The following is a 108450-nucleotide window of genomic DNA, read 5'->3' as shown; positions in this document are numbered from 1 at the left end:
GAAACTCGCGGGTCAGGTCGCGCAGCCCGCGCGTGGCGGTGTCCTTCAGGTCGTCCCACAGGTTGTCGAAGTCGCGCAGGCCGCCTGCAACGAAGTCAGCCATGGCGTCGGCGGCATCGCCCACACCGTTGACGACCACGCCGGCCCACGCCTCAACGTTGGCAGCAGCCTCCTCCACGCGCAGCGACAGATCGGCCGATGCTCGGGCGGCATCCAGCATGGACTGCTCGTACTGCGCGTAGCTCGCTGCCCCCTTGGACAGCGCCAGGGCCTCCTTGCCGCCGGCGGCCTCCACCGCCTTCTGCAGCTCCTGCCGCATATCCCGCTCGTTCATCATTTCGCGCCGCGACAGCTCGCGCGCACGGCCGACCTTGCCGAGCATGGCGACCTCGGCATCCATGGTCGCAAGGAGCGCCTCGGGGCTGGCCAGGGCCTTTTTGATTTCCGCGCTGGACTGTTCCAACGCCTTCTGCGACTCCAGCACCAGCGTGTTGTACGCGGCCCGCTCGATGCGCCCTTCCTTCAGCGCTTCCTTCAGTTTGTCCTCGAGCTGCTTCTGCCGCTCAGTGGCCTCGGCCAGCGGCCCGGCCATCGTTGCCGCTGCCATTGCAGCCTGCTCGTTGTAGCGCTTGATCGCCTCCGCGTCCGCCTTGCGATCCTTGGCGCCAGCACGCTCAGCGGCTGCCGACACCTTGCGCGACTCCGTGAAGTTCTTCTGTGCCGCAGCCAGCTCGGTCTGGAGCCGGATGTACTTTGCGCCCTGCTCGATGTACTGCTTGACCTTGGGGTCATCGCGCTTCGAGAAATCGACGCCACTGGCCTGCGCCTCCTTGAACCAGTCGCTCACGTCCAGCTTTGCGACTTCGGCCGCGCTCTTGCCGACGCGGGCGAGCTGGCCAGGCAGCGACTGCATCGCCGACGCGATCCGCTTGCCTGCGGCGCCTGCCGAGTCGCCCAGAACGTTGAACGAACCCGACAGGGCGTCGGTTGCGCTCTTCGCCTGGCTACTGCTGCCCGTGAAGGCGTCGAGGATCGCACGCTTACGATCGACCTCCCTGCCAGCAGTCGCCGCGGCAGCGGTCTCTTCCGTGAGGCTCTTGGCCACGGCAGCAGCAGCGGGCGAACCGTCAATCATCGCCTTCCAGGCGGCGTCCAGACCGCTCGCGAAACCATCCGCGCTGACCTTGCCGGCCTTGAATGCCGCGTCCAGCCGTTCCGTCTCCTGGATGAACGCAGATGCCTGGCCGGCGGTGGAGAAGTTTGTAGCAGCCGCAACCATCTCGATGATGGAACCCGTGATGGTTCGATAGTTCGCATCGATCTCCTTCTGTAGGCGCAAAATCTCGCCGGCCTGCTGTTGGCGATTGAGTTCGCGGAACTTCTCGATGGCGGTGTCAGCAGCGCCGCCAAAGTCAATGAGCGCCGCCGCCGCTGTGTTGGTGTTGTCCCGGAAGAGCAGCCAGCCGGCTGCCGCCGTCGCCAGCATCGTAACGATGCCCGCGGGGCCACCAAGCACAGACAACGTCGCCGAACCAGCACGCGCCAGCCAACCGGCATTGGCCGTCGCGGCCTGGGCCTGTGCTTGCGCGAGCAGCAACGTCGCCTGCCTGTGCTCAAGCGTCGCGGCAGCAGCCTTGGCACTTACTGAAACGCTTCCGCCAATCACCTGCATCCGGCGGGCTTCGGCCTGGGCATCCAGCATTGCCGCTCGCGTACGCAGCTCCAACTGCTGAGCGGCTGCCAGACTTTGCGCAGCTGCAGCGCGATCTGCAGCGACCGCGGCGTTTGCCGCCGCCACCCGCGACAGAAGCGCCTTCACCAATGGGCCGGAGGCCACTGCGGCGCTGGCAACGGCGACCGTCTGAAGATTGCTACCCAGCAGGCCAATTCCAGCTGCAAGTGCCTGGGAGGCGCCAGTCGCATCATCCGCGCGCCCGATCATCTCCGAAAGATTGGTATTGAGCAGGGTCAGTGACTGGCCAACCGTCGCGTCCATCTTGCCGAACGCTTCGTCAACCGCACTGGCCTGGCGCTGGAGAGCGTTGATTACCTGGTCAGCGCTCAACTTTCCGGCTTGCCCAAGTTCGCGCAGCTTGCCCATCGGGACATTCAGCCCCTTAGCAATCTCTTGCGCGAGCGCCGGAGCGCCTTCCAGCACTGAATTCAGTTCCTCACCCCGGAGTGCGCCAGATGCGAACGCCTGCCCCAACTGAATCAACGCGCCCTCGGCCGCTGCCGCGCTGCTGCCACTGATCACCATCGTTTTGCTGATGGTCTCGACGACCCGCGCAAGACCCGCTCCGGAAAGCCCCAGTGCGTCCTGATTCATTGCGATGCGCTGATACAGCTCGGCGGTCGCCCCGAGCGGCTGCCGCGTAGCCTTGGCGATCTGCACAACGTCTTGCTGGGCAGCGACGAACGCCGCTTGGTCTTTGGTGACGAGACGAAGCCGGTTGTTCAGGTTGGTCCACTCATCGGCCTTCCCAATCACGGCTTTCACCGCCGCCAAGGCCGAGGTCATCCCAACAGCTTCGAAGGCCACGCGGCGGAATCCAGCAGACACCTCATCCGCGCCACGACGCGAAGCATCCGACATTGATGCCTGGATTGTCTCCATGTCGCGCTTTACAACACGCGCGGCCTTCCCGCTGTCTCTCTCGAACGAACCCGACTTCAGCAACAGGTCTACGGTAAGGGTGTAAAGGCTCATGCCGTCATCCACAAAAAAAGCCCGCGCATGGCGGGCCGAGATGGGTACAAAAAAAACCGCCCCATTGGGCGGCTTTTGTTGACGATCGCTCAGTCGGAGGACGATCTTCGGATCACTTCGTCGTTGATCACCAGCTCCTTCAGGAAGTGGCCATCCAACGACATGGTGCATCGCGCGGTGGAGTCGACGTTTGCGCCGAAACCGTTCATCAGCGTCAGCCCCTCACCATGTTCCCACTGGACGATGATTTGACCGCTGGCGCTGCGGACCGAGGCCGGTTGCGGGATCTTCGCCGAGGATGGGTTCTTGGCCGACTCTTTGACCCATTGCTGGCAATTCTTGCTCGCCTCGCGGTAGGCGCGTTGCTCTGGCGACGTGCCGCCACAGGAGGCAAGGAGCATCCCCGAGGCCAGCACGACGGCAGCCGCTGTCAAAGCCATTGGATTTCTCATTGCGATCCCCGTGTCAGTCTTCCACGCCGATTCTCGCACTCTCTTAGAGCCTCAACAAACAGCTACGCCGGAACCTCTTCGAATTCCATGTATCCGGTGAAGTACTGCCGGCTGATGTTCTCCGCCGACGGCAGCTGTGTAGGGTAGCCGTAGAGCGCCGACCGCGCCGCCAGCAGCGGGTCGAACGCCTTGCTGACCATGTCCCGGTACTGCGGCACAACGCAGGAGCGCCGGCGTCCCGCGATCGCAGCGGCCAACGTCTCCCAATCGGTCCCGCCCAGTCCACCGCCGCGCACAGCAGCCGTCGCCCGGCCGGACAAGGTGCACGTCAGCCGGCGGTACAGACGCCCAGCAACCGTGTTGACCTGCGCACCCTTGGTGCGGGTGTGCACGCTGGTGTCGATCGTGGCCACCGCCCAGCCGTCGCTGATGCCCACCTCAACTGCCCGGAAGATCGCGATCTCGCCCACGTCCACGTTCGTGGCAGTTGTGGCGATCTCGACGGACACTGTCGAGACCAGGGCGCTGGCCTGCGGGAACAGCCATGCGCAGACACTCCCGCCGGGCAGTCGCACCGTGGTGCCGCTGGCGCCGGCAGCGCTCACCTGCACGCCGGGCGGGATGTTGAGGCCGAGAATCGCGATGATCCCCGGCACAACGGCCTCGGCCAGGGTGATCGTGATCGCCAGCGAACCGGTGCGCCGGATCCGCGACGAGCGCCCAGGCTTGCCATCGAAGAGCGCCGCGCCCTGGTCGGTCGACAACCACGTTCCACCGGTGAGGGTGGCCGTTTCCACCGCCGGCATGCCATATCCAATCAACACGTCATCATCCCCACAGGGTAAGCACCACGTCCCCCGTGGCAGGGTTGCGCTCGACGCGACGCACCAGCACCGGCTTGCCATCGGCCAGGCCGTAGCGGCTGTAGGTCAGCCGGCCGATCTGACCAGGGAGCGGAGCCATGTCCTGATCACCGCGAATGGCGACCTGGTAGAAGAACCGCTGCCGCTGATACATCGCCACGACGCGGTTGATCTCGGCCTGCGCATCGGCGGCATGCCAGAACAGCGATATGACCGGATCGGCGGCGTCGGCGCGGCGGTAGTGTGCGTCCAGTGCGCCCGCAGCGAACACCTGACCTCGGTAGAGGCCCGTCAGCTCGTCGCGGCGGCTCTGCGGCACGTCCACCACGTCGGTGACGAGGTCGGAGGCGCCGAGGGCCTGCGCGTTCGGCCGGTAGGCCATGCGCCGGGTCAGGTTGGGCGCGTCGTCCGGGACGCCGACCAGGTCGCTGGCCATGTCGGCTTCCGAGATCTCAAATGCCGGCCGCCCCTGGTAGGTCTCCGGCGCGACCACCTGCACGAACCGCAGTACACCGGTGGGATCCTGGTAGCACCCGACACCGTAGCTGGGCAGCATCGCGTTCAGGGCATCCCTGCCCGTGATGGCCGCTCCGGCGTAGTAGCCGATACCGGCGTAGCCGGTTGCAGCGTCCACGGCGGCACAGTCGGCTGCCGACCAAGCCCCTGCCCCGAGGCGAGCCATCACGTCGCCCACGGCCTGCTCCAGGCGCGCCGGGGCCATGCCGGGGCCGATGCTCGAACCATCGACCACCACAGGGGTGACGGGCGGAGATTTCAGCAGCAGCTGCTGGCCGTCCGGCGCCATGTTGAAGGTGCCGTCTTCCATCAAATCGCCGCGGTCCATCACAGCGTTTACGTGCACCGGGTTGTCGGCCAGAAACATCGCTGTCGCATCCGAATTGGCGCCGGCTGCCGGCACGCTGGCCACCGCGCCGATCACTACCGGCTGCGGCTTCCAGGCCAGCGAGGTGACGTTGGGCAGGAACACGCCCCGGTTGATGGTCTGGCCCAGGTAGTCGTGCGCGTCGCGCAGGTGCAGCGTCTTGCTGCCGTCGTCGTTCACCTCGATCTGATCGATGACACAGCGGAACACCGGAGCGGCGTCGGCCAGCATGCCGCCGTCATCCACCTGCAGGATGCGGACCGCAGCCCCCGAGGCACCGGACAATGCCAGGTCATCCAGCAGCCCCTCGGGGTCGGCGACCACGCATTCCGCCGCCGCCGTCTGCGACACCGGATCACCACCCCACGGCCAGAAGCTCAGCTCCTGGACGAGGTTGACGCCCTCGGCCACCAGCCCTTCGTACCGGGCATTGGCCGGGCTATCGCCTGGCGCGGAGAGCCAGTCATCGTCGGCCAGCCGAGTGGTCGGCGTTTGGGCCTGGTCCAGCTTCCAACCGGCAACAGCGGCATCGCTGCGGGCGCCCCACTGCCCAGCGTTCACGGCCAGGCACAGCCCACCGGCCTTCGTCGCAGCCAGTGCCGCGGCGAAGTGGAGCGGGCCGGCCAGCAGCAGGTCGCGCTGGTGGATCAGCGCGCCGTTGAGGTACAGGTGGAGCCTGGAGGGACTTCCGAAGGAGACCCGCATCCCGACGATATCGCCCAGCGCGACCACGGGCAGACCAGTTGCGATCGCGCCAATGCCTTGGATCAGGCGACCGGTGGCCAGTTCCCAGCCGATGCCCTCTCCGTTCGCGCCCGGCGCTAGGCTGAGGGGCGCTGCTGCCGTGACAAAGCCCACGACGGCCGAGAGGTCATCATCGCCCCACAGCGCGAACTCGACGCCGACAACGCCGGCGCTGAGGGCAAAGTCGGACCGGGCGCAGCGGTTGAGGTCCGCTGCTGCCGTCGTGGCAAGAGTGAGCCCACCGTCGCGCGCAGCAAGCAGCGGGCCGATCGGGAGGGCGGCAAAGCGCCCAAAGGTGTCGGTCATGGCTATCCCAGTCGATCGAACCAGTCCTGTGCCTCGTCCTCCTCGGAACGTGGTACGAGGGTTTCCAGATACTCCTGAAAGGAGCGCTTGGTGCCGCCCTGGCTGTGTGAGGCGGTGATGTACGCGGCGAAGGCAGCGGGCTTGATGTGCAGGCTTACGGGGTCGATGGGATTACGCTTATGGAACTCCCACCATTCCAAGAACTCCCGGCGCGACATGCTCGCCTGCAGCTCAGACACCGTGCGATGCAGGTGGCCGGCGAGGACCTTCCAGAACCAGTCCTCGCCGCGCTGCCTTAGCCGTTTCCCGCGTCGGCCTGGGCTTGGGCAGCATCCTCGCCGAAGCCGGAATGTTTCATAGCCACACGCTGCAGCTCAGCGGCAACCAGCGGCTTGAGCTGGGAGGCCTGCTCCACATTCATGACGGGCTTGCCGTCCTCGTCGCAGATGGTCGCTGCGATCAGCTTGGCGCGGTCGCCTTCGCCCCACAGCTTGCGGAACTCCGCATCCGGCAGCTCGCGCACATGGAACTGTGCCTTGGCACCGTTGGGCAAGGTGATCGTGTCGGCGCGAACGTCCTTGGAGGCGAACATGCCCAGGTTGGTGAACGACTGCAGGATGCTCGCGGGCTGCTGCGGCTGGGTTTGGGTGGTTTCGCTGGTCTTGCTCATTGGCCGTTTCCTTGAATGGCGACAGGGCGCGCGGGCCGCGCACGGCTAACACGCGGAGGATCCGCGCGCCCCGTCAGAGAGATGGCCCGCCGGAGCGGGCCTGGGTGTGCGCCGTTGCCGCAGCCTTACGGCGTCGGGCGGTGCGTGGTGACGGCGCCGGAGCCGCGGATCGTGATCGTCGCCTTCCAGACGTCGTTGTCCTGGCTGGTCACCGCGAAGTTCTGCACGAAGCCGTCGAACTGCTTGGACAGCACGGTGTCCGGCGGGGTGATCTTGCCGGCAACGGCGGTCGGCTTGGCCACGCCTTCGGTTTCCGACAGCGGCGCGGTCACCAGCCAGTTCACGACGGCACCGGTCTCATGCAGCTCTTCCAGCTTCTCGTGGTCGACGCTGTCGTAGATGATCTCGATGCTGGTGCTGCCGGTCTGCTTGCGGCCGGCGACGAACTGGTCCCAGTCGTCGTCGTAGTCGGAGATATCGATCTCCGATGCCTGGCCATCGGGGAAGCCGACCGAACGCAGGCGGGTCACCTTGATGACCTCGGCCGCGCCGGTGGCGACGAACAGCTGGGAGTGCTTCGACTTGATTACCTGTCCCATAGGGATTTCCTTGTATTGCGCCCGTCGCCGGGCATGAAAAAGGCCCCTTGCGGGGCCAGCGGGTTGCCGTTGTGTAGATCAGCGCAGCTGCAGGAGCCGCACGTCGAATGAAATGCCCACCGAATCCGTGCCGTCGCTGTCGGGGGTAGGGTTGTACGACTCGATGCCGCCCACGCGCTCCACCACGTCGCGGATAGCAACGCCAGCGGCGTTGGCTTGGCTGAGGACCTCGCCCCATACGGTCATTCGGACCCGCCAGCCGTCAGCCGGCGACGGTTCGGACAGCATCGCGGTTGGCGAGCCGTTGACAACCTCCCAAGTCGCGTAGGGGAGCGGCGTGTTCTGAGGCGCGCTACCCAGGAACAGTCGGACAGGGTCGCCGAGCACTTGCCGGACGGCCGCATCGCTTTCCAGAAGGGATTGGATCAAAGGAACCATCATCGCCAGCCATCCGTTTTCAGCTGCTTGTCGAGCGCCGCCCAGGTCTCATCGATGACCACTTGGGCCGCTTCCGGTCCCTTGGCCTCGCCTGCTGGCGTGAGGAACGGGGACGCCCGCATGTTCTTGGTGCCGAACTCGACGAACCGCCAGTAGTAGGCCCAGCCTCTATCGACATAGGTTTTACCGGTCCGCCCACGCCGTTGATTGCGCTTGGTGTTGGCGTACTTGCGGCGGCGCCCCGTCTTAACGCCTACAGTGAAGTACTCGCCGCCTCGGCCTACACCTGCGCGCTGTCGGCTCTTGGAGTTGGCCCGGCGGGTGACGATCTGAGACGCCATGAAGCCCGTTGCTTTCGGCGCCCGGCGTCTGGCGTCGTCCCGGATGACATTGCCGCCCTTACGCATGCCGGCCTGGACTGCCCTGCCCTGGATGGCCTTGGGTGCCTCCCGCAGCGAGCGCAACAGGCCATCCAGCCCCTGAATTGAAACTTTCTCAGCCATTGCCCAACCCCGCTACGGCGATGATCGCCATCTCACTACCGTCGTTGCTCGGTGCAATGCTCTTGATCGCATAAGGCTTGCCCCGCTCGACAATGCGCCAAGTGGGCTCGACATGTCGCGGGAGCATGTCCCACCGGACCTGCTCGCGGTATCGCTCCGCCCCTGCGGCGACCGCCTCGGCCGTCGCGCTGAGTTGGTTCGTCTTCTTTGCCCACGCCTCGGCGACGAGCTGCCATTCCTTCTTGGGCGGCCCACCTAGTGGATCGCGGACGTCGACTGCGCGCTCGAAGCGGATTAGGTGCCGGCGCTGGCCTGCTGAAGTAGCCATCAGAATCGCTTCCTGTACCAAAGAAGTCGTGACACCCCGAGGGCAATCTCCGAGGTCAGCTCACCCAGGCCACTGCGGTTCTCCGCCCAGTTGCCGACCATCAACAAAACCGCCTGGTGCACATCCGCCGTGAGCGCCATCTCTTCTTCGCCGGACGGCTCACCCTCAACCAGGCGCCGATCGCAGTGCATCTCCACGTGCACGAGGGCCGCGTCGACGTACGTCTGCAGGAGCGCATCACTGATCTCATCGACAACGCGGCACTGCTCGCGCACAAGCGCGAGGTCGAGGGTGATTGCCATTACTCGGGATCCTTGTTCTGGGCTTCGGCCAACACCGCTGCCAGGCGAGCAGCGCCCCAGCGGCGATCGAACTCGACGCCAGCGGCCTCCAGCTGCTGGATCAGGAGCGCCCTTTCATCAGCGCCGACCTGATCGGCTGCCGGGCTCCCTGCGGCGGCGTCGGCAACAGCGCCGGCCGTGACAGCTTCACCGGACGCAGCACCATCGACCACCGGTGCGGCTGTGCTTGGGACTGCGTCGGTGCTGGTAGTTCCGTCCACACCGTCGCCCTCGCCCGCCTTCAGTTCGCTGGGCTTGGCCGGCTTTGTCTCCTGGGGTGCGGCACCTTCGTAGACCTGTACCACCAGGCCCTTGCCGACCAGCGCGTGTCCGTATTCCGGATCCACGCCATCGAACACGTCGCCAGCCTTCACATCGGCGGTCTCGGCGTTGAGCTTCGGGGCGTCGCCGCGGAAGCCCCATTCGGCTTTGATCTTCATGTTCCTGCTCCGTATAGAAGAGAGAGGCCGGCGCGCCGCCGGCCTCGTTCGGGATCAGCTCGCTATCACGCCTGCGGCTTGAAGCGGCCCTTCACGAATGCCTCGACGCGGCGCTTAGCCAGGCCCAGGCGCTCTTCCACCAGCAACACGCGCTGGTTCTTCACGAAGTCGTCGTTGATCAGGCCGACCTTGAACAGGAAGCTCATGCGGTCGTAGATCGTGGCGCCGCGCTGGAAGTTGGCGACCAGGAACTCGCCACCGGTGGTGGTGCCGTCGCCTTCGTCCATGCTGTCCGAGGCGACCACCGGCCGGCCCCACAGGATCGGGGTAACGAAGCCCTGCAGGTTGGCGAACAGGTAGCGGTTCTGGCTGTCCTTCTCCAGCTCGATGTTCATCCAGTCCAGCTCGGTCATCACCGTGGCGTCGGCCGACAGCTTCGACTGCTTGCGCACCTGGTAGATGGCGCGGCGGACAGTGTCGATCGAGGTGTCGCTCGCCTTCGAAAGGGCGTCATCGAACAGCGTGGCGTCAGTCATCAGGCCGGGCAGGTTGTTGCCCAGGCCGTCGCCCTTCAGGATCTGGACTTCTTCTTCCAGCTTCAGGTCGTAGCGCAGCAGCTGCTGCAGGTAGCCGTACATCTGCGGCACGTCGTCCAGCGTTTCGTCGGTGACCGGAATCCAGACCGCCAGCTTCTTCACCAGGTCGGTCTTCTGCTCGAAGGTAGCGTTGCTCTGCGGCTTGGCCCCGCCTTCGCCGACCGGGCCGGCGCCGCGGGTGTGCAGCTTCTCGCGGAAGTAGGTGTAGCTCTGGCCGGTGACGGAGATCGACGGGATGAGGTCGCGGATGCGCAGTTCCTGGCGGATGCCCGGCTGGATCGTCGGATCGAAGTTCGGCACGACGATGCCTGCGCTGGTAACCGCCTTGGTCTCCTGCATGGACGCCAGATCGTCCTTCTTGACCTCGATCTCGGCTGCCGACTTCTCACGGCCCTGCAACGCCTTGTATTCGTCGTTGCCCTTGATGAAGTCGATGAAGCCTTTCTTCGTGCCGGGTTGGTTGCCCAGGCCGATGCCCTTTTCTTCCAGCTTCAGGACCTTGTCGACGACCTTCTGGATCTCGTCGGTGGCGGACTGGATCTGCTTCTTCAGGTCAGTGGTGACCTGGTTGCCCTTTTCGATCTCGGCCGAGGCGCTGTCGTACTTCTTCTGCAGGCCGGCGAAGCCGTCCTTCAGCTGCTTTTCCAGGCCCTCGCGGATATCACTGATGTTCTCGCTCATTGGTTCATACCTTTGAAAATGGATTCGATGGATGTGCCGAGTTGCTTCAGCTGCTTCACGGTCTCCGTGTCCCCAATGCCACCGTCACGGTGGATCGCGGGAAAGCCGAGCGAGGCGACGGCCGCCGCCTCTTTCTGGGACAGCCCCATGCGTTCGCGCAGGGCCGATTCGAAGGCGCGAACGTCGGACTTGACGCTCATCACCTGTGCTTCCGGGTTCATGCCGAAGGGAACGACCGATGCCTCCCACAGTTCGGCCTTCTTGATGACGCGCACCCGCCGGCCCTCGCGGTTCTCGATCGCGTCCTCCAACGTGTTGAAGCCGACTGACATTTCGTCCAGGGTGCCGGCCTTCATCAGCTCGTAGGCGTCCTTGGCGTAGCTGACGTTGAGGTTGACCTTGCCCTTCAAGTGCAGGCCGTTGCCGTCCTGTTTGAACTCGGCATCGCCGATCAGCCGGGTCAGGTTGTGGTACAGCGCCAGGCGCAGTCGGCCAGTCCGAGTCGTCTTCACCTTGACGAAGGCACCCGGGAGGATCAGGTCCTCGCCTAGATCCACGTTGTTGAACACCGAGGCATAGCCCTCGAAGTTGCCGGCATCGTCTGCCGCCTTTACCTCGAACGGGCAGGAATACTTGCTAAGCATTGGCGGGATCTCCCGTTGGGTCGTCGTTACTGGAATCGGGCTTGTTGCTGGTCCACCGTGTGACCTGGTTGTATTGCTCGCCTTCCAGCACAGGCAGGTTCTCCTTCACCCGAACCTCGTTGATCGTCATCCAGCCAGAGCCGCCGGAGCCGCCTAGGGCCGTCTTGTAGTAGGTAGAACGGGCGCCGCTGTCGGCCCGCAGGAGGCCCTCCACGACAGCCTCCACGAACATGTCGCCATCAGCGAACAGCTTGTCGTTGATCTCGCTCTCGATCGCGTCGAGGTAAGGCTTCAGGCCGAAGGTGACGAAGCCGCTGGTTTGCTGCTCCAAATTGGAGCCCAGCACGGACGTGGAGCGAGCGCGGTTGGTCAGGTACAGCGGAACGCCCCAGATGCCGGCGAGCGCCTCCTCCTGAAACTGCTGCGATTCGATGAATTGGCTGTCTTTCTGGGTTAGGCCCGCCGGCGTGATCGTCGGCCCGCCCTGCAGGATTGCCATCTTGCCGAGGTCGTCCACATCGCCCTGGCGGATATCCGGCAGCTTCGCCTTGATTTGCGCCTGCTGCTCCTTGGTCAGGAAGCCGGGATAAATGATGTATCCACCGGTGAAGCCACCCTTGCGCATGAACCGGGCGGACCAGTCCTGCGCAGCGCGCGCGAGGCCGATGGTTTCGGCTTGATACTCGACTGGCGACAGGCCAGTGATGCCATCTGGGCTGAACAGCTTGAAGTGCAGCATGTTCTGCGGCGAGACCGGCGTCTCGCTGCCGTTGATCGTCGCCCAGTAGATCAGGCCGTCGTCGGTGTCGATGCGGACGCTATCCACCGGCACGAGAATCAGGCCGATCCATCCACCGTCGTCGTCACGTTGGATGATGGCGAAGGCATTGCCGCGCAGCGCCATGTTCACCACGACCGCCTTGATCAGGTCCAGCCACTTGATGAACGGATTCGGCTTACTCAGCAGGCGAAGCAGACGGCGCCTCTGCGGGCTGCTCCCCCTGACCAGCTGGCGGAGGCCGCCCGCGTCCTCATACAGCTTCCAAGGCAGCCCCGCGGCGGACTCGGACAGCACCTTCACGCACGACCAGACGATGCTGACCGTCAGCGCCTTCTTGGGCGTCACCCGGACGCCCGCCTTGGTGCCTCGGCCACCGGTGGATAGGTCGACCTCCACGTAGTTGCCGGTGGCAGGGTCGTCGTATCCGAAGAACCGCCAGCTCAGCGGGTTGTACCAGCGAAAGGTAGTCATCCGATCAGTCCAAAGAAGCCGTTTTCCAGGTAGTCGTCTATGCCGCCGGCATCCGGTGGCATGGCGTGTGCCGCGCCGATGGCCATGCAAAGGGCCACCGCGGCGTCGATCTTGTTTGCCGACCTGGCCTTCGACAGCCAGCTGTTGCCCCAGCGGTCCGATTCGATGACGGCGGACATGATTGCGGACACCAGAACCGGGTTGCGGCGCAGGCGCAGGCGACCCTCCAGCAGCGCCTCTTCCAGCAGGCGCAGCGATCCGGGCATCCACATGCCTTCAGGTACTGGCTGCCCCGACTGCTCGGCGGCTTCCACCGCCGCTTCCAGTGGCTTGCCCTTTTTGCAACCGCCCTGCGGGTGCTCGGCGAAGGTCACAGATAGGCCAATGTCGTTGACCTCCTCTTCGAAGCGGCGGAACGCGTAGCGGTCGTACGCGACCAGCTGCACGTCATAGCGGCTGTCGTACTCGGCCATGACCTGGGCCACGTGCCGGAAGTTGATGGCCTGCCCTTGTGGCGCGTGCAGGTGTCCACCGTTGACCCACGTGCGATAGGGCAGCTTGTCCTGCAATTGCCGTTGATCCAACGTGTCGCCGGGCGTCCAAGCCTCGATCCAGGCGTCGAACGTCGGCTTCTCGATGATCAGCTTCTCGCCCTCGACTTCCACCTCCACCGGGACGGTGCCGGTCTCCACGACCGCAGCCATCGCGGTGATATCGCGAACCTGCGACAGGTCGAGGCCCAGGTAGACCTTGCGCCCCTCATGCATGCGTGGGTCGAAGTCGGCCAGCGCCGGTTCCAGCGTTGGGCGCGTCATCCAGGCGGTCTCCGCATCGGTCCACACGCAGAAGTGCAGACGAAGAATGCCGTTCAGTGACCCGGGGATCGCTTTGGCTTGCGCCACCACGTCCGCCAGGTACTGCTCGGTGATAGTTACCCCCAGCAGGGGATTGGCCTTTGCCCAGCAGCTGGGGTCCTCAAGCGGGTCGTCGCCGTCGTCCAGGCTGCACACGTAGCTGAAGGTGCGGTCATCGATAACGCCGCCGACGAAGGTCGGATCGTTCACCGCCTCGGTATGGCCGGCGGCGACCTTGACGGCATGCTCGTGCTCCTCCCAACACACCGAGGTCCGGTCGCTGCCAGAGTTGGTGATCATGAAGAGCAGCGGCTCGCGGCGGAACTTGAAGCCGCGCTCCAGCATTTCGATGATTCGCCGGTCGGGAAGCTCGTGCACCTCATCGACCAGCACGAAGAACGGTCGAGGACCGGAGCCGGTGCGCCCCGTGTCGCGCGACACCGGCCGGAAGAAGCTCGCGCTGGCGTGGTGCGCCATGCTGAACTCCCGACCCTCACCGCCAGCGAACTCAATGCGCTTGGCCAGGAGCGGCGACTTCTTGACCATCTTCACCGCGTCGGCGAACAGGATGCCCGCCTGGTCCTTCTTCGCTGCCGCCGAGTAGATCTGTGCGCCGGCCTCGCCTGCGGCCGTCATCCCCAGCAGGCCCAGCCCACCGGCCAGCGGACTTTTGCCGTTGCCCTTTCCCTGCTCGATGTACGCGCGACGGAACCTGCGAAGGCCGTCTGCGCCCTTCCAGCCAAAGAGCGAGCCGATGATGAACGCCTGCGAAGGGTGCAGCTCGAACTTCCGGCCCTCGAACTGACCCTCGGAGAGCATCAGGACGTTCTCGAAGTAGCGGAACGCGTACTCGGCAGCCCCGTGGTCAAAGTAAAGGCCCCGTTCGGGGCCTTCGATCAGATCCTGCAGGTGGCGCCGGCAGGCGTTTCGGACATGAGGGCCGGCAACGATCCGGCCAGCCACCACATCCAGCGCATACGCCTTAGTGCGGTCGGCCGGAGCTGGGGCCACCGAAGAATTCTTCGCCCTGGTCTTCTTCGTCACCGCCATGCGAGACCTTCGATTCATCCACAGGTGTGGCGCCCAGCTTCGAAAGAATCGAGCTGAGCGCCTGGGTTGCTGACACGCCGAACTCGGCTTTCGGGTCATCCATCCGGGCCGTCCAGAGGCAGGCAAGGCGGAGCAGTACTCGGTGGCTCGCGTTGAGCCAGGGCATTTCCGTCGCGAATTCCTTCCACGCCCGCTTCTCCGCCGCAGTCATGGCCTTGTACGGCTCGCCCAAGCTTCGTGTGCCCACCGGCTTCTTCCGGCCAGCGTGCCGGCCGGGATTCTTGATGGCGGCGCCGCTTGTCGCAGCCTTTGCGACGGGCAATCGGGGCCTTGGCATGAATTCCTCGGGAAAATGCGGGATTTCTTGACTGGGAGTGCCCGTTCGAGGGTCGTCCCGTGAATTGTGGATACGCGTGTTTGAGGGGGCGCTCGGTCTAGGAGCGGGCCAACGCCATAAATTCGCCCCCCTACCCCGCTGGCGTGGAACGATGAACCGTGGAACCGTCAGTGACCGATCGGCCAACCGTCGGTGTCACACCCACGGACCTGCGCGGCGCCTCGCTCGAGTCGGGCCTGGTCGCTGCTATGGCAGTTGGCACATTGGCTGTCGAAGGGGCCTGCCCAGAACATCTCCTCCGTCTCGCCGGCAGGGTGGCCGTTGGTGTGGTTGCACACCGTAGCGACCGTGACGTGGCCTCTGGCCTTGCACCTGCTGCACAGCGGCTCACGCTCCAACTGCGCCTTGCGCGTGCGTTGCCAGCGCGCGGTGCCGTACAGGTGTGCGAAGGCGCTGCCGCCTGTTTGCCGGGTCCTACCGCGGCGCTGGGTCGGGCCCGCCGCCATCAGTAGGGCTTCCCGTCCAGGTCGACTCGCTCCGGCTCGGCACCTTCGTCCTGCACCGGTGAACCGGCCTCCTCGCCCAGCAGCTGCGCCACCGCCTGCACCAGCAGCCCCACGTGCATGGCCAGCTCGGCGATCTGCTTGCCCTGCTGTTCGATGATCGCGACCAGTCGGTCGATGCGGCTGTCGGTACTGCCTTCGATGAGCGCTGCCAGGGCAGCATCAGCACCAGCGCGCGCCGCCTGCTCAGCGGTCAGGGCAGCCGCCACCTCTTCAATCCGTACAGCGTCCATCACCAACCCTCGTCGTTCGCAGTACCAGGCCGCGGCGTATCCACCACTCAACCCGCTCCCAGTCCGGTTCCATGCCTGTGGCCCGGGCAAACCACACCACGGCAGCCAGATACCACCACAGCCACCAGCGCAGGCTTACCGACGCAGTCACTGTCGCGCGCATCAGAACTCCTCCACTTCCCAGCCACCGCCGTCGCGCTTGCGCCTGACCTTCACCGCGATGAAGCGGAACGGGTACATGGCCGCGGCAATCTTGATCTTGGCCCTGGCATCGTCCTGCCAGTGGCCCTTCACCTCGTGGCACTCCATGACGCCGTCGGCAGCCATGACTGCAAAGTCCGGGGTGTAAAACGTGTTGTCGGCTAAGCGCAGCTTCATGCCCTCGAACCGGTGCCACTGCACCGCGCCTGCCGCTTGCAGCGCACGCAACCGCTCGGCATACGCCGCCTCGGTCTTGTTCATCTCGCCAGTCTTCAACCGGCCGAGTGCCATCATGCGATTAGCGCCATTTCGATTGGCCATTGGCTCCCACCTAGTTGCATAGAGCCGTCCTGGTCACAGAACAACTAGGCGCAGCTCTAAGGCTGCGCCCAGTCGTTCGGCTACCCTCCTTGGCAGCCGTGCCTCTTAGTTGGCGTTGAACACCAGGTTGAAGCGGGCGTCCACGCTCCAGCTGCCTCCAGAGTTGGTAGCTCCCAGCGAGAACGAGAACCCACTCCCGCCGCCCCAGTTGCTACCGCCGAAACTGACGGTAAGGCCGCCGTTCATCGAGCCGCTGATGCCGGCAGTGATGCCGCCTCCGAAGTTGTAGGTAGCACCGATGCTGTTTTGGTTGAAATCAACCGTGGTGCTGCCAAACTTCAGCTTGCCACCAATAGCCAGGCCGCTATTGGTGTCGTAGACGGTCGTGACATTGGCGTTCTCAGAACCAACGGTGTAACCGATCGATGCCGACACGTGCTCATTGCTGTAGCTCAGGCCGACGTTGCTCATACCCTCCTTGACCTGAAGTGTCGCCGAGCCGGTGCTGACCTTGCCGCCAACCTGCAGGCCGTCGACATTGCCCTTGTAGTTGACGCCGACGATGTCTGCGCCGCGGAACAACGGGTTGGATTCGATGTACCAACTGTCATCCGGTACGGGCTCGTTATTGGTCGGATCACCCGGTCCCATCGGATGCATGTCGGGCAGCTGGCTCTTCTTGAGGTCTTCTTCTTTGCTCATGGTCTTTCTCCTTGGTTGGCCCTTTCAGGCGGTTGATTCAAGCCCCGGGCTCCTTGCCCGCTCCCGCGCGAGAACAAGCGCGGGGCCCCTGACCTGAAATGCAAAAGGCCGCTTCCGCGGCCCGTGTTCTGTCTCTTATCTATTTCTTCTGCCCGAGCTAGCGCGCGTTGATTACCGCTTGGCAGGCCAGGACGTGGTCTTCGGCTTCGGTGACGATTCGAACAACAGCTCCGACAATCTCTGGACGTAGTTCGGCTTGCGCATCACGTTCGACGGCGCCGGCTGCGGCTTCGGACAGGCGAGCGGTGTGGCAGGTGGCGAGGTCGTTGCGCAGGCGGAGATTCCCATTGCGCAGGTCAGAAACAACAGCAGCAGGAATTGCCTCGGCCGCGGTTCGGTCTTCTTCATGCTTCGCTCCGATGGTGGCCAGTGTCTCGGTCTGAACGTGCTCAGCGGCACGCGTTTGGTTGATTTGCTGCAGCTGGGCGGAACTGCTGCTGGCCTGCTGCTGGGCTTCGGCGCCGTCAGCGCGATCACCACGCCATACCCAACCGGCACCGAACATGGCTCCGGACCACAGCGCAAAGGCGGCAACAGCGACGAAGATGCGGTTCATTCGCCTCCTCCAACTCTGACCGTGTCGCTATCCGGGTCAAACGGTGGTGGCTCCAAGCTGGCTGCGCGCATGAGCCCTTCAAGCCTGTAGATGTGGCGGATCAGGCGAAGCTCCCTAGCTTCCATCCGGCCAACCCGCTCACCCAGCCGGGTAACCTCCTCACGCATCAGCTGGATCACGTTGACCTCGGCACCTTCTCTGGCTGTCTCTACGAACTGCTTGCGCCACCACAGCGCCACGCCGCCAGCCCCAACCATCAGGCCGCCGACGGCCGTACCGATTGCCTGCCAATCCACGTCGACCCCGATCATGGCGCCACCGCCCCGCCGGCCCTGCGGTACACGGCCAACAGGTCGGCAAGCTTCTGTTCGTGCTGGCCGTAGCCAGCTCCGGGCAGGCTCGCCCAGATGTTGCTGACCGCCTTGATGGCTTCGGGGATCCTGCCCGCCTGGATCAGCGGCAGCGCGCGACGCTCCCTGATCTGCTGCAGCGCGATCAGGTCCTGGCTCAGCGGTGAGAAATCCTTCAGGCCGAGCGTCTTTTTGTAGGCGTCGTAGTAGCGGCGCAGCAGCTGGTAGCGGCCTGCCGCAGTGGACTGGATCTTGAGCGTCGGAAGATCCACCAGCACGCGCGGATGGTCGGCGTAGCTTTTGAACAACTGCCCGCCAACGATCACGTCATAGCCGCGGTCCTTGGTGGCCTGCTTGCCGTTGTCCGTACCTTCGGACCAAGCCAGCATGTCGAGGAAGGCCACGACGTTCACGCCGCCTGCCTGTGGGGGAGTGATCTGCGCCATAGCATCTCCGGGCAAAGAAAAAGCCCCGGCTGGGCCGGGGCTTGCGATTGGATGGTGGCAAGATTGCCGCCTTTTTCGATGACCTAGGAAGTCATCGCTATGCGGTCTGCGTGAGTGCCTTGCTGAACTGCCTTGCAGCGCGCGCTTCGGCCGCACGGAAGTTGAAAAGCATCCACTCATAGACCGGTCGCCAGAACCGGCTGTAGGCGGACCAGTCGGCACCGATGGCGGCTGCGCGCTTTCGGCCGCTCAGCGGATCGAACCCACTCCCCCCACAGCTGTCGCAGTTCACGACTCCCGCAACCGAAGGGTCCCGAAGAACCTTCTTTCCTCCACAGCGGGAACACTCACACGCCCCAGCCATCTCTTCGATCACTGCCCCAGCCAGCACCCCAAGTTGCTCCATGGTGTTGTTCGGCCACGCCGCCGCCCGTGCATCTTCCAGCGCCTGCTCGGCACGTCGCAGCTCACGTCGCTGCACATCAGTCACCGTGCCCCCGCCCCAGCCCATGCTGGCCTTGGCGATCCCGAACTCCGTCCGGGCATCGGCAAGGTCGTGCATCTGCCGGGTGAACTCGGGCGCGACCAAACCAACGACGGCCTGGCGCAACTGCTCACGTCGACGCTGGCCACTCTCGGGCCACCACAGTGCCTGTAGCAGCTCATGCCCCAACCCGTGAGGGACGTATGCCAACGCTGCGACGATCTCCTGGGTGGACGGACCACCGGCAGCCCCGTCGAAGCTCATTGTTTTTGGGCCAGTCCGGCTGGACAGCAGTTCGCGGGCATTGTTCATTTGCATGCGCCTTCCCCTTGGTGGTTTGCTCGTGCAGCGCGCCATCGCGCCTCGTGGTCATTCAGTGCGGGCCTTTTGAGGGCCTCTTTCTCTGTCCGGTTGTGGCCCGTCAAGAAGGCACCTCCGGGCCGGCCGGCTCGGCCGCATAGTGCGTGATCTTGGGGTTGTCACCCCGCCAGCTGCCGAACACCGGCCGCTTGCTCACCGAGTCCCACAGCATCAGCCTTGTGCCGTCCTGCGGCGCCTCGGCTATCGGCTTCCAGTTCGAGGCCAAGGCCGCTCGGATCGCGCAGAGCGCGGCTGCCGTTGGAACGATGCCGAGCTGTGGGATCGACAGGTCCATCATCAGCTCGGCAGTGACGCCGTCCGGTGGCAGCCTCATGGCTTTGCAAAGGTGGCTTCGGGCAGCGTGCTCAAGGGCGCTCATGCTCGCTGCTCCCAGCTGGCCGTCAGGCGCTGCACCTGCCCGCCGCGGGCCTCGAACTGCTCCACCGTCTCGGCCTGGCCCTTGGCGATCGAGCCGGGCTTAACCCGCTTCGGCCGAGATACCGTGTTGTGATCCATCCGCCGCTCGCGGGGCGCACGCTGGAGGTTGATCCTCGGCGCCATGGCCTTCGTCTTCTTCATGCTGCCGCCCTCAATTCGTTGATGTAGGTCTGCTGTGCGATCAGGTCGTCGTCGGATCCGAACGCCTCGTGGAATCTCTTGGACCAGTGCAGCGGTGGGCCCCAGCGGGCCACCATTTGCTTTTGCGTCATGTGTTCCGTTCGGTAGCGCTGGTGATGCCACTGGCACAGCGCGTAGCCGAAGAAATGGCCGCGCCGGATGTTTCCCGACTTGGCGTGGTTGTATTCGCAGCCGTAGATCACGTGCTTCTTCGCCATCAGGCCTTGCGCGTAGCGAACTAGGCACGCCATGCACGGCCCCGTCTTCGCCAGCTCGATTCGCGCTGCCTCTGCACTGGTCGGCGGCGGTGCGTTCGACCACATCAGCGTAGCTCCGGGATCGGGCCGGCATAGCGAGTGATCGGGATCCGCCGCATGCCATCGCGCCAGACAGTCATCCCGCGCGTCGCGTAGACCACCAGCGGCTTGATCCCGTAGCCGTAGGCCAGATACCAGCCCGCCTCGGCGACCGGCTCGCTCACAGGGCGCACTTCGACGTTGAAGTGGTCAGGGCTCATGCTGCTTTGCCCTCCAGCAGCGCGACGATCTCGGCCAGGCGCGAACGGGTCCGTTCGTCCGCTGTGGGCGATGGCTCAACCGTTCCAGCCAGCAGCGCCAGCGGGTTGAAGGCTGGGGTGGCGGGCGGAAGTGCCAGGTACTCCGCCACCTGTTCCTTCAACAGCTGGCCAGCGGCCACCGCTTCCCGCAGTACGCTGTCCCGACCGGACACGTCGCCGCCGAGGGACAGCTGGTAGGTGGCCGTGCGGTGTCCAGCGCGCGCTTCCTTCACCAGCCGGGTGTACACCTCCAGGAATGCCGGCCGGGCCGCGATCTTGTCGCCTGCCTGCACCAGCGGCGACGCCGCCGCCCACGCATCGCGGGTCTGCTCAGTCCACACCACGGTCGCACCTTCGTCGGCGGCACGGATCGCGTTGGCCCATGCCTCATTCGGTGCCGGGTGGCCGTCCTCGATGCGTTCGAGGATCGCCGCCAGCGAAAGGCGCGCCTTCAGCTCCCGGCGGCACAACGCCAGCGCGCGCTCCAGCATCGGCAGCGGGTACTGCGCCAGGTCCGAAACCATGAACACGGCGGCGCTCGGGCTGATCCGGTCGCCGATTACCTCGGCCGTTGCCACCAGCAGCTCGACAAGCCGCTCCTGCTCGAAGTCACTGAGCATGGCTGGCTCCCTTGATCTTGCGCAGGAGGGCCTTCGCCTCGTCGGCCGCGTTGACGTTGGACTGCGTCTGGTCCTGCTGAGCGGCGCTGGCCTGGGTCATCTGCCGGCCGGTGGCCCACTGCGTGCGGTATGCCTCGCACTTCGCCAGCAGCGCGCCCAGGTCGTGCATGTTCTGCACCACGTAGCGCTCGTTGACGGTCAGGAACCACGCGGCCACCAGCGGGGCTTCGCCGTGGCCGAGGCGCTGCACGATCTGCCGGACGTTGCTGTTCACCTTGGCGTTGCGCACCGGTGCCACACCGTGGCGGTCACGGTAGGCACTGGCGTAGGCCGCCCAGGTAGCACGGCACGCAGCCTGTAGGTCGGTCTCGGAAACCACCGCCAGCGGCGCGGCCGGCAGGCCCGCCGGAAGTGACGGTTCTCCTGACGGTTCATTGAGGGTTATATGACGGTTAGGCGGCACGGGGCGCACCCCTAGACCTGCGCCCGGTGCATCCCCCCCTGCATGGGGCGCATCCCCTCCTGCAGCGGGCGCACCCCCTGCATGGGGCGCAGCCCCTGCGCCCGGTGCAGTACCTGCTTTTCCAGACTTGCGGCCGGCCTTCGACGGCGCAGCGGCCTTGTCGAAGCTGGCTGGAGTGACCCTGTAGACCGTGCTGCTGTTGAACCGGCGGTCACGGGTCAGCAGGCCGACGGCCTCCAGATGATCCATTGCCGTACGCACGGCGCGCGCCGACATGCAGCAGCGCGCGGCGATGGTGCCCACCGCCGGCCAGCACACACCGTCGTCGTTGGCCTGATCAGCCAGCGAGATCAGCACAGCCTTCTGCGTGACGCTCAGGCCCTGCAGCGGCCAGCACTGCGACATGATGATGGTCGACATGTCAGAGCCCCAGCGTCAGGTTCTCGCCCGGCGCAACCGGCCACCAGGTGCATGCAGGCTTGCCGGTGGTTGCGCACGGCGCGGTTGGGCCGCGCCAAATGCGTCCCTCGCGGGCCAGCTCAGGCAGTCGGCGACCCAACATGTGGCGATCGAGGCCAGTCAGCATCGACAGATGCAGGCTGCTCTGGCCAGGATGGCGAATCACAGCAGCCTCGGTCTTGGCGTGCTGGACGCGCAGCGCTCCGCTGGCGACGAGGTCGGCAGCGGCGGCATGGCTGGTGTGCGGATCAGTGGAGCGCGCGGGCGTGCTGCTCATCGGTACTACCTCGTGGAGTCTTCGGGACGTTTCAGGCCCTGAAAAGGGACAACTTCGCCGCTACTTCTCGGGAGCCGGTAGCGGCGCCCAAGTTCGCCGCGTGCCAGCTCTGTTGCAGCCTCCTCGGGAGTGATCCCCCGCGAGGCCGCGTATTGATCAAGCTGCTTTCGCTGGTCGCGCGACAGCTGAATTTCCATGGACCCTCCCCAGGGACTCGTTGGGTCCTTCAGGCCACATCACGGTCGGGGCTACGCTGTTCCAACGCGGCAAGGCCGGCCAGCACCAGGTCACGAACGAACACCGCGGGCTGACGCCCGTTGAAGTTCGCTGCCGCATCGATCAAGGCCTTTTCCGTGTCGTTGAACCGGACCTTGATCGGGTTGTCACGAAGGTTCGAAGGATCTGCGTACATATCCGTATGAGAGTTCAGGAGGGAGTTGTGAAACGAACTGCTACAGCGCGCGGCAAGTCAGGCCGCATCGACCGGGACGATTCGGTCATGGTCGAAATCCGTGGGTGCTACGGGATCAGGCGGTTTGGGCTCTTCGCCGAGCAGGCGCTGGATCTGCGGCAGCGCGGGCAACGCACCCTCTTCCGGCCACGCCTCCACCTGTTCGGCCGGGAGCTGCAGCAAAGTGGCCAGGTGCTTGTCGTTGGCAATACCCAGACGGGCGCGCAGCGCGCGCTTGCTCATGCGACTGTCGACCAGGTGTCGAATGGTTGCGCCTTCCGCCGAACCGCCTTGGAGGAACCGGCTCGAATGCAACTTCAGCAACGCAAAGGCACTCGCAGCTCGTGGCGACTGTGATCGCCCTGTGGCGAGATCACCTACGGTTGATCCAGCTGCGCCAATCGCCTCGCCGATCTGGGCATACGTCATGCCCGCCGACTGAAGCTCACCGATGATGGAAGCCCAAGATTTGTCCATATCGACCACACTACGGTATTCCGTAGGCACCAGTCAACGGCATTCCGTTACGGAGTTCCGTTCAAATGATGGAATGGAGACTATTGGCACAAGAATTCGCGCAGAGCGCGAAGCCCAGGGGATCAGTCGCGGGGAACTGGCGAAGTTCGCCGGCATCGCGCCGACCACACTTTCGAATCTTGAGCTGGGCCTATCGAAGTCCAGCACCGCCCTCCACAAGATCGCCGCTCGGCTCGGCGTCCATACCGACTGGCTGGAGACCGGCCGCGGCCCCAAGGGCAGCGATGGGGTCCCCGTCGCATCGTTCTCGGAGACTGAGACGCCACCCGGCTATGTTCGCTTCGACTTGTTCGAAGGGGGTGCGGGAATGGGCGCAGGGATGGTCAACCAGGACTACCCAGAGGTGGTGAAGACCATCGAGGTCGCAGAATGGGAAGTCCGCAGGAAGCTCGGTTACCTACCCAAGCCAGGCAGGATCCAGATCATCACCGGCCGCGGGCCGTCTATGAAACCCAAGCTCGAAGACGGCGACATTGTCTGGATTGACACCAGCTGCGACTACTTCGACGGCGACGACTACTACTTGATCAACATTGGTGGCGAGACGCAGATCAAGATGCTGCAGAAGCGCGGCGACGGTCTCTACGTCGTAAGCGTCAACACCGACTTCCCGGCCTATAGGCCGGATCCTGGCGATGTGAGCATCCTGGGGAAGGCGCTGATCCATGCGGGGCTGCGGAAGTTCTAACTAGCGGGGCCGTTCTCACTACTGTCCCAATTTGGGACAACAAAAAAGCCCCGCCGAAGCGGGGCTTTTTTACTTTTTGCGAGCTGGTTGCCCAGGTGCATCAACCGTTGGCGGCATCTTCGCCATCTCTTCTGACACCACGTCCTTAACCGCAGCCTTCATGATGCCTGGACCTGCGAAGGTCAACACCGCCCACATACCAGCAATTGTCACTAGAGCTGCGCCCCCCATCGATTTCCACATTGCAATGGTGGAGGGCATGCTCTCAAGGCGGACCTTCATCGCAGATACGTCGATCTCGACATTGCGAAGACGTCCATCAATCTCGTTAATTTTATCTGACATAGGGTCATCACCTCCGTTCTCGGAGCTGTCAAGAACGTCCGAAACCACCCGAATCTTTGTGTTGTAGGACCTTAGATCCAACTCAACGATACGACTGGTCCCCTGAATGGATGCTACGACTTCGGGAACAAATGTCGCGTGAAGTCCTCCACTGGAGGTCGTTACATCGCAATCAGTGGCCATCGCTGACCTCTGGCTCCTCCGGCGATTCAGCCTTGTCGTCTTCCTGTTTCAGCCCAGCAACCTTAAGTGCCAATTTGCTGATCAGCACGCTGATTTCGTCCAATTGGCTGATCGGAATGACAAGTCGAACCAGATCCTCACGAACGAATTGACTCTTTGGTTGCTTTTTGCCCTTGGAAAGCACAACTGCCTTACCGCCCGGAACAGGCTTTTCCTCGCGCTCGAAATATTCTTCGATGAGGTCAACGCCATCGCGATAGAAAGTGAGGTGGACGTTGCCGTCGCCCGTTGGACCACCTGCCGCCACGCCAGTAGCGACCTTCGACGAGAAGCCAGGATGCTTCACGTGCTTCAAAATGAACTCAGCCATTTCTTCCCCTGTAGTGCCCCTCCTGGGCTGTGCGAATCATATCGGCCAATGAGTACTTCGTCATTAGTAGGGCTACTACTTTGCGGAGCTGGAGGCGGATCAAATGCCGCCGCGCGTATTTCATGTGCAAAATCAATGACTTCCTCGCTGATCGTCTTCCATGCTTGTGACCTAGTCTTGCAGTAGGCAGCTTGTGTAGAGGCCAAACGTGCCAACCTACGCCGGCTACCTCGGTCGCGCTTCGTCGTAACTACGTGCTCTAGTCTCCTGGCCTGGCGCCGCCGTATCACTTGCAGGGGTGGTCGAGCCGTTCATGAACCAAATTCCGTAGATTCATAATTCTCTACGGAATTCCGTTTGACACGACATTACGGTATTCCGTAGTCTTTCCCTGTCGCCCAAACACCACCCCATCCCGGGGCCGGGCGCAGGAGATCACGCATGGCCATCCTTTCCCTCGGCGTCCGCCAGTCGACGCCAACCGTCGCCGCCGACAGCCTCAGCGCCAAGGTGGTTTCCGACCTGGGCGCTGCCCGCCTCCTCCAGTCCGCCGACGAAGCCGAGCGCTATGCCGGCCAGCTGCTGGAAGCCGCCAAGCAGCTGCGCGCCGCGCAGCAGGGCGCCGCCGCATGAGCGCCGCCCTCGCCCACCACTCCAACGCTCAGCGCGCCGCTGCAGCAGCAGGCATCGTCGCCCGCGCCGGGCGTCGCTGGGGCCTCCTTCCCTACCAAGTCGTCGTCGCCGCCAGCATCGCAGCCAATGCCGTCCTGCGGCAGGGCAAGAGCGCTGCAGGCGCTGTCGCTGCAGCCCGCCGCGCAGCACGCGCACAGGCAGGTGCTGCATGAGAGCCAACAAGATGAATGCTCCCCCTACCTTTCAAAGCATGGCTGGGTTGAACTCTTCACCCTCGAGCCAGTCTTCACCACTCCGGCGCAGGACACGCTTGACCTGCGAGTCCACGACACGAGCATTGAGCCCTGAAATCAACAGGGCCACCAGTGCAAGGCAACTGCGCCGGTCCGAGAAAGTCTCTTGTGCGTCGATTAACGTCACGCCGTCGAACGTTCGCAGGCGCCATCGCCAGCCAACAGTGCCCGTCAGTTGGGCCCATAAGCATGAGCGGCGGTACACCTCGACGTACATCCAAGCTCCTCAGGAGACGATCAGCAGGCAATCGTACTGTCAAATTCGCGTGAAGCAACAGGCTGCCGAGGCCAGGGCAAGCCAACAGCTGAATCGCTTAAGGACCGCTGTCCGTGCGACGGTCAAGGGGCATCGCTGATGCGCCACCTTGCCCTGCCCATCTACTGCGCCGTCGTCGTCGGCCTGCTGCTGGGGCTGCTCGCACGCGCCATCTATACCGATGCCGGCTCGCTCCTTCCGCCCTTCGGTGCTGGCGTTGTCTTCTTCACCTGGTGCGGCGTGCGCGACCTGCGGCGCAACTGGCCCGCATTCCGCAACGAGATGCGGCAGCGCTCGGCAGAGAGAGCGCGCACACCGCTGCCCGCCGACGACACCCACTGACCCCCTGCCCTGCGCTCTCCCCCTGTAGCGCAGGGAGCCCGCGCCGGCCGGGTTCCAACAGCCGGCAAACCATCCCAGGAGTCCAGCGTGCGTAACCAGCTCGACATCTTCGATCACGACCCGGCCCGCATGGCAGCGGCCAACCGCGCCGCCGCCGAACGCGCACTGCACGACGTGCAGTTCACCGCCACCGTCCGGCAGGAACGCCACGACTACTACGTGGGCGAAGCCGAACGCTGGGAACACCTCGCCGCGCACAGCGCGCGCTCCACCAACAGCAAGGACATGCAGGCATGAGCAACGACAACAAGGCCCTGGCGGACGTGCAGCCCGGTCGGAGGGTGAGGCTGGGGGATCAGGCGGAGCGGGCGCGGTTTGAGGAGTGGGCCCGCACGGAAAGGCTGCCGCTTGCCCAGGGCAAGCTCGGTGGCTATGCCTTCGAAGTGACGGCAAGGGCGTGGCGCGCTTGGCAATACCTCTCCGCCCAGCCCTCCCCGGGTGATCAGGGGGATGCGCCGCCGTGCTGGTGGATTGACCACGGCACCTATGGCCAGATTACCCAGCGCCAGGACGAAGCGGATGCCGCTGTCAATGCTGGAAAACGAGTGGTTTCCTATGCCGCCCGCCAGCCGGTGGGGGAGCCGGCCGCATGGGTCCATGAGGAAGACCGGGAAAGGGTGATCTCTGCGCGGCAGAAGGCAACCGCGCTGCGCGATCAAGGGGCCAGCGGCTCGTCGGTCCGACCGTACTCGGTGCCTGCCTACCTGCATGCACCCGCGCAGGCCGTGGACCTGGCCGAATTCAAGGCGCTGTATCGAGCCTACGTGCGCCTGCTGGAGTCTGCCCGGGATCGCATCCTGGATCTTGGCGGCACCTGCGATCCGGTCGATGTGATGGAAGCCAACGACGTAGACCTGCAGGCTGCGCGCCGCGTTCTCGACAGCCAGGCGGTAAGAAAATGAGCATCGACAGCGCAACCGAGCGCAAGAAGCTGCAGCGGCTGATAGATCGCGCAGCTAAGGCAGCCAGCGCGTTCTACCTCGCGAACAAAGCGCTGTGCGAATTCTGCGTCGAGAAGTACGGCTGCGAGCCGGCTGACGTTGACTGTGACCAGATCATCGACGCCGTCCAGGGTGGCGCGGGGGTGTCAGCCGGACTTCCTGCCGATGACTTTGATGAGGCGATGGTCGAAGCGATGGAGCTGGCAGGCCATGGCTGACCAGCTGCCCACCACGGCTTCTACAAGCACCCCTTCAGCGCTTGGACGCGAGGCCGGCCACGTGGCGCTCAACCGCAGCCATGCCGAGCTGCATAGCGTCGCCCTTGCTCCTGATCACACCCTCGGATCGCAACTCGACAGCGATGCCGTCGACTTCGGCTGTGTACGAGAAAACGTGATCCACGCTGCTCGTGATGGTCAGCACGAAATGGTAGCCATCGTGGAAACCGCGCAGGGTTCGATGAAAGCCACGAGTGGTCATGGGCCGGCCGCGGTAGGGGACGTGGTGCACTGTACAGCTGAATGCGGCACGTCGTCAGCATCGAGTGTGGCGGCTGACCAGTTGCTCACCGCTGCAATGGACCAAGCCGAGCCGATCCAGTCCGCCTACTCCGATGGCCCCGTGTGGAATGCCTTCGGCCTGACCCGTGCCGCATACCTGGTCGTTCCTCGGCGAACGCTTCAGTCCATGCCACTGGAGTGGCAGGAGCGCTTCGTCGCGCTGATGCACGAAGCCCACGCCCACCTGCCCGCCGAGGCTTTCCCCGACTACACCGTGCAGCGCCAAGAGCGCGGCCGATTCATTACCGACCCGCTCCGTGACTACCGCCACACCGGGCCGATTCCACCCAAGGAAAACCGCGATGAGCCCTGATCAGCTCCGAGCCTTTGCCCGCTCGATCCTCGATCGCAAGCTCCGCGCCGGCTGGCGACGGGAGCAAATCCTGCGCATCGAGTACGAGGGGTTCACGGGACCGGCGCACGCCGGCTACCTGATCTCCGCCGGGAAGATCTCTGTGTGCCAGGAAAACCAGTACCTGATCCGCCACACGGACGCATGGGCGGTGACGTTCCGCATGGCCGACCTGCTGCGTGATGAACCAGCACCACCGCCGGCCGCGCCGGCCCAACTGGACCTGTTCGCATGACCGCACCACTGCCCGTTTCCCCGGCCACCGTTGTCGAGGCCACCAAGGCATCGTCGCCTGTCGCAGCGGTCGTCTCTGCCATGCGGCGCGTCGATCCCGCCGGCGGCGGCGTTGCCGCCAACCAGGTGCGTGCTTGGGCCGACACCCTGATGACAGCGCTCTATACCGCGCAGCCGGTGCGCTGGGAGTACCGCCACAAGGACGATCATGCGCCGGGCTGCTGGATGCAGGCCGACGCCGGCCACGTGTATGGCGGGCACCAGCGCGGCCTCGTTGTCCGCGCCCTGTTCGAGACCCCACGCGTAATTCAGCCCGAGAAGATCCACGACTTCCAGGGCGGGGTCTGCGTTCGCTGCGGCGACAGCGAGGACTGGGCCGGCCCTGATTGTTCCCCGCTGGTCGAGAAGGTCGACCCGCGAACCCTGCTCCCGTTCGACCCGCAGTGGCTGGTCGAGCCGCTGGAATGGCTCAGGGACGCCCGTCAGAACCTCAACCCGTACGAACGCCGCAGGCGCGCCGAGCAAGCCGCCTTCCTGCTGGAAAAGCTGGTCCCCCACATCGAGGAGTGCAAGAAGCCATGACCCAGGAACATATCAGCCACCCGGAAGGGTTGCCGAACTGCGCCGCCGGCCACCGCGCGCGCCACATCCACGACAAGCGCTGCGCCTCCGCCGGCGGTGGTCACCTGGTCGAGTGCGCCTGCAGGTCAACCAGCAAGCATGCCGATCCCGACAAGGCCATCGCAGCGTGGCGCCGGCTCAACCGCCCGCCGCGCAGCGCGCGGCCGGCTGCGGCAGCCGACAACGTCCTGCAGTTCAACCTCAGCCTGGTCGACCCTGCCGCCAAGCGCATCCGAGCCCGTGCCAGCGCCCAAGGACGCCGCCCGTGATCGGCGAAGTTCTCCAATTCCGCGATCTGCAGGAGCTGTGTCGGCCTGGGAAACGCCCTCGGCTTGCCACCGTGGAGCGCTGGGCTAGGCAACGGAACATCCGTGTCCAATACGACGGCCAAGGCGGCATCTGGACAACAACGGCCGCCCTGAACGAGGCCCTGGGCCTCACCAAACCCGCTTTCGAGAACGAAAGCTACCCCGCTTCGCTGATCTGAAAGGACGCACAGCAGCACTATGGCACGACCCCGCAAGGCCGCACCCAACCTGCCGAAGCACATTGACCACACCCGCCTCCCGGTGGGGATCTATTGGGACCCCACCGGTCGAGGCCGCTGGTATGTGCGCAACCCCCACGAAGAGGGCCACGGCTTCCGGAAGAAGACTGTAGCCGGACCCGGCGCGCGGCTATCGGACCTGCACGCGATCATGGAGGCGCGCCAGGGCGCAGCACTGCGCGGCACGATCGCATACGTGATCGATCAGCATGCAAAGAGCCTTGCCTTCGCGCAGCTGAGCCCGAAGACGCAACAGGGCTACAAGGAGTATGCGGCCGCGATCAAGGTCTATCCGCTGAAGAACGGCACCGCCCTTGGAGACGCAGTGGTGGATAGGCTCACGCCTGGCTTCATCAGGCGCCTGATAGACGTGATCGCGCAGGGACGCCCTGGCTTCAAGCCGGGCGATCCGGCCATCCCCGGCTACCCAACGAAGGCGAACCACTGGCTGCGCTACCTGCGAAGGGTATTCGGTTGGGCCCGCGAACATGACCACGTCACGACGAACCCCGCCGCCGGCATCAAGCAGGTCAAGGAAAAGGCAGACCACCGCATGCCGCCGGTGGATGTGTTCCGACGCGTGCAGGCGTATGCGAAGACTTGCAGCGCACGCGGGCCCCGGGCAAAGGGAGCTGTCCCTGCGTACCTATGGGCAGCGATGGAGGTGGCCTATCAGGCTCGTCTACGCGGAATTGAGGTGCTGACGCTCACTGACACCCATGTGGACGGTGAGCTACTGCGGACGAATCGCCGGAAGGGTAGCCGCGACAACTTGGTGCGCAAGGGCCCGGAAACCGAAGAGGCGATAGCGCTGCTACGGGCTCGCCGCGCGGCAATTTGGAGCAAGAGAGGGGGAGTTGTACCCATCCGGGCCGAAGACCGCTATCTACTCGTCAGCGAGGACGGCGAGCGGTTGACCGAGGCGGGTTGGCAGACTGCCTGGGGGCGCATGATGCGCAATGCGGTGAAAGACGGGGTCCTAAGCCAGGAAGAGCGTTTCGGCCTCCACAGCTTGAAGCACCGGGGTGTGACCGATACCAGGGGCGATAAGAGAGAGGCCAGTGGCCACAAGACCGATGCCATGATGCACGTCTACGACCATTCTTTACCCACCGTGCCAGAGTCGGGCGCATGACTGCCGAATTACAGCTGCACGAATGCGGTTAGACGGGGCTCGGGCGGCCACATAGGCAGGACCGCCCGTCCCGTTCTTAGCTATCTTGCTTTTTGCGCTTGACCGTCGCCTTGCGCGCACTTCCCGTCTTCACTGCTCTCTTCTTATCTGACGCGGTCGATGACAGCTTGGCTTGCGCTTCTCCTGCGCTCTTCTCCTTACGGAAGAAGGTCAGGCGGCTAATTTCTACGCCATCGATTTGAGCCGAGAACACACAGCTGTCTTCGAATTTAATACCTTCAGCCTGCAGAATTCCAACCATCGTGGCTTTGGGAACTCCGCCCGGTGGACGGCCATCGAATCGATCAATCAGCACCTGCATTACGGGATCGGCCCGTGTTTTGCCAGCAGGCAATGCCGGGAATTTGGTCACTTCCGGAGTTTCAGCGCCATCGACGTGCACAAGCATCTCAACCTTCAGCTTGCTGATGTCTTCACCCAAATCGCAGTTGATGACCACAACACAAGCAAGCCGAAGGGGATGCTTGGCCACTCGCTGCGCGACTGTCCCATAGACACCCATCAATGACATCGTTCCACCGATCTCCCGGCGGATGTCGTCGCAGAATATCGCATGCGCGTTGAAGTTAGGCATTGCCTGGTTCTTCCTCAGAGCAGCTCTTGCAGACTGCATGCCATACGTCATCAACATCAGCCTTCAACACCGAAGCGATCCGATGGATGGTCGAAACTCGCATATCAGCCTTGCCATTCTCCCAACGAGATATGACAGCTTGGTTGGTGTTCATCTCGCGCGCGAATTTGGCCTGCGAAAAACCAGCTGCGAGTCTGAGCGCGCGTAAAGACTCTCTCGGAGACTGGTACAGCACCTCACCAACCCACTGGCGAGCCTCGGCCATGCCTGTAGGGTCGGCGTGCTCAAGGTCAGCAACCACTGCATCGATGTCCGCAAAATCCAAAGACGAGTCTTCCGAAGAAGCCAGCTCCGGGACGACTTGGCCGACACAAATGCGCTTGACCGCGTTTGCTACAACCTCTGCAACATCGTCGGGAAATGCAGTAGTTGACCACACAGAGACCAGCGCAAAAGCAGCCTGCGAGGAACCGGCGCTAGCCGAAACTTCCCTCGAGCCGATCAGAGTCTCTGGTGATCCGTTGCCCCAGTGCATCGTTGTGATCATAGTCCCAATCTCGTGGTGCCACGGCCAGCACTATCGCGGTGCGTGTGGCCTTGAAATAAACATAAATGATTCGGAAGTGAAGACCCTGCCTAGCCAGGTCATAGCTCTTCAGGCGCCAGATGGGTCGGCTGGGTCGGCCTTTCACGTAGACAGTGATGGGCACCACATCGAAGAAGTCCCCGTGAGCGGAGTTGTCGGCGCCAGACAGCGCCTCCAGCTTTCTAGAGTCATCCTTGAGCTCCTGAATTAACGCCCAGAATCCCTTCGTGACCTTGGGTTCATTGATCGCCGCCAAGTCGGCTTCAACTACCTTGAGCACTCGAAGGGTGATGGGACGCTTGGGTAAGCGTACCTTGGCCATGCTTTATAAGTCATAAAGGGTTAGATTTCCATATCTCCCGACCAAATGCGTGACGCAGTCGGCAGACCCTAGCCCGGACTATAGCTGGTAGGCATGCTCATAGCACAGCTCCTTGTCCGGAGCCAATTCCGGAGCGGAAGGCGCGGCAAGGTCTAACTGATTGATTTAAATGGCGCGCCCGACAGGAATCGAACCTGTAACCGCCGGCTTAGAAGGCCGGTGCTCTATCCAGTTGAGCTACGGGCGCCCGGACCGGAACGGTGTCCAATCCGACGTGATGTGGGATTGGTCGGGGTAGAGGGATTCGAACCCCCGACATCCTGCTCCCAAAGCAGGCGCGCTACCAGACTGCGCTATACCCCGGTCTTGCAATCCCCTCGGGCCAGGCCCGGGGAGCTGGTCATTGTCGCCAAGCCGGTCGCGAACTGTCAACGCGGCCGGCTCGACGCTGGTCCCCGCCACAGCGCCGTACGCAGTCATCGGCTATGCTCGCGGTCATCGGCCGGATGGCCGTCCCGATCCTCATTCGCACGGAGAATACGCATGCGCAGCGGCAACCCGGCTCTTTCCGAGTCGACCTTCCTCGACCTCGCCAGCGGTTCGGTGGTGACCAGCTCCGACCAGGTGATGACCCTCAACGGCACCGCCAACAAGACCGGCCTCCTGCTGCTGCTGACCGTGCTGACCGCGGCGTTCGCCTGGAGCCAGTCGGTCGACGACTACGGCCAGATCTCCGGCAGCGCGAGCCTGTACGCCATCGGTGGCGCGATCGGCGGCCTGGTGCTGGCGCTGATCACCATCTTCAAGAAGGAATGGTCGCCGGTGACCGCGCCGATGTACGCGCTGGTCGAAGGCCTGTTCCTGGGCGCCGTGTCGGCGCTGTTCAACATGAAGTACCCGGGCATCGTGTTCCAGGCCGTGCTGCTGACCTTCGGCACGCTGGCCGCGCTGCTGGTCGCGTACCGCAGCGGCGTGATCAAGGCCACCGAGAACTTCAAGATGGGCGTGGTCGCCGCCACCGGCGGCATTGCCCTGCTCTACCTGGCCTCGTTCGTGCTGGGCTTCTTCAACATCAACGTGCCGGTGATCCACGACGCCAGCTGGCTGGGCATTGCCTTCAGCCTGTTCGTGGTGGTCGTGGCCGCGCTGAACCTGGTGCTGGACTTCGACTTCATCGAAACCGGCGTCGCCCAGCGTGCGCCGAAGTACATGGAGTGGTATGGCGCATTCGGCCTGATGGTGACCCTGGTCTGGCTGTACGTGGAATTCCTGCGCCTGCTCTCGAAGATCCAGCAGCGCTGAGTCCAGCCACGCCGTAAACGACAGGCCGCGATCCGCAAGGGTCGCGGCTTTTTTTGTAGAGTCGAGCAAGCCCACACGTCCCCTGCCCCCATGCCCGACACCTTCCACAGCTACCGCCCGGCGGAGGGCCACCGCCTGCCGCATGACCCGTTCAACGCCATCATCGGCCCGCGCCCGATCGGCTGGATTTCCAGCCAGGACGCGGGCGGCACGTTGAACCTGGCGCCCTACAGCTTCTTCAACGCCTTCAACTACACCCCGCCGATCATCGGGTTCTCCAGCCAGGGCCGCAAAGACTCGCTGCGCAACATCGAAGCCACTGGAGAGTTCGTCTGGAACCTGGCCACCTTCGACCTGGCCGAGGCCATGAACGAAAGCTGCCGTGCGGTCGCGCCGGATGTCGACGAGTTCGCCCTCGCCGGCCTGTCCCCGCTGGCCTCCACGCAGGTCGCACCACCGCGGGTGGAACAAAGCCCGGTCAGCATGGAATGCCGCTGCACCCAGATCGTGCGCCTGCGCGATGCCGCCGGACAGGACACCCAAGGCTGGCTGGTGCTGGGCGAGGTGGTGGCGGTGCATATCGATGCACGGTTGCTGATCGATGGCATCTACGACACTGCCGCAGCGGCACCGATCCTGCGCGGCGGCGGCCCCGCCGATTACTTCCGTATCGGCGCCGAACAGCGCTTCCGCATGTTCCGCCCGACCTGATCCCAGCCCTTTGCGGGGCAATCCGCAGACTCACCGACGCTATCACCACCACGGCTGCAGCCGCGCGGCTATCCGGCCGCGCCCATCGGTGCAGCGTAGTGCGCCGCGAGGTGCTCGACCAGCGCGCGCACCTTGGGCGCGAGCGCACGTGCATGCGGATACAGCGCGAAATAGCGCCGCTGGCCGGCATGCCAGGCCGGCAGCACCCGGATCAAACGACCGGCGCGCAGGTCCTCCTGCACCGTCAACGCGGTGAACAGGCTGATACCCATTCCGGCCAGCGCGGCGGCGTACAGCGCAGGCGTGGCATCCACACGCAGGCGCTGTCCGGCTTCAACGCTCACGCAGGCGCCGCGCGGCCCCTGCAACTGCCAGGGCGGCATTGATGGGGTGGGACTGAAACCCAGCAGCGTGTGCTGCTCCAGGTCCGCAGCCTGCCGCGGCAGGCCATGCCGGGCCAGGTAGGCCGGTGCGGCGACCAGGATGCGCGGGCAGCTGGCCAGCTCGCGCGCGACCAGCTGGCTGTCCGGCAACGAAGCCGCGATGCGCAGAGCCAGGTCGAAACCACCGCCCACTACATCGACCAGCTGATCATCCGCCGACAGGTCCAGCGTGACCTGCGGGTAACGCTGCAGGAACGAGGGCAGCCAATGCGGCAGTTCCTGGCTGGCCACCACCTGCGGCACGCTGATCCGCACCCTGCCGCTGGGTTGCGCCTGCCCGGCGCGGGCACGATCGTCCGCCTCCTGCAGGCGGTCCAGCAGCGTTGCCGCCTCGCGGTAGTAATCGCGCCCGGCCTCGGTCAACGACAGCCGACGGCTGTTGCGATCAAGCAGGCGCACCTGCAGGTGTTCTTCCAGCTGCCGCAGTTGCCGCGACATCGCCGAATGGGTGGTGCCCAGGCGTTCGGCGGCGGAGGTAAAGCTGCCCGCGTCAACGATGGCGCGCAGCGCACGCAGGGCGGCGAAGTGATCCATCGGCGGGCAGCTCCACGTGGCGGGGCCCACGGCATGCGGGCCCCGCCAGCTTATCAAGCGCCGTCGCCGGCCTTGCGCACCGGCAGTGCGAGGATCGCGTCAGTCGTCATGACATCACCAAAGGCGTCCTCGATCTGGGCCAGCGAGGCTTCATGCAGCGCACGATGGCCGATGCGCTGGCCGCCAGCCAGATCCAGGTCGCGGCTGGCGCTGGCATCGGACGAGACGATCACCCGGTAACCACGGGGCGCGGCCGCCGCGTCGCGCGCGGCACCAGCCACGCAGGCATGGGTCTGCAGGCCGGTGACGATCAGAGTGTCGATGCCAGCGTTCTTCAGCACCTGATCAAGCACGGCGGCGGAGGCGCCGGCGAACACGCTGACGTTGTCCTTCTGCACCACGGTCTCGCCCTGGCGCGGCTGCAGGTCGCGATGGAAGGCCGCGTTGATGCTGCCCTGCGCGAACAGCGGCGCACCCGCCGGCAGCACGTGCTGCACATGGATCACGCGGATGCCATGAGCATCGGCGAAGTCGACCACCCGCTTCGCCTGGCGCAGCGCGGCCTGGCCATCGGGAATGACCATGCGGCCACCGGCAAAGCCCGGTGCGGCCTTGGCATCGAAGTACTCGTTCTGGAAGTCGATCACCAGCACGGCGGTCTTCGCCGCGTCGAGCGAGCCCGCACGCGGTGCCCCTGCGATGTGGCGGATGGTGGGATGGGCCGGCTCGGCGGCGGCGACCGGGGCGGTGGCGGCCATGCCGATCAGACTGGCCAGACCGAAAGCGGTGAGATTCATGTGCGGATTCCTGCGATGGGTGTGGAGCACAGGATGCGGAGCGCCTGGCGCACGAACCAGCCCCGCAGGGGCACATGATCTGTGCGGAATTCGCACAGGCCATCCCCCTGAAGCCACCCCATGGGTGGCTGCGGACCAACGCCCCGTCATCCACACATGGCGTGGATCTACCGGGTCTGCCCATAACGCAACGGGGCGCCCGAAGGCGCCCCGCTGTGGATCCAACCGAGGTCGGCCGGCCGCTTACAGGCGGCGGGCGATGGCCTGGGCAAAGCTCATGGTGGTGCCGGTGCCGCCCAGGTCGCCGGTCAGCGAATCCTTGGCTTCCATGGTTGCCACGATGGCCTTGCGCAGGCGCTCGGCGTTTTCCGGCTGGCCGACATGGTCCAGCATCTGCGCGGCTGCCAGCAGCAGCGCGCACGGGTTGGCCTTGCCCTGGCCGGCGATGTCCGGCGCGGTGCCGTGCACGGCTTCGAAGATCGCCGCGTCCTTGCCGATGTTGGCACCCGGGGCCAGGCCCAGGCCGCCGACCAGGCCGGCGCACAGGTCGGAGATGATGTCGCCGAACAGGTTGGTGGTGACGATCACGTCGAACTGTTCCGGACGCATCACCAGCTGCATGCAGCAGTTGTCGACGATCATTTCCTGGAATTCGATGTCCGGATACTGCGCGGCCACTTCACGGGCGACATTCAGGAACAGGCCCGAGGTCGACTTGATGATGTTGGCCTTGTGCACGGCGGTGACCTTCTTGCGGCCGGTGCTCTTGGCCAGCTCGAAGGCGTAGCGCACGATGCGCTCGGAACCCTTGCGGGTGATGCGGGTGCCGGAGAAGGCGGTTTCGCCGTCGGCCGACACTTCCTGGCCTTCGGCCAGGTAGGCACCTTCGGTGTTCTCACGGACGGTGATCAGGTCGACGTTGTCGAAACGCGACTTGGTGTTCGGGAAGGTGTGGGCCGGACGCACGTTGGCGTACAGGTCGAAGTGGCGGCGCAGGCTGACGTTGATCGAGGTGAAGCCACCACCGACCGGGGTGGTCAGCGGGCTCTTCAGCGCGACCTTGTTGCGCGCGATCGATTCAAGGGTCACCGCCGGCATCAGGTCGCCGTGCTTCTCCAGGGCCACCAGGCCGGCGTCGGCGTCTTCGTACTCCAGGCCCGTCTTGAGCTGGTCCAGCACGAACAGGGTGGCGTCCATGATTTCCGGGCCAATGCCGTCGCCGCGGATGACCGTAATTTTCTGCGTCATTGATCGATGTTCCGAACAGGGGGAAAAACGCCGTCCGGACGTGCCCGGAAACGCCGGCGCAAAGGAAGTTTCACCGGCAATTATGCCTGAGCCGGGGCCGAGGTCCCAAATAGACCATGGTCCCAGTGCCCGGCTCAGGCAGAATTGCCCGCGCATCCCACCTTGTCCCCGCGCCTGTCGGCGCGCCCCCTTGAGCAAACCGCTCTGCGGTTTTGCCCGCGCATCCCGCCTTAACCCTGCGCCTGTCGGCGCGCCCCTTCAACAAGAAGGGGCTCCTGGGTTGTTGGATCGTGGGGAAGGCCACTCGCGGGTGCGGTAGTGCCGGCCGCTGGCCGGCAACCTCGGCCATGTGGGGTTCAGGAAATGCCGGCCAGCGGCCGGCACTTCCGGAGCACTCAGTGCTCGTGCGCTGCCGGGGCGGCGGCGCCACCTTCAAGCTGGTCGAGGAAATCGACCGCGCGGCGCAGGTGCGGGATCACGATGGAACCGCCCACCACCAGGCCGACCGAGAAGGTCTCGAAGAACTCCTCGCGGGTGACCCCGGCGTCCTTGCACTGGGCCACGTGGTAGCTGATGCAGTCGTCGCAGCGCAGCACCATCGAGGCCACCAGGCCCAGCAGCTCCTTGGTCTTCACATCCAGCGCGCCGGCCTGGTAGGTCTGCGTGTCCAGCGCGAAGAAGCGCCGCACCACCTGGTTCGGCTCACCCAGGATGCGCTCGTTCATGCGCTTGCGGAACTCGGTGAACTCGGCGATGCGGTCCTTGCTGCCGTCGTCGGCCGCGCTCATGCCTGGCCCTGCCCGGCCAGCAGCGGCTCGAGCTTGCCTTCACGGTGCAGGGCCATCATGTCGTCGTAGCCGCCGACGTGGACGTCGCCGACGAAGATCTGCGGCACGCTGGTACGGCGGGTCTTGGCCACCATCTTCTCGCGCTCGGCCGGGTCCAGGTCGATGCGGACCTCGGTCCACTGCTGGCCCTTGCTCTTCAGGAAGTTCTTGGCGGCCACGCAGTACGGGCAGACGGCGGTGGAATAGAGGGTGATGGCGGGGGCACCGCCGGCGGTCTGGGCTGTCACGGGAAACTCCACGATGGATCGACGGTCTACATATGGTACCGGTGCGCTGGAATTTCCACGCCACGGCCGCAACACTGTGGATTAACGAATGGTTGCCCCCCGCCCTGCCACGCTGGGCGCGCCCCGCCCGAGGACCTTCTGCTTGCGAGCCCTGCTGCTGACTACCGCCGTCACCCTGGCCCTGGCCATGCCGCTGGCCCAGGCCCAGGCCCAGGCCCAGGAGAAGCTGCCTGACATCGGCTCCTCGGCCGGCGAGCTGCTGACCCCGGCCCGCCAGGCCGAGTACGGCGCGATGATGCTGCGCGAGCTGCGCAACTATGGCTACCTGCTGGACGATCCGCTGGTCAACGACTGGCTGCAGACCATGGGTACCCGGCTTGGCTCCAACAGTGACCAGCCACGGCAGCCCTATACCTTCTTCGTGATGAAGGACCGCCAGATCAACGCCTTCGCCACCCTCGGCGGCTACATCGGCGTCAATGCCGGCCTGGTGCTGACCGCCGAGCGCGAGGACGAGGTGGCTGCGGTGCTGTCCCACGAAATCGCCCACGTCACCCAGCAGCATGTGCTGCGCGGCGTCGAGCGTGCCCAGCGTGACCAGATCCCGATCCTGCTGGGCATGCTGGCGGCGGTGGTGGCCGCGCAGGCCAGCAACAGCACCTCGTCCGGTAACGCGACGATGGCCGCGATCAGTTCAGGCATGGGCCTGATGCAGCAACGGCAGATCAACTACACCCGTTCCAACGAGTCCGAGGCCGACCGCCTCGGCATCCGTACCCTGTCGCGCAGCGGCTACGACGTGGATGCCATGGCCGGCTTCTTCGAACGGATGTCGGCGGCCATGCGCGGCAATGAAGGCGGCTACAGCGTGCCCGAGTTCCTGCGCACCCACCCGGTCAACATCACCCGCATCAGCGAGGCCAAGGCCCGCGCCGAGCAGATGAAGAAGGATACGGTGCTGCTGACCACCAGCACCCCCAGCGGCGAGCGCAGGGAGCGGGTGGACCCGGCCGATCCCAGCCTGGGCGAGCCGCTGCTGCGCGGCAACAACCCGCTGCTGCCCAGCAGTGTGCTGCGCCTGCCGATCGGCCAGCTCAACCGCGGCGCCAGCGGTGACTTCGAGTGGGCACGCGAGCGCCTGCGCGTGCTCAGTGCCGATTCCACCCCCGAGCTGGAACGCGAGTATGCCGATCTGGCCAAACGGCAGAAGGACGGTCTCAATGATGCACAGCGCTATGGCCAGGCCCTGGCGATGATGCGCGGTGGCCGTGCCGGTGCCGGCCAGGCCCGGCAGACCCTGGCGGGCCTGCTGCAGACCCATCCCGGCAACCTGTGGCTGGCGCTGGGCCTGGGCGAGGCGGAGTCGCGTGCGGGCCTGGCCGCCCAGGCCAACAGCCGCTTCGAGCAGCTGCTGCGCGAACATCCCAACAGCCGCCCGGTGGCGTTGACCTATGCCGAGATCCTGAACGAGCAGGGCAACCGCGAGGCCGGCCAGCGGGCACAGGCGATGCTGCGCCCGCTGCTGTCGCAAAGCGGTAATGATCCGGTCTTCCAGCAGCGCTTTGCCCGCGCCAGCGAGCTGGCCGGTGACAGCGTGCGCGCCAGCGAAGCCTATGCCGAGGCGGCGTTCCTCAGCGGGCGGCCGGAACAGGCGCTGCTGCAGCTGCAGGCGCTCAAGCGCAACCCGGCGCTGGACTACATCGGCCGCGCGCGCGTCGACGCCCGCATCGAATCGATCACCCCGACCGTACTGGAGCTGCGCCGCCAGGGCGTGCAGGACCCGGACCTCGACCGCCGCTGAGCGCTGCATGACCGGCCGATGGCAATCCCGGCCGGTTCCGCCCGGGAAGTCACAAACATGTCATCAAACCGTAGTCTACTGGCACCACTCCAGTAACCGAGCCCTACGGTGTCCTCGTGCAGAAACGCATCCTGATCGTCGATGACGAGCCCGCGATCCGCGAAATGGTCGCCTTCGCCCTTCGCAAGGGCGATTACGAACCGGTCCACGCCGGCGATGCCCGAGAGGCCCAGACCGCGATCGCCGACCGCGTCCCCGACCTGATCCTGCTGGACTGGATGCTGCCCGGCACCAGTGGCCTGGACCTGGCCCGTCGCTGGCGCAAGGAAACGCTGACCCGCGAAGTGCCGATCATCATGCTGACCGCCCGTGGCGAAGAGAACGACCGCGTCGGCGGGCTGGAGGCCGGCGTCGATGACTACGTGGTCAAGCCGTTCTCGGCGCGCGAACTGCTGGCCCGTATCCGTGCGGTCATGCGCCGCGCGCGCGAGGATGACGAGGACGGCAGCGTGGCGGTCGGCCCGATCCGCATCGACGGCGCGGCCCATCGCGTGTTCGCCAACGACCAGCCGGTGCCGATCGGCCCGACCGAATACCGCCTGCTGCACTTCTTCATGACCCACCCCGAGCGCGTCTACACCCGCGCCCAGCTGCTGGACCACGTGTGGGGCGGCAGCGTGTACGTCGAAGAGCGCACCATCGACGTGCACATCCGCCGCCTGCGCAAGACGCTGGAACCGTTCAACGCCGAGAACATGGTGCAGACCGTGCGCGGCGCCGGCTACCGCTTCTCCACTGCCACCTGAGTCTCGTCGTGCCGGCGCCGTGCACCTGCGGGTGCCGGTGCCGGCAACTCTGCTATAACCCTCGGTTCACCCCAGTGAACCGCCGCACCTCAACGACGAGATCGCAATGCCCCGCCACATCCGCTCTGCCTGGTTGAAGACCCTGGCCACTGTTGCCGCGGTACTGCTGTTCGCCGGACTGGTGGGGGGAGTCACGGGCCACCTGTGGCTGTGCATCGCGCTGGCCGCCCTGGCCACCCTGGCCTGGCACTACTGGCGCCTGCGCAGCGTGCTGCGCCGGCTGACCGCCCGACAGCGCTGGGACACCGCCGAAGAAGGCACCGGCGTCTGGAACGAACTGGACCGCCTGCTGTACCGCAACCAGGTGGAAATGCGCGTGCGCAAGCGCCGCCTGCTGGACATGCTGCGCAGCTACCGCGCCGCTGCCGCCGCACTGCCCGATGCGGTGGTGGTGCTGGACCGCAACAGCCAGCGCGTGCAGTGGTTCAACGAAGCGGCCACCGCCCTGCTTGGCCTGCACCACCCCGGCGACCTCGGCGAGGCCCTGGTCGAGCGCCTGCAGCCGATGCCGCTGGCGCACTGGCTGGCCGGTGGCCGCAATGCCGAACCGATCCTGGACGTGCCCTCGCCGGTCGACCCGGCGATCCGCCTGAACCTGCGCCTGATTCCCTATTCGTCGGACTACTGGCTGCTGATCGCGCGCGACGTCAGCAAACTGCTGCGCCTGGAACAGGTGCGCCGCGACTTCGTGGCCAATGTTTCACACGAACTGCGCACGCCGCTCACCGTGGTTCACGGCTACCTGGACATGATGGACCCGGAGGATTTCCCCGGCACCGGCCCGATGCTGGAAGAAATGCGCAAGCAGAGCCAGCGCATGGCCCAGCTGGTGGAAGACCTGCTGACCCTGTCGCGGCTGGAATCGCAGGAGCACAGCGAAGAAGAGACCGTGGCCATGCAGCCGATGCTGGCGACACTGCGCCGCGAGGCCGAGGCGCACAGCCAGGGCCGCCACCAGATCAGCATCGACGATCTGGCCGGTGTCGACCTGCAGGGCTCGACCAAGGAACTGCACAGCGCGTTCTCCAACCTGGTCACCAACGCGGTGCGCTACACCCCGGCCGGTGGCCGCATCGCGGTGGAGTTCCGCCGCGAAGGCGACGGCGCCGTGCTGGCGGTGCGCGATTCCGGCTACGGCATTCCCGCCACCCACCTGCCGCGCCTGACCGAGCGTTTCTACCGCGTGTCCAGCAGCCGCTCGCGCGAGAGCGGTGGCACCGGGCTGGGCCTGTCGATCGTCAAGCATATCCTCGGCCTGCACCACGCACGGCTGGAGATTGAAAGCGAAGTCGGCAAGGGCTCGGTGTTCTCCTGCCATTTCGATGCCGACCACGTGCGCCCGCGCGAGTCCGCCCCCCTGACCTCCATCGAAGAATGACGCCATGAGCAGCCTCGGATCCCTCCCCCTCCCCGTGAGCCCGGACAACGATCCGTTGCGCGACCCGGCGCTGTACATCAACCGCGAGCTGTCGCAGCTGGATTTCAACTTCCGCGTGCTGGCGCAGGCCATGGACCCGCAGGTGCCGCTGCTGGAGCGCCTGCGCTTCATGTGCATCTCCTGCACCAACCTCGACGAGTTCTTCGAGATCCGCGCCGCGGCCGTGCGCCACGCGCAGGAGTTCGGCCTGCCGCCGGCACCGGACGGCATGAGCCCGCAGGCCATCCTCAACGCCATCCATGACCGCGCTGCGGAGCTGGTGGACCAGCAGTACCGCTGCTGGAACGAGACGCTGCGCCCGGCGCTGATGGAGGCCGGCATCGGCGTGCTCGGTCGCCATTCCTGGACCGACCGCCAGAGGCGCTGGCTGCGTGCCTACTTCCGCAACGAGATCATGCCGGTGCTGTCGCCGCTGGGCCTGGACCCGGTGCACCCGTTCCCGAAGATCCTCAACAAGTCGCTGAACATCGTGGTGGTGCTGAAGGGCACCGATGCCTTCGGCCGCGCCGGCCACCTGGCGATCGTGCGTGCACCGCGCTCGCTGCCGCGCATCATCCAGCTGCCGGAGAAGCTCGGCGGATCGCAGAACTTCGTGTTCCTGTCGTCGGTGCTGTCGACCTTCGTCGATGAACTGTTCCCGGGCATGGAAGTCCAGGGTGCCTACCAGTTCCGCGTCACCCGCAATTCCGAGCTGGTGGTGGACGAGGAGGAAGTGGAAAACCTGGCGCTGGCGCTGCGCGACGAACTGGTTGACCGCGGCTACCGGCCGGCGGTGCGCCTGGAAATCGCCCACGACATGCCTCGCGAGATCGTGCGCACGCTGCTGCAGAATTTCGGCCTGACCGAGAACGCGGTGTACCGCATCGATGGCCCGGTCAACCTCAACCGCATCATCCAGCTGTACGACCTGATCGCGCAGCCGGACCTGAAATACCCGCCGATGACCCCGCGCACGCTGCGCGACAGCGACGGCATCTTCGAGACAGCGGCGCGCCAGGACCTGCTGCTGCACCACCCGTTCGATGCGTTCACCGCGGTGCTGGACCTGATCCGGCAGGCGGCGATCGACCCCAACGTGCTGGCGATCAAGCAGACCCTGTACCGCACCGGCAAGGATTCGCTGATCGTCGATGCGCTGATCCAGGCCGCGCGCAACGGCAAGGACGTAACCGTGGTGGTGGAGCTGCGCGCCCGCTTCGACGAAGAAGCCAACCTGGGCCTGGCCGATCGCCTGCAGGAAGCCGGGGTGCAGGTGGTGTACGGCGTGGTCGGCTACAAGACCCACGCCAAGATGCTGCTGATCGTGCGCCGCGAGGGCCGCAAGCTGCGCCGCTACGTGCACCTGGGCACCGGCAACTACCACAGCGGCACCGCCCGCGCGTACACCGACATCAGCCTGATCACCGCCGACGCGGACATCGGCAACGACGTGCACCTGCTGTTCCAGCAGCTGTCCGGACTGGCCTCGAAGATGAAGCTCAAGCGCCTGCTGCAGTCGCCGTTCACCCTGCACACCGGCATCCTCGGCCGCATCGAGCGCGAGACGCGCATCGCCGCCGCCGGTCGCCCCGCGCGGATCATCGCCAAGATGAACGCACTGAACGAGCCGCAGGTGGTTCGTGCGCTGTATGCCGCGTCGCAGGCCGGCGTGCAGATCGACCTGATCATCCGCGGCGCCTGCACACTGCGCCCGGGCGTGCCGGGCATCTCGGACAACATCCGCGTGCGCTCGATCGTCGGTCGTTTCCTGGAACACAGCCGGGTCTACTGGTTCGGCAACGACGGCGCGCCGGAGATGTACTGCGCCAGCGCCGACTGGCTGGAGCGCAACCTGCTGCGCCGGGTCGAGACCTGCTTCCCGATCCTCGATCCGGAACTGGCCAAGCGGGTCTACCGCGAAGTCCTGCAGAACTACCTGGACGACAACCTCAATGCCTGGGAGCTGGACGCGGACGGCGTGTACCACAAGCGCGCCCCGGCCCATGACGAAGCCCCGCATTCGGCACAGATGGCGTTGATGCAGGGGCTCTGACCCGGTAGGTGTCGACCAAGGTCGACACCCACCAGCAGCAGCGCAGAACGCCGTCCGGCAGGTCGCAGAGAACTGTCGAAGGCGGGGTGGGTCCGGTGGCAGGGGTGTGAGCCGCATGGATGCGGCGACCAAGCCCCCATGGACGGGTTCACGGCGTCCCCTGCCATCGGACCCAGCCCGCCATCCCACGGATAGCCTGCTGTTGCTGTGGCTGTTGCCGTTGATTCGGCAGGTGCAGGGCGCAGCCCTGCCGCACTCCCCTCTTCCAACATGTGAAGGCCGCGCGGTGACGAGCACACCGCCCCTTCGGCTAACATTCGTCCATGCCGCATACCACCACGACTCCGCCCGCATTGCAGGATGGCGACCTGCTGGCCGCCATCGACCTTGGCTCCAACAGTTTCCACATGGTCATCGCGCGCTACACGCTTGGCCAGCTGCGGGTGATCGACCGCCTGCGCGAGACCGTGCGGATGGCCGATGGGTTGGACGGCAAGGGCGGCCTCTCCGCAGCGGCCCGCCAGCGCGCGCTGGAGTGCCTGGCGCGCTTCGGCCAGCGCATCCGCAATGTGCCGCCGCACCGGGTACGCGCACTGGCCACCAACACGGTGCGCCAGCTGCGCTCGCCGCAGTCGTTCCTGGTCCCGGCCGAAACCGCACTGGGGCATGCCATCGAAGTGGTCAGCGGCCGCGAAGAAGCCCGCCTGATCTACCTGGGCGTGGCCCATGCGCAGCCGCCCAAGCCCGGCCAGCGCCGGCTGGTGATCGACATCGGCGGCGGCTCCACCGAGTTCATCATCGGCATGGGCATGCAGACCCTGGAGCGTGAAAGCCTGCAGGCCGGCTGCATCGCCAGCACGCGGCGCTTTTTCCCGGGCGGCAAGCTGAGCAAGAAGCGCTGGAAGGACGCGCTGGCCGAGATCGGCCGCGAGTTCCAGCCCTTCGCCAGCAAGTACCGTGCGCTGGGCTGGCAGGAAGCACTGGGCTCGTCAGGCACGCACAAGGCGATCAGCGAGATCTGCGCGACGATGAAGCTGAGCAAGGGCGCGATCACCGCCGAAGCCCTGCCGCAGCTGCGCGATGAACTGCTGAAGGCCAAGAAGATCGACGATATCCAGTTGCCGGGCCTGTCCAGCGACCGCCGCCCGATCATCGCCGGCGGCATCCTGGTGCTGGAAGCCGCGTTCCAGGCGCTGGGCCTGCAGAAGCTGCTGGTCAGCAAGGCCGCGATGCGCGAAGGCATCCTGTATGACATCGTCGGCCGCGCCGGCGAGAACGACCTGCGCGATGAATCGGTGGCTGCACTCAGCCAGCGCTACGGCATCGATACCGTGCAGGCCGAGCGCGTCCAGGAGACCGCGCTCTCGCTGCTGGAACAGGTGCAGGAACGCTGGCGGCTCGACGCCGACGATGCGCGCATGCTCGGTTGGGCCGCGCGCCTGCACGAGCTGGGCCTGATGATCGCGCACAGCGGCTACCACGTGCATGGCAGCTATGTGCTGGAACATTCGGACATTGCCGGCTTCTCGCGCCAGGAGCAACAGATGCTGGCGGCGCTGGTGCGCAGCCACCGCCGCAGCGTGGCCAAGACCGCCTTCGACGCCCTGCCCGAGCGCCTGCTGCTGACCGCGCGCCGGCTCGCGGCGCTGCTGCGGCTGGCGGTGCTGCTCAACCGCGCCCACGAGGATGCCCCGCTGCCGGCGCTGGAACTGACCGCCGACGATAACCGGCTGTCGCTGATCGTGCCGCAGGCGTTCATCGATGCCCGTCCGCTGCTCCGCGCCGACCTGATCGGCGAGACCGACGGCATCGCCGGGCTGGGCATCCAGTTCCGCCCGTTCGTCGCCTGAATACGCCGCCCCGTGCCTTGCACGGGACCGCTCAAGTGACGCACTTCGCTGTCCCACTTTGCGCAGTCTGGCGGTTTTTTGTGCTGCTTCGCAACACGACGGCACCGTATCGCGTCCCGGACCTCTCACGTAAGCGCCTGCTTTTGTTCACGTTTCGTGAAGGCAGAAGGTGCCTCGTGACATAAATTGATACGAACTCTTTACAGAGCATTAACTAACGAGACTACTATCGGGTCACCGGCTCGGTCATCAACCCAGCTGGCTCCTTCGACGCCCACTTTGGCGTCTTGTGCACGACCTGAGAGAGAGAGCTCGCCATGACTTCACGCACCACCGCACTGGGGCAGGCCATCCGCTATGCCCTGGTTACCACCGCAACGCTGGCCGCCCTGCCCGCGTTCGCCCAGGACGGCAGCAACGCTACGCCCACCAACCTCGACCGCATCGAGATCACCGGCTCGCGCATCCGCCAGGTGGACGTGGAAACCGCCCAGCCGGTGTTCGCGATCAGCCGCAACGACATCGAAAAGCAGGGCTTCAGCTCGGTTGCCGACATCCTGCAGAACGTCACCGCGATGGGCAGCCCGACCATCAGCCGCGCCAATGCGCTGACCGCGGGTGAAAACGCGGGTGGCACCTACATCGACATGCGCAACCTGGGCACCCAGCGCACGCTGGTGCTGGTCAACGGCAAGCGCCTGGGCATCAGCACCTCCGGCTACCAGGACATCTCCACTCTGCCGGTGTCCGCCGTGGAACGCATCGAGGTGCTGAAGGACGGCGCCTCTGCGATCTATGGCTCCGACGCCATGGCCGGCGTGGTGAACATCATCACCCGCTCCAATGTCACCGGTGTGACCGCCAACGTCTACCACGGCCAGTACAGCCAGGGCGACGGCGCGCGTGACCGCTTCGACGTGGTCGCCGGCTGGAGCAACGATCGCCTGTCGCTGACCCTGTCGGCCGAGCACGCCGAAGAGAAGGGCGTGTGGGCGCGCGATCGCGGCTTCAGCAAGTACGGCATGACCGATCGTCATCCGTACGACAGCAGCAACTGGACCACGATCAGCCAGTACGGCCAGTTCACCGGTCTGCGCGGCCCGGGCTGTACCGCCACTGCGGGTTGCGGCTACTCCCTCAACCGCGGCGCGGATCCGACCAATCCGGCCAACTACCACCTCACCGATAGCACGCCGTTCACCGGTGACGTGAGCAACGCCAACGACCAGATGCACGTGATGTATCCGGTCAAGCGTGACTCGGTCTATTTCGACGGCCGCTTCAAGATCACCGACAACGTCAACTTCCGTACCGAGCTGGGCTACAACCAGCGTGAGTCCACCCGCCAGATCGCGGGCTATCCGCTGCAGTCGAGCACCGCCGGTGTCGGCTCGATGTCGATCAACAGCTACTTCAATCCGTTCGGCCGCCAGCACGGTTACGCCACCCCGACCGCCGTGGCATGGAACCGCCGCACCTGGGAGGTGCCGCGCGTGACCACCAGCGAGCTGAAGACCTACCGCGCGGTGGCGTCGTTCGACGGTTCGTTCGAGATCGGCAGCCGCTACTTCGACTGGGAAGTGGGCTACCAGTACAACCGCAATGAACTGGAATCGGTGGCGACCGGCAACCTGCACAAGGCTCGCGTCGCCGGCGGCGTCGGCCCGTCGTTCTACAACGCCGCCACCGGCAAGGTGCAGTGCGGCACCGCCGCTGCACCGATCTCCTATGACGTGTGCAAGCCGTGGAACCCGCTGGTGCCGTACGGCACGACGGCGGCCGATGGCCTGTACGGCAACGAAGAACTGCAGGCGTGGCTGTTCCCGGAAGAGATCACCAAGGGCCGCACCACCTCCAAGAACTTCTTTGCCAACATCGCCGGCAGCATCGTGACCCTGCCGGCCGGCGACCTCGGCTTCGCGTTCGGCGTGGAAAGCCGCAAGGAAGAAGGCAAGTACACCCCGGATGCCCTGGCCCAGACCGGCGCGACCACCAACCTGGCCGCTGGCCCGACCGGCGGTGACTACACCGTCAACGAAGCCTACCTGGAAGTGAACGTTCCCGTGCTGGCCGACCTGCCGGGCGCGAAGGAACTGACCTTCAACGGCGCAACCCGCTTCTCGGACTACAACACCTTCGGCAACACGCTCAACAGCAAGTTCGGCTTCAAGTGGAAGCCGATCGACTCGCTGATGGTGCGTGGCACCTGGGCCGAGGGCTTCCGTGCACCGACCATCAGCGACCTGTTCGGTGGTGGTTCGGAGACCTTCGCGCAGTTCAGCGATCCGTGCGACACCCGCTTCGGTTCCTCGGCCTCCAGCGCGGAAGTCCGTGCACGTTGCGCACGCGACATCGCCAATGCGAATACCTTCCGCCAGCTGCGCCAGGGCGGCACCCCGGTGAACACGTCGACGGACGCGACCCCGGTGCCGTTCACCTCCGGGTCGAACCCGCTGCTGACGCCGGAAACCTCGACCAGCAAGACGCTGGGCCTGGTCTGGAGCCCGAGCTTCATCCAGGGCTTCAACGCCTCGCTGGACTGGTGGAAGATCCGCATCGACAACACGATCATCGCCGACACGCCGACCCAGATCCTGCAGGACTGCTACGAATCGGGTATCCAAGCGCGCTGCTCGCGCTTCCAGCGTGACCCGGTGACCGGCATCGTGACCAACCTGAAGTTCGGCAACCGCAACGCGGGCTTCATGGAAACCGAAGGCTACGACCTGGACGTGAGCTACCGTCTGGACACCCGGTTCGGCAAGTTCAACGTGAACTCGGCCACCACCTACGTGTCCAGTGCGACCTACCGCACCTCCAACGACAACTCGATCGTCCCGATCGTCACCAACGGCATCGGCAGCGCTTTCCGCGTCCGTTCCAACCTGGTGCTGGGCTACGAGCGGGGCAACTTCGGCGCGAGCTGGACCGCGCGTTACTATTCGGGCGTGAAGGAAACCTGCTCGAACATCGCGCTGTACCCGGACGAGTGCTCGGATCCGGGCGTGTACGCACCGTGGTACAAGGGCGCACGCAACTACAACGAGCGCGGCGCGGTCACCTTCCACGACGTGCAGGTGCGTTACTCGCTGCCTTGGGATGCCACCGTGTCGGTCGGTGCCAACAACGTGTTCGAGAAGTACGGCCCGGTCATGTACAGCAAGCCGAACTCGGCCTTCTCGTACTACGGTGGCTACGATATCGGCCGCTTCATCTACATGAAGTACCAGCAGCGCTTCTGATCCATCGCGCTGTAACGGAAGCATGACGACCACGGCCCTTCGGGGCCGTGGTTTTTTATGGGCCGCAGCGCCCATGCGGTGGCCGGCGCCGCCGTCATCTGATGGTCGCAAAGCGGTCATGTCGGCTACATCGCCAGGCCCGAGCATGCCCGAAACCGGGAGGCCCGCCATGCGCTATGCCATCGTCACCGAGACCTATCCGCCGGAAGTGAACGGCGTCGCTCTCACCGTACAGGGCCTGGAGCAGGGTCTGCGTGCAGCCGGCCACGAGATCGACCTGGTCCGCCCCCGCCAGTCCAGCGAAGCGCTGGACTCGGCACCCGGCACCTTGCTGGTTCCCGGCGCCGCGCTGCCGCGCTACCCCGGACTACGCTTCGGCCTGCCGGCCCCGATCCGGCTGGGCCGCCATTGGCAGAAACAACGCCCGGATGCGGTGTACATCGCCACCGAAGGACCGCTGGGCTGGTCGGCACTGCGCACCGCGCGCCGCCTCTGCATTCCGGTCGCCAGCGGTTTCCACACGCGCTTCGACGAATACCTGCCCGACTACGGCGTGGCGTGGCTGCAGGCCGCGGCCATGCGCTGGATGCGCCGCTTCCACAACCAGGCCGACGCCACCCTGGTGCCGACCCGCGAGCTGCAGCAGTTCCTCGGCGAACAGGGCTTCGAGCGCGTGCGCCTGCTGGCCCGCGCGGTGGACAGCCAGCAGTTCGATCCGGGCAGGCGCGATCCCGCGCTGCGCGAGGAATGGGGCGTGGATGGCAACGGCCTGGTGGCGATCTATGTCGGCCGCATCGCTGCCGAAAAGAACCTCGGCCTGGCAGTGAAGGCGTTCCGCCGGCTGCAGCAGATCCGGCCCAAGGCACGCTTCGTGTGGGTCGGAGATGGCCCGGCCCGCGAAAAACTGGCACATGAAAACCCCGACTTCATCTTCTGTGGCATCCAGCGCGGCGATGCGCTGGCCCGGCACTTCGCCAGCGGCGATCTGTTCCTGTTCCCCAGCCGCAGCGAGACGTTCGGCAACGTGACCCTGGAAAGCATGGCCAGCGGTGTGGCCACCGTGGCCTTCGACTACGGCGCCGCGCGCGAGTACCTGCGCAATGGCGAGAACGGCGCAGCCGTGGACAGCGACGAGCAGTTCATCGATGCCGCCGTGCGACTGGCCGCCGATGACGCGCAACGCCGCGAACTGGGCGGCAATGCCGCACGCGCGATGAAGCGACTGCATCCACAGCAGGTGGTGGCCGAGTTCGATGCACTGCTGGCCGAACTGGCACAGTCGCGGAGGAACGGCCATGCGCACTACGCCGCTTGAGCTGCTGGCCGGGCGCGAAGCACGCTGGTGCCGGCGCGCAAACCACTACTGCCGGCGGCGGCGCGTGCGTCGCCTGTTCGCAGTCATCAGCCGGCTCGGCGATGGCGTGTTCTGGTACGTGCTGATGGCCGCGCTGGTGATGCTGGACGGCTTCGACGGCCTGCGCGCCTCGGTGCACATGGCCGCCACGGGCCTGGCCGCGCTGCTGATGTACAAGGGCCTCAAGCGCTGGACCCGGCGCCCGCGGCCCTACGCGGCCGACCTGCGCATCCGCGCCTGGGTAGCGCCGCTGGACGAGTTCAGTTTTCCCTCCGGGCACACCCTGCACGCGGTGTCGTTCACCATCGTGGCACTGGCCTACTACCCGTGGCTGGCACCGCTGCTGGTGCCGTTCACCTGTGGCGTTGCGCTGTCGCGGGTGGTCCTGGGCCTGCACTATCCTTCCGATGTGCTGGCCGCCACCGCCATCGCCATCGTGCTGGCCTCGGCCAGCCTGACCTGGTTGCCACTGCCGGTGTAAACCGGGGTCAGATCCCTGTTCCCCCGGTGAGGGATCTGAGCCCACGATGCCGGCGGCGCTACCGTCCTCCTTGATGGCCTAGAATGCGGCCATGACCACGCTGTTCATTTCCGACCTGCACCTGGACCCCAGCCGTCCGGAGATCACCGACCTGTTCCTGCGCTTCCTGCGCGAGCAGGCGCCCGGCGCCGATGCGCTGTACATCCTCGGCGACCTGTTCGAAGCCTGGATCGGCGACGACACCCCCTCGCCCGCCGCCGATGCGGTGGCCGACGCGCTGAAGGTGCTGTCCGACAGCGGCGTGCCGGTGTACTTCATCCGTGGCAACCGCGACTTCCTGCTTGGCGAGGATTACGCACGCCGCGCCGGCCTGCGCATCCTGCCCGACCCCTGCGTGATCGAGCTGTACGGCCGCCCGGTGCTGCTGCAGCACGGTGACCTGCTATGCACCGATGACATCCCCTACCAGCAGTTCCGCGCGCAGACGCGCGACCCGGCGTTCCAGGCGCAGTTCCTGTCGCAGCCGCTGGCCGCACGCATCGCCTTCGCGCAGAAGGCGCGCGAAGCCAGCCAGGCCCGCCAGTCGGAAATGAAGCAGGGCGATCGCGCGCAGTTCGAGACTGTCACCGACGTGGCCCCGTCCGAAGTCGATGCCACCTTCGTGCGCCACGGCGTGGACACCATGATCCATGGCCATACCCACCGCCCGGCCATCCACACGCTGCAGGCCGGCGGCCGCGACCGCACCCGCATCGTGCTCGGCGACTGGTACGAACAGGGTTCGGTGCTGCGCGTGGACGCCCATGGCTGGTCGCTGGATACCCTGCCCCGCGGGTAATTCCCGCCGGCAGGAAATCCGCGGCCGCACAAGGCGGCCGCGGACAGTACGGACTCAGCGGAAGGCCGCGATGGTGGCCTTGGTGTTGACCAGCACGCGCTGGTTGTCGGCGGTACTGGCATTGCCCATCGGGATGCCGTTGTAGCTGATGTTCGGGTTGGACCAGTAGTTCAGGCGCGGGCAGCTGCGGGTGCAATTGTAGGCCATGATCGTGCGCCAGCCGGTGCCGGTGGCCGGCTCGTAGCGGTAGCCATGCCCATAGGCATAGGGCGAGGTGCTCGAGTCGGTGGCGATGTCATGCCGTGCACTCTGCAGGTGGCCGATCTCGTGCGCGAACGAGTAGTAGCCGGTCGCGCAATCCCAGTACACCGCCGCGAACGCGGTCGATGCCGTCGAGCCGATGCCGGAGGCCAGCCCGCAGTAGGCCGTGTTGTTGATCAGCAGCACGCCCACGTCGGCGGCGGTGTTGTTGCGGCTGGTATGGATGCTGTCCATGTAACCGTCGCTGGTGCCGCGGAAGCGCGCCAGGTCGGTATCGAAGCTGCCCGACTCGGTGTAGCTGGTGGTCTCGTAGCCGGCCAGCTGCATGGTGATGCCGACGTTGCTGTTGACATAGCCCTGGTTGGACTCGGCCACCGCCAGCTGCACCAGTGACTGCATGTTGCCGCCGTAGGCGGTGACGGCGGCATTGGTCGCCACCACCAGCACGCGGATGGTGGCCGGCGTGCCCGACGACGCCTGCGCGATGCCGATGCGATCGTTGTTGCCCATCGGGATCTTCGGCAGCTGGTTGTAGTCGGCCGGATGGTCGGCCGGCATCCGCGATTCATCCACTTCCACCAGCACGTGGCGGTTGCCCAGCGGGCGCAGGCGGTACAGCTTGCCGTCCTTGCGGATCGAACCGGTGATGGTGTTGCCCGAGCGCACCAGGATCAGCGAATTGCCGGGATCGTCCTGCCCGGTGGACGTCGCTGCGGTCAGCTTGTCCGAGGGCGAACGGAACTGGCCATACCAGATGCTGCCGCCGTCGGGCAGCGCCTCGACCTTGCTGCGTACCGCCTGCACGCGCTGGCCGAGCAGTTCGAATTCCAGCTGCGGCTGTGCAGTCGCGGCTGCATCAACGCGCACTTCCTGTACCGTCGCGGTGGACGGGGTGGCCAGCAGCTTTCCCAGCGCCGGCTCACTGCTTGCCGATGCCCGGCTGATGACCGTCACCGGCTCGAACAACGGTGCCGCCTGCGCGGCCGCTGCGACCGACAAACCCAACACCAGGCCACCTGCCGCTTTACCAATCGATCTGGACAACATTGCGTCGCTCCTTGAATGATGTGAACAGCGTTGATGCAGCACGACCCGGTTTGCCGGGTTTGGCCATATGGCCTGCGCGGGTCGCGTGAATTCAATAGGCGCGAGGAATGAAAGTCAGGATTTGTGATCCACCGCAGCTGCGTTCAGTCAGGTCAAAAGCGTCACTACACTTCGCCAATACACCGCTTTCGCGCTACCGTGACGCGGCCACCACGGGAAATACACATGGCACCCTCGCAGGACACGGACGAAGATGTCGGCTTGCTGCGGATCGGCCTGTTCTTCGATGGCACCCGCAACAACGCACACAACCTGGCGCGTGGCCGACCACGGCCGCCCCAGCCGCGCCCGGCGCAGCTGCGTGCGGATGACGATTCGACCTACCAGAGCCGGCTGACCAGCAGCTACGACAACGGGCCGACCAACATCGCGCGCCTGCAGCAGCTGTACCCGGACAGCCGCACCGGCACCTCCGCTTCTCCCTCGTTGTCGATCTACGTCGAAGGTGTCGGCACCCGCGATGACGCCGACGACGATCTGATCGGACTGGCGTTCGGCATCGGCGCCAGCGGTGTGCGTGCCAAAGTGCAGCGTGCACTGCAGGTGCTGCTGCCGGCTGCGCTGAGCGCGCTCGCGGCACGCTGGCGGCAGCCGCTGCGACGCGTGCAGCTGGATCTGTTCGGCTTCTCGCGCGGTGCAGCGGCCGCGCGTGACGTTGCCAACCAGGTGCAGGCCTGGGATGGCGCGCACTGGCGCCAGCTGCTGCAGGGCGCCGGCCTGGCGTGCACTGCGGACTTCGATCGCGCCGATCCGGTGCTGCGCTTCATCGGCCTGTTCGACACCGTGGTGGCGGTCAACGGCGGGCGTGCCGATGAACAGCCCCGCGTCGCGCTGCGGCCCGGCGTTGCCAGGCAGGTGCTGCAGCTGTGTGCGCGCGACGAGCACCGCCAGCACTATCCGCTCACCAGCGTCGCGCCGCCCTTTGCCGAGATCGCGCTGCCTGGCGCGCACGCCAACATCGGCGGCGGCTACAACCAGCTCGACGAAGGGCCCAAACTGCTCAGCCGTCCGCGCCGGCAGATGCTGCGCCGCGCGGGCGTGGCCGACTACCAGACGCCAGCGCTGGCGGTCCTGCAGGCGACCACCGCCTACGCCGAGGCACAGGCCGACGCCGAGCGCTGGCGGCAGCAGCTGGGCGTGGACGAAAAGGAAGTGTGGGTGGATGTCTGGCACCAGTGGCAGCAGCAGCGCCGCGCCGGCAGCCGCAGCGTGCTGCTGTCACCGGTGCTGTACGTGACGGCCGCCGTGGTACTGCGGCGGCGCATCGACTGGCGCTACCAGCTGATCGCGCTCCAGGTGATGCAGCAGCATGCCATCGATGCCGGCGTGACCTGGCGCGCCAGCGCTGCCGGGGTTCCCGGCTGGGAACTGCCGTCGGCCCTTCAACCGATCGCACGGCGGCTGGTGGCCGGCCAGGCGTTGACCCAGCCCCAGGAGGCACTGTTGCGGCGCCGCTACCTGATGCAGTCGGCGCACTGGAATTTCGACGCGCTGGGCGACACCGCCCTGACCTATGCCGCCGACGCCGGTGTCAGCGAGCTGCCGTATCGGCCCGGCCCCGGCCTGTTCTACATCAACCGGCCCACCGTGGATGGCAAGCGCGTGGTGCTGCCCAACGCATGAAAAAGGGGACGGAGGGAATTAAGTCGTTTGTGCCACAAACGACTTAATTCCCTCCGTCCCCTTTTCTTCAACCGGCCTGTTCGACCAGGTTGGCCAGCTCATCGGCGTCGAAGCCGGCCAGCAGGCGCGCTTCGATGTTGAACGGCCCGTGCAGGTAGCCGCCGGCGTATTCCACCAGCAGCGCCTTGAACCGTGCACGCGGTTCAACGCCGGCGCGGTCGCAGTACCAGCGGTACCAGCGCGAACCGGCGGCAACATGCGCCACTTCCTCGCGCAGGATCACTTCCAGTACGTCGGCGGTTTCGCCATCACCGACGTTGCGCAGCTTCTCGATCATGCCCGGGGTGACGTCCAGGCCGCGCGCTTCCAGCACGCGCGGGACCAGCGCCATGCGCGCCAGGCCGTCATGCGCGGTCTTTTCGCACATTTCCCACAGGCCGTTGTGCGCGGGGAAATCAGCGTAGTCGTGGCCGTGCGCCTGCAGGCGCTCGCGCAGCAGCATGAAGTGCCGTGATTCGTCGTCGGCACAGCTGACCCAGTCGGCATGGAACGCCGCTGGCAGACCGCGGAAGCGGTACACCGCGTCCCAGGCCAGGTCGATCGCATTGAGTTCGATGTGGGCGATGGCGTGGATGAAGGCCGCTCGCCCTTCCACGCCGCCCAGTCCACGCCGCGGCACGTCGCGCGGATGCACCAGCACCAGCTGCGCCGGCCGGCCGGGCATGCGGATCGGTTCCGGCGGCGGCGCATCGGCGGCCACCTTCAGGCGGCCGGCACGGAACGCGGCGGCATAGGCCTGGGTCAGCGCGACCTTGCGCAGCGGGTCGGCCTCGGCCAGGCACTGCTGCGCCGCGCGCAGCAGGTCACCTCCGGCATCGGGCACCGCGACCACGCCTGGACCTCAGGCGCGGCGCTTGTGCTTGGCATCGTCCGAACGCAGCTGCTGGATGCGCTCGAAGTAGCCTGGCTCGATACCGGTCGGGTAGTGGCCGTTGAAGCAGGACGAATCGAAACTGCGCAGCGCCGGGTTGCCCTCGCTCACCGCCGCTTCCATGTCCTCGATGTCCTGGTAGATCAGCCAGTCGCACCCCAGGTGGGCTTCGATCTCTTCCACGCTGCGGTTGTGCGCGACCAGCTCTTCAGCCGCCGGCATGTCGATGCCGTAGATGTTGGGATAGCGCACCGGCGGTGCCGCGCTGGCCAGATAGACCTTGCGCGCGCCGGCATCACGGGCCATCTGCACGATCTGCTGGCTGGTGGTGCCACGCACGATCGAGTCGTCCACCAGCAGCACCACGCGGTTGCGGAACTCCAGGTGGATCGGGTTGAGCTTGCGGCGCACCGACTTCACGCGTTCCCCCTGCCCCGGCATGATGAAGGTGCGGCCGATGTAGCGGTTCTTGATGAAGCCTTCGCGGTACTTCACCCCGAGCACGTTGGAAATCTCCAGCGCGGCGTCGCGCGAGGTATCCGGGATCGGGATGATGGTGTCGATGTCGTGGTCCGGGCGCAGGCGCAGGATCTTCTCGCCGAGCTTGATGCCCATGCGCATGCGCGCCTTGTGCACCGAGACGTTGTCGATCATCGAGTCCGGGCGCGCGAAGTACACGTACTCGAAGATGCACGGAGTGTGCTCGACCGGCTCGGCGCAGATCTCCGAGAACAGCTCGCCGCGTGCAGTGATCACCAGCGCTTCGCCCGGCTGCACGTCACGCACGCGCTGGAAGCCCAGCACGTCCAGCGCGGCCGACTCGGACGCCACGATGTACTCGTCGCCCTCGACATGGCTGCGCTTGCCCAGCACCAGCGGACGGATGCCATGCGGGTCGCGGAAGGCGACCAGGCCCAGGCCCAGCACCACGCTGACCACCGCATAGCCGCCCTTGCAGCGCCGATGCACGCCGGCCACCGCGCGGATCGCGGCTTCCGGGCTGAGCTGGCGCTGCTGCTCCAGTTCGTAGGCGAACACGTTCAGCAGCACTTCGCTGTCCGAATCGGTGTTGACGTTGCGGCGGTCCTGTTCGAACACCTGCTGGCGCAGCGCCTCGGTGTTGATCAGGTTGCCGTTGTGGGCCAGCGCGATGCCGTACGGCGAATTGACGTAGAACGGCTGTGCCTCGTCCATGCCTTCCGAGCCCGCGGTCGGGTAACGCACGTGGGCGATGCCGACGCTGCCTTCCAGGGTGGACATGGTGCGGGCGTCGAACACATCGCGGACCAGCCCGGTGGCCTTCTGCACGCGCAGGCGGCTGCCACTGGCGGTGGCGATGCCCGCCGCGTCCTGGCCGCGGTGCTGGAGAACGGTCAAGCCGTCATACAACTGCCCGGCGACGTTCTGGTTGCCGACGATTCCGACGATGCCACACATGGTGCGAGGTCTCCGCTGGGTTGTGCCCAGTTACAAGGAAGGTGGCCGTACCTGGCCGCGGTGGTCGCCGCGCCTGCGGTCGACGTTGGCCGGATCGCCCGGCTCGATACTGTCCGGCAGTGCTGGGGCGTCCGGGCGCACTTCGGCCGGATCGTATGCATCGCCCTGTTCCGCTTTCGCGGGCCGCAGCCATCCGCCGCCCGCCACTACCTGGTTGAGGATGCCATTATCGCCTGCCTCGCCCGGCTTTCCCAACCCGGCGCCCGCGTTCTTCCCCAACTCCATCAGTGCAGATGGGGACAGCATGTCGGTGGGCAAGGCCTTGGGCAGCATATCGGCGCCGGGCACCTGCCAGTGCGGCAGCTTGCCGTTCATCCAAGCCACGGCCGGATTCAGCACCGGGCGTACCGCCGAACGCTTCCAGGACGGCTCGGCGGTCAGCGGCGTGAAACCCGCCAGCAATACCAGGATCGCCGCGATCAGGCCGCCGCGCACGGCGCCCAGCACGCCGCCCAGCAGGCGGTCCAGGCTGGTCAGCATGCTGCGGTGGATCATCGCCTTGATGACCATGCCGATCACCGCGACCACGATCATCACGCCGATGCCCACGCCCAGGTAGCCGCCGACGAAGTGCTCGCCGCCGGGCGCGGCCGGGGCCGCCCACCAGCGCGCGGCGTCGTTGCCGAAGGCGAAGGCCGCCCATGCGGCCAGCAGCCACGACAGCGTGCCGATGACGATGCCAACAAAGCCGCGCAGCATCCCCAACAGGGTCGAGGCGGCGATCACGATGAGCAGCACCACGTCGATCATGGCGCCCCGCTCCTTCGGCGGCGCTGGCAACGGGCCTGCGCGTCGGTCATGGGTGCGGTCGGACCATGCCGGCGACGCCGACCTTGGCAGCGACCTGCGCCTTCAGCTGTTCGGCATCCGCGCGGTTGGCCACCGGACCCACGCGGACGCGATGCAGGGTGCCCTTTTCGGTGCGCACCTGCTCGACGAACGCACTGAAGCCGGCGGCACGGACCTTGTCGCGCAGCGCAGCGGCATCGCTGGCCTGGCCGAATGCGCCCAGCTGCACGGCGAAGCCGACGCCACTGGCCGCCGGTGCGGCCGGCGTGGCCGGCGCCGTGGCCGGCTTGCTGGCGGTGGCCTCCGGCTTCGCTTCCGGCTTGGCCTCAGGCTTCGGGGCCTCAGGCTTCGGCGCCGGCTTGGCCGGCTCCGGCTTGGTGGCCGGAGGCGTGGCCACGGTCGCCGTGCTCGGCGGCAGGCTTTCGCTGCGCACCGGGTTGCTGGTGGCCGACGGGCTGGTCGCTGCGGCCGGTGTGCTGGCCGCCGGTGCCGGTGTGGCAGCGACCGCGGCACTGTTGCCTGCGGCCGCATCCAGCGTGATGACTTCGGCCTTCACGTCGGCGCGGATCTTCACTGCCTGCAGGCGGGCGGCCTCGGCCTGGGCACGGTCGGCATACGGCCCGACGCGCACGCGCCACGCCTGGCGCCCGCTGATGGTGGTCGCTTCTGCGAAGCCCGGCAGCTGCGAGCGCTGCAGGTAGGCGATCACCGCATCGGCGTCGGCCTTGCTGCCGTATGCGCCAAAGGTGACCGCGAAGTTGCCCGCGGCAACGGCCGGGGAGGTGTCCACGGTCGGCGGCGTGGCCGGCGCGGCCGCTTCCTGCAGTGGCTTGGCCTGCCCGGTCTGCAGCCCGGTGGCGCCACCGGCCGGGGCGACCAGCGGCAGCTCGCGGGTCTCGAACTGGCCATCGGCCGGCGCATCCGGCGCGGCGATCGGCACCGAGGCCACGCCACTGTCCGGTGCCGGACCCTTGACCAGCATCGGCAGGAAAATCACGGCCAGCGCCACCAGCACGATGGCACCAATCAGACGCTGTTTCAGAGGCGTATCCACGTGAGGCAGGCAACGGTCCGGAGATTGCCGTCGATTATACGGGTGCCGGACCGGCCGGCGTCGGCATTGGCTGAACGCGGATCAGGCGGCGCCCTGCAGCCAGCGCAGCGCGGCCGCAGCGGTATGGAACGAGCCGAAGACCAGGACGCGGTCGCCGCGCCCGGCCTCGGCCAGGACCTGGGCCAGTGCCTGTTCGACGGAACCGGCCAGCTGCGCACCGGCGGCTGCGGTGCCGGCCAGGCGCGCCTGCAGCTGCGCCGCGCTCTGCCCACGCGGGCCGTCCAGGCCGGCCAACGTCCACGCGCCCACGACGTCCTGCAGCGCCTGCACCACGCCCGCCGCGTCCTTGTCCTGCAGCGCGGCGTACACCGCCAGCGTGCGCCCGGCCGACACATCGGCCTTCAATGCGCGTGCCAGCTGACCGGCGGCCTGCGGGTTGTGGCCGACATCGACGCGGATCTGCACACCGTCGCGCTCGAACGCCTGCAGGCGGCCGGAGATCCGCGCCGCCGCTATACCGGCCGCCCACGCCGCACGCGGCACCGGCTTGTCCAGCGCGCGCAGCGCGGCGATGGCGGCACCGGCGTTGGCCAGCTGGATCGGGCCGGCCAGGGCCGGGGTCGGCAGTTCCATGCGCAGGCCGACATCGCGCCAGCGCCAGCGCTGGGCATCGATCGGCTCGTAGAAGTAATCGCTGCCGCCGCGGATCGCATTGGCGCCGACCAGGTAGGCGCGGCGCAGCACGCTCGACGGCGGGTCGGTTTCACCCAGGATCACCGGTTTCCAGCCACGGATGATGCCGGCCTTCTCGGTGCCGATCGCTTCGCGGTCCTCGCCCAGCCACTCGGCATGGTCGATGTCCACGGTGGTGATCACCGCCACGTCGGCGTCGACGATGTTGACCGCATCCAGGCGACCGCCCAGGCCCACTTCCAGCACCGCCAGGTCCAGCCCGGCGTCGGCGAACAGGTGCAGGGCGGCCAGCGTGCCGTACTCGAAATAGGTCAGCGTGGTCTGGCCACGCGCGGCCTCGACCGCATTGAACGCAGCGACCAGCGCCGCATCGTCCACGTCCTGGCCGTCGATGCGCACGCGCTCGTTGTAGCGCAGCAGGTGCGGCGAGGTGTACGCGCCGACCTTCCAGCCGGCGGCGCGTGCAATGGCTTCGATGAAGGCCACGGTCGAGCCCTTGCCGTTGGTGCCACCGACCACGATGGTGCGCTTGGCCGGCGCCCCCAGGCCCATCGTCGTGGCCACGGCGCGCACGCGCTCCAGGCCCATGTCGATGCTCGCCGGATGCTGGCGTTCAATGTAGTCCAGCCAGTCGGCCAGGGTGGTCGGGGTGTTCGTCACGGCAGCGGTTCCAGCAGAAGCAGTTGATGCAGGGGGATGGATCAGAGAGCGCGATGCTTGGCTTCGCCGAAGAATGGCGTGTGGTGGGCGCAGTCGTTCAGGCGCACCACTTCCAGGCTGTCCAGGTCGGCGCCTTCGAGCAGGTTGAGCGTGGTCGGTGCCTGGCGGAAGGTCCACAGCCGGGAAATCGGCAGCCCCAGCACCTTGCACAGGATCACGCGGTTCACCGCGTCGTGGGCGACCACCAGCAGGGTGTCGTGCTCACCAAGGCCTTCGGTGGCGCGGGCCAGGCCGCGCCAGCTGCGCTCCAGCACCAGGCGCAGCGACTCGCCGCCGGGCATCAGCACGGTATCCGGTTCCTCGCGCCACGCTTTCAGGCGTGAGGGATCCTTCTCATGGATCTCACTGGCCAGCAGCCCTTCCCATTCGCCGTGGGCGATTTCCTGCAGTTCCGGTTCGGTCTGCAGCATCCCGGCACGGGCGGCGCCGAGCGCCAGCTGCGCGGTGCGCTGCGCGCGTGACAGCGGCGAGGCGACGGCACGGGTGATGTCCACCGAGGCCAGGCGCGCGCCGAGGGCCTGGGCCTGGGCTTCGCCGATCGGCGAAAGCGGGATGTCGATCTGGCCCTGGTAGCGGCCTTCGGCGTTCCACGGCGTTTCGCCGTGGCGGGCAAGCAGGATGCGCATGCGTGCAAGGGGTCCTGGGGGAGGAAGTTCCGCGTTTCGTTCACATCCTGTGAAGTGCGCGGAACAGGGATGATACCTGTTCGGCGCGCCGGGCCGGGCCGGGCATGAAAAAACCCCGCGACGTGGGTCGCGGGGTTTCGGAATCGCGGACGGCGCGCCGGGCAGCAGATCCACGCCATGCGCGGATGCACCGCCCGGCAGTGTCTGCAGGCGTTGCCGGCCAGCGACCGGCACTACCTCACTTGGCCAGGTTCAGTTCCTTCAACAGCTGCGGCGCCGGCGCCACTTCCTGCATGATCCACTGCATGTAGCGGCTGTCGACGGCGATCATGCGGGTCATCACCGGGTCGAATACCCAGTTGGAGCTGACCGATTCCCAGTTGCCATCGAAGGCCAGGCCGACCAGCTTGCCGTTGGCATCCAGCACCGGCGAACCCGAGTTGCCGCCGGTGATGTCCAGGTTGGACAGGAAGTTCACCGGCACCGAACCAATGCGCTTGTCTTCCAGGCCGCCGTAACGCTTGGCCTTGACCGCATCGAGCAGCGCCTTCGGCGAATCGAACGGATCTTCACCGGTTTCCTTCGCTGCCACGCCTTCCAGGGTGGTGAACGGGGTGTACTTCACGCCGTCCTTGCCATACCCCATGACGTTGCCGAAGGTGATGCGCAGCGACAGGTTGGCGTCCGGGTAGACGAATTCACCCTGGCTCTTCTTGTAGTCGGCCACGGCCTGCAGGTACAGCGGGCGCGCGGTCAGCGACTCGCCTTCGCGGATCTTCTTCTGCTCTTCCTGCTTCAGCAGTGCCGGCATGACAGCCACGGCGTACTGGATGGCCGGATCGCTGCTGGCTTCAAACGCGGCACGGTCGGCCTTGAACCACTTCAGGCGTGCATCCAGGCTGCCCAGCTCGGTGCCCGACAGCTTGGCCACCAGCGACTTCACCGCAGCGGCATCGCTGCCGGCCAGCCACTTGTTCAGCACTTCATTGTCGCGCTGCGCGGCCGGCAGGGCCACGTACTGCTCCAGCCAGTAGGCCTGCAGCTGCTGGTCCATCTTCGCCACGTAGCGGCGGTCCATCTGCTTCAGGCCGCCTTCGATGGTGGTCAGGTCACGTTCCTGGTAACCGGCTTCGCGTTCGGCATCGGGCTTGCTGCGCTCGATCGACAGGCGGTACAGGGTGATCGCTGCGCCCACGGCCGAGGTATTGTTGAACTGGCCGACGAACAGGTCACGCTCGCGGGTGGCCTTGCTGGTGTCCAGGTGCTTGACCAGCTGCGCGTGTGCGGCCAGCGCCGGCTTGCCGGCCGCGCCCTGCTTCTTCAGCCATGCCAGCACGGCGGCTTCCTCGGCCTGCTTCTGGCCAGCGGCGTCGATGCGCTTGAAGCCTTCCAGCTGGCCCAGGTAGTTCTTGGCCACGTTGTTCATGCTGGCGGCAGTGGCGGCGTACTTCACCTTGACGTCGGCGTCGGCCTTGCCGGCGTCGGCGATCATCTTCAGCACCGCGTTGTAGTGCTTGGCGATGGTCGGGTAGGTGAAACTGGCGGTCTCGTTGAACTCGCCGGCCAGTGCGTAGCGGTTGGTGCGGCCCGGGTAGCCGGCCACCATCACGAAGTCGTCGGCGCCCAGCGGCTGGTCGGCGAACTTCAGGAAGTGCTTGGGCTGGTACGGCACGTTGTCGGCGGCGAAGGCGGCCGGCTTGCCGTCCTTGCCGACGTAGGCGCGGTAGAACGAGAAATCGCCGGTGTGGCGTGGCCACATCCAGTTGTCGACGTCGCCGCCGAACTTGCCGACGCTGCCCGGGGGCGCATAGACCAGGCGCACGTCCTTGATTTCCATGTTGCGGAACAGGCGGTAGGTGTTGCCGCCGGAGAAGCTGTACAGGCGGCAGCGGAAACCGGCATCGGCTTCACAGGCGGCAACCTGGGCCTTGTCGAAGGCGTCCAGCGCGCGGCTGCGGGCCAGCGGGTCGTTGCCGGCAGCGGCGATGGCGGCCTTGGCCTGGGCGGTGACGTCGGTGATCTGGTCGAGCACGAACACGCGGGCGTTCGGGCCGGCGCTCAGTTCGTCCTTCAGGGTCGGCGCATTGAAGCCGTCCTTGATCAGGTTCTTCTGCGCGGTCGAATTCAGCTGGATGGCGCCATACGCGCAATGGTGGTTGGTGACCACCAGGCCCTGCGGCGAGACGAAGCTGGCGGTGCAGCCGCCGAGGGCGACGACCGCGCCCATCGGGTCGCCGGTCAGGTTGGACAGCTGTTCCGGGGACAGCTTCAGGCCGGCCTTCTGCAGCGGGCCGGCGATTTCCGGCAGCTGCTGCGGCACCCACATGCCTTCAGCGGCATGGGCGACCTGGGCCAGGCCGAGGCTGGCGACGATGGAAAATGCAAGCAGGTTCGAGCGCATGGAGCGGCCCCTGGTAGTGGAACCCTCGATTGTAGCCCGCCGCCCTGCCCCGGCCCGAACCCCGGAAGTCATGGGCCTGCTTCTTGCTCTGCCATGCGCACGTCGGCCGCGCACATGGAATCGTCCTGAGGGGGCGTGGCCACCCTGGCCGGGACCGTTGGCGCCATGGATGGCGCCATCGAGCACCATGGATGGGCTTTTGCGTGTCCCGGCCAGGGTGACCACGCCCCCTCCCCCGGAATCAAGGAGGCGCTGCTGTTTGCAGTACGTTCGAAACGCCCGCCGGCGCACGCCTTTCGTTCCGCCAAAGCACCCGCAGCGCAACATGGGAATTCCGTCCGGCACCCTATAATCCGCGCTTTCCCCCTGATGAGTTCCACCCCGATGGCGCAGCAAACGATGAAGGCCCTGGTCAAGCGCGAAGCAGCCAAGGGCATCTGGCTGGAAGAAGTTCCGGTGCCGACCCCCGGCCCGAACGAGGTCCTGATCAAGCTGGAGAAGACCGCGATCTGCGGTACCGACCTGCACATCTACCTGTGGGACGAATGGAGCCAGCGCACCATCAAGCCGGGCCTGACCATCGGCCACGAGTTCGTCGGCCGCATCGCCGCGCTCGGCTCGGCAGTGACCGGTTATGAGATCGGCCAGCGCGTTTCGGCCGAAGGCCACATCGTGTGCGGCCATTGCCGCAACTGCCGTGGTGGCCGCCCGCACCTGTGCCCGAACACCGTCGGCATCGGTGTCAACGTCAATGGCGCCTTCGCCGAATACATGGTGATGCCGGCCAGCAACCTGTGGCCGATCCCGGACCAGATCCCGTCGGAGCTGGCCGCGTTCTTCGACCCGTATGGCAACGCCGCACACTGCGCACTGGAATTCGACGTGATCGGTGAAGACGTGCTGATCACCGGCGCCGGCCCGATCGGCATCATTGCCGCCGGCATCTGCAAGCACATCGGTGCGCGCAACGTGGTGGTGACCGACGTCAACGATTTCCGCCTGAAGCTGGCCGCCGACATGGGCGCCACCCGCGTGGTCAACGTCGCCAACCAGTCGCTGAAGGACGTGATGAAGGAGCTGCACATGGAGGGCTTCGACGTGGGCCTGGAAATGAGCGGCAACCCGCGTGCGTTCAACGACATGCTCGACTGCATGTACCACGGCGGCAAGATCGCCATGCTCGGCATCATGCCCAAGGGCGCCGGCTGCGACTGGGACAAGATCATCTTCAAGGGCCTGACCGTGCAGGGTATCTACGGCCGCAAGATGTACGAGACCTGGTACAAGATGACCCAGCTGGTGCTGTCCGGTTTCCCGCTCGGCAAGGTGATGACCCACCAGCTGTCGATCGACGAGTTCCAGAAGGGCTTCGACCTGATGGAAGAAGGCAAGGCCGGCAAGGTCGTGCTCAGCTGGAATTGATCCTCGGTTCCGCGCACGAATGGTGGGTGCCGAGCTTGCTCGGCACACCATGAAATTGAAAAAGGCGCCCGATGGGCGCCTTTTTCTGGTGTTGCCGGCCAGCGGCCGGCACTACCGGTAACGCCTGCGGCGTTACTTGCCGACGGCCACGGTCAGCAGCACGCGGCTGTGCGCCAGCTTGCCCGAGTTTTCGCGCCCGTTGCTGTCGGTGCCGTAGTAGCCGAGGCCGACATTGAACAGGCCGAACTGGCGGCTGACGCCGACGTTCCAGTCGGTGTAGTCCTTGGCCAGGCCCTTCTCGAAGCTGCTGCGGCCGACGTTGGCACTGAGGGTGAACTCCTGCGGCAGGCCCCACTGGCCGCCGACGCCGTAGTACCAGCCATCGGTGCCGCTGTTCCACTGGTCGTTGGTGTAGGCCACGGTCAGCTTGTAGGTCTCGTCCAGCGTGGTGGTGGTGATCAGCTCGTTGTAGTTCAGGTCGCTGGCACCCAGGTAGGTGTAGCGGTTCAGCAGCACGTCGAAGTTGACGCGCGGAGTGACGTCCACGCCGTAACCGATCTGGTAGTCGATCTCGGTGCTCGGGTCGCCCGGACCGAAGTCCACGCCCGAACCCCAGACACCGGCATACAGGCCGACCGGCGAGGTGTAGGTGAAGCCCGCCTGCAGGGTCGGCTTCTCGTCGGTCTGCGACACACCACGGAACAGGTAGTCCGACACCGCAGTGACGTTACAGCTGTACGGCGATTCGGTCTCCTGGGCACTGGCCGCGAACGGCGCAAGGGTCAGGGCGGCGGCAATGGCGAGGCAGGCATGGGCGTGCTTCATGAGCGTCTCCGGGGGCGGGGGGCGGGAAGGGGGCAGCAGTGAAGCCGATGCCAGACAGGCACGGTTCACGAATATTTAACCATTTGTTACTGCATTGCAACATGTGCCTGCCATGGCGGTGCCCTGCCCGCCGCGGTCGGCGAACCTCGTTGCCCGGTAGAATCGGCGGTTTCCCGTGCAGAGCCGTGCCCACGCCATGACCGACGCCTCCTCCGCCCTGACCCGCCACTATGCCGAGGAACTGGACGCCATCCGCGCCCAGGGCCTGTTCAAGTCCGAGCGGATCATCACCAGCCCGCAGTCGGCCGAGATCACCCTCGATGACGGCCGCCAGGTGCTGAACTTCTGTGCCAACAACTACCTGGGCCTGGCCGACCACCCGGACCTGATCCAGGCCGCCAAGGACGCGCTGGACACCCATGGCTTCGGCATGGCGTCAGTGCGCTTCATCTGCGGCACCCAGGACCTGCACAAGCAGCTGGAAAAGCAGATCGCCGACTTCTTCGGCAAGCAGGACACCATCCTGTACGCGGCCTGCTTCGATGCCAACGGCGGCCTGTTCGAGCCGCTGCTCGGCGAGAACGACGCCATCATTTCCGATGCACTCAACCATGCGTCGATCATCGACGGCGTGCGCCTGTGCAAGGCCAAGCGCTTCCGCTACGCCAACTGCGACATGGCCGACCTGGAAGCCCAGCTGCAGGCCGCCGATGCCGCCGGCTGCAAGACCAAGCTGATCACCACCGACGGCGTGTTCTCGATGGATGGCTTCATCGCACCGCTGGACGAGATCACCGCGCTGGCGAAGAAGTACAACGCGCTGGTGCACATCGACGAATGCCATGCCACCGGCTTCCTCGGTGCCACCGGTCGTGGCTCGGCCGAAGTGAAGGGCGTGCTGGACAGGATCGACATCATCACCGGCACCCTGGGCAAGGCCATGGGCGGCGCACTGGGCGGCTTCACCTGCGCCAGTGCCGAGGTGATCGAACTGCTGCGCCAGCGCTCGCGCCCGTACCTGTTCTCCAACTCGCTGCCGCCGCACGTGGTGGCTGCCGGCATCAAGGCGTTCGAAATGCTGGCGGCCGCCGACGACCTGCGCAGCACGCTGGCCGACAACACCGCCTACTTCCGCGAGAAGATGACCGCCGCCGGCTTCGACGTGAAGCCGGGCGTGCATCCGATCAGCCCGGTCATGCTGTACGACGCACCGCTGGCGCAGAAGTTCGCCGAGCGCCTGCTCGAGGAAGGCATCTACGCGATCGGCTTCTTCTTCCCGGTGGTGCCCAAGGGACAGGCCCGCATCCGGACCCAGATCAGCGCCGCGCACAGCCGCGAGCACCTGGATCGCGCGATCGATGCGTTCACCCGCATTGGTGTCGAGCTGGGCGTGATCAAGGGCTGATCACGCCGGGGCCGGGTCTCTTTCCACAGGAAAGGGCCCTGGCCCCATCACCCCACCCCAGGCGTCACTTCTTTTTCTTCTTGCCCTTCGGCTCGTCCTTGCTGGCCACCACCACCGGCTTGGCGGCGGCGTCCTGGCCGTTGCCCTTGGCGACGCGGATGCCGTTGGCCTTCATCCAGGCATCGAACTCATCGGCGGTCATCTTCTTGTCGCCGTTGCTCATCAGGAAGCGGTAGCTGCCGCGACCATCCAGCTCCGGGGTCTTCACTTCCACCACCGGGGTTTCGGCCGGCGTTTCCGCCTTGGCCACCTTCTTGTGGCCGCCACAGGCGGTCAGCAGCAGCATCGGCAGCAGCAGGCCTGCGCAGCGCAGGGTTTGATTGAGGGTCGGGTGGTACATGGGCAGGCTCCGTTCGGGAAATTCAGCAACCAGGCGCCCCCTACGCCTGGAACGGTGGCCGGCAACTGCCGGCCGCGGGCGGTGATCAGCCCGGTGCAGCGGCCCCCAGCCGCTGCTGGTCGCTGACCTCCAGCACCCGCCACTGGCCCTTGCCGAGATCGCCGAGCAGCAGCCCACCGATCGCGACCCGGACCAGGCGCAGCACCTGCAGGTCGAAAGCCGCCAACAGGCGGCGGATATGGCGGTTGCGGCCCTCGTCGAGGACCACTTCCAGCCATGCGGTCTTGTCGCCACGGCGCAGCACGTGCACGGCGCGGGCAGCGAGGAACTCGCCCTCGTCCTCCACCCCGGCCTGCAATGCCGCCAGGGTGGCGGCATCGGGCAGGCCATCCACCTGCACGTGGTAGGTCTTGTCCGGCCCGGTCTGCGGGTCGGTCAGGCGCGCGGCCCACTGCGGATCGTTGCTGAACAGCAGCAACCCTTCGCTGGCCTTGTCCAGGCGCCCGACCGGTGCAATCCAGGGCAGGCCGGCGCCATCAAAACAGCGGTACACCGTGTCACGGCCACGCTCGTCCTGCGCCGTGGTCACGACCCCGCGCGGCTTGTTGAGCATCAGGTACAGGCGCTGCGGCGCAGCCATCGGCTGGCCATCGACCTCGATCGGCGGCGCAGGCTGTCCGATCGGGAACTCGGGATCACGCACGACGCGGCCGGACACGCGCACCCGGCCTTCGGCGATCCAGCGCGCGGCCTCGCTGCGCGAGCACACGCCGGCCTTGGACAGCACGCGCGCCAGGCCATGACGCGCACCGCTGGAGACGTTCGGCGCCGCACGCCCACGCGGTGCGTGGGAGCGGGCGGCGGGGGTGGCAGGTGGGCGGCGCGTGCGCAAGCCTCTGCTCCCCGCGGCGCTTACTTCTTGTCGACCGGCTTGGTCTCAGCCGGTGCTTCGGCCGCAGCCGGAGTGGCGGCCGGGGCCGGGCGCGCCTTGACCACGCGCACACCGCGCGCCTTCATCCAGGCGTCGAATTCTTCGGCGGTCATGCGCTTGCCGTTCTGGCTCATGTCGAAGCGCCACGGCGTATTGTCGAACTCGGTCTGCGGCTTGTAGGCCGCCGGATCGTTCGGCTTCACCGCCGGCGCGCTCGGGATGGCCTTGGCGATGTTCTGGCAGCCATCGATGCGCAGGCGCTGAAGCACCTGGTCCAGCGACTGCGACGGATCGTAGTTGCTGCTCAGCACGCCGGCCGGCATGCCCAGCTGGTTGCCACGGATGTACAGCTCGTCGGCCACCGGCGCGATGGTCGTGGCCGGCAACGGCAGCGGCGAGGCGCTGGTGTTGACCGAGCAATCAACCGCGGCGTGGGCGGCGGGAACCAGGGCCAGCGCCAGAACGGCGGCCGATGCAGAGCGCAGCATGAGGGGCATCCACGGAAGGAAGTGACGCGGCGAGTTTAGCAATGCCGCGTCAGCTTTCAAGCGCCACTTTCAATGAATACGGCAACTCATTGGATTTACGGGCAAAATCCCGACGAACGGCGATTCCCCCGCCCCCCAGGCCGGTTTCCCGGCGGCAGAAACAACAAGACCCGGCCGAAGCCGGGTCCTGCTGTGTCCTACTGGCAGAGCGTCAGAACTTAGTTCTGGACGTTCAGCTCGGTACGACGGTTCTTGGCGCGACCTTCCGGGTTGTCCGAACCATCCGGGTTGGTGTTCGGAGCAATCGGACGGCTCTCGCCGTAGCCGATCGGGCCGACCAGGCGACCGGCGTCGACGCCGTTCTTGGTCAGGTAGTTGTACACGGCGGTGGCGCGACGCTCCGACAGCTTCTGGTTGTAAGCGTCGGTACCCTTCGAGTCGGTGTGACCGGCAACTTCAACGCGCAGATCCGGGTAACGCTTCAGGATCTCGGTGGCTTCGCTCAGGATCGCCACGGCGTCCGGACGCAGGTTCGACTTGTCGAAGTCGAAGTTGACGCCCTTCAGGTCGATGGAGACCGGAACCGGGCAACCGTCCGGACCGATGGTCTGACCCGGCTGCGAGTTCGGGCACTTGTCGTCGCAGTTGTTGACGCCGTCACCGTCGTCATCCAGGTCGGCGCAGCTCGGGGCAACCGGAGCCGGAGCCGGAGCAGCCGCGACCGGAGCCGGGCCCAGCGGGATCACGACGCCGACCGAAGCCAGCACGTCGCCGAACCAGCTTTCGTCGCGTGCAGCGACGCTCTGGTCGTCGAAGTCAGCGCGGTAGGCCACTTCGGCGCGGACAGCCACGCGCTTCTCAAAGGTGGTCTGCAGGCCGACGCCCAGCTTGGCGGCCAGGTTGCCGTCCTTACGCTGGCGCGGACCGTTGTTGTCGATCGCAGCGTACTCTTCTTCCGACTTCTGGTAGCCCAGGCCACCGACGATGTACGGGTTCCAGCCGCGGCCTTCCTTGATGAAGTGGCGACGCAGGTCCAGCGAGACGCCGTACTGCGACCAGTTCAGGTCCTGGTTGCTGTCGAAGTTCGGGTTCTGGTAGTTCAGCTCACCGTCCAGCGACCAGTTCGGGCTGATGAACTTACCCAGGCCCAGGGTCACGAACGGAGCGTCATTGGTCAGACGGTCGCTGTCCTGGAAGTTGAAGCCGGCCGAACCGGTCAGGTACCAGCGGTCATCGAACTCCTGCGCCGAAGCTGCCTGGGCGAAAGCCAGGCCGCCCAGCAGCGCGGCAGTAAGGATCTTCTTGTTCATTGAGTACAGCTCCTATTTCGGGGGTATGAAACCGGTAGAGGCATGGGCCAGCACTAGTGCATCGATGTACGACAGCCGATTCAGCACGCCACCGCCGCGAACATTATGCTCAGGCGGGTGAAGGCCATGTTAACAGTCCCGTAACATGTGAAGTGTTGCGCCCGACCGGCCACCGGTCCGACGTTGAAACCCTATACAGGATGATGAAAATCCGCAAGACCCACGCACTGCAAGGGTTTGACGGGGTTTAAGTGTCGAATGCGACATATTGCGCAACGCGCCGCATCACACGGTTCAGCGCGTTTGCGGAAACGTGAGGAACCTTATGATGGGGTCACGAACCCAGCCGGAGCCGTGATGAAAGCCGTCGCCCTGAGTCGTGAATACGCCCCTGCCCTGCGTGATGTCCTGCTGCCGCCGCCGCTGCCTCCACGCGGCCGGGACCTGCTGGTCCGGATCGAAGCGGTCTCGGTCAACCCGGTCGACGCCAAGCAGCGGGCCGCCACCGATCCGGCAGCGCTGGAGACGCCGCGGGTGCTCGGCTGGGACGCCGCCGGCGTCGTTGAAGCCATCGGCGATGAGGCCAGCCTGTTTGCCTCCGGCGACGAGGTCTACTTCGCCGGCGACGTCACCCGCCCGGGCTGCAATGCGCAGTACCAATGGGTGGACGAACGGCTGGTCGCCCGCAAGCCGACCACGCTCGATTTCGCCGAAGCCGCCGCGCTGCCCCTGACCACGCTGACCGCGTGGGAGCTGCTGTTCCAGCGCATGCCCCTGCATCTGGACGACCGCCGCCATGGTGGCCAGCACCTGCTGGTGATCGGCGGTGCGGGCGGCGTGGGCTCGATGGCGATCCAGCTCGCCCGCCACGCCGGTTTCGAGGTGATCACCACCGCCTCGCGCGAGGCCTCGATCGAGTGGTGCCGGCAGATGGGGGCCACGCACGTGATCGACCATCGGCAGCCACTGCAACCCCAGTTGCAGGCGCTGGGCATCGCTGCGGTGCAGGTTGCGCTCAACCTGGCCGACACCGACCACTACTGGGACGAGCTGGGCCAGCTGCTGGCACCGCAGGGTCATGTCGGACTGATCGTGGAGCCGCGTGGCGCGCTGCGCATCGGCGATCCGTACAAGGCCAAGTGCATTGGCATCCACTGGGAATTCATGTTCGCGCGCTCGCGCTTTGCCACCGCCGACCGTATCGAACAGCACCGCATCCTCAGCCGCGCCGCCAGCATGATCGATGCCGGCCAGCTGCGCGGCACGCTCAGTGAGACGCTGGGCACGATCAACGCAGCCAACCTGGACATCGCGCATCAGCGCCTGGCCAGCGGGCACACGGTGGGCAAGCTGGCGCTGGTCGGCTGGGACGACTGACGCGGTGATGTAAAGCCGGGCCCACGCTCGGCTGCTGTGCCTGCCGCCACCCGCAGAGCACGGGCTCGGACCTGCACAACCGCCCGCATGCAGGTTCGGCGCCGCCTGTAGCGCCGGATTGGCTTGAATCTGTATCTATGGCATCAAGGAAATCAGGGATACGGTGGAAACAGATTCCCCCTCCCCCGAGCCCGCCATGCCCACCGCCCTGCCCCTGCGCCTGTTGCAACTGATCACTGGCCTGTTCCTGTACGGCTTCGGTGCTTCGCTGATGATCCGTGCCGCGATCGGCGTGGCGCCCTGGGATGTCCTGTCGCAGGGCATCGCTGCGCAGACCCCACTGTCGTTCGGCCTGGCGACCAACGTGATCGGCGCGCTGGTGCTGCTGCTGTGGTGGCCGCTGCGCCAGAAGCCGGGCGTGGGCACCGTGCTCAACGTGATGCTGATCGGTCCCTCGGCGCAGTTCGGGCTGTGGCTGCTGCCGCCGGCCGTCGGCCTTGGCTGGCAGCTGGCGATGTTCTGCGCGGGCATGCTGCTGGTGGCCCTGGCCACCGGCCTGTACATCGGCGCCCGCCTCGGCCCGGGTCCACGCGATGGCCTGATGACCGGCCTGCATGCCCGCACCGGCTGGCCGATCTGGAAGGTGCGCAGTTTGATCGAAGGCAGCGTCCTGCTGCTGGGCTGGTGGCTGGGCGGCAACGTCGGCCTCGGCACCCTCGCCTTCGCCCTGCTGATCGGCCCGCTGTGCGGGGTGACCCTGGGCTGGTTCGGGATCGGTCGCCCCGCTCCAGTCGTGCCGGCCGCTGCCCGGCAACCGCAATCACCCTGAGCTGCCCCGTACCCGGCCAGCGGCCGGCACGACCGCCCCGGAGTTCGGGGGCGCCGTCATCGGCGCCATCCAGCAACCCTTGCCCCGGCCGCCGTTTCGCGGCACGCTTCGCGCTTCCGTACGCAAGCGTATCGACCATGTCGCCAGCCAACGAAAGCGCCTATCCCCATCTGTTCGCCCCGCTGGACCTGGGCTTCACCCAGTTGCGCAACCGCGTATTGATGGGCTCGATGCACACCGGCCTGGAGGATCGCGCCCGCGACTTCCCGCGGCTGGCGGCCTACTTCGCCGAACGCGCCGAGGGCGGCGTCGGCCTGATCGTCACCGGCGGCTTCGCACCGAACGTGGTCGGCTGGCTGAAGCCGTTCGGCGGCAAGCTGTCCTGGCCCTGGGAAGTGCGGCCGCACCGCCAACTGACCGCCGCCGCGCACCAGCATGGCGCGAAGATCTGCCTGCAGCTGCTGCATGCCGGCCGCTATGCCTACCACCCCTTGTCGGTGGCACCGTCGAAGCTGAAGGCACCGATCAACCCGTTCACCCCGCGCGCGCTGTCGGCCAGCGGCGTCGAGCGCCACATCGCCGACTACGCGCGCAGCGCGAAGCTGGCCCGCGAGGCCGGCTACGACGGCGTGGAAGTGATGGGCTCGGAGGGCTATCTCATCAATGAGTTCATCGCACCGCGCACCAACAAGCGCACCGATGCCTGGGGCGGCGACGCGCGCCAGCGCATACGCTTCGCGGTCGAGATCGTGCGCCGCATCCGCGAAGCCTGTGGCCCGGACTTCATCATCATCTACCGCCTGTCGCTGGTCGACCTGGTGGAAGACGGCAGCAACTGGGAAGAGATCGTGCGACAGGCGCAGGCCATCGAGGCCGCCGGCGCGACGATCATCAATTCCGGTATCGGCTGGCACGAAGCGCGTATCCCGACGATTGCCACCTCGGTACCGCGCGCGGCCTTCGCCGGCGTCACCGCCAAGCTGAAGCCGCACGTGGCGCTGCCGCTGGTAGCGACCAACCGCATCAACATGCCCGAGGTCGCCGAACGCATCCTCGCCGATGGCGGCGCCGACATGGTGTCGCTGGCACGCCCGCTGCTGGCCGACCCGCAGTGGCCGAACAAGGCCCGCGCCGGCCGCGCCGAGGCGATCAACACCTGCATCGCCTGCAACCAGGCCTGCCTGGACCACGTGTTCGAGAACAAGCTGGCCAGCTGCCTGGTCAACCCGCGCGCCGCGCACGAGACCGAGCTGGTCTATCGCCCGGCCGCCACGCCGAAGAAGGTTGCCGTGGTCGGCGCCGGCCCGGCCGGCCTGGCCTGTGCCACCGTCGCCGCCCAGCGCGGCCACCAGGTCACCCTGTTCGATGCCAGCGACGAGATCGGTGGCCAGTTCAACGTCGCCAAGCGCATCCCCGGCAAGGAAGAGTTCCACGAGACCCTGCGCTACTTCCGCCACACGCTTCAGGAGACCGGCGTGCAGCTGCGCCTCGGCACCCGCGCGGACGCCTCCCACCTGGCCGGCTTCGACGAGGTGGTGCTGGCCACCGGCATCACGCCGCGCAGGGTCGATTTCCCCGGTGCCGACCACGCCAAGGTGGTCAGCTATCTGGACGTGCTGCTGGGCCGGGTCGAAGTGGGCGCCAGTGCGGCGATCATCGGCGCCGGCGGCATCGGCTTCGATGTCGGCGAGTTCCTCAGCCACGCCGGTGAGTCGCCCTCGCTGGACCCGCAGCGCTGGATGGCCGAATGGGGCGTGGACAGTACGTTCGAGGCCCGTGGCTCGCTGGCCCGGCCGCAGGTCGAGGCCTCGCCGCGCCGGCTGTGGCTGCTGCAGCGCAGCCCGGGCAAGCCCGGCGCACGACTGGGCAAGACCACCGGCTGGATCCACCGCGCCACGCTGAAGGCCAAGGGCGTGCGCATGCTCGGTGGCGTCGAGTACCTGGGCGTGGACGACGCGGGCCTGCGCATCCGCGTGGACGGCAGCGAACAGCTGTTGCCGGTCGACCATGTGGTGATCTGCGCCGGGCAGGAACCCAACCGCGCGCTGCAGGCCGAACTGCAGGCCGCCGGCATCAGCGCGCAACTGATCGGCGGCGCCGACGTGGCCGCAGAACTCGACGCCAAGCGCGCCATCGACCAGGGCAGCCGGGTCGCCGCCGCGCTTTGACCTGTGGATGAATGGGGGACGGAATGTGATTTCCGTCACCCCCGGCGAACCTGAATGTCAAGCCGAGCGGTTCACGATGCGTTCGGCTACGCCCCCCTACCTTGCGCCATCTTTCCGCTCACCAGCCAGTTTCCGGTGAGCCGGCGCAGCCCCCACGACCGGTACTGGTCGTTTCTTTTGGGGCTGCCCACGGGGCGGCCCCGATGGCCGCCTCCCCATGACGCCAAGTCGTACCCCGCCTTCTGTCGCCCCCGCGGCCGGAACCGGAGAGTGCGACCCATACGGAGCAAGGAGTTATATGAAACTGGCCTGGATTCTCTGGCTGTCGCAGTTGTTGCCTCAGCCGGCCGCTGATTCACTGTGTTTGAGCACCACCGTTTACCTGGAAGCCCGCGACCAGACCCTGCGCGGCCAGCAGGCCGTCGCCGAGGTTGCGCTGCGCCGCCTCGACAGCGGCCTGTGGGGTGATTCGATGTGCCAGGTGGTCACCGCACGCAAGCAGTTCGCACCGACCATCGTCTCCCCCGGCACCCAGCTGGGCAACGACGCGGCCTGGAGCGAGGCCATGAACGTGGCCTTCGACGCCGAGCGCAACTGGGCGCTGCCGGCCGGCGAGCGCCGCGAGATCGTGCCCGGTGCCAGCCACTTCGCCGCGCTGTCCATCGCCAGCCCGAACTGGCGCAATGCCTACCAGGTGGCCACCATCGGCGATCACACCTTCTATAAGGTGCAGAACCTCAAGCCGCGGCAGTCGTAACGATCCGTGCCGGCGGCAGCGTTGCCGCCTGCCGGCAGGCTCTGGGATAGTGGGCGTTTCCCGCCCGCATCACCTGGAGTTCCCATGAAGCTGTACAGCAAGCCCGGTGCCTGTTCCACCGCCGACCACATTGCCCTGCAGTGGACCGGCCAGCCGTTCGAGGTCGAACTGCTGAACAAGGACACCCTGAAGGGTCCGGAATTCCTCAAGATCAATCCGGCCGGTGCGGTGCCCGCGCTGGTCGACGGCGACTTCGTGCTGCTGCAGAACGCCGCGATCATGGGCTATATCGCCGATCGCTTCCCGCAGGCCGGCCTCGGCGGTGATGGCAGCCCGCGCCAGCGCGCCGAAGCCACCCGCTGGCTGGCGTTCGTCAATTCCGACGTGCACCCGGCCTTCTCGCCGCTGTTCGCGCCGGGCAAGTTCATTGCCGACGAAGGCCAGTACGACGCGATCCGCGCCGCCGCGCACAAGCGCCTGCGTGGCCTGTTCGAGACCGCCGACAGGCAGCTGGCCGACAAGCCGTGGCTGGCCGGCTTCCGCAGCTTCGCCGACCCGTACTTCTACATCACCCTGCGCTGGGCCGCCGGCACCAAGGTCGACCTGTCGGGCCTGGACAACCTGGCCGCCTACAAGGCACGCATGGACGCCGACGCCGGCGTGCAGGCCGCGCTGAGGGCCGAAGGCCTGGCCTGACCTTGGTCAGGGGTCAGAGCCGTTCGCGTGGCGAACGGATCTGACCCCATCGGCTACCACGCGGCTCCGACCCCCTCGATGTCATTGGCGCGATCAGCCGATCTGGCGGATCACTTCCCCCTTGGCATCGCGCAGGTAGGTCGGCACCACCTCGATACGCAACCTTCCTGCCAGCGGGTAGACCCCGCGCTCGGCGCGCACTCCTGCCAGGGCCTGCAGGCCCGCCTCGTCCAGTGACCAGCGCGCGCTGTCGGCGGATACGTCCGCCACTTCACCGCCCCCGTCCGCGATGAACTCCCACTGCCGCTCGCGGCTGACCAGTTCCAGCGATCTTCCATGGCGCAGGCGCAGCGGCAGCAGCTCGCACACGCTCGCCACCTGGCCGGCGCCAAGCACCAGCGTGGTCATGCCCGCCTCCTGGCGCCAGTCCAGTGTCTCGATGAACAACATGCCGGTGCTGGAGCCTTCGCGCTCGCTGCCGGCCCGCACCTCTGCCGCCAGCACCGGGTCCTCCAGCAGGTTGCCGCGGTGCAGGTCGCTGACCCACAGCGGCATTGCCGGCTGCAGCGCCTGCAGCACGCCGCGCGTGGACCAGCGCTTGACTGCCTCCATTTCCTCATCGGTCAGTCCGACCAGCTGCAGGAACTGCAGGTGGCCATTGGCGGTGTCGCGTGCCGGCAACTGCGGGTCGGCAATGAACGCCAGATGGCACAGCCGCGTGTTGGTCTCCAGCGCGATCGGGCCGTTGGCATTGAGGTGGTGACCGTCCTCGAACACGTTGCCACTGCCGAACACATAGCGCGCCAGGTTCTGCAGCAGGTTCATCGGCCACACCGGTGGCGGGCTGCCGGCGTCCTCGCCGGCTTCGGCCGCGAGGCGGAAGGTCAGCTCGAAGCCATAGCCGCTGGCGGCGGCATCGCGGCTCTCCTTGGCATACAGCTCGGAGAAGCCATAGGTGATGTAGTGCCAATGCGGCAGCGGCGCGTCCACCCAGTACACGCTGATGCCATCCAGTGGATCCGGGCCCCCCAGCGTGTACGGCAATGCCGTGCCGTAGTGGCGGGGTTCCTGGCCCGCGTACAGCGGTGCCAGCGCCGCATTGATCGCGTCCCAGCCAGGGGTGTCGGTGTCGTCGTGGTCGTCCTGCACGCGGGACTCCTTGTGGGGAAGTGAACCGATCACTTTACGCGTTGGCTCAGGCCTGCACGACCTCGCTGCCGGTGTCCAGCAGGGCCAGCCGGGTTTCCTGCCACCAGCGCTGGGCCAGCGCCGGGCTGCGCGCCTTGGCGACCGCCGCCAGCAGTTCCGGGCACAGGCGTTCCAGTGCCAGTGCATCGGTGCAGCGTTCGATCTTCAACTGCATGAAATACCCCTTGAGGCCCAGATGACGCCGCACCGCCTCGCTCATTGCGTCGTACAGCTGCTGGTACAGCCCCGGGTCGTGTTCGCGACCGGTGCTGAGGCCACGTGCGGGCGCCACGTCTGCGCTTCCACCGATCACTTCGATCAGTCCCTGCGCGGCCAGCTGCTCCAGCGCATCGGCAGGCGCGCGCAGGCCTTCCAACAGGCCGCGCAGTTCAGTGTCGTCGCGACGGCCATCGACCATCAGCAGGATCGAGCGCAGCCCCGCCGGCAGGCGCCGGCCACGGTCTTCGATTTCCTGACGGCCAGCAGCCGTCTTGGCGTGCAGCAATGCCATTGCCTCCCCCTCCCTCGGTGCGCATGCCGGCGGGCCCTCGCGGGCACGCCCCCTGTGTGCCATCCCCCGACGGCACGCGCCTTCCCCGGCGCGCGCCGCGTATTGCAGGTCGATGACAGGCCGAGCTTAGCGCAAGTGCAGAGGGGAGTGCCGGCCGCTGGCCGGCAACCTCGGGATTGATGGGGGTGCCGGCCAGTGGCCGGCACTACCCGGTCAACGCCCCAGCGCCCGCCGGATCTCTTCCAGCGCGCCGGGGTCGTCCAGCGTCGACAGGTCGCCCGGGTCGCGCTGCTCGGCCAGCGCCTGCAACGAGCGCCGCAGCAGCTTGCCCGAACGAGTCTTGGGCAGCGCGTTGACCACGTGCACGTGCGCCGGGCGCGCCACTGCGCCGAGCGAGGTGGTCACCGTGGCCATCATCTCGGCCACCACCGGCGCCGGATCCTCGCCATCCAGGCCCTGCTTGAGGGTGACGAACACCAGCGGCACCTGCCCCTTCAGTTCGTCCTTGACCCCGATCACTGCCGCCTCGGCCACGCGCGGGTGGCTCGAAATGGCCTCCTCGATCTCGCGCGTGCCCAGCCGGTGCCCGGCCACATTGATCACATCGTCGGTACGGCCGAGGATGAAGGTGTAGCCATCGTCGTCGCGGATCGCCCAGTCCAGCGAGCTGTACAACAGTTCCTTGAAGTGGCTGAAGTAGCTCTGCAGGAAACGGTTGTCGTCGTTCCACACCGTGCTCATGCAGCCCGGCGGCAACGGCGGCGACACCACCAGCACCCCCTTCTGCCCCGCTGCGACTTCCTCGCCGGTGTTCTCGTCGATCACCTTCATCCGGTAGCCGAGGTTGGGGAAGCCCGGCGAACCGAAGCGCACCGGCTTCATCTCCAGGCCCGGCAGCAGGGTCAGCGCCGGCCAGCCGGTCTCGGTCTGCCAGTAGTTGTCGATGATCGGCTTGCCGAGCGCTTCGCTGATCCAGTGCGCGGTCGGTTCGTCCAGCGGCTCGCCGGCCAGGAACAGGTACTTCAGCGCGCGCAGGTCGTGGCGATGGATGAAGTCCGCATCGTGCTTCTTCAGCACGCGGATGGCAGTGGGCGAGGAGAACATGGTGCGCACGTTGTACTGCTCGCACAGCGCCCACCAGATGCCCGGGTCCGGATTCGTCGGCAACCCTTCGTACAGCAGCGACGTGCAGCCGCCGATCAGCGGGCCGTACACGTTGTAGGAATGACCCACCGCCCAGCCGACATCGGAGGTGGAGAACATCACCTGCCCCGGCTTGCAGTCGAATACGGTTTCCATCGACTGCGCCATCGCCACCGCGTAGCCGCCGACATCGCGCTGCACGCCCTTCGGCTTGCCAGTGGTGCCGGAGGTGTACAGCAGGTAGCTCGGCTCGCTCGCTTCCAGCCACTGCACCGGCACGTCGACTTCACCCACCTGTGCGCGCAGCGCGGCGTACTCCACGTCGCGACCCGGCACGCGCGGTTCGGCGGCATCCAGCCCACGCGAGACGATCAGCACGTGTGGCGGAGGCGACGCCGCTTCGGCGCAGGCGGCGTCGACCATCGGCTTGTACGGAATCAGCTTGCCACCGCGCATGCCCGCGTCGGCGGCGATCAGCAGCCTGGGCTTGGCGTCGTCGATGCGCAGTGCCAGGTTGTGCGCGGCAAAGCCACCGAACACCACCGAATGCACCGCGCCGATGCGCGCGCAGGCCAGCATTGCGAACACGGCTTCCGCCATGTTCGGCATGTAGATCACCACGCGGTCGCCGTGGCCGACGCCGAGGTGCTTGAGCACCGCGGCGAAGTCGTTCACTTCGCGATACAGCTGGCGATAGGTGATCTCGCGGGTGCTGTTGGTTTCGGTGGAAATGGCGACCAGCGCGAGCTGGTCGGCGCGCTCGGCCAGGTGGCGGTCGACGGCGTTGTAGCAGAGATTGGTTTCACCGCCGACGAACCAGCGCCGGAACGGCGGATTGCTGTAGTCGAGCACCTGCTGCGGCGGTTTGTGCCAGTGGATGCGCTTGGCTTCCTCGCCCCAGAAGGCCTCCGGCTCGTCGATCGAGCGACGGTAGGTTTCCTCGTAGTTCATGACGCAGCCCTCCCAGACAAAGTCATGGGTTCGAGGATAGTCCGGCGCTGCCGCGCGGGCCGCCCTACCTTGGTAGGGGGTGGGGTTTGTTCTGCAGGGCTGCGCCCTGCACCCGCGGTAGTGCCGGCCGCTGGCCGGCAACCTCAGAAGCAACAGCCGAAGCAACAGCGGGTTTCCCGTGGGATGGCGGGGTGGGTCCGGTTGCGGGGGACGCCGTGAATCCGTCCATGGAGGCTCGGTCGCCGCATCCATGCGGCTCACGCCCCCGCAACCGGACCCACCCCGCCTTCGACAGACTGCCGCGATCTGTCGGAACTGCGTTCTGCCTTGGTGGGTGTCGACCTTGGTCGACATCCACGCCATGCGTGGATGCATTTCGATTTCAATTCGGAATATTCGATTCCGATTGAGATGCATCCACGCATGGCGTGGATCTACTGGCCGCCGGCCAACTGTCGAAGGCAGGGCACTGTGGGTTTGCGGGGTGTGAGCGGCATGGATGCCGCGACCAAGCCCCCATGGATGGGTTTACGGCGTCCCCGCAGACCCACACTGCCCCGCCATCCCACGGATGGCCCGCTGTTGCTTCGGCTGTTGCTTCTGAGGTTGCCGGCCAGCGGCCGGCGCTACCGCGGGTGCAGGGCGTAGCCCTGCCGAACCCCTAGAACGGAGCCGCGGACTCGAACGCGAGCGCCTCGCCCGTCACCGGATGAATGAACCGCAGGCTGCGCGCATGCAGGTGCACGCGTTGCGCCGGGGCGGCGCCGTAAAGCACGTCACCGACAATGGGATGGCCGAGGCTGGCCATGTGCAGGCGCAGCTGATGGCTGCGGCCGGTGACCGGCTCCAGCGCCACGCGGGTGCGCTGCGCCTCAGCATCGCGATCCAGTACGCGCCAGCGTGTCAGCGCCGGCTTGCCGCATTCGTGATCGACCCTCTGCTTCGGCCGGTTCGGCCAGTCCACGATCAACGGCAGGTCCACTGCGCCGGCATCACCCTCGAGCAGCCCCTGCACCACCGCTTCATACCGCTTGCCGACCTGGCGCTGCTCGAACTGCATCGACAGCGCTGCCTGCATCGCCTTGCCGCGCGCATGCAGCAGCAGGCCGGACGTCACCTGATCCAAGCGATGCACGGTCAGTGCATCCGGGTACAGCGCCTGCAGGCGCGCAACCACGCAGTCCTGGTTCTCGGCACTGCGGCCGGGCACGGACAACAGGCCGGCCGGCTTCTCGGCCACCAGCAGCGCGTCGTCGATGTAGTGCAGGTGGATCATGCCGTTCCGTATCCGTCCAGACGCAAACGGGGAAGCCGAAGCTTCCCCGTTCTCTGCGTACCGACCAGCGGTCGGTACCGACCTCGATGGAAGACGTACCGGCCGGAGCCGGTACCGCCTGCATCAGCCCAGCAGGTGGGCGACGCCGGCGCGCTCTTCTTCCAGCTCGGCCAGGGTCTTGTCGATGTACTTCTGGCTGAAGTCGTCGATCGGCAGATCCTTGACCAGGGTGTACTTGCCGTTCTCGGTGGTGACCGCGAAGCCGAAGATCACGCCTTCCGGAATGCCGTAGGAACCGTCGGACGGCACGCCCATGGTGACCCACTTGCCGTTGCTGCCCAGCACCCAGTCACGCACGTGGTCGATGGCAGCGTTGGCGGCCGAAGCGGCCGAGGACGAGCCGCGGGCTTCGATGATCGCCGCGCCGCGCTTGCCCACGGTCGGGATGAAGGTGTTGGCGTTCCACTCCTGGTCGTTGATCGCATCGGCGATCGACGCACCATCGGCGGTGGCGAAACGGTAGTCCGGGTACATGGTCGGGCTGTGGTTGCCCCACACGACCAGCTTCTCCATGCCACCGACCGGCTTGCCGAGCTTGGCCGACAGCTGGCTCAGCGCGCGGTTGTGGTCCAGGCGCAGCATGGCGGTGAAGTTTTCCGGCTTCAGGTCCGGGGCCGACTTCATCGCGATGTAGGCGTTGGTGTTGGCCGGGTTGCCGACCACCAGCACCTTCACGTCACGGCTGGCGACCTTGTTCAGCGCCGCGCCCTGGGCGGTGAAGATCTTGGCGTTTTCCAGCAGCAGGTCCTTGCGCTCCATGCCCGGGCCGCGCGGACGTGCACCCACCAGCAGGGCGATATCGGCGTCCTTGAACGCGACTTCAGCGTCGTCGGTGCCGATCATGCCGGCCAGCAGCGGGAAGGCGCAGTCTTCCAGCTCCATCATCACGCCCTTCAGGGCGGCCTGGGCCTTGTCGACCGGCAGTTCCAGCAGCTGCAGGATGACCGGCTGGTCCTTGCCCAGCATTTCGCCGGAGGCGATGCGGAACAGCAGGGCATAACCGATCTGGCCGGCGGCGCCGGTCACGGCAACACGAACGGGTGCTTTCATGGGGGTTTCCTCTTGCTTGCAAGCGTTTGATGGGACGCCGCGGGCGTGGCCATGCAGGCCGGGCGGGCGGCGGGGAACAGGGAAACGGCCACCCGTGGGTGGCCGTTTCGAAGGGGGATCAGGCGGCGAGGTGCTTGTTCCACTCCGCCACGCGCTCGGCCTGGGCGGCCAGCACGGCGTCGACGTCGCCTTCCAGGGTGATCGAATGGATCACGTCGCCCTGCTTGACCGAATCGACGATGGCCTGGCCTTCCAGGACCTTGCCGAAGACGGTGTGGCGGCCGTCCAGCCAATCGGTCTTGATGTGGGTGATGAAGAACTGACTGCCGTTGGTGTTCGGGCCGGCGTTGGCCATCGACAGCGAGCCGACCTCGTGCTTCACGCCATTCTTCTCGTCTTCGAACTTGTAGCCCGGGCCGCCGGTGCCACGGCCCTGCGGGCAGCCGCCCTGGATCATGAAGTCGGCGATCACGCGGTGGAAGATCAGGCCGTCATAGAAGCCGTGCTTGACCAGGTTCACGAAGTTGGCCACGGTCAGCGGCGCCTTGTCGGCGAACAGCTCGACCTTGATCGGGCCCTGGGTGGTGTCGAAAGTGGCGATGAGGGACATGAAGATCCTTGATGCAAAGGGGAATGCGTCTAGCCCCCTAGTTTACACCTGCCTCGTGGCGGCGGCGGCTTCGACCATCGGTGGAGACGCCGGCTTCAGCCACCGGACGGGCAGCGCCGCCCGCCTTCCTGGCAGCCTCGGCCGGGGCGCTGGACAGCCACCTGAATGGCGCCCGGGACCGGCGTGAAATCCACCTTTTCGCGAATCGTCAAGTTCGACGTATAATGTTGGACTTCTTTTTCCAAATCCGGCGCCGACTGGCCCCCTTTCGTATGTCCATCGAAAATCTTCGCAACATCGCCATCGTCGCCCACGTCGACCATGGCAAGACCACCCTGGTCGACCAGCTGCTGAAGCAGTCCGGCACCCTGTCCGAGCGCACCGTCCTCGCCGAGCGCGTGATGGACAGCAACGACCAGGAAAAGGAACGCGGCATCACCATCCTGGCCAAGAACACGGCCATCACCTGGGAAGACAAGAAGACCGGCATCAAGAACCGGATCAACATCGTCGATACCCCCGGCCACGCCGACTTCGGCGGTGAGGTCGAGCGCGTGCTGTCGATGGTCGACACCGTGCTGATCCTGGTCGATGCGATGGACGGCCCGATGCCGCAGACCCGCTTCGTGACCCAGAAGGCCTTCGCGATGGGCTTCAAGCCGATCGTCGTGGTCAACAAGATCGACCGTCCGGGCGCCCGTCCGGAATGGGTGATCGACCAGGTCTTCGACCTGTTCGACAAGCTCGGCGCCACCAATGAGCAGCTGGACTTCCCGATCGTCTACGCCTCGGCCCTGAACGGCTACGCCGGCCTGGAAGACACCGTGCGCGACGGCGACATGACCCCGCTGTACGAAGCGATCATGCAGCACGCCCCGCGTCCGGAAGTGGACCCGGAAGGCCCGTTCCAGATGCGCATCAGCCAGCTGGACTACAACAACTTCGTGGGCGTGATCGGCATCGGCCGCATCCAGCGCGGCACCCTGAAGAAGAACATGCAGGTCGCCGTCATCGACCGTGAAGGCAAGAAGCGCAACGGCAAGGTCGCCCAGGTGCTGGGCTTCCTGGGCCTGGAGCGCATCGAGCAGGACACCGCCGAAGCCGGTGACATCGTGGCCATCTCCGGCATTCCGGAGCTGACCATCTCCGACACCCTGTGCCACCCGGACACCCCCGAAGCCCTGCCGGCGCTGACCGTCGACGAGCCGACCATCTCGATGACCTTCCAGGTCAACAACTCGCCGTTCGCCGGCAACAAGGACCTGTCCGGTGGCAAGTTCCTGACCAGCCGCCAGATCAAGGACCGCCTGGACCGCGAACAGGTCCACAACGTGGCCCTGAAGGTGGAGCAGCTGGAAGACGCCGACAAGTTCCTGGTCTCCGGCCGCGGCGAACTGCACCTGTCGGTGCTGATCGAGAACATGCGCCGTGAAGGTTATGAGCTGGCCGTGTCGCGCCCGGAAGTGATCATCAAGGAAATCGACGGCCAGATGATGGAGCCGATCGAGCAGCTGGTGGTCGACATCGAGGAAGTGCACCAGGGCGGCGTGATGGAAAAGCTCGGCACCCGCAAGGGCCAGCTGAAGAACATGGAGCCGGACGGCAAGGGCCGTGTGCGCCTGGAGTACCAGATCCCGGCCCGTGGCCTGATCGGTTTCCAGAACGAGTTCAAGACCCTGACCCAGGGCTCGGGCCTGCTGTTCCACGTGTTCGACCATTACGGTCCGAAGGAACAGGGCGCGATCGCCAAGCGCATCAACGGCGTGATGATCGCCAATGCGCCGGGCGTCACCCCCGCCTACTCGCTGGGTCCGCTGCAGGAGCGCGGCAAGCTCTTCGCTGCCGAAGGCGACAACGTGTATGAAGGCCAGCTGGTCGGCATCCACTCCAAGGACAACGACCTGACCGTCAACGCGATCAAGACCAAGCCGCTGACCAACATGCGCGCTTCGGGCAAGGACGATGCGATCCAGCTGACCCCGGCGATCAAGTACTCGCTGGAACAGGCGCTGGACTTCATCGAAGACGACGAGCTGGTCGAGATCACCCCGAAGGAAATCCGCCTGCGCAAGAAGTTCCTGACCGAAAGCGACCGCAAGAAGGCTTCGCGCGGCGGCTGAGCCAGCACCCCGTGAACCCGAGCGGCTACAACCCGGATCCGCACCGGCATCCGGGTCTGCACGTCATCGCCCTGCTCGAAGCGAGCAAGGCGATGCTGGCGCTGTTGGCCGCGACCGGGCTGGAAGTGCTCGGACCGCAACCGCTGCGGCACGGCATCATGGTCCTGATCCGGCGTTTCAGCCTGGATCCGGACCATGGCACCCTGCCCTCGCTGCTGCACATGATCAGCCCCGACGCGGTCCATCTGGCCGCGGCGGGGATGATCGGCTACGGCCTGCTGCACCTGGTCGAAGCCTGGGGCCTGTGGCGGGCCAAGGCCTGGGCCTCCTGGCTGGGCTGCCTGACCGCCTCCCTGTACCTGCCTTTCGACATCTTCGCGATCATCCGCCATCCCGGCTGGCCATCGTGGACGATCCTGGCGATCAACCTGATCGTGGTCTACGTCCTCGCCCGCGACCTGCGCAAGCGCCACCGCTGAGCACCGGCTACACTGGGGATTGGAGCCGACCAAGCCGCCCCATGCGCCCGTCCTTGCCGCCTCTGCTGACCTGCCTGCTTGCCGCGCTGCCTGCGCTGCTTTCGGCTGGCTGCAGCCCGGCCGCGTCCAGCGCGCATGCGGCCGAACCCGCGAGCCGCAACGTGCCGTTCCCCTACGCTGAAACCGATGTCGCCGACCTGCAGGCGCAGATGACCGCCGGCGAGCTGGACAGCGCCACCCTGGTCCAGGCCTACCTGCAGCGGATCGCCTCCCTGGATCGCGCCGGGCCCCGCCTGCGCGCGGTGATCGAGCTCAACCCCGATGCCCTGAAGGACGCCGCCGAACGCGACCGCGAGCGCCGTGCGGGACGCCTGCGCGGCCCGCTGCACGGGATCCCGGTGCTGCTGAAGGACAACATCAACGCCGCGCCCATGGCCACCAGCGCCGGCTCGCTGGCCCTGCAGGGCTTCCGCCCGGACGACGCGTACCTGGTACGGCGGCTGCGCGACGCCGGTGCGGTGGTGCTGGGCAAGACCAATCTCAGCGAATGGGCCAATTTCCGCGGCAATGATTCGATTTCCGGCTGGAGCGCGCGCGGCGGCCAGACCCGCAACCCCTATCGCCTGAGCCACTCGCCCTGTGGCTCCAGCAGCGGCAGCGCGGTGGCAGTCGCGGCCAACCTGGCCAGCGTGGCGATCGGCACCGAAACCGACGGCAGTATCGTCTGCCCGGCAGCGATCAACGGCATCGTCGGGCTCAAGCCGACCGTCGGCCTGGTCAGTCGTGACGGCATCATCCCGATTTCGTTCAGCCAGGACACCGCCGGGCCGATGACACGCAGCGTCGCCGACGCCGCCGCTGTGCTGACCGCGATCGCCGGCCGCGATGATGCCGACCCGGCCACGGCGACCATGCCCGGCCGCGCGGTCTACGACTACACCGCGCGGCTGGATCCACAGGGCCTGCGCGGCAAGCGCATCGGCCTGCTGCAGACACCGCTGCTGACGTACCGCGGCATGCCACCGCTGATCGAACAGGCCACCACCGAGCTGCGCCGCGCGGGTGCGGTCGTGGTGCCGGTGACGCTGCCCAACCAGGGCGCCTGGGCCGAGGCCGAGCGCACGCTGCTGCTGTACGAGTTCAAGGCCGGGCTGGAGCGCTACTTCAGCGCCCACCATGCCCCCGTGCGCAGCGTGGCCGACCTGATCGCCTTCAACCAGGCACACAGCAAGCAGGAACTGGGCCTGTTCGGTCAGGAACTGCTGGTGGAAGCCGAGGCTACCGCTGGCCTGGCTGACCCCGCCTATATCCGCGCACGCAGCGATGCCCGCCGGCTGGCCGGCCCCGAAGGCATCGATGCGGCCCTTGCCGCCCACCGGCTGGACGCGCTGGTGGCACCCACCACCGGCGTGGCGTGGCCGATCCGCAGCGAAGGCGACGACTTTCCCGGCGAAAGCTACAGCGCCGCCGCCGTGGCCGGCTATCCCAGCCTCAGCGTGCCGATGGGCCAGATCAACGGCCTGCCGGTGGGCCTGCTGTTCATGGGCACCGCCTGGAGCGAGCCGAAGCTGATCGAAATGGCCTACGCCTACGAACAGCGCACCCGCGCGCGGCGTCCTCCGCACTTCGATACCGATGCGCTGATCGACGCCGGCGAGCCGTGAGCTCCGGTAACGCCGCGACATCCTGCTTCCGGTAGTGCCGGCCGCTGGCCGGCAGAACCACGCTCGCCGGCCAGCGGCCCGCGCTACCGATCGGGCTCCAGCTCCACCGGCACGATCGCCGCCTCACCATCTTCAGCACCCGGCGAACGCACATCGGCGGTACGCGCGCGAGGCGCCCGCGGCATGTCCTGCTCGTCCTCGTGCTGCAGCCGCGCACGCACCTGCGGCAGCGACTGCGGATGCTCGCGCGCAAGGAAATCGAGCATGCGTTCGCGGACCAGGCAGCGCAGGTCGAAGGCATCGCCGGAGCTGCGCGCGCTGACCAGCAGGCGGACCTGGATCGCACGCTCGCTGGTCTCGGTCACCTGGGTCACGCAGACCCGGCCGTCCCACAGCGCTTCACCGCGGCAGATGCGTTCCAGCTCGGCACGGATCGCTGCCACCGGGGCACGATAGTCCAGCCACAGGAACGCGGTGCCGAGCAGGTCGGCGCTGCGCCGCGTCCAGTTCTGGAACGGGTTCTCGATGAACCAGGTCAGCGGCACCACCATCCGCCGCTCATCCCAGATGCGCACCACGACATAGCTGCTGCCGATCTCCTCGATGCGGCCCCACTCGCCCTCGACGATCACCACGTCATCCAGCCGGATCGGCTGCGTCACTGCGATCTGCAGGCCGGCGATCAGGTTGCCGAACACCGGCTTGGCGGCGATGCCCGCAACCAGCCCGATCAGCCCCGCCGAGGCCAGCAATGCGGTGCCGATCTTCTGCACCATCGGGAACGTCAGCAGCACCAGCGATGCGCCCAGCACGATGATGCCGCCCATCAGCACGCGGCTGAGCACCCGGGTCTGGGTCTGGATGCGGCGCGCTTCCAGGTTGTCGGAGACATCGATGGGATGGCTGCGCAGGATGGCCCGTTCGCCCGCCGCCACCGCCCGCACCAGCAGCCAGATGAAGCACGCGGTCAGCGCGATATGCAGCACCCGTTGCAGGTTGCCCAGAACGGGATCCTGCAGCGGGGTGGCCTGCAATGCAGGGATCAACAGCAGCAGCGGCCATGCGGTGGCCATCGGTAATCCAAGCACGCGACCGATGCGTGCGCGCCGCCGATCACGCCCTTTCAGCCGATGATAGATCCACAGGATCAGCCAGGCGCCGATGCCACCCACCAGCACCGCCAGACCCAACGGCCATGCATAGGCCTGCATGCGCTCCCAATGCACCCTTGCCACCTCTGCGTGAACACACCAACGGACAGCGTCGCGCATGGCGCATGAGCGCCGTGTCAGTCGTTCGTAAGCAGGGTGTTGATCGGCAGGGCGTGCAGCCCTGCACCTGCGGTAGTGCCGGCCGCTGGCCGGCAGCAGCAACAGCAACAGCAACAGCAACAGCGTGCATTCCGAGGGATGGCGGGGTGGGTCCGGTTGCGGGAGACGCCGTAAACCCATCCATGGGGGCTTGGCCGCGGCATCCATGCCGCGGACACTCCCGCAACCGGACCCACCCCGCCTTCGACAGATTCCCGCGATCTGCAGTAGATCCACGCCGTGCGTGGATGAATCTCCATCGGAATCGAATATTTCGAATTGGAATCCCAAAGCATCCACGCATGGCGTGGATCTACCGTGTCGACCAAGGTCGACACCTACCAACAGCCGCGGGAATCTGTCAAAGGTGGGGCGGTGTCGGAGTGCGGGGTGTCAGCCGCATGGATGCGGCTGCCAAGCTTACAGGGACGTACTTGCAGCGTCCCCGCACTCCGACACCGCCCCGCCATCCCACGGAATGAGTGCTGTTGCCGTTGCTTCGGCCGTTGCCGTTGCGTCCGCAGGTGCAGGGCTGCAAGCCCTGCCGCAACACCCTTACCGCACCTGCTCCTGCTTGCGCACGATCGCCATCGCGATCTCCAGCGACTGCTCGTAGTTCAACCGCGGATCCACCGTCGAACGATACGCGCGCTCCAGGTCACGCTCGGTCAGCTCGCGCGCGCCGCCGGTGCACTCGGTCACGTCCTCGCCGGTCAGCTCCAGGTGCACACCGCCCAGGCGCGTGCCTGCCGCCGCATGCAGATCGAACGACATCTCCACTTCGCCGCGCACGTTGTCGAAGCGGCGCGTCTTGAAGCCATTGGCGGTGCTCTCGGTATTGCCATGCATCGCATCGCACACCCACAGCACGCGGCGACCGTCGCGCTTGACCGCGTCCAGCAGCGGCGGCAGCTTCTCGGCAATCTGCGCCGCCCCCATGCGATGGATGAAGCTCAGGCGGCCAGGCTCGTCATGCGGGTTGAGCACATCGATCAGGCGCAGCAGCTGGTCCGGCGACACCGAAGGGCCCACCTTGATTGCAATCGGATTGCGCACGCCACGCAGGTACTCCACGTGGGCGCCCTCCAGCGCGGCGGTACGCATGCCGATCCACGGGTAATGCGTGCTCAGGTTCAACCAGCCCTGCTGGCGCGGCACCTGCCGGGTCAGCGCCTGCTCGTAGGGCAGCAGCAATGCTTCATGCGAGGTGTAGAAGTCGATGCGGTTGAGGTTGTGCACGCGGGCCCCGGCCAGGGTTTCCATGAAGTGCACCGCATCACCGATGGACGCCACCATCTTCTGGTATTCGGCAGCCAGCGGCGAATGGCTCACCCATTCCAGGTTCCAGTACTCGGGGTGGTGCAGATCGGCGAAACCCCCATCGATCAGCGCGCGCACGAAGTTCATCGTCATCGCCGAATGCGCGTGCGCCTGCAGCATGCGCTTCGGATCGGGCAGGCGCGCCGCCTCGGTGAACGCCGGCGCATTGATCACGTCGCCGCGGTAGCTGGGCAGGGTCACGCCGTCGCGGGTTTCGGTATCGGCCGAACGCGGCTTGGCGTACTGGCCAGCGAAGCGGCCGACGCGGATCACCGGCTGGCGCAGCCCATGCACCAGGACCAGGCTCATCTGCAGCAGCACCTTCAGCCGGTTGGAAATCGTGCCGGATTCGCAGTCGCTGAAGTTCTCGGCGCAATCGCCACCCTGCAGCAGGAACCGCTTGCCTTCCTGGGCCTCGGCCAGCTGCTGCTTCAGTGCCAGGATTTCCCACGACGTGACCAGCGGTGGCAGCCGCTTCAGCTCGTGCAGGGCAGCGTCCAAGGCCACCGGGTCGGGGTAGGTCGGCATCTGCAGCGCGGTCTTGCCACGCCAGCTCTCCGGCGACCAGGCAGCGCCGACGGCGGTCGCGGCAGGATCGGGAACAGGCGAAACGGCGGACAGGCTCATTGCAGGTTTCCGGCGGGGGAGAAGGCGTTCATGGTCGCAGAGCCGACCGCTGCCGCAAAGGCCCGGCCGCCGCCTGCACATGACTGAACGCCGGGCAAAGGCTCTCGCGATCGGCCAGAAACCGCATGGCCGGGGGCTCCCGGACAGGCGCATGATTCGCCACGCACTGTTACGAAGTAACAATCGCCCTACCCTCCCTTCCACTGCTCCCTTCCACAGCCCGCCTGCCATGAAGCCCTCCCTGCTCGCTACCGGCATCACCTTCGCCCTGGCCCTGGCCAGCCTGCCCGCGTTCGCGGCCGCGCCCGACGACGGCAAACCGTCGGTCAAGGACCTGGATACGGTCACCGTCAGTGCCCAGCTCGACCAGGCCCGCAATGCGCTGTCGCCGGACATCGGCAGCAGCCAGTACCAGATCACCGCCGAGGACATCCAGAAGCAGCCGCTGGGCGCCTCTGCGCCGCTGAGCCAGGTGCTGCTGCAGGCCCCGGGCGTGGTCCAGGATTCCTACGGCGGCGTGCACGTGCGCGGCGACCACGCCAATCTGCAGTACCGCATCAACGGCGTCCTGCTGCCCGAGTCGATCTCTGGCTTTGGCCAGACCCTGGATGCCCGCACGATCAAGAGCCTCCGCCTGATGGATGGCGCGCTGCCGGCACAGTTCGGCGAACGCACGGCAGCTGTGGTCGACATCACCACCCGCAGCGGCGCCGAGCTTGGCAATGGCGGCAGCGCCGGGCTGACCGCAGGCGCGTTCGGCAAGATCAATCCCAATGCCTCCTGGTGGGGCAACCAGGGGCGCTGGAGCTGGTTCCTGACCGGCAACTACGACCAGAACGAGGTGGGCCTGGAGAACCCGACCAGCACGCGCAAGCCGCAGCACGACGACACCCACCAGGGCAAGGCCTTCGCCGACCTCACCTACCTGGTCAACGAGAACACGCGCCTGAGCGTGTTCGCCGGCTTTGCCAACAATCGCTTCCAGATCCCGGTCAACCCCGGGCAGACGCCGCAGTTCGGTTACCTCGATACCACCGCCTTCGACTCCAGCCAGCTGGATGAAACCCAGCGCGAGGCCACCCGCTTCGGCATGCTGGTGCTGCAGGGCACGTTGGGCAGCACCGCCTATCAGCTCTCGGCCGGCCAGCGCTACAGCGATGTGGCATTCCATCCGGATGTCATCGGCGACCTGGTGTTCAGTGGCGTCGCCTCACAGGTGCAGCGCAGCAACCGCGCCAACACGCTGCAGGCCGACTTCTCCACCCCGCTGGGCAATGACCACACGCTGCGCTACGGCCTGTACGGCAACTACGAGAATGCGCGCGCCAGCAACAACAGCTGGGTGTTCCCGGTCGATGGCGCCGGCCAGCAATCCAGCACCACGCCACTGCTGATTCCAGACCGCAGCGCCTTCCACGCCAGCACGCTGGCGATGTACGTACAGGACGAGTGGAAGATCGGCGACGACTGGACCGTCAACTACGGGCTGCGCGGCGATCGCTACAAGGCGTTTGGACGCACCGAGGGCCAGCTCAGCCCGCGCGCAGGCGTGGTCTGGAATGCCAGCGACCGCACCACCGTGCATGCGGGCTACGCGCGCTACTTCACGCCGCCGGCCAGTGAGCTGATTGCCAGCAGCGACATCGCGCTGTACGACGGCACCACCAACCAGCAGCCCAGCGGCGGCAACAACACGCCCCTGGCCGAACGCAGCGACTACTACGACATCGGCATCTCGCAGCAGCTGGGCGACCACCTGACCCTGGACCTGGACGCCTACGACCGCCGCGTTGCGCGCCTGCAGGACGAAGGCCAGTTCGGCGCCGCCTACATCTACTCGACGTTCAACTATCGCCGTGGCCACATCCGTGGGCTGGAGTTCAGCGCCGACTACAGCAACGGCCCGTTCAGCGCCTACTTCAACGCGGCCTACAACAAGGCGATCGGCACCCAGGTCATCACCAGCCAGTACAACCTCGACCCGGACGCACTGGCCTATGTGGCCAACCACTGGATCCACCTCGACCACGACCAGAAGCTGACGTCTTCGGGCGGCTTCAGCTACGCCTTTGCCGGGCACAACCGGATCGGTGCCAACTACCTGTTCGGCAGCGGCCTGCGCTCGGACGCCGACGGCGTGCCCAACGGCGGCGAACTGCCGTCCTACCTGCAGGTGAACCTCAGCGCCGGGCATGACTTCAACGCCGACAGTGGCCATCCCCTGCACGTGCAACTCGCCCTGATCAACGCACTGGACCGCAGCTACCAGCTGCGTGATGGCGGTGGCGTCGGCGTGTTCGCCCCGCAGTGGGGTCCGCGCCGGGGCGCCTACCTGAGCCTGCAGCAGGACTTCTGAGGACGCCAGGGTGCCTGGAGTCGGATCCCTTTCCGCAGGAAAGGGCTCCGACCCCGCCTTGCTTCAGCGCTTGACCTTGCGCAGCGACGCCACCAGCGCCCACAGCGCCAGCAGCACGAACCACACGCCCGACCACATCGGCATGGTCAGGCCCAGGAACGTCCAGTCGATGTTGCCGCAGTTGCCGGTACCGGTCAGTACCGTGCGGAACACTTCCAGCGGCCCCATGGTCTCGCGCAGGAAGCTCAGCGGCGGGCCACAGGTCGCGCCCATCTCCGGCGGCAGCATCTGCACGTAGACGTGGCGAGCAGCGATGCCCACGCCGACGGCCGCCGCGATGAAGGCCAGCACGCCGTAGGTGGCTCGGCCGGGACGGTTGGACGGCCCGTGCAGCGCACCGATCAGGAACAGCAGGCCCAGCGCGGCAAAAGCCAGGCGCTGGAAGATGCACAGCGGGCACGGCTCCAGGCCCATCTTGAGCTGCAGGAAGATCGCGTAGCCGAGCAGGCCCGCGCAGATCAGGAAGCCCAGGAAGAACTGGGCGCGGAAGGGCCAGCGCAGTGGATTCATCGTCAACGCTCGAATGGATCAAGGCGCCAAGCGTAACCGAGAGCGCGCGCCATTCGAACCGCCACAGGTGACGCCTGTCGGAACGGTGCGGGTCAGATCCCGCGCCCGTGGCACGGGATCCGACCCCGGACCTCCGCTCCGGAAATGCAAAAGCCCGGCAGAGGCCGGGCTTTCGCTGTGTCGCATTGGAGCAGTCCGATTACTCGGCCACTTCCTCGGCCACGACCGGACGGTCAACCAGCTCGACGTAGGCCATCGGTGCGTTGTCGCCGGCGCGGAAACCGCACTTCAGCAGGCGCAGGTAGCCGCCCGGACGGTTCGCGTAGCGCGGGCCCAGGATGGTGAACAGGTTGCCCACGGCTTCGTTGTCGCGCAGGCGGGCGAAGGCCAGACGGCGGTTGGCGACGGAGTCGACCTTGGCCAGGGTGATCAGCGGTTCGGCAACGCGGCGCAGTTCCTTGGCCTTCGGCAGGGTGGTCTTGATCAGCTCGTGCTTGAACAGCGAGGCGGCCATGTTCTTGAACATCGCTTCGCGGTGGGCGCTGGTGCGGCTGAACTTACGGCCAGACTTCTGGTGACGCATGGTGATATTCCTTGGTTAATGATGCGGCTGTGTGGATCGTTGTCGCCATCCTGGCGTTACTGCGCGGACTGCGGTTGGTCCTGGTCACCCGTCCTGGACGACCTGCCCGCGAACCTGCGGTTCGTCGTGGCGTGGTGTGTTGCGTTGAAGGCTCCACCGCGAACGGTGGAGCCTCCAGGCATTACCGATATCAGCCCAGCATGCCGTGGCTGGCGACGCCGGCCGGCGGCCAGTTCTCCAGCTTCATGCCGAGCGAAAGGCCGCGCTGAGCCAGCACTTCCTTGATCTCGGTGAGCGACTTCTTGCCCAGGTTCGGGGTCTTCAGCAGCTCCACTTCGGTCTTCTGGATCAGATCGCCGATGTAGTAGATGCTTTCAGCCTTCAGGCAGTTGGCCGAACGCACGGTCAGCTCCAGATCGTCGATCGGGCGCAGCAGCACCGGATCCACGCCGTTGTTGGCCGGCTTGGCCGCACCGCGGTCGCGGTGGGTGAAGTCACCGAACACCGACAGCTGGTCGCTGAGGATGTCGGCGGCGGTGCGCACGGCTTCCTCGGCATCGATGGTGCCGTTGGTCTCGATATCGATGACCAGCTTGTCCAGGTCGGTGCGCTGTTCGACACGCGCCGCTTCCACGGCGTAGGCGACACGGCGGACCGGCGAGAACGAGGCATCCAGGACCAGGCGGCCGATGGCACGGGTTTCTTCGTCCGGACGACGACGCGCGGCCGCCGGCTGGTAGCCGAAACCACGTTCGATCTTCAGACGCATGTTGATCGCCGTATCCTTGGTCAGGTGGCAGATCACATGGTCGCCGTTCAGGATCTCCACATTGTGGTCGACCTTGATGTCGGCAGCGGTGACAACGCCCGGGCCCTGCTTGGACAGGGACAGGGTGGCGCTGTCGCCGGAGTGCATACGGATGGCCACGTCCTTCAGGTTCAGCAGGACTTCGAGCACGTCCTCCTGCAGACCTTCGACCGTGGTGTACTCATGCAACACGCCGTCGATTTCGACTTCCGTGATGGCGAAGCCCGGGATGGACGACAGCAGCACGCGACGCAGGGCATTGCCCAGCGTATGCCCGTAACCCCGCTCCAAAGGTTCGATAACGACCTTTGCGCGGGTGTCGGTAAGGCGTTCGATCTGCGGACCGCGAGGACGCAGAACCTGGTTGGCGGTAACCGTCATGTTGCGGGTTCTCCTAGTGAACCCCCGGCCGTCGCCGGGGGCTCTCCAATGTGAATTACTTCGAATACAGCTCGACGATCAGCGCTTCGTTGATGTCCGCAGGCAGATCCGAACGATCCGGAACAGCCTTGAAGATGCCGGTGAACTTGCCGGAATCCACTTCAACCCACGACGGGCTCAGGTCATGCTGGGCGGCGACGGTCAGGGCTTCCTGGACGCGCAGCTGCTTGGCAGCCTTTTCGGACAGAGCGATGGCGTCGCCAGCCTTGACCTGGTACGAGGCCAGGTTGACCGACTTGCCATTCACGGTGACGCCGCGGTGCGACACCAGCTGGCGGGCAGCCGGACGGGTCACGGCGAAGCCCATGCGGTAGACGACGTTGTCCAGGCGGGTTTCCAGCAGCTGCAGCAGGTTCTCGCCGGTGTTGCCCTTCTTGGTCGAGGCCTTCTTGTAGTAGTTGCGGAACTGACGCTCCAGCAGGCCGTAGATACGCTTGACCTTCTGCTTTTCACGCAGCTGGGTGGCGTAGTCGGACAGCTTGCCCTTGCGGGCAGTGGCGCCGTGCTGGCCGGGCTTCTGCTCCAGCTTGCACTTGGAGTCCAGCGCACGCGCCGGGCTCTTCAGGGACAGGTCGGCGCCTTCGCGGCGGGCGAGCTTACAGGTAGGACCGATATAACGAGCCATTTCTTATCGCTCCCTTTAGACGCGACGCTTCTTCGGCGGACGGCACCCGTTGTGCGGGATGGGCGTCACGTCGATGATGTTGGTGATCTTGTAGCCGACGTTGTTCAACGAACGCACGGCCGACTCACGGCCCGGACCCGGGCCCTTGATGCGGACTTCCAGCGACTTCACGCCGTAGTCCAGCGCAGCACGACCGGCCTTTTCAGCCGCCACCTGGGCAGCGAACGGGGTCGACTTGCGCGAACCGCGGAAGCCAGCGCCACCGGAGGTTGCCCACGACAGAGCGTTGCCCTGGCGGTCGGTGATGGTGACGATGGTGTTGTTGAACGAAGCGTGGACGTGGGCGACGCCGTCGGTGACGACGCGCTTGATCTTCTTCTTGGTCTTAGCAGCGGGCTTAGCCATTTCTCAGTCCCTTACTTCTTGATCGCCTTGCGCGGACCCTTGCGGGTGCGGGCGTTGGTACGGGTGCGCTGGCCACGCAGCGGGAGACCACGACGGTGACGCAGGCCGCGGTAGCAGCCCAGGTCCATCAGGCGCTTGATCGCGATGCCGATCTCACGGCGCAGATCGCCTTCCACGATGTACTTGCCGACTTCGGCGCGCAGGCGCTCGATTTCCGGCTCCGACAGATCGCGGATCTTGGTGGTCGAAGCAACGCCTGCGACTTCGCAGACCTTCTTCGAACGGGTACGGCCGATGCCGTAAATGCTTTGCAACCCGACCCAGACATGCTTCTGGGCTGGCAGGTTGACGCCTGCAATACGCGCCATGACGCGGTTCTCCAGCTGAGTGATGGCCGACAGCGCGCCTCGGGCACGCCAATCCGGCAGGATGGATCAAAAAAGTGAACTAGCGATACTAACAAGGTTCCGGTTTACATGGAAGCCCGTGAAACCATTGGTTTCATGAACCCGGCCTGGGGAGTGTGCCCAGGCTCCGGCGCCGGATGGGGTTGGACCTGGGGTCTCCCCCGGGGCCGCCCGCGCTACTCCAGCGCGGGACCACCTCATCACACCCCCACCCGGAACCGCTGCGGGGGCCGCCCTTCGTTTGTGTGGCCGAAGTCCGCGAAGCGGAGGGACCATCACGTCAGGAAGACGAAAGTATAACAGCTCAATCAGCCGCGGGCAAAACCGCCGCGGTTGCCGCCCTTCAGGTTGGCCTTCTTCAGCAGGCTCTCGTACTGGTGGGACATCAGGTGCGCCTGCACCTGGGCGATGAAGTCCATCACCACCACCACCACGATCAGCAGCGAAGTACCACCGAAGTAGAACGAGGCGTTCAGCTGCGTGCGCATCAGTTCCGGCAGCAGGCAGACGATCACCAGGTACGCCGAACCGGCGGCGGTCAGGCGGGTCAGCACGCCGTCGATGTAGTCGGCGGTGGCCTTGCCCGGACGGATGCCCGGGATCAGCGCGCCCGACTTCTTCAGGTTGTCGGCGGTTTCCTGCGAGTTGAAGACCAGCGCGGTATAGAAGAACGCGAAGCCGGTGATCAGCGCAGCGAACACGATCATGTGCAGCGGCTCGCCCGGGCCGAGCGCGTTGGCGACCTTCTGCAGCACTTGGCCGAAGCTGCTCTGGTTGGCCGCCTGGCCGGACCACATGGCCAGGGTGGCCGGGAAGGCCAGCAGGCTCGAGGCGAAAATCGCCGGGATGACGCCGGCCATGTTGAGCTTCAGCGGCAGGAACGAGGTCTGGTTCATGTACGCGTTGCGACCACCCTGGCGGCGCGCGTAGTTCACCGTGATCCGGCGCTGGCCGCGCTCGACGAACACCACGAAGAAGGTGAAGGCAAGCACGACGATGGCGATCAGCAGCAGCTGGATGAACTGGATGTTGCCGTCGCGGTAGGCGTCGAAGGTGTGGATGACCGCACCCGGCAGGCCGGCCACGATACCGGCGAAGATGATCAGCGACACGCCGTTGCCGATGCCGCGCTCGGTGACCTGCTCACCGACCCACATCAGGAACATGGTGCCGGCGGTCAGTGCGACCACGGCAGTGAGCACGAAGCCCATGCCCGGCGCATACACGACCGGAGCGCCCGACGGCGAGACCTGGCCCTGCAGGGCCAGCGCGATCGAGCCGCCCTGCACCACTGCCAGCAGCACGGCGCCGATGCGCGAATACTGGGTGATCTTGCGGCGGCCGGACTCACCTTCCTTCTGCATCGCCTTCAGCGCGGGGAAGATGTGCACGGCCAGCTGCATCACGATCGATGCCGAGATGTACGGCATCACGTTCAGCGCGAAGATGCTGAAACGGTGCAGGGCGCCGCCCGAGAACATGTTGAACATGTCCACGATGCCGCCGCCCTGCTGTTGCATCATGGCAAGCATGGCATCGGGATTGACGCCCGGCACCGGCACGTAGCAGCCGATGCGATAGACGATCAAAGCCCCGACGACGAACAGCAAACGTTGGCGAAGTTCAGTGAACTTGCCCATTCCGCCCGCGAGGTTACCGATGCCAGCTTGCGCCATGATTTTCTTACTCCGTTACGCTGCCGCCGGCAGCTTCGATTGCAGCCTTGGCACCGGCCGTGGCAGCAATACCCTTCAGGGTGAACGCCTTGGTCACTTCGCCCTTGACGACGACCTTGGCCTTCTTTGCAGTGCTCGGGACCAGCTTGGCAGCACGCAGGGCGGCGAAATCGATCTCACCGGCCGGCAGCTTGTCCAGCGCGTACAGCAGCACTTCAGCGGTGTCCTTGGCGATCGGCGAACGGAAGCCGATCTTCGGCAGACGGCGCTGCATGGGGGTCTGGCCGCCTTCGAAGCCAGCCTTGATCTTGCCGCCACCCTTGCGGGCGAACGAACCCTTGTGGCCGCGGCCGGCAGTCTTGCCCAGGCCCGAGCCGATACCGCGGCCGACGCGGGTGCGCTCGGTGCGGGCGCCCGGTGCCGGGCTCAGTTCATTGAGACGCAGAGTCATGGTCGATTACTCCTCAACCTGGACGAGGTACTGAACCTTGTTGATCAGGCCGCGTACCTGCGGGCTGTCCTTCAGTTCACGCACATCGTTGAGCTTGTTCAGGCCCAGGGCACGCACCGACAGGCGGTGACGCGACTGGGTACCACGCAGGCCACGCACCAGGCGGACCTTCACAGTCTTGTTGGACTCATTAGCCATGGTTGAGTTCCTCCACCTTCTTGCCGCGCTTGGCCGCGATGCGAGCCGGCGACTGCGCAGCAGACAGGCCCTTCACGGTGGCACGCACCAGGTTGATCGGGTTGCGCGAACCGGTGGCCTTGGCCAGCACGTTCTTCACGCCAACGGCTTCCAGCACGGCGCGCATGGCACCGCCGGCGATCACGCCGGTACCTTCCGAAGCCGGCTGCATGAACACACGGGCTGCGCCGTGACCATCCTTGATGGTGTGCCACAGGGTGCCGTTGTTCAGGTCAACGCTGACCAGGTTCTTGCGGGCCTGTTCCATCGACTTCTGGATGGCGACCGGCACTTCGCGGGCCTTGCCATAACCGAAACCGACCTTGCCTTCGCCGTCGCCGACAACGGTCAGGGCGGTGAAGGTGAACTGGCGGCCACCCTTGACGGTCTTGCTGACGCGGTTGACCGCGACCAGCTTTTCGATCATGCCGTCGTCGATCTTCTCTTCGCGGTTACGGTCGCGATCGCGACCCCGCTGCTGACGCTCTTCTGCCATGTTGATTCCTTGGTTGTTTGGGTATGTACGGCTCGAGGCCGCTTATGGTTGTGGAGTGACGCGTTGTTCCGGTGGGCCACTGCAGAAGAGCGGCGCCGTCCAGCCTCGCTCAGGCTGGCGAGCAGGCAGGCAGGAGGCCATCGGCCCCCTGCCCTTGTCCCTTAGAACTGCAGGCCGGCTTCGCGGGCGGCTTCTGCCAGGGCCTTGATGCGGCCGTGGTAGCGGTAGCCCGAACGATCGAAGGCAACCTTCTCGACGCCGGCGGCCTTGGCGCGCTCGGCGACGATGCGGCCAACCTTGGCAGCGGCATCGGCGTTCTTGCCGTTCTTCAGGCCTTCCTTGACGTCGGTCTGGGTGGTGTTGGCGGCAGCCAGCACCTTCGAACCGTCAGCGGTGAAGACCTGGGCGTACAGGTGCTGGCCGGTGCGCAGCACCGACAGGCGGGCGACGCCGAGCTCACGGATGTGGGCGCGGGTCGACTTGGCGCGACGCAGGCGGGCGATGTTCTTGTTCATTTTGATTGTTCCTTGAAAGCTGAAGGATGGGCTTTTCCCTGAGGAGTCCGCACATGGATGTGCGGGCTCTTGCGAGGGACTCGCGCTTACGCCTTCTTGGCTTCCTTACGGATGATGACTTCGTCGGAGTACTTCACGCCCTTGCCCTTGTACGGCTCCGGCTTGCGGAACGCACGGATCTTGGCGGCGACTTCACCGACGACCTGCTTGTCAGCGCCCTGGACCAGGATCTCGGTCTGGGTCGGGGTGGTGATGGTGATGCCTTCCGGCGCCACGAACACGACCGGGTGCGAGAAGCCCAGCGACAGGCTCAGGTCCTTGCCCTGCATGGCAGCGCGGTAACCCACGCCAACCAGCTCCAGCTTGCGCTCGAAGCCTTCGGACACGCCCTTGACCATGTTGGACAGGATCGCACGCACGGTGCCGGTCAGTGCGACCAGATCGGCGTTCTCGGTGCTCAGGGTGGCAACGCCATTGTCGACGTTGATGGCAATGCCGGCCGGCTTGGCCAGCGACAGGGTGCCCTTCGGGCCCTTGGCGGTGACGCTGTCCGACTGGACGTTCAGTTCAACCTTACCCAGGGTGATCGGCTTCTTGGCTACGCGGGACATAGTTCTACTCCTTTCGCCTTAGGCCACGAAGCACAGGACTTCGCCGCCGACGCCCAGCTGGCGCGCCTGCGCATCAGTCATGATGCCCTTGGAGGTGGAAATGATGGAGATACCCAGGCCGTTCATGACCTTCGGCAGCTCGCTCTTGCCGCGGTACTGGCGCAGGCCCGAACGCGAGAAGCGCTTCAGGGTCGCGATGACCGGCTTGCCTTCGAAATACTTCAGCACGATTTCCAGCTCGGACTTGTTGTTTTCCAGCTGGGTCACGCGCAGGTCGGTGATGTAACCCTCGTCCTTCAGGACCTGGGCGATCGCAACCTTGATCTTGGACGACGGGGCTTTCACCGTCTGCTTGCCAACTGCGGCCGCATTCTTGATGCGGACCAGCAGGTCGGCGATGGGATCAGTCATGCTCATATGAGTACCTTTGAGTGCACCGATATCCGCTTTCGCGAAAATCTGTTGTCTCCTGGAAACGGGCCAGGTCCCTTGATGCAGCGGGCCAGGGCCCACTCCTACAACCCCGTCTGCACAGGGCAAGACGCGGGAGTATACGCCAAAAGAGCCCGACTTGCGTCGGGCTCTTTGGGTTTTTTCGCAGAAAGGAAGCTGAACAGCCCCCTCCCCCGGTTCAGCACCCCCGCAAGGAGGTGCTGATCGCAGGGCCGGCTGGGATTACCAGCTGGCCTTGCGCAGGCCCGGGACGTCGCCACGCATGGTGGCTTCGCGCAGCTTGTTGCGGCCGAGGCCGAACTTGCTGTACACGCCACGCGGACGACCCGACAGCTCGCAACGGTTGCGCTGACGGCTCGGCGACGAATCGCGCGGCAGCTTGGCCAGCTTGGTTGCGGCGTCGATCTTCTCTTCGTAGGTCGCGTCCACGGAGGACACGATCTTCTTCAGAGCCGCACGCTTCTCAGCGTACTTCTTGGCCAGCTTTTCCCGCTTGATGTCGCGGTTGACCATGGAGGTCTTTGCCATTTCGGTTTCCTCGACAGATCAGTTACGGAACGGGAACTTGAACGCTGCCAGCAGCGCCTTCGCTTCCGCGTCGGTCTTCGCAGTGGTGGTGATGGCGATATCCATACCGCGGATCGCGTCGACGGCGTCGAAGTCGATTTCCGGGAAGATGATCTGTTCCTTCACACCCATGTTGAAGTTGCCGCGGCCGTCGAAGGAACGACCGGAAACACCACGGAAGTCGCGCACGCGCGGCAGCGAGATGTTGATCAGGCGGTCCAGGAACTCGTACATCTTGTGCCGACGCAGCGTGGTCTTGCAGCCGATCGGCCAACCATCACGGATCTTGAACGACGCAACCGAGATACGCGACTTGGTGACAACCGGCTTCTGGCCGGAAATCTTGGTCATGTCCGCGACGGCGTTTTCCAGGATCTTCTTGTTGGTGGCAGCCTCGCCGACACCCATGTTCAGGGTGACCTTGACGAGCTTCGGTACTTCCATCGGATTGGTGTAGCCGAACTGCTTCATCAGCGCCGGCACCACTTCTTCCTTGTAGATCTTTTCGAGACGGGAAGTCATCTTCACATTCCTCAGGCGTCGAGCGCCTCACCGCTGGAGCGGAACACACGCAGTTTGCGTCCATCCTCCAGCACCTTGAAGCCAACGCGTTCGCCCTTGCCCGAAGCCGGGTTCAGCACGTTCACGTTGGAGATATGGATCGAAGCTTCGCGCTCGACCACGCCGCCGGCAACACCTGCCTGCGGGTTCGGCTTGGTGTGGCGCTTGACGATGTTCACGTTGGCGACGACCACACGGTCGCCGTCGACGCGGACGACTTCGCCCTGCTTGCCCTTGTCCTTGCCAGCGTTGACGACAACCTGGTCGCCCTTCTTGATACGGTTAGCCATGATTATCTCCTGTCGCTCACAGCACTTCGGGAGCGAGCGAGACGATCTTCATGAACTTCTCCGAACGAAGTTCACGGGTCACCGGCCCGAAGATACGGGTACCGATCGGCTCCTGCTTGTTGTTCAGCAGGACGGCAGCGTTGCCGTCGAAGCGGATCAGCGAACCGTCGGCGCGACGCACACCCTTGCGGGTACGCACCACGACGGCGTCATACACTTCACCCTTCTTGACCTTGCCGCGCGGAATCGCATCCTTCACGGTGACCTTGATGATGTCGCCGATGCCGGCGTAACGGCGCTTGGAACCACCCAGCACCTTGAAGCACATCACCTGCTTGGCACCCGAATTGTCCGCGACGTCAAGGTAGCTCTGCATCTGGATCATGATTCAGACTCCTTATTCAGCCGCACGCGTGATGACTTCCACCACGCGCCAGTTCTTGGTCTTGGACATCGGAGCAATCTCGGTCACGCGGACGACATCGCCTTCCTTGCAGGCGTTGTCGGCATCGTGGGCGTGCAGCTTGGTCGAGCGCTTGATGTACTTGCCGTACAGCGCGTGCTTGACCTGACGCTCAACCAGGACGGTAACCGTCTTGTCCATCTTGTTGCTGACGACACGGCCTTCGACCGTGCGCAGCGTCTTCTTTTCAGTATTGTCGCTCATAGCGGCCATCCTTACTTCGTGCTGCCGAGCAGGGTCTTGACGCGAGCAATCTCGCGACGGACCCGGCGAATGTCGTGGGTCTTCGGCAGCTGGCCGGTGACCTGCTGCATACGGACAGAGAACTGTTCCTTACGCAGGTCGATCAGGTGGGCCTTGAGTTCGTCAGCCGACTTTTCACGGAGAGTTTTGATATCCATCAGCGCACCGTACGGGTCACGAAAGTGGTGGTGACCGAGAGCTTGGCGGCGGCCAGGCGGAACGCCTCGCGAGCCACTTCCTCGGAAACACCCTCGATTTCATAGATCATGCGGCCGGGCTGGATCTGGGCCACCCAGTATTCCACGTTACCCTTACCCGAACCCATTCGAACTTCGATGGGCTTCTTGGTGATGGGCTTGTCGGGGAACACGCGGATCCACATCTTGCCGCCGCGCTTGACGTAGCGGCTGATCGAGCGGCGGGCCGCTTCGATCTGACGCGCGGTCAGCTGACCGTGTGCGGTTGCCTTCAGGCCGTATTCGCCGAAGCTGACAGCGTTGGCGCTCCAGCTCAGGCCATCGTTACGGCCCTTGTGTACCTTGCGGTACTTGGTTCGCTTGGGTTGCAACATTGTCGTTACCTCGCTTCACGGGCCGGGCGCTGACGGTCACCACGGTCGCCGCGATCGTGACGATCGTTGCGCGACGGGGTGTCGTCCTGCTTTTCCTGGCCAACCTGGGAGAAATCGAAGACCTCGCCCTTGTAGATCCAGACCTTGATGCCGATGATGCCGTAGGTCGTCTTGGCTTCAGCGAAGCCATAGTCGATGTCGGCACGCAGGGTGTGCAGCGGCACGCGGCCTTCGCGGTACCACTCCGAACGGGCGATTTCAGCACCGTTGAGGCGGCCACCAACGTTGACCTTGATGCCCAGGGCACCCAGGCGCATCGCGTTGCCGACCGAGCGCTTCATTGCACGGCGGAACATGATGCGACGCTCCAGCTGCTGGGCGATCGACTCGGCAACGAGCTGCGCGTCCAGTTCCGGCTTGCGCACTTCGGTGACGTTGATGTGCGCCGGGACGCCCATCATCTCGCTCACTTCCTTGCGCAGCTTCTCGATGTCCTCACCGCGCTTGCCGATCACCACGCCCGGACGGGCGGTGTGGATCGTCACGCGAGCGGTCTTGGCCGGACGCTCGATCAGGATCTTGCTGATGCCGGCCTGGGCCAGCTTCTTGCGCAGCATTTCGCGCACTTTCAGGTCGGCTGCCAGGTAACCGGCGAACTCGGCCTTGTTGGCGTACCACTTGGAGTTCCAGTCCTTGGAAATGCCGAGGCGGATACCAATCGGATGAACTTTATGACCCATGGTCTTTTCCTTATCCGCTTACTTGGCGGCGCCCACAACCACAGTGATGTGGCTGGTGCGCTTGAGGATGCGGGTACCGCGGCCTTTCGCCCGCGCCATGAAACGCTTCAGGGTCGGACCTTCATCAACCATGATGGTCTGAACCTTCAGCTCGTCGACGTCGGCGCCCTGGTTGTTCTCGGCGTTGGCAATTGCCGACTCCACCACCTTCTTGATCAGGTGGGCAGCCTTCTTGTCCGAGAACTTCAGCAGGTTGACCGCACGTTCGGCCGGCAGACCGCGCACCTGGTCAGCGACCAGACGAGCCTTCTGCGGGGAGATGCGCGCAGTGCGCAGGATGGCTTTCGCTTCCATTGTCATCTCTCCTTACTTGCCCGACTTCTTGTCACCACCGTGACCCTTGAAGGTCCGGGTGATGGCAAATTCGCCGAGCTTGTGGCCGACCATGTTCTCGTTGACGAGAACCGGGATGTGGTTCTTGCCGTTATGCACGGCAATGGTGATGCCTACCATGTCAGGCAGGATCATCGAACGGCGCGACCAGGTCTTGATCGGCTTCTTGCTGCCCGCAGCGGCCTCCACCTTCTTGACGAGGTGGTGATCGACGAACGGGCCCTTCTTGAGTGAACGTGCCATGGTCGATTAGCCCCTACGATCGCGGACGATGAACTGCTGAGTGCGCTTGTTATGGCGCGTCTTGTAACCCTTGGTCGGAACACCCCACGGGGTGACCGGATGCGGGTTACCCTGGCCGGCCTTGGCCTCACCACCACCGTGCGGGTGGTCAACCGGGTTCATGGCAGCACCACGAACGGTCGGGCGGACGCCGCGCCAACGCTTGGCACCGGCCTTGCCCAGCTTTTCCAGGCTGTGCTCGTCGTTGCCGACTTCGCCGATGGTGGCGCAGCACTCGACCGGAACCTTGCGCATTTCACCCGAGCGCAGGCGCAGGGTGGCGTAGATGCCTTCGCGAGCCACCAGCTGCACGGCCGCACCGGCGGCGCGAGCGATCTGAGCGCCCTTGCCCGGCTTCAGCTCGATGCAGTGGATGGTGGTGCCGACCGGGATGTTGCGCAGCGGCAGGGTGTTGCCGGCCTTGATCGGGGCATCCGAACCAGCGATCACCTGATCACCGGCCTTCAGGCCCTTCGGGGCGATGATGTAGCGACGCTCACCATCGACGTAGCACAGCAGGGCGATGTGGGCGGTGCGGTTCGGATCGTATTCGATGCGTTCCACGCGCGCCGGGATGCCCAGCTTGTTGCGCTTGAAGTCGATGATGCGGTAGTGCTGCTTGGCACCACCACCGACGTGACGCACGGTGATGCGGCCGTGGTGGTTGCGGCCACCCGAGCGGCTCTGCGACTCGACCAGTGCGGCGTGCGGAGCACCCTTGTGCAGGTCGGGCGTAACCACGCGCACGGCCGAACGGCGGCCGGGGGAAGTGGGCTTGAATTTCATCAATGGCATGGGATGTACCTCAGGCCTTGGCCGTTACATCGATCGACTGGCCGTCGGCCAGGCGAACGTACGCCTTGCGCCAATCGCCGCGGCGGCCAGCACGGTTACGGAAGGACTTGTTCTTGCCCTTGACGTTGACCACGTTGACGGCTTCGACCTTGACGTCGAACAGCTGCTCAACCGCGGCCTTTACATCGGCCTTGGTGGCTTCGTTCGAAACTTCGAAGACATACTGGTTGGAGAGTTCCTGCAGGCGCGCGGTCTTTTCGGAGACACGCGGGGCACGCAGCACGCTGAAGATTTTTTCGTTGCTGTTCATGCCAGCCACTCCTCGACCTTCTTGACCGCGTCAGCGGTGATGACGACCGTGTCGGCACCCACCAGCGAGACCGGATCCAGGCCCTGGACGTCACGCACCTGCACGTACGGCAGATTGCGGGCGGACAGGTACAGGTGCTCGGACGCTTCTTCGGTGACGATCAGCGGGCGCTTGCCCACTTCCAGGCCGGCCAGCTTGGCGACCAGACCCTTCGTGTTGGTCGCTTCGACGTCGAAGGACTCCACGATGGTCAGGCGGCCCTGACGGTTCAGCTCGGACAGGATCGCGCACATGGCGGCACGGTACTGCTTACGATTGACCTTCTGCTCGAAGCTGCGCGGCTTGGCCGCGAAGGTGACACCGCCGCCGACGAAGATCGGAGCCGTCAGTGCGCCATGACGCGCGCCGCCGCCCTTCTGCTTCTTCGACTTCTTGGTGGTACCAGCCACTTCGGAGCGAGTCTTCTGTGCCTTGGTGCCGGCGCGACCGGCGTTGCGGTAGGCAACGACGACCTGGTGGACCAGATCTTCGCTGAAATCGCGACCGAACACGGCGTCGGAGACCGAGACCTTGTTGTTGCTACCCGTGATAACGAGTTCCATCGTCATCTCTCCTTATGCCTTGCTCGCCGGACGGACGATCACATCGCCACCCGCCGCGCCCGGAACGGCGCCGCGAACGGCGATCAGACCGCGCTCGACGTCGACCTTGACCACTTCCAGGTTCTGGGTGCTCTGCTGCACCGCGCCCATGTGGCCCGACATCTTCTTGCCCGGGAAAACGCGACCCGGGGTCTGGCGCTGACCCAGCGAACCCGGCGCGCGATGCGACAGCGAGTTACCGTGGGTTGCATCGCCCATACGGAAGTTGTGGCGCTTGATGGTGCCCTGGAAGCCCTTACCCTTGGTGACACCCTGGACGTCGACGATCTGGCCGACTTCGAAGATGTCCGCCTTGACTTCGCCGCCAACGGCGAAATCGCCGAGCTGCGCGTCTTCAACGCGGAATTCCCACAGGCCACGACCCGCTTCCACCTTCGCCTTGGCGAAGTGGCCGGCTTCCGGCTTGTTGACCAGGGCAGCGCGACGCGCGCCGACGGTCACCTGCACGGCGCTGTAGCCGTCGGTTTCGACGGTCTTGATCTGCGCGATGCGGTTCGGGGTTGCTTCGATCAGGGTCACCGGGATGGAACGGCCATCTTCGGTGAACACGCGGCTCATGCCGGCCTTGCGGCCCACGAAGCCCAACGAATACTTCTTCGTCATGGTCGTAGTCCTCAGGTCAGCTTGATCTGAACGTCGACGCCGGCAGCCAGTTCGAGCTTCATCAGCGCGTCCACGGTCTTGTCATTCGGGTCAACGATATCGAGCACGCGCTTGTGCGTGCGGGTCTCGTACTGGTCACGCGCGTCCTTGTCGACGTGCGGGGAGACGAGAACGGTGTAACGCTCGATCTTGGTCGGCAGCGGGATCGGGCCACGCACTTGCGCGCCGGTCCGCTTTGCCGTTTCAACGATCTCGCTGGCCGAACGGTCGATCAGACGATGATCGAACGCTTTCAGCCGGATCCGGATCTTTTGGTCCGCCATGGCGGTAGGTTCCTTCGTTAAAAGAGCGACAGACAAAGCCTCTGGGTTGCTTTGCCCCATGAAATTCCTGAATACGGACGGCCCGCAGTCCTGCAGGCCGACAAGGTCACTCCATGGACCTCAAAAACGTAGGCAGACCAGTTTCCCGGCCTGCCCAGACGTAGAAGCATAATGGCACGCAAGGCAGCTGTCAACAGTCGCCTGTTGACGCCGCCTGAATGGCATTGACCCTTCCTGGTCCGGGGAACACAAGGCACGTCCTGTGCCTGCTTTCCCATTTGATACGCCCCGATGCCCTACCCAGGCAACATCGGGGCGCAGATACTACCAGA

129 protein-coding genes and 2 tRNA genes (1 of these 131 only partly in view) are annotated in these 108450 nt (G+C 65.9%); 36 read left to right on the top strand and 95 right to left on the bottom strand.

Annotation, left to right across the window (positions count from 1 at the left end; translation table 11 throughout):
• The 33 genes from LRM18_RS09915 to LRM18_RS09755 form a co-directional block, all read right to left on the bottom strand.
• Nucleotides 1-2710: the 5' portion of a tape measure protein gene (locus LRM18_RS09915; RefSeq protein WP_270954078.1), read on the bottom strand. Its footprint begins 1871 nt before the window's first position; 2710 of the gene's 4581 nt are visible here — the first part of the coding sequence; it begins with the start codon at nt 2708-2710; its stop codon lies beyond the left edge, outside the window.
• Nucleotides 2711-2799: 89 nt separating this feature from the next.
• Nucleotides 2800-3150 (bottom strand): hypothetical protein, encoded by a 351-nt coding sequence (locus tag LRM18_RS09910; RefSeq protein WP_111096873.1) that lies wholly within the window; start codon nt 3148-3150, stop codon nt 2800-2802.
• Nucleotides 3151-3224: 74 nt separating this feature from the next.
• Complete coding sequence (locus LRM18_RS09905) at nt 3225-3968, bottom strand: hypothetical protein (protein WP_270954074.1); 744 nt, start codon at nt 3966-3968, stop codon at nt 3225-3227.
• A gap of 22 nt (nt 3969-3990) precedes the next feature.
• Nucleotides 3991-5958 (bottom strand): hypothetical protein, encoded by a 1968-nt coding sequence (locus LRM18_RS09900; protein ID WP_270954072.1) that lies wholly within the window; start codon nt 5956-5958, stop codon nt 3991-3993.
• A gap of 2 nt (nt 5959-5960) precedes the next feature.
• Nucleotides 5961-6197, bottom strand: coding sequence for a hypothetical protein (locus LRM18_RS09895; protein WP_231109155.1), 237 nt, complete (start codon nt 6195-6197; stop codon nt 5961-5963).
• A 56-nt stretch (nt 6198-6253) separates the two neighbouring features.
• Nucleotides 6254-6628, bottom strand: coding sequence for a hypothetical protein (locus LRM18_RS09890; protein WP_270954068.1), 375 nt, complete (start codon nt 6626-6628; stop codon nt 6254-6256).
• 125 nt (nt 6629-6753) lie between these two features.
• A complete protein-coding gene (locus LRM18_RS09885; protein ID WP_182680993.1) occupies nt 6754-7227 on the bottom strand; it encodes a phage tail tube protein in 474 nt (157 codons plus the stop codon).
• Between the two features lie 78 nt (nt 7228-7305).
• Entirely contained in the window at nt 7306-7668 is a 363-nt protein-coding gene (locus tag LRM18_RS09880; RefSeq protein WP_270954065.1) for a DUF3168 domain-containing protein, read from the bottom strand.
• Nucleotides 7665-8168, bottom strand: coding sequence for an HK97-gp10 family putative phage morphogenesis protein (locus LRM18_RS09875; RefSeq protein WP_270954063.1), 504 nt, complete (start codon nt 8166-8168; stop codon nt 7665-7667). The genes LRM18_RS09880 and LRM18_RS09875 overlap by 4 nt, the downstream gene beginning before the upstream one ends.
• The gene (locus tag LRM18_RS09870) at nt 8161-8496 is read right to left on the bottom strand and encodes a head-tail adaptor protein (protein ID WP_058982001.1); all 336 of its coding nucleotides are present in this window, start codon (nt 8494-8496) and stop codon (nt 8161-8163) included. The genes LRM18_RS09875 and LRM18_RS09870 overlap by 8 nt, the downstream gene beginning before the upstream one ends.
• Entirely contained in the window at nt 8496-8798 is a 303-nt protein-coding gene (locus tag LRM18_RS09865; RefSeq protein WP_270954060.1) for a head-tail connector protein, read from the bottom strand. The genes LRM18_RS09870 and LRM18_RS09865 overlap by 1 nt, the downstream gene beginning before the upstream one ends.
• Nucleotides 8798-9277 carry a hypothetical protein gene (locus tag LRM18_RS09860; RefSeq protein ID WP_270954058.1) on the bottom strand — a complete coding sequence of 160 codons (480 nt, stop codon included), beginning with the start codon at nt 9275-9277 and terminating at the stop codon, nt 8798-8800. Before LRM18_RS09860 ends, LRM18_RS09865 begins: the two co-directional genes overlap by 1 nt.
• Before the next feature lie 65 nt (nt 9278-9342).
• Nucleotides 9343-10554 (bottom strand): phage major capsid protein, encoded by a 1212-nt coding sequence (locus LRM18_RS09855; protein ID WP_270954056.1) that lies wholly within the window; start codon nt 10552-10554, stop codon nt 9343-9345.
• The gene (locus LRM18_RS09850) at nt 10551-11198 is read right to left on the bottom strand and encodes an HK97 family phage prohead protease (RefSeq protein WP_134945719.1); all 648 of its coding nucleotides are present in this window, start codon (nt 11196-11198) and stop codon (nt 10551-10553) included. Before LRM18_RS09850 ends, LRM18_RS09855 begins: the two co-directional genes overlap by 4 nt.
• Nucleotides 11191-12450 carry a phage portal protein gene (locus tag LRM18_RS09845; protein WP_270954051.1) on the bottom strand — a complete coding sequence of 420 codons (1260 nt, stop codon included), beginning with the start codon at nt 12448-12450 and terminating at the stop codon, nt 11191-11193. The genes LRM18_RS09850 and LRM18_RS09845 overlap by 8 nt, the downstream gene beginning before the upstream one ends.
• Complete coding sequence (locus tag LRM18_RS09840) at nt 12447-14354, bottom strand: terminase TerL endonuclease subunit (RefSeq protein ID WP_237826720.1); 1908 nt, start codon at nt 14352-14354, stop codon at nt 12447-12449. Before LRM18_RS09840 ends, LRM18_RS09845 begins: the two co-directional genes overlap by 4 nt.
• Nucleotides 14287-14601, bottom strand: coding sequence for a hypothetical protein (locus tag LRM18_RS09835; protein WP_270954047.1), 315 nt, complete (start codon nt 14599-14601; stop codon nt 14287-14289). The genes LRM18_RS09840 and LRM18_RS09835 overlap by 68 nt, the downstream gene beginning before the upstream one ends.
• Before the next feature lie 595 nt (nt 14602-15196).
• Nucleotides 15197-15487 carry a hypothetical protein gene (locus tag LRM18_RS09830; RefSeq protein WP_270954045.1) on the bottom strand — a complete coding sequence of 97 codons (291 nt, stop codon included), beginning with the start codon at nt 15485-15487 and terminating at the stop codon, nt 15197-15199.
• Between the two features lie 162 nt (nt 15488-15649).
• Nucleotides 15650-15949: a DUF1064 domain-containing protein gene (locus LRM18_RS09825; RefSeq protein ID WP_270954044.1), complete on the bottom strand. Its 300-nt coding sequence runs from the start codon at nt 15947-15949 to the stop codon at nt 15650-15652.
• 165 nt (nt 15950-16114) lie between these two features.
• Nucleotides 16115-16711, bottom strand: a complete 597-nt coding sequence (locus tag LRM18_RS09820) for a hypothetical protein (RefSeq protein ID WP_270954042.1) — start codon at nt 16709-16711, stop codon at nt 16115-16117.
• A gap of 157 nt (nt 16712-16868) precedes the next feature.
• Nucleotides 16869-17327 (bottom strand): lysis system i-spanin subunit Rz, encoded by a 459-nt coding sequence (locus LRM18_RS09815; protein ID WP_270954040.1) that lies wholly within the window; start codon nt 17325-17327, stop codon nt 16869-16871.
• The gene (locus LRM18_RS09810; protein ID WP_180832858.1) at nt 17324-17638 is read right to left on the bottom strand and encodes a hypothetical protein; all 315 of its coding nucleotides are present in this window, start codon (nt 17636-17638) and stop codon (nt 17324-17326) included. The genes LRM18_RS09815 and LRM18_RS09810 overlap by 4 nt, the downstream gene beginning before the upstream one ends.
• Nucleotides 17635-18123, bottom strand: coding sequence for a glycoside hydrolase family 104 protein (locus LRM18_RS09805; RefSeq protein ID WP_270954035.1), 489 nt, complete (start codon nt 18121-18123; stop codon nt 17635-17637). Before LRM18_RS09805 ends, LRM18_RS09810 begins: the two co-directional genes overlap by 4 nt.
• 97 nt (nt 18124-18220) lie before the next feature.
• Nucleotides 18221-18919, bottom strand: coding sequence for a hypothetical protein (locus tag LRM18_RS09800; RefSeq protein ID WP_270954033.1), 699 nt, complete (start codon nt 18917-18919; stop codon nt 18221-18223).
• A 109-nt stretch (nt 18920-19028) separates the two neighbouring features.
• Nucleotides 19029-19346, bottom strand: a complete 318-nt coding sequence (locus LRM18_RS09795) for a hypothetical protein (RefSeq protein ID WP_270954031.1) — start codon at nt 19344-19346, stop codon at nt 19029-19031.
• Entirely contained in the window at nt 19343-19546 is a 204-nt protein-coding gene (locus LRM18_RS09790) for a hypothetical protein (RefSeq protein ID WP_270954029.1), read from the bottom strand. Before LRM18_RS09790 ends, LRM18_RS09795 begins: the two co-directional genes overlap by 4 nt.
• Entirely contained in the window at nt 19543-19908 is a 366-nt protein-coding gene (locus LRM18_RS09785) for a Ref family recombination enhancement nuclease (RefSeq protein ID WP_270954027.1), read from the bottom strand. The genes LRM18_RS09790 and LRM18_RS09785 overlap by 4 nt, the downstream gene beginning before the upstream one ends.
• Nucleotides 19908-20102 carry a hypothetical protein gene (locus LRM18_RS09780; protein WP_005418745.1) on the bottom strand — a complete coding sequence of 65 codons (195 nt, stop codon included), beginning with the start codon at nt 20100-20102 and terminating at the stop codon, nt 19908-19910. The genes LRM18_RS09785 and LRM18_RS09780 overlap by 1 nt, the downstream gene beginning before the upstream one ends.
• Nucleotides 20099-20761, bottom strand: coding sequence for a hypothetical protein (locus LRM18_RS09775; protein WP_270954023.1), 663 nt, complete (start codon nt 20759-20761; stop codon nt 20099-20101). The genes LRM18_RS09780 and LRM18_RS09775 overlap by 4 nt, the downstream gene beginning before the upstream one ends.
• Nucleotides 20751-21644, bottom strand: coding sequence for a helix-turn-helix domain-containing protein (locus LRM18_RS09770; protein ID WP_270954021.1), 894 nt, complete (start codon nt 21642-21644; stop codon nt 20751-20753). Before LRM18_RS09770 ends, LRM18_RS09775 begins: the two co-directional genes overlap by 11 nt.
• Nucleotide 21645: 1 nt before the next feature.
• Entirely contained in the window at nt 21646-21960 is a 315-nt protein-coding gene (locus LRM18_RS09765) for a winged helix-turn-helix domain-containing protein (protein ID WP_270954019.1), read from the bottom strand.
• A 226-nt stretch (nt 21961-22186) separates the two neighbouring features.
• Nucleotides 22187-22372 (bottom strand): hypothetical protein, encoded by a 186-nt coding sequence (locus tag LRM18_RS09760; protein ID WP_008268731.1) that lies wholly within the window; start codon nt 22370-22372, stop codon nt 22187-22189.
• Nucleotides 22373-22429: 57 nt separating this feature from the next.
• A complete protein-coding gene (locus LRM18_RS09755) occupies nt 22430-22897 on the bottom strand; it encodes a hypothetical protein (RefSeq protein ID WP_270954014.1) in 468 nt (155 codons plus the stop codon).
• A 64-nt stretch (nt 22898-22961) separates the two neighbouring features.
• On the opposite strand from LRM18_RS09755, the gene LRM18_RS09750 reads away from it, so the two are divergent.
• On the top strand, nt 22962-23636 hold the full coding sequence (locus LRM18_RS09750) for a helix-turn-helix transcriptional regulator (RefSeq protein WP_099470468.1): 675 nt from the start codon (nt 22962-22964) through the stop codon (nt 23634-23636).
• 69 nt (nt 23637-23705) lie between these two features.
• Here LRM18_RS09750 and LRM18_RS09745 read toward each other — a convergent pair whose 3' ends face one another.
• Nucleotides 23706-23981, bottom strand: coding sequence for a hypothetical protein (locus tag LRM18_RS09745; protein ID WP_270954010.1), 276 nt, complete (start codon nt 23979-23981; stop codon nt 23706-23708).
• Between the two features lie 172 nt (nt 23982-24153).
• A complete protein-coding gene (locus tag LRM18_RS09740) occupies nt 24154-24534 on the bottom strand; it encodes a hypothetical protein (protein WP_270954008.1) in 381 nt (126 codons plus the stop codon).
• 441 nt (nt 24535-24975) lie between these two features.
• Between LRM18_RS09740 and LRM18_RS09735 the strand changes: the two genes are divergently transcribed.
• Nucleotides 24976-25167, top strand: a complete 192-nt coding sequence (locus tag LRM18_RS09735) for a hypothetical protein (protein WP_134709540.1) — start codon at nt 24976-24978, stop codon at nt 25165-25167.
• Nucleotides 25164-25379 carry a hypothetical protein gene (locus tag LRM18_RS09730; RefSeq protein ID WP_270954004.1) on the top strand — a complete coding sequence of 72 codons (216 nt, stop codon included), beginning with the start codon at nt 25164-25166 and terminating at the stop codon, nt 25377-25379. Before LRM18_RS09735 ends, LRM18_RS09730 begins: the two co-directional genes overlap by 4 nt.
• 31 nt (nt 25380-25410) lie before the next feature.
• Here LRM18_RS09730 and LRM18_RS09725 read toward each other — a convergent pair whose 3' ends face one another.
• Nucleotides 25411-25677 (bottom strand): hypothetical protein, encoded by a 267-nt coding sequence (locus LRM18_RS09725; protein WP_270954002.1) that lies wholly within the window; start codon nt 25675-25677, stop codon nt 25411-25413.
• Nucleotides 25678-25815: 138 nt separating this feature from the next.
• Between LRM18_RS09725 and LRM18_RS09720 the strand changes: the two genes are divergently transcribed.
• The 10 genes from LRM18_RS09720 (at nt 25816) to LRM18_RS09675 (ending at nt 30508) form a co-directional block, all read left to right on the top strand.
• Entirely contained in the window at nt 25816-26058 is a 243-nt protein-coding gene (locus tag LRM18_RS09720; RefSeq protein WP_270954000.1) for a hypothetical protein, read from the top strand.
• 87 nt (nt 26059-26145) lie between these two features.
• Nucleotides 26146-26355 (top strand): hypothetical protein, encoded by a 210-nt coding sequence (locus LRM18_RS09715; protein ID WP_074724819.1) that lies wholly within the window; start codon nt 26146-26148, stop codon nt 26353-26355.
• Nucleotides 26352-27020 carry a hypothetical protein gene (locus tag LRM18_RS09710; RefSeq protein WP_270953998.1) on the top strand — a complete coding sequence of 223 codons (669 nt, stop codon included), beginning with the start codon at nt 26352-26354 and terminating at the stop codon, nt 27018-27020. Before LRM18_RS09715 ends, LRM18_RS09710 begins: the two co-directional genes overlap by 4 nt.
• Nucleotides 27017-27277 (top strand): hypothetical protein, encoded by a 261-nt coding sequence (locus LRM18_RS09705; protein ID WP_270953996.1) that lies wholly within the window; start codon nt 27017-27019, stop codon nt 27275-27277. The genes LRM18_RS09710 and LRM18_RS09705 overlap by 4 nt, the downstream gene beginning before the upstream one ends.
• A complete protein-coding gene (locus tag LRM18_RS09700) occupies nt 27270-27932 on the top strand; it encodes a hypothetical protein (protein WP_270953994.1) in 663 nt (220 codons plus the stop codon). Before LRM18_RS09705 ends, LRM18_RS09700 begins: the two co-directional genes overlap by 8 nt.
• Complete coding sequence (locus LRM18_RS09695; RefSeq protein WP_100438680.1) at nt 27922-28206, top strand: hypothetical protein; 285 nt, start codon at nt 27922-27924, stop codon at nt 28204-28206. Before LRM18_RS09700 ends, LRM18_RS09695 begins: the two co-directional genes overlap by 11 nt.
• On the top strand, nt 28203-28787 hold the full coding sequence (locus tag LRM18_RS09690) for a hypothetical protein (RefSeq protein ID WP_270953988.1): 585 nt from the start codon (nt 28203-28205) through the stop codon (nt 28785-28787). Before LRM18_RS09695 ends, LRM18_RS09690 begins: the two co-directional genes overlap by 4 nt.
• The gene (locus LRM18_RS09685) at nt 28784-29095 is read left to right on the top strand and encodes a hypothetical protein (protein WP_270953986.1); all 312 of its coding nucleotides are present in this window, start codon (nt 28784-28786) and stop codon (nt 29093-29095) included. Before LRM18_RS09690 ends, LRM18_RS09685 begins: the two co-directional genes overlap by 4 nt.
• The gene (locus tag LRM18_RS09680; RefSeq protein WP_270953984.1) at nt 29092-29313 is read left to right on the top strand and encodes a hypothetical protein; all 222 of its coding nucleotides are present in this window, start codon (nt 29092-29094) and stop codon (nt 29311-29313) included. The genes LRM18_RS09685 and LRM18_RS09680 overlap by 4 nt, the downstream gene beginning before the upstream one ends.
• Before the next feature lie 19 nt (nt 29314-29332).
• Nucleotides 29333-30508, top strand: coding sequence for an integrase (locus tag LRM18_RS09675; RefSeq protein WP_270953982.1), 1176 nt, complete (start codon nt 29333-29335; stop codon nt 30506-30508).
• A gap of 76 nt (nt 30509-30584) precedes the next feature.
• Here LRM18_RS09675 and LRM18_RS09670 read toward each other — a convergent pair whose 3' ends face one another.
• The 5 genes from LRM18_RS09670 to LRM18_RS09650 form a co-directional block, all read right to left on the bottom strand.
• Nucleotides 30585-31142: a hypothetical protein gene (locus LRM18_RS09670; RefSeq protein ID WP_270953980.1), complete on the bottom strand. Its 558-nt coding sequence runs from the start codon at nt 31140-31142 to the stop codon at nt 30585-30587.
• Entirely contained in the window at nt 31135-31677 is a 543-nt protein-coding gene (locus LRM18_RS09665) for a helix-turn-helix transcriptional regulator (RefSeq protein ID WP_270953978.1), read from the bottom strand. The genes LRM18_RS09670 and LRM18_RS09665 overlap by 8 nt, the downstream gene beginning before the upstream one ends.
• On the bottom strand, nt 31619-32050 hold the full coding sequence (locus LRM18_RS09660; RefSeq protein WP_270953976.1) for a hypothetical protein: 432 nt from the start codon (nt 32048-32050) through the stop codon (nt 31619-31621). Before LRM18_RS09660 ends, LRM18_RS09665 begins: the two co-directional genes overlap by 59 nt.
• A 170-nt stretch (nt 32051-32220) precedes the next feature.
• Nucleotides 32221-32297, bottom strand: a tRNA-Arg gene (locus tag LRM18_RS09655).
• A 39-nt stretch (nt 32298-32336) separates the two neighbouring features.
• A tRNA-Pro gene (locus tag LRM18_RS09650) sits at nt 32337-32413 on the bottom strand.
• A gap of 180 nt (nt 32414-32593) precedes the next feature.
• On the opposite strand from LRM18_RS09650, the gene LRM18_RS09645 reads away from it, so the two are divergent.
• Complete coding sequence (locus LRM18_RS09645) at nt 32594-33352, top strand: Bax inhibitor-1/YccA family protein (RefSeq protein ID WP_270953974.1); 759 nt, start codon at nt 32594-32596, stop codon at nt 33350-33352.
• A gap of 90 nt (nt 33353-33442) precedes the next feature.
• Nucleotides 33443-34063, top strand: a complete 621-nt coding sequence (locus LRM18_RS09640) for a flavin reductase family protein (protein WP_270953972.1) — start codon at nt 33443-33445, stop codon at nt 34061-34063.
• 68 nt (nt 34064-34131) lie between these two features.
• On the opposite strand, the gene LRM18_RS09635 is transcribed toward LRM18_RS09640, so the two are convergent.
• The 5 genes from LRM18_RS09635 to grxC form a co-directional block, all read right to left on the bottom strand.
• Nucleotides 34132-35040, bottom strand: a complete 909-nt coding sequence (locus LRM18_RS09635) for a LysR family transcriptional regulator (protein WP_049471075.1) — start codon at nt 35038-35040, stop codon at nt 34132-34134.
• A gap of 53 nt (nt 35041-35093) precedes the next feature.
• Complete coding sequence (locus LRM18_RS09630; RefSeq protein WP_270953969.1) at nt 35094-35837, bottom strand: cysteine hydrolase; 744 nt, start codon at nt 35835-35837, stop codon at nt 35094-35096.
• A gap of 243 nt (nt 35838-36080) precedes the next feature.
• Nucleotides 36081-37085: an isocitrate dehydrogenase gene (locus LRM18_RS09625; RefSeq protein WP_049464919.1), complete on the bottom strand. Its 1005-nt coding sequence runs from the start codon at nt 37083-37085 to the stop codon at nt 36081-36083.
• Between the two features lie 395 nt (nt 37086-37480).
• The gene (locus LRM18_RS09620) at nt 37481-37873 is read right to left on the bottom strand and encodes a carboxymuconolactone decarboxylase family protein (RefSeq protein WP_004154542.1); all 393 of its coding nucleotides are present in this window, start codon (nt 37871-37873) and stop codon (nt 37481-37483) included.
• Nucleotides 37870-38160, bottom strand: coding sequence for a glutaredoxin 3 (gene grxC / locus LRM18_RS09615; RefSeq protein WP_053462274.1), 291 nt, complete (start codon nt 38158-38160; stop codon nt 37870-37872). Before grxC ends, LRM18_RS09620 begins: the two co-directional genes overlap by 4 nt.
• Nucleotides 38161-38248: 88 nt before the next feature.
• Here grxC and LRM18_RS09610 point away from each other — a divergent pair, with 88 nt between their 5' ends.
• The 9 genes from LRM18_RS09610 to lpxH all read left to right on the top strand — a co-directional run bounded on the left by LRM18_RS09610 (nt 38249) and on the right by lpxH (nt 52062).
• Nucleotides 38249-39961, top strand: coding sequence for a M48 family metalloprotease (locus LRM18_RS09610; protein WP_270953964.1), 1713 nt, complete (start codon nt 38249-38251; stop codon nt 39959-39961).
• A gap of 116 nt (nt 39962-40077) precedes the next feature.
• On the top strand, nt 40078-40767 hold the full coding sequence (gene phoB / locus LRM18_RS09605; protein ID WP_005408258.1) for a phosphate regulon transcriptional regulator PhoB: 690 nt from the start codon (nt 40078-40080) through the stop codon (nt 40765-40767).
• Nucleotides 40768-40873: 106 nt separating this feature from the next.
• A complete protein-coding gene (gene phoR / locus LRM18_RS09600; protein ID WP_049468161.1) occupies nt 40874-42205 on the top strand; it encodes a phosphate regulon sensor histidine kinase PhoR in 1332 nt (443 codons plus the stop codon).
• Between the two features lie 4 nt (nt 42206-42209).
• A complete protein-coding gene (ppk1, locus tag LRM18_RS09595) occupies nt 42210-44297 on the top strand; it encodes a polyphosphate kinase 1 (protein WP_053506092.1) in 2088 nt (695 codons plus the stop codon).
• A 323-nt stretch (nt 44298-44620) separates the two neighbouring features.
• Nucleotides 44621-46147, top strand: coding sequence for an exopolyphosphatase (ppx, locus tag LRM18_RS09590; protein ID WP_049468166.1), 1527 nt, complete (start codon nt 44621-44623; stop codon nt 46145-46147).
• A gap of 317 nt (nt 46148-46464) precedes the next feature.
• The gene (locus LRM18_RS09585) at nt 46465-49389 is read left to right on the top strand and encodes a TonB-dependent receptor (RefSeq protein ID WP_053462269.1); all 2925 of its coding nucleotides are present in this window, start codon (nt 46465-46467) and stop codon (nt 49387-49389) included.
• Between the two features lie 169 nt (nt 49390-49558).
• Nucleotides 49559-50704 carry a glycosyltransferase family 1 protein gene (locus LRM18_RS09580; protein WP_270953946.1) on the top strand — a complete coding sequence of 382 codons (1146 nt, stop codon included), beginning with the start codon at nt 49559-49561 and terminating at the stop codon, nt 50702-50704.
• Nucleotides 50685-51224 (top strand): phosphatase PAP2 family protein, encoded by a 540-nt coding sequence (locus tag LRM18_RS09575; protein ID WP_064237740.1) that lies wholly within the window; start codon nt 50685-50687, stop codon nt 51222-51224. The genes LRM18_RS09580 and LRM18_RS09575 overlap by 20 nt, the downstream gene beginning before the upstream one ends.
• Before the next feature lie 91 nt (nt 51225-51315).
• Entirely contained in the window at nt 51316-52062 is a 747-nt protein-coding gene (lpxH, locus tag LRM18_RS09570; RefSeq protein ID WP_049468174.1) for a UDP-2,3-diacylglucosamine diphosphatase, read from the top strand.
• A 54-nt stretch (nt 52063-52116) separates the two neighbouring features.
• On the opposite strand, the gene LRM18_RS09565 is transcribed toward lpxH, so the two are convergent.
• Entirely contained in the window at nt 52117-53370 is a 1254-nt protein-coding gene (locus LRM18_RS09565) for a zinc-dependent metalloprotease (RefSeq protein WP_049468176.1), read from the bottom strand.
• 225 nt (nt 53371-53595) lie between these two features.
• Here LRM18_RS09565 and LRM18_RS09560 point away from each other — a divergent pair, with 225 nt between their 5' ends.
• Complete coding sequence (locus tag LRM18_RS09560; protein ID WP_270953942.1) at nt 53596-55053, top strand: DUF2235 domain-containing protein; 1458 nt, start codon at nt 53596-53598, stop codon at nt 55051-55053.
• 67 nt (nt 55054-55120) lie between these two features.
• Here the strand turns inward: LRM18_RS09560 and LRM18_RS09555 are convergent, their stop codons facing one another.
• The 7 genes from LRM18_RS09555 to LRM18_RS09525 form a co-directional block, all read right to left on the bottom strand.
• The gene (locus tag LRM18_RS09555) at nt 55121-55945 is read right to left on the bottom strand and encodes a ferritin-like domain-containing protein (protein ID WP_103283140.1); all 825 of its coding nucleotides are present in this window, start codon (nt 55943-55945) and stop codon (nt 55121-55123) included.
• 9 nt (nt 55946-55954) lie between these two features.
• A complete protein-coding gene (purF, locus tag LRM18_RS09550; protein WP_270953939.1) occupies nt 55955-57421 on the bottom strand; it encodes an amidophosphoribosyltransferase in 1467 nt (488 codons plus the stop codon).
• Nucleotides 57422-57451: 30 nt separating this feature from the next.
• Nucleotides 57452-58231 (bottom strand): CvpA family protein, encoded by a 780-nt coding sequence (locus LRM18_RS09545; RefSeq protein WP_057495134.1) that lies wholly within the window; start codon nt 58229-58231, stop codon nt 57452-57454.
• Between the two features lie 46 nt (nt 58232-58277).
• Entirely contained in the window at nt 58278-59324 is a 1047-nt protein-coding gene (locus LRM18_RS09540) for an SPOR domain-containing protein (RefSeq protein ID WP_270953936.1), read from the bottom strand.
• 81 nt (nt 59325-59405) lie between these two features.
• Nucleotides 59406-60677 carry a bifunctional tetrahydrofolate synthase/dihydrofolate synthase gene (gene folC / locus LRM18_RS09535; RefSeq protein ID WP_270953934.1) on the bottom strand — a complete coding sequence of 424 codons (1272 nt, stop codon included), beginning with the start codon at nt 60675-60677 and terminating at the stop codon, nt 59406-59408.
• 41 nt (nt 60678-60718) lie between these two features.
• Complete coding sequence (locus LRM18_RS09530) at nt 60719-61363, bottom strand: histidine phosphatase family protein (protein WP_049465896.1); 645 nt, start codon at nt 61361-61363, stop codon at nt 60719-60721.
• 238 nt (nt 61364-61601) lie between these two features.
• Nucleotides 61602-63764 (bottom strand): S46 family peptidase, encoded by a 2163-nt coding sequence (locus LRM18_RS09525; RefSeq protein ID WP_053462263.1) that lies wholly within the window; start codon nt 63762-63764, stop codon nt 61602-61604.
• Nucleotides 63765-64163: 399 nt separating this feature from the next.
• Here LRM18_RS09525 and tdh point away from each other — a divergent pair, with 399 nt between their 5' ends.
• Nucleotides 64164-65186, top strand: a complete 1023-nt coding sequence (gene tdh / locus LRM18_RS09520) for an L-threonine 3-dehydrogenase (protein ID WP_049468340.1) — start codon at nt 64164-64166, stop codon at nt 65184-65186.
• A 132-nt stretch (nt 65187-65318) separates the two neighbouring features.
• Here tdh and LRM18_RS09515 read toward each other — a convergent pair whose 3' ends face one another.
• Nucleotides 65319-66011, bottom strand: coding sequence for a TorF family putative porin (locus LRM18_RS09515; protein ID WP_270953931.1), 693 nt, complete (start codon nt 66009-66011; stop codon nt 65319-65321).
• Between the two features lie 196 nt (nt 66012-66207).
• Between LRM18_RS09515 and kbl the strand changes: the two genes are divergently transcribed.
• Nucleotides 66208-67416: a glycine C-acetyltransferase gene (gene kbl / locus LRM18_RS09510; protein ID WP_049468337.1), complete on the top strand. Its 1209-nt coding sequence runs from the start codon at nt 66208-66210 to the stop codon at nt 67414-67416.
• 64 nt (nt 67417-67480) lie between these two features.
• Here the strand turns inward: kbl and LRM18_RS09505 are convergent, their stop codons facing one another.
• The 4 genes from LRM18_RS09505 to LRM18_RS09490 all read right to left on the bottom strand — a co-directional run bounded on the left by LRM18_RS09505 (nt 67481) and on the right by LRM18_RS09490 (nt 70545).
• Nucleotides 67481-67816 carry a hypothetical protein gene (locus LRM18_RS09505; RefSeq protein WP_053506573.1) on the bottom strand — a complete coding sequence of 112 codons (336 nt, stop codon included), beginning with the start codon at nt 67814-67816 and terminating at the stop codon, nt 67481-67483.
• An 85-nt stretch (nt 67817-67901) separates the two neighbouring features.
• The gene (locus LRM18_RS09500; protein ID WP_064237733.1) at nt 67902-68708 is read right to left on the bottom strand and encodes a pseudouridine synthase; all 807 of its coding nucleotides are present in this window, start codon (nt 68706-68708) and stop codon (nt 67902-67904) included.
• Between the two features lie 20 nt (nt 68709-68728).
• Nucleotides 68729-69235, bottom strand: a complete 507-nt coding sequence (locus tag LRM18_RS09495; RefSeq protein WP_049468334.1) for a hypothetical protein — start codon at nt 69233-69235, stop codon at nt 68729-68731.
• Nucleotides 69236-69453: 218 nt separating this feature from the next.
• Complete coding sequence (locus LRM18_RS09490; protein WP_049468332.1) at nt 69454-70545, bottom strand: OmpA family protein; 1092 nt, start codon at nt 70543-70545, stop codon at nt 69454-69456.
• 357 nt (nt 70546-70902) lie between these two features.
• Between LRM18_RS09490 and LRM18_RS09485 the strand changes: the two genes are divergently transcribed.
• The 5 genes from LRM18_RS09485 to LRM18_RS09465 all read left to right on the top strand — a co-directional run bounded on the left by LRM18_RS09485 (nt 70903) and on the right by LRM18_RS09465 (nt 76372).
• Nucleotides 70903-71922, top strand: coding sequence for a zinc-binding alcohol dehydrogenase family protein (locus LRM18_RS09485; protein WP_270953925.1), 1020 nt, complete (start codon nt 70903-70905; stop codon nt 71920-71922).
• A gap of 196 nt (nt 71923-72118) precedes the next feature.
• On the top strand, nt 72119-72751 hold the full coding sequence (locus tag LRM18_RS09480) for a membrane protein (RefSeq protein ID WP_064237731.1): 633 nt from the start codon (nt 72119-72121) through the stop codon (nt 72749-72751).
• Between the two features lie 137 nt (nt 72752-72888).
• Entirely contained in the window at nt 72889-74919 is a 2031-nt protein-coding gene (locus tag LRM18_RS09475; protein ID WP_270953922.1) for an NADPH-dependent 2,4-dienoyl-CoA reductase, read from the top strand.
• 298 nt (nt 74920-75217) lie between these two features.
• On the top strand, nt 75218-75676 hold the full coding sequence (locus LRM18_RS09470) for a cell wall hydrolase (RefSeq protein WP_004154513.1): 459 nt from the start codon (nt 75218-75220) through the stop codon (nt 75674-75676).
• An 84-nt stretch (nt 75677-75760) separates the two neighbouring features.
• Nucleotides 75761-76372: a glutathione S-transferase N-terminal domain-containing protein gene (locus tag LRM18_RS09465; RefSeq protein ID WP_270953911.1), complete on the top strand. Its 612-nt coding sequence runs from the start codon at nt 75761-75763 to the stop codon at nt 76370-76372.
• Between the two features lie 93 nt (nt 76373-76465).
• On the opposite strand, the gene LRM18_RS09460 is transcribed toward LRM18_RS09465, so the two are convergent.
• The 6 genes from LRM18_RS09460 to LRM18_RS09435 form a co-directional block, all read right to left on the bottom strand.
• Entirely contained in the window at nt 76466-77521 is a 1056-nt protein-coding gene (locus LRM18_RS09460; RefSeq protein ID WP_270953909.1) for a suppressor of fused domain protein, read from the bottom strand.
• 46 nt (nt 77522-77567) lie between these two features.
• On the bottom strand, nt 77568-78071 hold the full coding sequence (locus LRM18_RS09455; protein WP_270953907.1) for a hypothetical protein: 504 nt from the start codon (nt 78069-78071) through the stop codon (nt 77568-77570).
• A 213-nt stretch (nt 78072-78284) separates the two neighbouring features.
• A complete protein-coding gene (gene prpE / locus LRM18_RS09450) occupies nt 78285-80165 on the bottom strand; it encodes a propionate--CoA ligase (protein WP_053462258.1) in 1881 nt (626 codons plus the stop codon).
• A gap of 661 nt (nt 80166-80826) precedes the next feature.
• The gene (locus tag LRM18_RS09445; protein WP_053506879.1) at nt 80827-81441 is read right to left on the bottom strand and encodes an RluA family pseudouridine synthase; all 615 of its coding nucleotides are present in this window, start codon (nt 81439-81441) and stop codon (nt 80827-80829) included.
• A gap of 123 nt (nt 81442-81564) precedes the next feature.
• A complete protein-coding gene (locus tag LRM18_RS09440; protein ID WP_049467557.1) occupies nt 81565-82551 on the bottom strand; it encodes a malate dehydrogenase in 987 nt (328 codons plus the stop codon).
• Between the two features lie 118 nt (nt 82552-82669).
• A complete protein-coding gene (locus tag LRM18_RS09435; protein WP_004153629.1) occupies nt 82670-83161 on the bottom strand; it encodes a peptidylprolyl isomerase in 492 nt (163 codons plus the stop codon).
• A gap of 272 nt (nt 83162-83433) precedes the next feature.
• On the opposite strand from LRM18_RS09435, the gene typA reads away from it, so the two are divergent.
• Genes typA through LRM18_RS09420 form a run of 3 tightly spaced genes read left to right on the top strand, consistent with a single transcriptional unit; the run spans nt 83434 to nt 87424 of the window.
• Complete coding sequence (gene typA / locus LRM18_RS09430; RefSeq protein WP_049467556.1) at nt 83434-85281, top strand: translational GTPase TypA; 1848 nt, start codon at nt 83434-83436, stop codon at nt 85279-85281.
• Nucleotides 85282-85292: 11 nt separating this feature from the next.
• Nucleotides 85293-85760 carry a DUF2127 domain-containing protein gene (locus LRM18_RS09425; protein WP_049467554.1) on the top strand — a complete coding sequence of 156 codons (468 nt, stop codon included), beginning with the start codon at nt 85293-85295 and terminating at the stop codon, nt 85758-85760.
• A 41-nt stretch (nt 85761-85801) separates the two neighbouring features.
• Nucleotides 85802-87424 (top strand): amidase, encoded by a 1623-nt coding sequence (locus tag LRM18_RS09420; protein WP_150827591.1) that lies wholly within the window; start codon nt 85802-85804, stop codon nt 87422-87424.
• Nucleotides 87425-87507: 83 nt separating this feature from the next.
• Here the strand turns inward: LRM18_RS09420 and LRM18_RS09415 are convergent, their stop codons facing one another.
• On the bottom strand, nt 87508-88695 hold the full coding sequence (locus LRM18_RS09415) for a mechanosensitive ion channel family protein (protein ID WP_182067255.1): 1188 nt from the start codon (nt 88693-88695) through the stop codon (nt 87508-87510).
• 594 nt (nt 88696-89289) lie between these two features.
• Nucleotides 89290-90681, bottom strand: a complete 1392-nt coding sequence (locus LRM18_RS09410; RefSeq protein ID WP_057494608.1) for a 3-deoxy-7-phosphoheptulonate synthase class II — start codon at nt 90679-90681, stop codon at nt 89290-89292.
• A 229-nt stretch (nt 90682-90910) separates the two neighbouring features.
• Between LRM18_RS09410 and LRM18_RS09405 the strand changes: the two genes are divergently transcribed.
• The gene (locus LRM18_RS09405; protein WP_270953893.1) at nt 90911-93037 is read left to right on the top strand and encodes a TonB-dependent receptor; all 2127 of its coding nucleotides are present in this window, start codon (nt 90911-90913) and stop codon (nt 93035-93037) included.
• A gap of 63 nt (nt 93038-93100) precedes the next feature.
• On the opposite strand, the gene LRM18_RS09400 is transcribed toward LRM18_RS09405, so the two are convergent.
• The 28 genes from LRM18_RS09400 to rpsJ form a co-directional block, all read right to left on the bottom strand.
• Entirely contained in the window at nt 93101-93607 is a 507-nt protein-coding gene (locus LRM18_RS09400) for a disulfide bond formation protein B (protein WP_049470440.1), read from the bottom strand.
• 199 nt (nt 93608-93806) lie between these two features.
• On the bottom strand, nt 93807-94190 hold the full coding sequence (rplQ, locus tag LRM18_RS09395; RefSeq protein ID WP_005408217.1) for a 50S ribosomal protein L17: 384 nt from the start codon (nt 94188-94190) through the stop codon (nt 93807-93809).
• A 190-nt stretch (nt 94191-94380) separates the two neighbouring features.
• A complete protein-coding gene (gene rpoA / locus LRM18_RS09390) occupies nt 94381-95379 on the bottom strand; it encodes a DNA-directed RNA polymerase subunit alpha (protein ID WP_005408216.1) in 999 nt (332 codons plus the stop codon).
• 55 nt (nt 95380-95434) lie between these two features.
• Nucleotides 95435-96064, bottom strand: coding sequence for a 30S ribosomal protein S4 (gene rpsD, locus LRM18_RS09385; protein WP_004145446.1), 630 nt, complete (start codon nt 96062-96064; stop codon nt 95435-95437).
• A 15-nt stretch (nt 96065-96079) separates the two neighbouring features.
• Nucleotides 96080-96469 (bottom strand): 30S ribosomal protein S11, encoded by a 390-nt coding sequence (rpsK, locus tag LRM18_RS09380; RefSeq protein WP_004145443.1) that lies wholly within the window; start codon nt 96467-96469, stop codon nt 96080-96082.
• An 11-nt stretch (nt 96470-96480) separates the two neighbouring features.
• The gene (gene rpsM, locus LRM18_RS09375; protein ID WP_004154500.1) at nt 96481-96837 is read right to left on the bottom strand and encodes a 30S ribosomal protein S13; all 357 of its coding nucleotides are present in this window, start codon (nt 96835-96837) and stop codon (nt 96481-96483) included.
• Between the two features lie 347 nt (nt 96838-97184).
• On the bottom strand, nt 97185-98552 hold the full coding sequence (secY, locus tag LRM18_RS09370) for a preprotein translocase subunit SecY (protein ID WP_005415420.1): 1368 nt from the start codon (nt 98550-98552) through the stop codon (nt 97185-97187).
• 7 nt (nt 98553-98559) lie between these two features.
• Nucleotides 98560-99003 carry a 50S ribosomal protein L15 gene (rplO, locus tag LRM18_RS09365; protein WP_004154498.1) on the bottom strand — a complete coding sequence of 148 codons (444 nt, stop codon included), beginning with the start codon at nt 99001-99003 and terminating at the stop codon, nt 98560-98562.
• Between the two features lie 6 nt (nt 99004-99009).
• On the bottom strand, nt 99010-99201 hold the full coding sequence (gene rpmD / locus LRM18_RS09360) for a 50S ribosomal protein L30 (RefSeq protein WP_005408214.1): 192 nt from the start codon (nt 99199-99201) through the stop codon (nt 99010-99012).
• Nucleotides 99194-99736: a 30S ribosomal protein S5 gene (rpsE, locus tag LRM18_RS09355; RefSeq protein WP_005408213.1), complete on the bottom strand. Its 543-nt coding sequence runs from the start codon at nt 99734-99736 to the stop codon at nt 99194-99196. Before rpsE ends, rpmD begins: the two co-directional genes overlap by 8 nt.
• A 161-nt stretch (nt 99737-99897) precedes the next feature.
• Nucleotides 99898-100257, bottom strand: coding sequence for a 50S ribosomal protein L18 (rplR, locus tag LRM18_RS09350; protein WP_169411773.1), 360 nt, complete (start codon nt 100255-100257; stop codon nt 99898-99900).
• 80 nt (nt 100258-100337) lie between these two features.
• The gene (rplF, locus tag LRM18_RS09345) at nt 100338-100862 is read right to left on the bottom strand and encodes a 50S ribosomal protein L6 (RefSeq protein WP_053462252.1); all 525 of its coding nucleotides are present in this window, start codon (nt 100860-100862) and stop codon (nt 100338-100340) included.
• An 18-nt stretch (nt 100863-100880) separates the two neighbouring features.
• Nucleotides 100881-101279 carry a 30S ribosomal protein S8 gene (gene rpsH, locus LRM18_RS09340; RefSeq protein WP_005408210.1) on the bottom strand — a complete coding sequence of 133 codons (399 nt, stop codon included), beginning with the start codon at nt 101277-101279 and terminating at the stop codon, nt 100881-100883.
• Between the two features lie 258 nt (nt 101280-101537).
• Nucleotides 101538-101843: a 30S ribosomal protein S14 gene (gene rpsN, locus LRM18_RS09335; protein ID WP_005408209.1), complete on the bottom strand. Its 306-nt coding sequence runs from the start codon at nt 101841-101843 to the stop codon at nt 101538-101540.
• 18 nt (nt 101844-101861) lie between these two features.
• Complete coding sequence (gene rplE, locus LRM18_RS09330; protein ID WP_005415416.1) at nt 101862-102404, bottom strand: 50S ribosomal protein L5; 543 nt, start codon at nt 102402-102404, stop codon at nt 101862-101864.
• Nucleotides 102405-102415: 11 nt separating this feature from the next.
• Nucleotides 102416-102733, bottom strand: coding sequence for a 50S ribosomal protein L24 (rplX, locus tag LRM18_RS09325; RefSeq protein WP_004154490.1), 318 nt, complete (start codon nt 102731-102733; stop codon nt 102416-102418).
• 16 nt (nt 102734-102749) lie between these two features.
• The gene (gene rplN / locus LRM18_RS09320; protein ID WP_010483978.1) at nt 102750-103118 is read right to left on the bottom strand and encodes a 50S ribosomal protein L14; all 369 of its coding nucleotides are present in this window, start codon (nt 103116-103118) and stop codon (nt 102750-102752) included.
• Between the two features lie 12 nt (nt 103119-103130).
• Nucleotides 103131-103400, bottom strand: a complete 270-nt coding sequence (rpsQ, locus tag LRM18_RS09315; protein WP_004154489.1) for a 30S ribosomal protein S17 — start codon at nt 103398-103400, stop codon at nt 103131-103133.
• 11 nt (nt 103401-103411) lie between these two features.
• Nucleotides 103412-103597 (bottom strand): 50S ribosomal protein L29, encoded by a 186-nt coding sequence (gene rpmC / locus LRM18_RS09310; protein ID WP_004154487.1) that lies wholly within the window; start codon nt 103595-103597, stop codon nt 103412-103414.
• Nucleotides 103597-104010 carry a 50S ribosomal protein L16 gene (gene rplP / locus LRM18_RS09305; RefSeq protein ID WP_004154486.1) on the bottom strand — a complete coding sequence of 138 codons (414 nt, stop codon included), beginning with the start codon at nt 104008-104010 and terminating at the stop codon, nt 103597-103599. The genes rpmC and rplP overlap by 1 nt, the downstream gene beginning before the upstream one ends.
• A gap of 5 nt (nt 104011-104015) precedes the next feature.
• Complete coding sequence (rpsC, locus tag LRM18_RS09300) at nt 104016-104750, bottom strand: 30S ribosomal protein S3 (protein ID WP_004145350.1); 735 nt, start codon at nt 104748-104750, stop codon at nt 104016-104018.
• A gap of 18 nt (nt 104751-104768) precedes the next feature.
• Nucleotides 104769-105104 (bottom strand): 50S ribosomal protein L22, encoded by a 336-nt coding sequence (gene rplV / locus LRM18_RS09295; RefSeq protein WP_004145348.1) that lies wholly within the window; start codon nt 105102-105104, stop codon nt 104769-104771.
• Nucleotides 105105-105116: 12 nt separating this feature from the next.
• Entirely contained in the window at nt 105117-105386 is a 270-nt protein-coding gene (rpsS, locus tag LRM18_RS09290; protein WP_005415413.1) for a 30S ribosomal protein S19, read from the bottom strand.
• A 6-nt stretch (nt 105387-105392) separates the two neighbouring features.
• Nucleotides 105393-106220, bottom strand: coding sequence for a 50S ribosomal protein L2 (gene rplB / locus LRM18_RS09285; protein WP_004145339.1), 828 nt, complete (start codon nt 106218-106220; stop codon nt 105393-105395).
• Between the two features lie 10 nt (nt 106221-106230).
• On the bottom strand, nt 106231-106530 hold the full coding sequence (gene rplW / locus LRM18_RS09280; protein ID WP_004145338.1) for a 50S ribosomal protein L23: 300 nt from the start codon (nt 106528-106530) through the stop codon (nt 106231-106233).
• A complete protein-coding gene (rplD, locus tag LRM18_RS09275; RefSeq protein ID WP_049470438.1) occupies nt 106527-107132 on the bottom strand; it encodes a 50S ribosomal protein L4 in 606 nt (201 codons plus the stop codon). Before rplD ends, rplW begins: the two co-directional genes overlap by 4 nt.
• A 12-nt stretch (nt 107133-107144) precedes the next feature.
• Entirely contained in the window at nt 107145-107795 is a 651-nt protein-coding gene (rplC, locus tag LRM18_RS09270; protein ID WP_004145336.1) for a 50S ribosomal protein L3, read from the bottom strand.
• An 11-nt stretch (nt 107796-107806) separates the two neighbouring features.
• The gene (gene rpsJ, locus LRM18_RS09265; protein WP_005408208.1) at nt 107807-108118 is read right to left on the bottom strand and encodes a 30S ribosomal protein S10; all 312 of its coding nucleotides are present in this window, start codon (nt 108116-108118) and stop codon (nt 107807-107809) included.
• Nucleotides 108119-108450: the final 332 nt, after the last annotated feature.

It is taken from the genome of Stenotrophomonas sp. PI_27 (assembly GCF_027854495.1).
Taxonomy (GTDB): domain Bacteria; phylum Pseudomonadota; class Gammaproteobacteria; order Xanthomonadales; family Xanthomonadaceae; genus Stenotrophomonas; species Stenotrophomonas pavanii.
The sequence above is the reverse complement of the archived record's forward strand: the minus strand, read 5'-3'. Positions and strand labels throughout refer to the sequence as shown.

Bases quoted from the DNA above. Each gene is read 5' to 3' on its own strand.
- LRM18_RS09525 (WP_053462263.1), bottom strand. From the start codon at position 63,764: ATGCGCTCGAACCTGCTTGCATTTTCCATCGTCGCCAGCCTCGGCCTG.
- LRM18_RS09885 (WP_182680993.1), bottom strand. From the start codon at position 7,227: ATGGGACAGGTAATCAAGTCGAAGCACTCCCAGCTGTTCGTCGCCACC.
- LRM18_RS09760 (WP_008268731.1), bottom strand. From the start codon at position 22,372: ATGTACGCAGATCCTTCGAACCTTCGTGACAACCCGATCAAGGTCCGG.
- rplP (WP_004154486.1), bottom strand. From the start codon at position 104,010: ATGTTGCAACCCAAGCGAACCAAGTACCGCAAGGTACACAAGGGCCGT.
- LRM18_RS09750 (WP_099470468.1), top strand. From the start codon at position 22,962: ATGGAGACTATTGGCACAAGAATTCGCGCAGAGCGCGAAGCCCAGGGG.
- LRM18_RS09620 (WP_004154542.1), bottom strand. From the start codon at position 37,873: ATGAGCGCGGCCGACGACGGCAGCAAGGACCGCATCGCCGAGTTCACC.
- LRM18_RS09690 (WP_270953988.1), top strand. From the start codon at position 28,203: ATGACCGCACCACTGCCCGTTTCCCCGGCCACCGTTGTCGAGGCCACC.
- rpsD (WP_004145446.1), bottom strand. From the start codon at position 96,064: ATGGCTCGTTATATCGGTCCTACCTGTAAGCTCGCCCGCCGCGAAGGC.
- LRM18_RS09435 (WP_004153629.1), bottom strand. From the start codon at position 83,161: ATGTCCCTCATCGCCACTTTCGACACCACCCAGGGCCCGATCAAGGTC.
- rpsJ (WP_005408208.1), bottom strand. From the start codon at position 108,118: ATGGCGGACCAAAAGATCCGGATCCGGCTGAAAGCGTTCGATCATCGT.
- LRM18_RS09865 (WP_270954060.1), bottom strand. From the start codon at position 8,798: ATGGCAATCACCCTCGACCTCGCGCTTGTGCGCGAGCAGTGCCGCGTT.
- LRM18_RS09685 (WP_270953986.1), top strand. From the start codon at position 28,784: ATGACCCAGGAACATATCAGCCACCCGGAAGGGTTGCCGAACTGCGCC.
- rpsH (WP_005408210.1), bottom strand. From the start codon at position 101,279: ATGAGCATGACTGATCCCATCGCCGACCTGCTGGTCCGCATCAAGAAT.
- rplW (WP_004145338.1), bottom strand. From the start codon at position 106,530: ATGAACAGCAACGAAAAAATCTTCAGCGTGCTGCGTGCCCCGCGTGTC.
- rplB (WP_004145339.1), bottom strand. From the start codon at position 106,220: ATGCCATTGATGAAATTCAAGCCCACTTCCCCCGGCCGCCGTTCGGCC.
- LRM18_RS09625 (WP_049464919.1), bottom strand. From the start codon at position 37,085: ATGACGCAGAAAATTACGGTCATCCGCGGCGACGGCATTGGCCCGGAA.
- LRM18_RS09475 (WP_270953922.1), top strand. From the start codon at position 72,889: ATGTCGCCAGCCAACGAAAGCGCCTATCCCCATCTGTTCGCCCCGCTG.
- LRM18_RS09765 (WP_270954019.1), bottom strand. From the start codon at position 21,960: ATGAGCAGCACGCCCGCGCGCTCCACTGATCCGCACACCAGCCATGCC.
- LRM18_RS09440 (WP_049467557.1), bottom strand. From the start codon at position 82,551: ATGAAAGCACCCGTTCGTGTTGCCGTGACCGGCGCCGCCGGCCAGATC.
- prpE (WP_053462258.1), bottom strand. From the start codon at position 80,165: ATGAACTACGAGGAAACCTACCGTCGCTCGATCGACGAGCCGGAGGCC.
- typA (WP_049467556.1), top strand. From the start codon at position 83,434: ATGTCCATCGAAAATCTTCGCAACATCGCCATCGTCGCCCACGTCGAC.
- LRM18_RS09855 (WP_270954056.1), bottom strand. From the start codon at position 10,554: ATGAGCGAGAACATCAGTGATATCCGCGAGGGCCTGGAAAAGCAGCTG.
- rplX (WP_004154490.1), bottom strand. From the start codon at position 102,733: ATGGCTAACCGTATCAAGAAGGGCGACCAGGTTGTCGTCAACGCTGGC.
- LRM18_RS09775 (WP_270954023.1), bottom strand. From the start codon at position 20,761: ATGCTCAGTGACTTCGAGCAGGAGCGGCTTGTCGAGCTGCTGGTGGCA.
- LRM18_RS09905 (WP_270954074.1), bottom strand. From the start codon at position 3,968: ATGCCGGCGGTGGAAACGGCCACCCTCACCGGTGGAACGTGGTTGTCG.
- LRM18_RS09640 (WP_270953972.1), top strand. From the start codon at position 33,443: ATGCCCGACACCTTCCACAGCTACCGCCCGGCGGAGGGCCACCGCCTG.
- LRM18_RS09870 (WP_058982001.1), bottom strand. From the start codon at position 8,496: ATGGCTACTTCAGCAGGCCAGCGCCGGCACCTAATCCGCTTCGAGCGC.
- rplO (WP_004154498.1), bottom strand. From the start codon at position 99,003: ATGACTCTGCGTCTCAATGAACTGAGCCCGGCACCGGGCGCCCGCACC.
- LRM18_RS09825 (WP_270954044.1), bottom strand. From the start codon at position 15,949: ATGAACAAGACCGAGGCGGCGTATGCCGAGCGGTTGCGTGCGCTGCAA.
- LRM18_RS09490 (WP_049468332.1), bottom strand. From the start codon at position 70,545: ATGAACAAGAAGATCCTTACTGCCGCGCTGCTGGGCGGCCTGGCTTTC.
- rplD (WP_049470438.1), bottom strand. From the start codon at position 107,132: ATGGAACTCGTTATCACGGGTAGCAACAACAAGGTCTCGGTCTCCGAC.
- LRM18_RS09630 (WP_270953969.1), bottom strand. From the start codon at position 35,837: ATGAATCTCACCGCTTTCGGTCTGGCCAGTCTGATCGGCATGGCCGCC.
- rplF (WP_053462252.1), bottom strand. From the start codon at position 100,862: ATGTCCCGCGTAGCCAAGAAGCCGATCACCCTGGGTAAGGTTGAACTG.
- LRM18_RS09875 (WP_270954063.1), bottom strand. From the start codon at position 8,168: ATGGCTGAGAAAGTTTCAATTCAGGGGCTGGATGGCCTGTTGCGCTCG.
- LRM18_RS09730 (WP_270954004.1), top strand. From the start codon at position 25,164: ATGAGCGCCGCCCTCGCCCACCACTCCAACGCTCAGCGCGCCGCTGCA.
- LRM18_RS09580 (WP_270953946.1), top strand. From the start codon at position 49,559: ATGCGCTATGCCATCGTCACCGAGACCTATCCGCCGGAAGTGAACGGC.
- LRM18_RS09740 (WP_270954008.1), bottom strand. From the start codon at position 24,534: ATGGCTGAGTTCATTTTGAAGCACGTGAAGCATCCTGGCTTCTCGTCG.
- LRM18_RS09565 (WP_049468176.1), bottom strand. From the start codon at position 53,370: ATGTTGTCCAGATCGATTGGTAAAGCGGCAGGTGGCCTGGTGTTGGGT.
- LRM18_RS09675 (WP_270953982.1), top strand. From the start codon at position 29,333: ATGGCACGACCCCGCAAGGCCGCACCCAACCTGCCGAAGCACATTGAC.
- LRM18_RS09575 (WP_064237740.1), top strand. From the start codon at position 50,685: ATGCGCACTACGCCGCTTGAGCTGCTGGCCGGGCGCGAAGCACGCTGG.
- lpxH (WP_049468174.1), top strand. From the start codon at position 51,316: ATGACCACGCTGTTCATTTCCGACCTGCACCTGGACCCCAGCCGTCCG.
- LRM18_RS09465 (WP_270953911.1), top strand. From the start codon at position 75,761: ATGAAGCTGTACAGCAAGCCCGGTGCCTGTTCCACCGCCGACCACATT.
- LRM18_RS09670 (WP_270953980.1), bottom strand. From the start codon at position 31,142: ATGCCTAACTTCAACGCGCATGCGATATTCTGCGACGACATCCGCCGG.
- LRM18_RS09645 (WP_270953974.1), top strand. From the start codon at position 32,594: ATGCGCAGCGGCAACCCGGCTCTTTCCGAGTCGACCTTCCTCGACCTC.
- ppx (WP_049468166.1), top strand. From the start codon at position 44,621: ATGCCGCATACCACCACGACTCCGCCCGCATTGCAGGATGGCGACCTG.
- LRM18_RS09770 (WP_270954021.1), bottom strand. From the start codon at position 21,644: ATGTCGACCATCATCATGTCGCAGTGCTGGCCGCTGCAGGGCCTGAGC.
- LRM18_RS09910 (WP_111096873.1), bottom strand. From the start codon at position 3,150: ATGGCTTTGACAGCGGCTGCCGTCGTGCTGGCCTCGGGGATGCTCCTT.
- LRM18_RS09410 (WP_057494608.1), bottom strand. From the start codon at position 90,681: ATGAGCCTGTCCGCCGTTTCGCCTGTTCCCGATCCTGCCGCGACCGCC.
- LRM18_RS09780 (WP_005418745.1), bottom strand. From the start codon at position 20,102: ATGAGCCCTGACCACTTCAACGTCGAAGTGCGCCCTGTGAGCGAGCCG.
- rpsS (WP_005415413.1), bottom strand. From the start codon at position 105,386: ATGGCACGTTCACTCAAGAAGGGCCCGTTCGTCGATCACCACCTCGTC.
- rpsE (WP_005408213.1), bottom strand. From the start codon at position 99,736: ATGGCAGAAGAGCGTCAGCAGCGGGGTCGCGATCGCGACCGTAACCGC.
- rpmC (WP_004154487.1), bottom strand. From the start codon at position 103,597: ATGGATATCAAAACTCTCCGTGAAAAGTCGGCTGACGAACTCAAGGCC.
- rplV (WP_004145348.1), bottom strand. From the start codon at position 105,104: ATGGAAGCGAAAGCCATCCTGCGCACTGCGCGCATCTCCCCGCAGAAG.
- LRM18_RS09455 (WP_270953907.1), bottom strand. From the start codon at position 78,071: ATGGCATTGCTGCACGCCAAGACGGCTGCTGGCCGTCAGGAAATCGAA.
- LRM18_RS09405 (WP_270953893.1), top strand. From the start codon at position 90,911: ATGAAGCCCTCCCTGCTCGCTACCGGCATCACCTTCGCCCTGGCCCTG.
- LRM18_RS09635 (WP_049471075.1), bottom strand. From the start codon at position 35,040: ATGGATCACTTCGCCGCCCTGCGTGCGCTGCGCGCCATCGTTGACGCG.
- LRM18_RS09880 (WP_270954065.1), bottom strand. From the start codon at position 7,668: ATGATGGTTCCTTTGATCCAATCCCTTCTGGAAAGCGATGCGGCCGTC.
- LRM18_RS09890 (WP_270954068.1), bottom strand. From the start codon at position 6,628: ATGAGCAAGACCAGCGAAACCACCCAAACCCAGCCGCAGCAGCCCGCG.
- LRM18_RS09745 (WP_270954010.1), bottom strand. From the start codon at position 23,981: ATGTCAGATAAAATTAACGAGATTGATGGACGTCTTCGCAATGTCGAG.
- LRM18_RS09800 (WP_270954033.1), bottom strand. From the start codon at position 18,919: ATGAACAATGCCCGCGAACTGCTGTCCAGCCGGACTGGCCCAAAAACA.
- rpoA (WP_005408216.1), bottom strand. From the start codon at position 95,379: ATGACGGTTACCGCCAACCAGGTTCTGCGTCCTCGCGGTCCGCAGATC.
- LRM18_RS09850 (WP_134945719.1), bottom strand. From the start codon at position 11,198: ATGCTTAGCAAGTATTCCTGCCCGTTCGAGGTAAAGGCGGCAGACGAT.
- LRM18_RS09795 (WP_270954031.1), bottom strand. From the start codon at position 19,346: ATGAGCGCCCTTGAGCACGCTGCCCGAAGCCACCTTTGCAAAGCCATG.
- LRM18_RS09845 (WP_270954051.1), bottom strand. From the start codon at position 12,450: ATGACTACCTTTCGCTGGTACAACCCGCTGAGCTGGCGGTTCTTCGGA.
- LRM18_RS09610 (WP_270953964.1), top strand. From the start codon at position 38,249: ATGGTTGCCCCCCGCCCTGCCACGCTGGGCGCGCCCCGCCCGAGGACC.
- LRM18_RS09560 (WP_270953942.1), top strand. From the start codon at position 53,596: ATGGCACCCTCGCAGGACACGGACGAAGATGTCGGCTTGCTGCGGATC.
- LRM18_RS09860 (WP_270954058.1), bottom strand. From the start codon at position 9,277: ATGAAGATCAAAGCCGAATGGGGCTTCCGCGGCGACGCCCCGAAGCTC.
- LRM18_RS09530 (WP_049465896.1), bottom strand. From the start codon at position 61,363: ATGCGCATCCTGCTTGCCCGCCACGGCGAAACGCCGTGGAACGCCGAA.
- rplN (WP_010483978.1), bottom strand. From the start codon at position 103,118: ATGATCCAGATGCAGAGCTACCTTGACGTCGCGGACAATTCGGGTGCC.
- LRM18_RS09705 (WP_270953996.1), top strand. From the start codon at position 27,017: ATGAGCATCGACAGCGCAACCGAGCGCAAGAAGCTGCAGCGGCTGATA.
- ppk1 (WP_053506092.1), top strand. From the start codon at position 42,210: ATGAGCAGCCTCGGATCCCTCCCCCTCCCCGTGAGCCCGGACAACGAT.
- LRM18_RS09445 (WP_053506879.1), bottom strand. From the start codon at position 81,441: ATGATCCACCTGCACTACATCGACGACGCGCTGCTGGTGGCCGAGAAG.
- LRM18_RS09665 (WP_270953978.1), bottom strand. From the start codon at position 31,677: ATGCACTGGGGCAACGGATCACCAGAGACTCTGATCGGCTCGAGGGAA.
- LRM18_RS09720 (WP_270954000.1), top strand. From the start codon at position 25,816: ATGCGCCACCTTGCCCTGCCCATCTACTGCGCCGTCGTCGTCGGCCTG.
- LRM18_RS09505 (WP_053506573.1), bottom strand. From the start codon at position 67,816: ATGTACCACCCGACCCTCAATCAAACCCTGCGCTGCGCAGGCCTGCTG.
- rplQ (WP_005408217.1), bottom strand. From the start codon at position 94,190: ATGCGTCACCAGAAGTCTGGCCGTAAGTTCAGCCGCACCAGCGCCCAC.
- LRM18_RS09700 (WP_270953994.1), top strand. From the start codon at position 27,270: ATGGCTGACCAGCTGCCCACCACGGCTTCTACAAGCACCCCTTCAGCG.
- tdh (WP_049468340.1), top strand. From the start codon at position 64,164: ATGAAGGCCCTGGTCAAGCGCGAAGCAGCCAAGGGCATCTGGCTGGAA.
- LRM18_RS09485 (WP_270953925.1), top strand. From the start codon at position 70,903: ATGAAAGCCGTCGCCCTGAGTCGTGAATACGCCCCTGCCCTGCGTGAT.
- LRM18_RS09725 (WP_270954002.1), bottom strand. From the start codon at position 25,677: ATGTACGTCGAGGTGTACCGCCGCTCATGCTTATGGGCCCAACTGACG.
- LRM18_RS09660 (WP_270953976.1), bottom strand. From the start codon at position 32,050: ATGGCCAAGGTACGCTTACCCAAGCGTCCCATCACCCTTCGAGTGCTC.
- LRM18_RS09790 (WP_270954029.1), bottom strand. From the start codon at position 19,546: ATGAAGAAGACGAAGGCCATGGCGCCGAGGATCAACCTCCAGCGTGCG.
- rpsQ (WP_004154489.1), bottom strand. From the start codon at position 103,400: ATGAGCGACAATACTGAAAAGAAGACGCTGCGCACGGTCGAAGGCCGT.
- LRM18_RS09415 (WP_182067255.1), bottom strand. From the start codon at position 88,695: ATGCGCGACGCTGTCCGTTGGTGTGTTCACGCAGAGGTGGCAAGGGTG.
- LRM18_RS09480 (WP_064237731.1), top strand. From the start codon at position 72,119: ATGCCCACCGCCCTGCCCCTGCGCCTGTTGCAACTGATCACTGGCCTG.
- purF (WP_270953939.1), bottom strand. From the start codon at position 57,421: ATGTGTGGCATCGTCGGAATCGTCGGCAACCAGAACGTCGCCGGGCAG.
- LRM18_RS09735 (WP_134709540.1), top strand. From the start codon at position 24,976: ATGGCCATCCTTTCCCTCGGCGTCCGCCAGTCGACGCCAACCGTCGCC.
- LRM18_RS09830 (WP_270954045.1), bottom strand. From the start codon at position 15,487: ATGGACGCTGTACGGATTGAAGAGGTGGCGGCTGCCCTGACCGCTGAG.
- LRM18_RS09585 (WP_053462269.1), top strand. From the start codon at position 46,465: ATGACTTCACGCACCACCGCACTGGGGCAGGCCATCCGCTATGCCCTG.
- LRM18_RS09515 (WP_270953931.1), bottom strand. From the start codon at position 66,011: ATGAAGCACGCCCATGCCTGCCTCGCCATTGCCGCCGCCCTGACCCTT.
- rplC (WP_004145336.1), bottom strand. From the start codon at position 107,795: ATGACGAAGAAGTATTCGTTGGGCTTCGTGGGCCGCAAGGCCGGCATG.
- kbl (WP_049468337.1), top strand. From the start codon at position 66,208: ATGACCGACGCCTCCTCCGCCCTGACCCGCCACTATGCCGAGGAACTG.
- LRM18_RS09710 (WP_270953998.1), top strand. From the start codon at position 26,352: ATGAGCAACGACAACAAGGCCCTGGCGGACGTGCAGCCCGGTCGGAGG.
- rpsK (WP_004145443.1), bottom strand. From the start codon at position 96,469: ATGGCTAAGCCCGCTGCTAAGACCAAGAAGAAGATCAAGCGCGTCGTC.
- LRM18_RS09545 (WP_057495134.1), bottom strand. From the start codon at position 58,231: ATGATCGACGTGGTGCTGCTCATCGTGATCGCCGCCTCGACCCTGTTG.
- rpmD (WP_005408214.1), bottom strand. From the start codon at position 99,201: ATGGCTAATGAGTCCAACAAGACTGTGAAGGTCCGCCTGGTGCGTGGC.
- LRM18_RS09695 (WP_100438680.1), top strand. From the start codon at position 27,922: ATGAGCCCTGATCAGCTCCGAGCCTTTGCCCGCTCGATCCTCGATCGC.
- LRM18_RS09420 (WP_150827591.1), top strand. From the start codon at position 85,802: ATGCGCCCGTCCTTGCCGCCTCTGCTGACCTGCCTGCTTGCCGCGCTG.
- phoR (WP_049468161.1), top strand. From the start codon at position 40,874: ATGCCCCGCCACATCCGCTCTGCCTGGTTGAAGACCCTGGCCACTGTT.
- LRM18_RS09820 (WP_270954042.1), bottom strand. From the start codon at position 16,711: ATGAGCAAAGAAGAAGACCTCAAGAAGAGCCAGCTGCCCGACATGCAT.
- LRM18_RS09805 (WP_270954035.1), bottom strand. From the start codon at position 18,123: ATGGCGCAGATCACTCCCCCACAGGCAGGCGGCGTGAACGTCGTGGCC.
- LRM18_RS09470 (WP_004154513.1), top strand. From the start codon at position 75,218: ATGAAACTGGCCTGGATTCTCTGGCTGTCGCAGTTGTTGCCTCAGCCG.
- LRM18_RS09785 (WP_270954027.1), bottom strand. From the start codon at position 19,908: ATGTGGTCGAACGCACCGCCGCCGACCAGTGCAGAGGCAGCGCGAATC.
- LRM18_RS09400 (WP_049470440.1), bottom strand. From the start codon at position 93,607: ATGAATCCACTGCGCTGGCCCTTCCGCGCCCAGTTCTTCCTGGGCTTC.
- rplE (WP_005415416.1), bottom strand. From the start codon at position 102,404: ATGACTTCCCGTCTCGAAAAGATCTACAAGGAAGAAGTGGTGCCGGCG.
- rpsC (WP_004145350.1), bottom strand. From the start codon at position 104,750: ATGGGTCATAAAGTTCATCCGATTGGTATCCGCCTCGGCATTTCCAAG.
- rpsM (WP_004154500.1), bottom strand. From the start codon at position 96,837: ATGGCGCGTATTGCAGGCGTCAACCTGCCAGCCCAGAAGCATGTCTGG.
- LRM18_RS09815 (WP_270954040.1), bottom strand. From the start codon at position 17,327: ATGAACCGCATCTTCGTCGCTGTTGCCGCCTTTGCGCTGTGGTCCGGA.
- LRM18_RS09810 (WP_180832858.1), bottom strand. From the start codon at position 17,638: ATGATCGGGGTCGACGTGGATTGGCAGGCAATCGGTACGGCCGTCGGC.
- secY (WP_005415420.1), bottom strand. From the start codon at position 98,552: ATGGCGCAAGCTGGCATCGGTAACCTCGCGGGCGGAATGGGCAAGTTC.
- LRM18_RS09900 (WP_270954072.1), bottom strand. From the start codon at position 5,958: ATGACCGACACCTTTGGGCGCTTTGCCGCCCTCCCGATCGGCCCGCTG.
- LRM18_RS09840 (WP_237826720.1), bottom strand. From the start codon at position 14,354: ATGGCGGTGACGAAGAAGACCAGGGCGAAGAATTCTTCGGTGGCCCCA.
- rpsN (WP_005408209.1), bottom strand. From the start codon at position 101,843: ATGGCAAAGACCTCCATGGTCAACCGCGACATCAAGCGGGAAAAGCTG.
- LRM18_RS09495 (WP_049468334.1), bottom strand. From the start codon at position 69,235: ATGCTGCGCTCTGCATCGGCCGCCGTTCTGGCGCTGGCCCTGGTTCCC.